The organism is Rhodococcus sp. IEGM 1354 (assembly GCF_030056855.1).
GTDB lineage: Bacteria > Actinomycetota > Actinomycetes > Mycobacteriales > Mycobacteriaceae > Rhodococcoides.
In genome coordinates, this window is sequence record NZ_JASHKT010000004.1 from 57,672 (window position 1) to 173,014 (window position 115,343).

Below are 115,343 nucleotides of genomic sequence, written 5' to 3' on the forward strand. Positions count from 1 at the left end.
CATCTCACGCGTCAACCCGATGCGCGCCGGTTGCATTGCGTGTAAGTGCGCGTCCCAACGCGAGCGCCGCCGTGCGGACGGCGGGGGCGAGCAATTCGGGCTTGAAGCTCGCTGTGGGTACCGACACCGACAGTGCGGCAATAGGTTCCCCGGCGAGCAGTACCGGAGACGCGAGACAGCAACCACCCAGTGCGGCTTCCTCTCTCTCGATCGCGATGCCGGTGCGGCGGATTGCGTCCAGTTCGCGAGCAAGCGTCTTCGGGTCGGTGATGGAGTGTGGCGTGTATCGACGTAGCGGGCGAGAGAGGACTTCGTCCTGCACGGTTGGGCTCTCCGGGGCCAGCAACGCTTTCCCGACGGCGGTGCAGGTCAACGGCAATCGTCCGCCGATCTGCGAGGGCAAGGGGAGTGCGATATGGCCGTGAATCTTCTCCACGTACACCGCATCATGACCGTCTCGGACCGCCAAATGTACGGTCTGCTCGGTCACCGCGAACAGATCTTGCATGAACGGCACTGCAGCAGCACGTAATCGGTGCTTGAGTCCGACGCGCTCACCGAGCTCGAACAGTGCCATTCCCAGCTCGAAGGTGTTGCCGCGACGCGAAAGCCACCCGAGTTCTGCCAGGTCGACCAACAGCCGGTGCGTGGTCGAGCGAGGCAAACCCGTGCGGGTCGACACCTCGGCCAGGGTCAACGCGGTCCCTCCAGGAAACACGTCCAACACCAACGCCGAACGCTGTAACACCGACAACGTATCCCGTTTCATGGGACAGATCCTATCCACGATGACCGAGTGAGAATAGCGTGAAAATCATGACCACCGTCGAACAGCACACGATCAGCGAAGCGGCCGACCGTCTGGCCAACGCCGCCAAGACGGCCACGCCCTGCGATCCGGTCCGGGACCTCATCGGACGCGAGGACATAGACGCCGCCTACCGCATCCAGTCACGCAACATCGAGGCACTCCTCGCATCCGGTCGCACCGTCGTCGGCCGAAAGATCGGGCTGACCTCGCCCGCCGTGCAGAAACAGCTCGGGGTCGATCAGCCCGACTTCGGAGTGCTGCTCGACGATTTCGATGTCTCCGGTGACGGCCCCGTCGATTCCGCCCGGCTGCTGCAACCGCGCATCGAAGCCGAGATCGCGTTCATCCTCTCCTCCGACATCGACGAGAAGATCACCGCAGCACAAGCGCCATCGTTCGTCGACCGGGTGTTCGCATCGTTCGAGATCGTGGACAGCCGGATCACGGGCTGGGATATCAGCCTGGCCGACACCGTCGCCGACAACGCATCCTCGGGCCTGTACGTGTTGGGGGAGAGCATCTCTCGCGCCGATGCACCCGACCTCGCCGAGGTCACCATGACCATGACCGCGGACGGTGAACAAGTGTCTGCCGGCAAGGGCTCGGACTGCCTGGGAAGCCCGTGGGCGGCGCTGGTGTGGTTGGCCAACACCAGCTTGTCCTACGGATCACCGCTTCGTGCCGGTGAAGTCATTCTCTCCGGCGCATTGGGTCCGATGGTTGCTGTGACACCTGGCTCGACGTACACCGCGTCCATATCCGGAATCGGCGACGTCACAGCGACATTCACCGCGTGATCGACGACGGACGAACCTCCCCACAGAATCGAAGGACATCATGAGCAAAACCAAAGTAGCGGTGATCGGATCCGGCAACATCGGCACCGACCTCGTCATCAAACTCAAACGTGTAGCCAAGAACGTCGAAATCGCTGTGCTGGTCGGAATCGACCCTGCCTCCGACGGTCTCGCCCGGGCGCGTCGCCTGGGTATCAGCACCGTGGACTCGGGAGTGCAGGGCCTGATCGACCACCCCGACTTCGCCGACATCGGCATCATCTTCGACTCGACCTCCGCCACAGCGCATGTCGCCAACGAAGAAGCCCTGCGGCACCACAACAAGCGGCTGATCGATCTCACCCCGGCCGCAATCGGACCGTACGTCGTGCCGGCGGTCAACCTCGACGAGCACCTCGGTGCGCCCGATGTGAACATGGTGACCTGCGGTGGACAGGCGACCATCCCGATCGTCGCCGCGATCTCACAGGTCACGCCGGTGCACTACGCAGAGATCGTCGCCTCGATCGCCTCGAAGTCGGCTGGTCCCGGCACCAGGGCAAACATCGACGAGTTCACCGAAACGACCTCCGAGGCAATCGAAAAAGTCGGGGGAGCGGCCCGCGGCAAAGCCATCATCGTCCTCAATCCGGCCGAGCCGCCGTTGATCATGCGCGATACCGTCCTTGCACTGGTATCGAACCCGGATCAGGACTCGATCCGTCGATCCGTTCTGGACATGGTTGCCAAGGTCTCGGCCTATGTCCCCGGCTACCGGCTCAAGCAGGAAGTGCAGTTCACTCAACTCGACGACGCAGAATCCGTCGCCACCTTGACCGGCGGCGTCGACAAGGGGCCCGACCTGTGGAAGGTCTCGGTGTTCCTCGAGGTCGAAGGTGCCGCGCACTACCTTCCGGCGTACGCCGGCAACCTCGACATCATGACCTCCGCCGCCCTGCAGGTCGCGGAGAAGATCGCAGAGAACAAGACCCTGGAGGCGGCACGATGAGCGAGACCACGAAGCGTCCGAACGCGACCGACGGTGCTGCCCTGTACATCCAGGACGTCACTCTGCGCGACGGCATGCACGCCGTGCGGCACCGCATCAGCCCCGACAATGTCGCCCGCGTCGCCAGCGCCCTCGACCGCGCCGGTGTCGACGCCATCGAGGTCACACACGGGGACGGCCTCGCCGGCCACAGCCTGACCTACGGGCCCGGCAGCAACACCGACTGGGAGTGGATCGAAGCCGCCGCCTCAGTGGTGCATCGCGCCAAAATCACCACCCTGCTCCTTCCCGGAGTGGGAACGGTGAGAGAACTCGAGCATGCGTTCAAGCTCGGTGTCACCTCGGTCCGAGTGGCGACGCACTGCACCGAAGCCGACGTCTCCGCCCAGCACATCGGCAAAGCCCGCGAACTCGGCATGGATGTGTCGGGATTTTTGATGATGTCCCATCTCGCGGAGCCCGAACAGCTTGCTGCACAGGCGAAGTTGATGGAGTCCTATGGCGCGCACTGCGTGTACGTCACCGACTCGGGCGGTCGGCTGACGATGAACGGTGTCCGCGACCGCGTGCGCGCCTACCGGGACGTCCTCGACGCCAATACCCAGATCGGCATCCACGCGCACCAGAACCTGTCGTTGTCGGTGGCGAATTCTGTTGTGGCAGTGGAAGAGGGAGTGACCCGAGTCGACGCATCACTCGCCGGACACGGTGCAGGAGCAGGGAACTGCCCGATCGAGCCGTTCGTCGCCGTCGCCGACCTGCACGGATGGAAGCACAATTGCGACTTGTTCGGGTTGCAGGACGCAGCCGACGACATCGTTCGACCGTTGCAGGACAGGCCTGTTCAGGTCGACCGCGAGACGCTGACCCTCGGATACGCCGGTGTCTACTCCAGTTTCCTTCGTCACGCCGAGACGGCAGCCAAGCAGTACGGACTCGACACTCGCGCGATCCTGCTCGCTGTCGGTGAACGCGGTTTGGTGGGTGGCCAGGAGGACCTGATCACCGATATCGCGCTCGACTTGGCAGCGTCCAAGAGCTGACTCGGCACGTCGACGACATTCACACCAGCACAGGAGCATCAATGACAAGCACAGTCGAGACACCGGATTACACGACAGACAGTTTCTTCGGACTCGAAGACAAGTGGCTTCCCACAGCGGAGGGCGAACTCACTCACTACCATGAGCTCGGCGAAGGCACGCCCATCCTGTTCCTGCACGGGTCCGGGACCGGCGTGACCGCCGCCGCGAACTGGTGGCTGAATCTGCCGGAGCTCAGCCAGTACGGCCGCTGCATCGCCATCGATTCGATCGGCTACGGCCAGAGCGTCGTCGCCGACGGAACGGAATACGGCATCCGCGAATGGGTTAGGCACGCTGTGCGGGTCCTCGACGCACTAGGAATCGAGAAGACCTGGATTGTCGGTAACTCGCTCGGCGGGTGGCTGGCATTTCAATTTGCCATCGACTTCCCGGAGCGGTTGCTCGGTGTGGTGTCGATGGGTACCGGTGGCGCGAAGTTGACCAGCGCACTGAAGGGCCACTCGAACCCGACGTTGTCCGAGGAGGGTGTGCGGAACACACTCGAGCAGTTCGTTGTCGACAAGTCCCTCGTCACCGACACATTGGTGTCCCTGCGCTACCAATCGGCTTTGAACGACACCGCGACGGACCGACTGGTGGACGTCGTCGCCGCACGTGACCGCGACCGAACAGAACTGCCGCTCGACTTCGATGTCCTGGCGAAACTTCGCATCCCGGTGCTACTCATTCACGGCGTCCAAGACGTCGTCATCCCTGTCTCGCGCACTTGGGAACTGCTGAACATCATCCCGAACGCAGACGCTCACATCTTCAGCCAATGCGGACACTGGTCGCAGGTGGAGCGTTCCGACGAGTTCAACGAAGTGATCGGACGCTACCTCATCCGCCACCTGTCAGACACCCACTGACCGACCAGCAACAGTTGTCGCATGAGCGCCGAGCGAGTTCCAAGCTCGGCGCTCGTGCGATTCGTCGAGGCACCGAGGAGCCATTGATCCAATGAGCGAGATCAGAGCAACGGTTGGTTCCAATGAGGCCGACGTCTCAGTGATTCGGTCTCTCGTTCTCGTCATTGGCTACGTCGCTATTAGCCGGTTCGTCTTCGACGCGTCCTGGGACAGGTCGATTCTGGTCGGTGTAGCAATTGCAGCGGTCGTCCATGTGGCCGTGTCGTTCTCTATTCGACGTTCAACGTCGTGAACGGGAATTACGGGCAGTCGACGCGTAGGAGCTCATCACTTTGAATCGTGGTGGAGTCAAATGTCCAACGTGCCGGCGTGGGACCGTGTGCAGCTCGGCGGGTGACGCCACGTCAGCATGTTAATCGGTGCATTGAGCCTCAGGGTTATGACTGGAGCGCACCCTGAGCGGCGGCCCGTACAGTTGCAGATGGACTCAAGGTAAGTCGTTGTGCAAGTTGACGAGTCGCGATGTTCCCGGGAGTCGCGCGAAGCGCGACCGCCACCATCCGTGCGACTAGTGTGCCGGCGTCGGAGTCCAAAATCTCCGTCAGTAAAGCGTTCACAGACGTAGTGCTGTCTCCGGAAACGGTCCATTGAGTGAGGCAGTTCGCCACCACCGCGCGTACCCAAGAATCTGTGTCATGGGCCATAACAGCCAGCGCGTGGATCGCGATGTCGGGGTTTCGCTGGGAGACAACTAGAGCAGCGGAAGCCCGTTGATTGGGGTCACCGGCCATCAATGACCACAGATCGCGGTCTTCGAGTGCTTGCGGGTTCAGCGCTCCGAGTGCGGCCGCAGCGTCGCTGCGTATGTCGGTGCTTCCGAAAAGCAGGTGATCGGGTTTTGCGTTTTTCATCAGTGTTCTCAGGAGAGGCGTCAAAGCGTCTACGACGTCTGCGGGGATGTTAGCGGCTTGTCGGCGCAGCGACTGAAGAGGATCCTTTAGTTGATGCGTGAACACTGAATCTTCGTAGTACATCTTAAACTTGGATAATTCTGATTCACTATTCACTGAATTTGTCTCCGCTTAGTTATGTAAATAGTGTGCGCCGTTTAATGGACAATTGCAATAGCGAAGTAGCCTAATGTTATCCACAGTCGAATGCTGACGGTAAATGTCGGACACGCCGGGTACAGTCAGTCCCGCCGCTGACACTGGAGGATGGATGCCGAAGAGCAAGCCCCGTAAGAAGTCGAAGAAGAGCCTGGCCAAGATTAGGTATCCGTTCGTACCGGCAACCGAAGACAAGTTCATCGTCATCGAGGACGACCCAATCACGTTCGTTTACAGGGTAACTGGCACTATCACAAACGAGGCCATGGGTACGGTTATCGTCAAGAGCATCCCGATTGAAGACTCGATCCGCCCGGTCGAGCTGAAGTTTCCGCCAGCACTTCAGAAGGAGGGTAGTGAGCCGACTTGCTTCGAGTACCAATGGGAGCAGCTCACGTTCTTGTTTGGACTCGACGACCCGTCGAAGTTCTTGAACTTGTTTGGCGTACTCACTGATGACGAGAAGCGACTGTTGATGCGTTTCGTGAGCACCTGCCGAAACCTGGCGAGCTACAGCGTGATTAACAGTAAGAACAGTGTGAAGATTTCGTGGGTCGCTTCCGGTCCCAGCACCGTGCAGGTTGATCTGTCGAGTCACGAGGAGTTCAGCGGCTTCTCCGCGACTTTCCGGCAGCTCCACAACGACGGTGAGACGGCCAGCTGGCAAAAGGCTTTGAGTGTCATCAACAGAGCGGCGAACGCGGCGGGCCTTGATCCAGACGATCTGGCTGCGGTGAGGGCCACACTGAAGCAGTGGCGCAAGGCTCGTGCTCGTCTCAACGAGAAAGCCGCTCCAACAATGATCGCCGAGCGGCTGAATAAGAACCTCAAGCCCGAACATCCGTTGCCGCTCAAAGGTGTGGTGCCAGAGGACTTGATCCGCAAGTTCAACTACGGCGACACCCTCCACTGGGGAGACCAACGCGAGAAGCTAGCAGACCTGACCAACGGTGACCCGTTCAACGAGCGGTATCACAAGTACTGCTGCCAGCTGACCATGAGTTCCCTGAGCCACTACTACTTTGGGTTCGCCGTGTTGGTGGCGGCAGCACTAGGCGTACCGGAATTGGGGCAGGAAGAGTGAAGCTCCGCGTGGGGCGGCCTACTCTGTAGCGGGCTTCTGAGGCTTCGTGCTCTTTATCATCACGTGAACCCCATACACGCCGTACACCAGAGCGAGCACCGTCCCAAACGCCAGCGCGTCGTCCTGGCGATCTCCGGGAAGGTTGCTGCCCGCGACCGTTATTACCGTCGCGAGTGAAAACAAGAGCAGCACGATCGCGGCCTGCTTGGCGATCCTCAACGATTTGAAGCGTGCGCCTACCTTTGCGAACGTCCCCTCGCTGATGAGTCCGTGTTCGACCATGGACTGCTCGATCGACTCATAGGTCTCTTCGAGTTCGGGGTGCTCGTCGAGGAAGCCCTCGAACGCCTCTTCGTCGACGTCGTCCAGCGCTGAGAAGTCGAAGTCGTCGAAGATCTTGGTTCCCTGAAATCCGACGCGAAAGCTCTCCATCACAGGGGCCATCGTCTTCGCGTACGTCTCCGCAAAGCTGTTCACCTGTAGGTTCACCGCTTCGATGCTCTTGATGGCGTCGGTGATACCGGGAGACATCAACAAGTTCTGCGCGAACTGCCTGCTGTCGACGCTCTTGTTGATTATATCGGCCATCGCGTTGACGATCTCGGGGGAGATCACCGAGTCGACGGCGTATTGAGTTTGTGCCGAGTTGAACATCGCCTGCACGGCGGGCGACGAGGCGAACTGCTCGGTCACCGAATTGACCTGGTCCATGGACGCGATGATGCGCCCGAGTCCTGGTACAAGTACGTCTGTCTTGTATCGGCTGACCTCGGCCAACGAGGCCATTGCAGGAGCCATCTGCTTGAACATCTCATCGCGATGACTGCCGAACGCGTTGGCGGTCTGCGCCAGGCTGGACATCGCACTGACCATGTGGGGGTCGAGATAGTCCTGGGGCATCTGAGCTGCAGCTGAGGCTGCGGTTTCGCGCATCTTTCGGATGCTCTCAGCGTCGTACTTGTCCCACGGACTCATGTCGGCCCCCTTCGCTAGCCGTTGAGTGCCAGTCTACGGAGCAGGTACGACAGATGGTGGGCGCGGATCAGTGTGTCGAGCGGGGGTTAGTCGTCCTCGTGACCGTTGTAGACGAACTGGAACTGCTGCCGTGGGTCGACGGTGCAGTCGCTTTTTGCGGCGGTGGATCGTCGTGGTCTGTTGGGGCGCTTGGTGGACACACCTGGAGTGATCGGTATTCGAGCGTGCCGCGAGGGTGTCACTATTCGGTGCAAACGGGGGTGGATCGACATGTACTGCCGTGCACGGAAATCGCTGGTCAGGGACGGTGCAGTATGTGCAGGTGGGTCCATCGAAGTATGACCAATCTAGCTGGGGGTCAAGTGGTCGCAGGTTCAAATCCTGTCAGCCCGACACGTAGATGCAGTTCAGAGGCGGTTTCGGAGAAATCCGAAGCCGTCTTTTTTGTGTGCGTGCCGCGGGAGTGTCACTACCCAATGCTTACACGGTCGAACTTGGCGCTGAGACGGTGTCCAGGTGTATCCACTGGTGTCCGGCGATCTGCGTGCGTCGATCGAATGGACCTGAGCGGACGGAGCCACTTGATTCAGCTGGTTCGCTGTCAAGTAGCTACGGAGTCCGCAGGCGTCCGTGTCGAGTTGCTACTCGGATTGAATCGGTGGCTCCGGTTTTTGTTTCGTCCAGATCCGCTGGCAGCGCTCTGTCAATAAGCTGTTTCTTGCCAGTTGGCGTTCGCGTGCAGCACGGGATGATGTCGCTCGGATCTCTTATCGCTGACCGTTCCGAGCTTGAACAGTTCGCTGTTGTCGACGCAATCGAGTATTGAACCTGGCATCGGCGCGAACTGCATTCCCACGACTTTGTGTCCATGAACTTCACTACATCCGCGATTGAGAGCCAGTCGTCAACCTCTGTAATCCCGTGAAGGATCTTGTCGCGCATGTCATCATCGCGGGACATGTGCTTTCTCATCCTCAGGGTATTGAACGGAGGTCGATACTATTTGCGCGAAGCGAGGTCGGCGATGAAAGCAGATTCGGACTAGGCCCGCCTTGACGTGGTCGAACCCATTATTGCGGACCATCAGACCGATCAGTATCGCTCTCCAACCGGCGGGGATGATGCGTCGCAGACCAGGTCGTTCGCCGACCGCTGAGACCTGGGCGACCAACCCAACCGCGGCCGGACCGCGGTGACGGGGCAGCCGGGGAATTGTCAAGCTACGCGGTCGTTCAATCGAGTAGTACGCCGTCTGCGCCTGGCTGTTCATCGTGGAGACCCCGACGGGCCAGACCGCCGCGGCCACCACCAGGCAGAGCGTCCGCCCAGGGGGTAAAGACCTGGACCCGCTGGGCGGCGCTGTGCTCGCCAAGCTTTGCGGCTCGGCACCGCGCAAAGCCCGGTGGTGGAGTGTGCGTGTTGGGCATGGATGGAGCGGTGCTCGGTCAGTTCCCAGAAACTTTGAACGAGCGCTCGAAGTGCTCCAGCAGGTGGAGAATCTTTTCCTCGGCCTGGTGCGGGTCGAGCAACGCCAGTGCCCCAGCAGATTCCATGAGCAGTACCAAGTCGCTCCACGTGGTGCCGGGGCGGATCTCGCCATCCAAAACACCTCTGCGTACGAGCGCTTGCACGTCGGTGCGGAACGTCTCGCGTTGCTCGGCGAATTCCTCGGAGCGTAAGAAGGCGTGGACCACGAGGTCTGCGCAGTGCGGGTGGCGGGCCTGATTGGTGAGCAGGGCGCGAGTCAGGTCCAGGAACGCTGCCCCTGGGCTGTCTGAATGGCTTGCCTCGCCTGCGCTGGCGAGCCACAGGTCGAGGTCGCGGGTGAACACCGCATCGATGATGGCTTGCTTGTCGACAAACCGTCGCAGAAGGGTGGCGATGCCCACGTCGGCGCGCGCCGCGATGTCGTTGAGCGAGACCGATGTTCCGATCTCGTCGAACAGACTCGAGGCTGCGTCGATGATGCGCTCGCGGTTGCGCTGGGCGTCGGCACGCACGAATTTCTCCCTAATTGGAGTAGTTGATCCACTTGTGTTAGACATGACACATGGAGCAGGTGCTCCGTATAACGGTAGCGAGGAAGTGCCATGAGAGCAATTCAGTTCAAGGCCTATGGACCCCCGGACGTCCTCAGCGCGGTCACAGCGGACGTACCGGCTGTCGGCAACAAGCAGATCCGTGTCCGCGTCGAGGCGACGAGCATCAACCACGTCGACGTCCTTGCACGAGCGGGTGGATACAAGCGCCTCACCCGGACCAAAGCGCCGTACGGCACGGGCATCGATCTCGTTGGTGTTGTCGATGCCGTCGGGGGAGAGGTCACGAGCTATTCGCCAGGCGATCGAGTCTGGGGAGTTCTGGGTAACGCGTTCTCGCTCCCTGTGGGAATGCTCGCGGACTACGCGCTGCTCCCTTGCCAGGCCGTGGCGCCAGCTCCAACCGGTATTACCTCGGAACAAGCGGTGTCTGCGCTGGTGCCTGCGACCATCGCTTGGACTGCCATGGAACATGTTCCCGTGGCACCAGGAGACACTGTCGTTGTTCGCGGTGCCGCAGGAGGAATGGGCTCGGCCATGGTTCAACTGGCTGCGCATAACGGTGCGCGGGTCATTGGTATTGCGACCGACGCTACGGCCGACTTCGTCATGGGCCTCGGGGCCGATCAGGTCCTGGACTTCCACCGAACCGGCCCCGGAGATATCCCGCGCGCCGATGGCATCTTCGATACGACCGGTGTCGACCTGCTCGCGTGGCGGAAACGGCTGAACCCGAACGGACGGATGGTGACGACCGCAGCGCTCCGGTCGCCGTCCGCGCTCGGCGCGGTGTTGGCCTCGTTCCCGACCGGCCGACGTCGCGTCCGCGGCTTCGTAGGCCAGCCCGCCCCCAGAGCTATCGCTCAGGCTTCGCAGCTGCTCACCGACGGCATCGTCAAGCCCCATGTCGCCGCGACCTTTGCGATGGACCAAGTCGCAGACGCACATCGCCTGTTCGAGTCCGGCAACACCATCGGCCGACTGGTGGTCACGCCACGCTGATCTCGCCGAGCGTAGATCTAGCCGGGCAAGAGCTCCTCGCTCGCACACATGCCGTTGGGACATTCCTGCGTCAACGCAGCCTGGCTGGTCTGCGCGATCTTGCCTTCAGATCTCACCCGCGCTGCCACGACACTGACAGGGAGTGCTCTGGCGAAATCAACGACCGGCACCACTCGGCAGACGTCGATTTCGGTCTCGCCGCGATCGCGTGCGCGGCGCGCACACTCGCCATGTATCTACCGAAAAAGTGGCAGTGGGAGACGGCATAAATGGCGTTGTTCGAGTTCACGTTCGGACCAAATGCTCATGTCCTGGTCTAGTCGACACAACCTTTGCGCGTCCACGACACCAAAGGCCCAGTGGGACAATCCGACAATCGAGATCGGGAGACCCGCCACGTCATTACCCATCTGAAACCCAAATCCTACGCCAGTGAATCAGGCCATCACTGAATCCAGGCCAAGCCGCCGCGAGCATGACATCGAACGGCGACCGATTTACGGAAGAAGAGGCGGGTTGCTGGTGACGGGATCGAGGTAGAAACGCGCCCACGAGACGAGACCATCTGTATCTGTGCGCCAGATGACTGGCCCGGCGATGACGGCAGGAGAGCCGTCTGCGGTCGACCCTTCCATCTCCCACTCCGACCAGACATCGACTCCGTTGATCGCGCTCCGGAGCAGGCGGGCGCGGAGGTTGGGTGTGCGAGCCAGAATCCTGATCCAGTTGCGCTCCACGGTCTCGCGGCCTACAAAGTTCCGCATCGGATGGTGCGGAACCTCAGAGACGTAGTCGAGCGAGAAGCATGCGGCGACGTCCTCCGCGTTATGCGAGTTGATTGCGGCTTCTAGACGAGTAACGGAACTGGGGACTGTCATCATGATTCCTTACGGTCGGTGGGACGCATCGTTGGACTGTTGTGGGCGGATGGGCAAGGCGTTGCGTCACTTCTTGGTGTGACGCAAGGCGTAATCGCAGACCAGAGCACTCGTGTCAGGGCCTTCGCAGTCGGTTGAGAAGCCGTGGCCGCGCGGACCCGATCAGGCGTGCCCATGTCACCGATCAGGAATGCCCCGACGATCGTGGCCGCCGTAACTTGGTTCGACATCCGGTCAGGGGTCCGATGTTGACAAGATGATGCCACGCAATGCGACACCTAGAATCACATTGAGGGTGGCGATACGACTTCCATCGATCAGCGAAAGTTATTGTGGCGCAAAAGTATTAAAGTATTGGCCCTTCGGCGGCGGCGGTGCGTTCGCCTCGGTTATGGCGACATCGAGCGTGCTACGTCACAACGCGCCGCCGGTAGACACGCAGGGATGCTTCTCGGCCACAACGTCGATACGGGTGGCACGGACAGTACGCCAGGAGTAGCTGACGGACAACCTTTCGCAGCACGAGGGCGACCGCAGACCCGTCCAGTCCCAAAAAGCAATTGCCCGCAACTAAATCAGAGCATTCGGTTCTGTGCTTTCAATGTCGTCGAGGTCGGACCGACACCGACGCCGATTTGTTGGTTCCCATCGGTGCACTCCACTAGATCGATTGCGAGGGGGAGGGTTAGAGGCATGGCTTCTGAACCGCTCGGCGTCCGGTGCCCACAAGTGCACGCCGGACACAATGTCCGAGCAGAAGACTCGCCCTGTTCTTGACTGTGTCCCAACGACATAGTGCTGAATTTGCCCATGCACAACGAACTCTGCAGTGGTTCTGTGTGAAAGATCGTTCAACGCGGGTCCATGGCACTGGCATCGCTTTGGTTGAGTCGGCATTTTCGACGCCAAGGTTGACCGTGTCCCGGGAACACTCGTTCTGACGGTCCACGACAACCATCGCACGTACCAAGGAGACATCATGCGCCTCCGCGCTGTTCCACTCATGCTCGCCGCTTGCGCGAGCGTTCTGCTCGTGCTGAGCGGATGTGTCGCCATCGACGCGGCATCACCCGAAAGCGACGCCTTGCTCGGTCAGTTCTACGGCCAAACGCTCGAGTTCACCGCGTGTGAGGCACCCGCGCAGGCACCCGGCCTTCCGCCGCCCGACGTGGCGGCAGAATGCGCAACACTCGAGGTGCCCCTCGACTACGCAAACCCAAGCGGCGACACCGCTCGGATCGCTGTCCTGCGAGTAACTGCGCGCGGCGACGACGTGACCGGTTCAGTTGTGGTCAACCCCGGCGGCCCCGGCATGTCCGGAGTAGCGTTCGCGCCAATCCTCGCGCTGGCCTGGGCGAACAGCCCGGTCACCGAGAAATTCGACATCGTCGGATTCGACCCGCGTGGTGTCGGCGCATCGACGCCCGCCATCGACTGCTACACCGACGCCGAGCGCGATGCCGACGCCAAGTTCACCTCCTACGATTCCGGCGCAGAGGACTGGACGGAAAACGAGACCCGCGACCTTGCGGAGCAGTGCGCGGACCGCTCGGGCGGAGAGCATGTGCTCGCCGCCGTCGGCACGCGCGACGTCGCTCGCGACATGGACGTGCTGCGCGAGGCGCTCGGCGACGAGCAGCTCAGCTTCGCCGGACTCAGCTACGGTACGCGTTTGGGGGCCGTGTACGCCGAGATGTTCCCCGAGAACGTGCGTGCCCTTGTGCTCGACGGCGCGCTCGACCCCGGCATGAGCACACACGATCTGCGCGTGCAGCAGTTCGAGGGCATCGGGCGCTCGTTCGACCAGATGGCGAACTTCTGTGCGACGCAGGCCGATTGCCCGCTCGGAACCGATCCGGCCGCCGCCACGACCGAGTTTCAGAACCTCGTACAGCCGCTCGTCGAGTCCCCAGCTCCCGCCACCAACAGCCGCGACCTGACGTTCATCGGTGCCCTCTCCGGCGTGATCGTGGGGCTCTACAGCGATGCAGCATGGCCCATCGTGCTCGAGGGAATCAGCGAACTGAAGGCCGGCAACGGTGCTCCGCTGCTGGCACTGCGGGATGCGCTACAGGGCCGTGCTGCAGACGGCACCTCGTCGAACGATCTCGAGTCGCTGCTCGCGATCAATTCCCTCGACGAAGATCGCCACACCCCGGACCAGGAGACGGCTCTCAAGCGGGCCGTGTTCGACGCCGCGCCGTTCATCGACCCCGGCACTGCGGTCGAGAACTCGCGCAACGGCTGCGAGAACTGGCCGGTGGATCCCACGCTCAACCCGCTCCTGGCCGACGAGGTCGACGGCCTGGCCGACACTCTCGTGGTCTCGGTGACCGGCGACGGCATCACTCCGCACGCCGGCGGCATCGCCCTCGCCGAGGCGCTCGGCGGCAGCCTGCTCAGGGTCGAAGGTGAACAGCACGGTGCCTCCCTCGCGGGCAATGCGTGCGTCGACCGGATCGTCGCGGCGTATCTGGTGAACCTCGAATCGCCCACACCCGACGCACGGTGCGACCTCGCCTCGGCTCCCACACCCTGATCGTCGGTGAGGTCCGCGACCGGAGATGTTGTGGCAGAAAGTGGTTCGTTTACCTCGGGTACATGGAATCCCAGAACGTCATCGTTGCCGAGACCGATGCCTGAAGTTCATCGGCGGGCACACCGTCTCTGGCGAGGGGTGACAATCCGAGTAGGAAGCTGTGTAACAGTGTCGCGGTTGCGTCGATCGGGATGCTCGGGTCGAGTTGACCCTGATCGACAGCACGTTCGACCAGCGCGGCAATGTTGCGGCGATCGAGCGTCCTCCGGGCTGCCAGCGCAGAGTGCCTTCCGGCGTCGGGACCGTCGATGATTCCACCGAGGCCGACCAGGCATCCGAGGGGATGCGACGAATCGGTCTGCATGGTCACCGATCCGCGCAACGTCTTCTCCAGGGCGTCTCGAGGGTCCAAGGATTCGTCTGCCAGTGGTGCGGTCGCACGTCCGTAGCTGTCGACGTACCGCTGGACCACGGCGGCGAACAACCCTTCCTTGGATTTGAACGCACCGTAGAAGCTGGCCGAAGACATCCCCATGCTGCTTCGTAGTTGTGCCAACGACGTTGCCTCGTAGCCGTTCTCCCAGAAGAGGACCATGGCCGCTTCGAGAGCGCGGTCCTCGTCGAACTGCCGTGGTCTCCCGGTTCTGCTCATCGCGTTCCCCTTCCGTCATTCGGTGTGTAGTGAATTACAGACTAATCGATCCAATAATTTGGCAACAGCAGTGTCGGTGGTGTTGACTTACGGAATGACCAATCCAGAAGTCATTCAGGGCAGCACCGCCAGCTCCACAACTCCGACGCCGGCCGGGGGTAGAAACGCCGAGCGACTTCCGTGGTCAGCGCTGCTGGCGATGTCCGCGACCGCATTCATCGTCATCATGACCGAGACACTTCCTGCCGGGCTTCTACCTCAGCTCTCAGCGGGTTTGGGTGTCGGGGAGGCCGCGGCAGGGCAGTTGATCAGCGCGTATGCACTCGGAGCGGTGCTGTTCGCGATTCCTGCGATCACATTCACGCGTGGTTGGCGACGCAAACCGATTCTGCTCATCGCGGTTGGTGGGTTCGTGGTGGCCAATACGATCACAGCACTTGCGCCTGGGTTCGAGATTGCACTGTTGGCGCGTTTCGTTGCGGGGGCTTTCTCCGGGGTGGTCTGGGGGATGCTCGCCGGGTACGCCCGGAAGATAGCGCCGCCCGCGTTGGCAGGAAAGGCGCTGACCGTGGCGATGGCGGGTACGCCTGTTGCTTTCGCCGTCGGCACGCCTCTTGCGACGTATCTCGGAACGCTGATCGGGTGGCGATGGACCTTCGGTCTGATGTCTGTGATCGCCCTCGGTTTGATCGCGTGGGTGGTCGTATCAGTTCCCGATTCCGACGGACAGAATTCCACTGCGCAAACGCCGTTGAGTCGCGTCTTTCTGCTCTCCGGTGTCGCGCCGATCATCGCTGTGGTGCTCGGATGGTTCCTCGCCCACAACCTGCTCTACACGTACATCGCACCCATCATCGACGATATGGACGTAGGGCTCAGAGTCGATGTGGTGCTGGCGGTGTTCGGGGTGGCTGCGATAGCCAGCATTGCCGTTGTGGGAGCGCTGGCGGACCGCATTCTGCGACGGCTCGTGCTGATTTACTTGATCGCGTTCGCTCTGGGAGCCACCGCTTTGGCTCTCGCGGGAAGCAATCCGGCGGTGTTCGTCTCAGCGGTAATTCTGTGGGGCATGTCGTTCGGTGGCGCTGCGCCGCTGTTGCAGACCGCACTGGCGGACGCATCCGGTCCCGATGCCGATGTTGCCAATTCGATACTGACGACTGTCGCGAACGCGGCAATCTTCCTCGGAAGCGCCATGGGCGGAATACTTCTGAGCGGCGCAGGACCAGGATCTTTTCCCTTCGTCACCCTGGGTCTGGTCGCCTGCACCTTGCTCGCCGCAGTTGCTGCCCGCCGCCATGGTCTTCCTCCAGGCGCACGGCAGTAGGCGACTCGCCGCGAACTCGAGGGCTAGTCGTCTACGGCTCTCAGCGCGGCGCTGAGCGCCACCTGCGCCGAAACCTCTGCTTCGATCGCGTCATGAAACTCGACGTCGTCGTGGTCGACGATCAAGGGGACATCGGGGTCCGATTGTCCGCGCTCGCCGGCCAGCGCGTGCTCGTGATCTTTGGCCAGCTGGTACGCGGCGAAAGCCGAGTCTTGCTTTTCTCGTGCCGTGGGCATGTGGCGTCAGCCTCGCTGGTGCCGCGCCCGGGGACGCCTGGGCGTTGCGCCGGGTGCAGGATCGATGAACGGTTCGACAGCGCGATTCACATCGCCGGTCTCGATGCCCAGTGATTCTAGGAGTTCGTCGTGAATAGGCGTGCTGATCAATTGCTTACTCGACCTTCTCGACCCTTGCTCGGCTCATCGCCTTCGCCCGAGCAGGTCAGTGGAGTTCTGCGGCGTCGCGATCGACGATGAGTCGACCGCCTACTCATGACCCTAACGTGCTTTGGTGTCGATCGATCGACAGTAAGCAGATCGGGTCGGGCTTCGGAAGCGGCACGACGAAAGCCGCGCCCCGTTGTCTCCCTCGCATCGCCGACAGTTGACCCTGTTGCGGGAACACGGAATAGCTTTGCCGTGCAGATGAGAACGCACGCACACCGTGCCGTGCGCCAGAGCGGGACCGACCGATGATCGATGACGAGGAGCTCACGTGCCGTTGCACGAGATGGTGCCAGGTACAGCAACGCGCGGGAGTAAGTACTTGCTCCCGGCTTTGATCGCTGCCGGTGTCATCGGGTTGACCGGCGTCGTCGTGATGGCTGCCATGGCGTCGCCGCCACTGCCCGATTCGACCACCAGTGGCAACGAATCCGGTAATGGAACACCGGATGTCGCCGCACTCGCTGGGCCGTTGGCCGACCAGCAACTCGGCTGGGAGGCATGCGAATTCAACAACGACGGACCGCCCATTCCGGGTGCCGACATATCCAACGTCGAGTGCACAACTATCCAGGTCCCGCGCGATTGGAACGATCCTGATCCGCAGCAGACGTGGGATGTACGAATTTCCCAGGCACGCAACATCGATCCCACCGATCCTGACTACCACACCACGGTGATCACCCACCCGGGTGGACCGTACGCGTCGGGGTTGTCCTACAGCTCGACCGTTCAGATGTACACCCCGGAATTGCGGCAGACCACGAATTACGTGAGCTTCGATCAGCGTGGCCTCGGCCAGTCCAGTCATGCGCAGTGCGAGTACGAACACGATCCGGCCGACGGACCCGTCGCCGAAACGCGTGCGATCGGCGAGTCGTGCTCGGTCGATCCCGATGTCGCGACCATGACCACCGAACAGACCGCGTTCGACATGGATTTGATCCGTCACCTTCTCGGGCTCGAATCGGTGACCTATATGGGTTACTCCTACGGCACGTGGCTCGGTGCCTGGTACGGCAGCCTGTTTTCGGACAACATCGAGCGCATGGTTCTCGATTCGGCCACGGATCCGACGCAGGACTCGATTCAAAGTCTGTACGACGTGGCCCACGAGGGCCGGGATCGTCAGTTCCGGCTGCACATGATGAATTGGATTGCGCGTAACGACGCCACGTACGGTCTCGGTGGTGACCCCGAGGTGATCTGGAATCGCTACTTCGCGGCTACCGGTGGCCCGGAGCGCTCGCTCGCTGCGCGTTACGCCTGGGCGTCGACGAATCTCAACGTTGCGTTCTCCAGCTCGGTGGTCTATCCGTTTGCTGGACAGCTCGTTTCGCTCATCATCGCCGAGGGCGAAGGTGCCGTGCCCCCTACGACTCCTGTTGCCTCCGCGACCCGCATCGTCGACGCGATGGACACCCTCACCGAGGAGCAACGCACGGCGGCCCACGAAGTCCTGGCGGCACTGTCCGCGGCACCGGCAGACAATTCCGGTGGGTTGATTCGCGGTACCTACGACGAGGTCATCGACTTCACGAAATGCACCGACGGACAGTGGGTTCAGGGCCACGAATACTGGAACGAATTCAACGAGCGAACAGCGCTCGCTGCGCCCTTCTCGGCGCAGAGTGGACTGCTCGACGGGCCGCAGGCCTGTGCATTCTGGCCGACGGACTCGGCGATGCCTCCGTTGAGCGAGGACTTCCCGGAAACCATCGTTCTGCAGAGTGAACTCGATTCGATGACGCCGTGGGAAGCGGGTCACGTGGCGGGCACAGAGCTACCCAATACGAGCCTGATCGCGGTCGACAACGAGAGTGTGCACGGTGTCTTCCCCTATGGCACAGACGAAGTCGATCGACCGGTGATCGACTTCCTGCTCGGCGGCGATCGGCCACCACGGACGATCGTGGCACATGCCAAGCCCATGCCCCTGGAGGGATTCACCTACGAGTCCTGGACGCCGATCGAGGGAAGCACCGACCATGCCGGCCCGGCACCCAGGTTCACCGATCCGACCATCCGTGCGGAATCGGGCAGGTGAGCCACCGCGTACCCGGTGAACCGGTCGTATAGGTCGAAACACCAGGGCTTGAACCTGTTCTCGGAACACGCACTAGTTTCGGTCCACAGCGCGTGCGAGCGCAGGACACAGACTTCGACTCTGACAGAGCAACCTTGGAGAGAATCACATGAAGTTCACGACATCGACGGCGATACTGGCAGGTCTGTCCATTCTGGCCATAGTCTCTTGTGGCAGTGCCACTTCCGACTCGAAGAGCGCGAGCCCAGCTCCACAATCGGTGGGCAAGGATCACGAAGTCGCGTTCGAAAACGGGGCGCAAACGGTTCATGGAAGCTTACGAATGCCCGACGACACCGGCATAGCTGTTCCGGCCGTACTGCTGATCGCCGGTTCCGGGCCGACGGACAGGAATGGCGACAACATCCACGTCGAAGGATCCATCGGCACGTTGAGCTACTTGGCCGACGTGTTGGCGCGCCGCGGCATTGCCAGCCTGAGGTACGACAAATCCGGCACCGGTGCAACGGAATTGGACTCAGAGACGGACCCGTCGGAACTCGGGCACGATGTATACCTGCACGAGGCCGCGGCGGCGGCGAACTTCCTCGTCGATCGGCCGGACATCGAGAATTCGGGAATCGGACTGGTCGGGCACAGTCAAGGTGCCCTGGTGGCGTTGGCGCTGGCCACCGACAAGGCCGGCGAGGTGCCGCCCATTACATCGATGGGCCTGGTGCAACCACAGACGGCTCGAACATTGGACATCATGATGCGTCAGGTCGCCGGACTCGTGGAATCTGGACGAATGGTGGAGGTGGCTGGTGTCGACCTCGTATCGTCCTTGAACCGCACGGTGGACCAGATCCGCACTTCGGGGACAATTCCGAACGATCTCCCGGAACCGCTACGTTCGATAGGGATGGTTCCGGCAGGCGCCACCATGCTGGCCACTCAGGATGAACTCGATCCGATCGCCATGGCGGCGTCCCTGCCATCCTCGATGGCAGTATTCACAAGCTGTTCGGACAAGGACATGCAAGTTCGATGCGTCGACGTGGCCGGTCTCAATGACGTCTTGGCGCAGACGAAGCTGAGCACAACGCATCTCGACACGGCGAATCATGTCCTCAAGGACGTAGGCGACCAGCCGTCGACCGGTGCCGAGTACGGAGAGCCGTTGCCCTTCTCGCAGCAGTTCACCGATGCGTTCGAATCATGGATTTCCGCCCGTTGATGTGCGGGCGGCCCCGGTCGAACTTAGGAGAAAGATGAGCACGTGACATCCATTGCCCAGCAGTCTGTTTCGAGAACCGGCGTCGGCCGAATCGCTACCCTCGATGTCATTCGTGGTGTTGCATTGTGCGGCATCATCTTTGTGAACATCGGGCCACTCACCGGCTTCCGTACCGCACCGGGCCTCTACGAGCGTGCGGCACTCGACAACACAGGAGGCTGGTTGCAGCTTCTTGTGCAACAACGCTTCTTCCCGATCTTCGCTCTACTCTTCGGCATCGGATTTGCGATGTTCTACGAGTCCGCTGCCCGCCGGGTGAGACGTCCCCGGCTGCTCCTGCTCCGGCGACTGCTGCTCCTGCTCGCCATCGGAATCCCGTTCAACGTGCTCCAACCCGGATCTGCGTTGCTACCGCTGGCGGTGGTCGGCCTTGCCATCTTGCTTCCGAGCACGTGGATGTCGCGGCGGGTCTCAGCGGTTGCGGCGGTGGCGCTCATCGTGGGGAGCCTTCTCTTCACGGGCGGTGGTATCAGCCTGACTCCGGGGATGCTCCTTCTGGGTGCTGTCCTCACCCGGTACGGTGTCGTGTCGGCCATCGGTCGGTCGCGCCGTGGTGCGACGATCGTGCTGATCGTCGGTGCAGTTGCCGCGATCCCGCTGATCTTCCTGCAGACCAGGACGATCGAGATGTCGAATTTCAGCACGGAGTCCGCTGCAGCGGGTCTGGCTGTCGCAGCGGTGTACGTGTCGTCGCTCGCCCTGCTGATGACAACCGGTGTGTCTCGAATTCTGGTAGCGGCCTTCGGCCCGTTGGGCAGGATGGCCTTGACCAATTACGTCGGTGCCGCACCGTTGATGCTGGCGGCGGGGTGGGTGTTGAACTTCTCCGACAGCTCCTCGTGGACAACGCTGTTGGGTACGGCAGGCGCGATACTCCTCGCGCAATGGGTTGCCAGCGTGTTGTGGCTACGGCACTTCGTGCAAGGACCGCTCGAGTGGTTGTGGCGGTGGGGCACATGGGGACATCGGCAGCCCGTTCGCCGGAACGCCACCGCGACCAACTGATTGCGGAGACCCCATCGTTCTTGACTGTGTGCCGACGACATAGTGCGTAATGGGCGTATGCGTACTCACCTAGGACTGAAAGCGGGCGCGGCTGTGGCAGTGATGGCGTTGCTCGCGTCCTGCAGCCAGAACACCGCACCCGAGGACGGCGAGCCCGACGCCGGATCTCTCGACACGTTCTACAGCCAGCAGTTGAACTTCGTGGATTGTGCCCCGCCTGCCACGAACCTCCCGCCTGGTGAAACTGATGCCTCACAAATGGAATACCAGTGCGCACGCATGGAAGTGCCACTCGACTACATGAATCCAGCGGGGGAGACGGCCGAGATTGCGCTGTCCAGGATTCCCGCACGTTCGGCTGATCCGATCGGTTCCATTGTGCTGAACCCAGGTGGGCCCGGGTTCTCGGGAACCGAGTTCGCGGCAACCACCGCGGGCGCGTGGGCGCAGAGCGACGTCACCGACAGGTTCGACCTGGTCGGGTTCGATCCGCGTGGTGTAGGTGCATCGACACCTGCGGTGAATTGCTTCGACGACGACGAGCGCGAAGCCGACGCGATCAGTGCTGCGATCAGCGTTCTGCCACATGCGGTGTCCGAAAATTCGACCCGCGAATTCTATGAGAACTGCGCCGCAGGGTCTGGGGGAGAGAACGCATTGGCCCACCTGGGTACACGTGATGTGGCACGCGACATGGACGTCATGCGCGCCGCGCTGGGCGACGAAGAGCTCACCTACGCGGGTGCGAGTTACGGAACCCGACTGGGCGCGGTGTACGCGGAGATGTTCCCGGAGAACGTCAGGGCGCTCGTTCTCGATGGTGCGATGGATCCGTTCGCCGGAACGAAGGAGCGACGCGTTCAGCAAGCCGACGGTATGCAACGTGCGTTCGACGAGCTCGCAAAGTTCTGTGCCACACAACCCGATTGCGCACTGGGATCGGATCCGGCACAGGCAACCGAGGTCTTCCACAGCCTCGTGCGGCCCCTGGTCGACGCACCACTGCCGGGGGCGGACGGTCGTGAACTGACATTCACCAAAGCAATCGGGGGCGTCGTCCTCGGCCTGTATTCGCAGGAGGCGTGGCAGCCCGTCATCATGAGCCTTGCCCAACTGCGTGACGGCCGAGGAGACCCACTGATTGCGCTCAACGACATCTACCAGGGACGCAACAGCACAAACGGAACCTACGCGAACACACTCGAAGCGACCGGCGCCATCAACTGCATCGACGAGGAACGCCACAGTCCAGCCGAGGAATCGGCACTCATTCGCGCAGTGTTCGATGCGAGTCCATTCGTCGATTCGGGACGATCGGTCGAGAGTGCGCGGGATACGTGCGAGGTATGGCCCGTCGAGCCCACATTGGGCTACCCCTATGCCACCGAAATCGAAGGACTGCCAGACACATTGACGGTCTCCGTGACCGGTGACGCGTTGACTCCGCACCAAGGTGCCGTCAACCTTGCGGACGCACTCGGTGGCAGCCTTCTGACCGTCGAGGGCGAGCAGCACGGAGCTATCGTTGCGGGGAACGCGTGCACAGACGACATCGTTGCCGACTACCTTATCGACCTCGTGACGCCCTCCGACGACTCACGCTGCGTCCTGTGACGGGAGACCGGTCACCGGTGTCGCTGCCGAGCGATGACGGTGGCACGAAGCAGTACGTCGAGTTGCGCAGTGTTGTAGAACTCTCGGATGGTCTCGGCGATGGCCTCTCCCGCCAACGCCGGGCTTCCCATCAGACGGGAATTCGGTTCGCTCATCCACGGGTACTCGACCATTGCTTTGGCGATGGTGTCCGCGAACTCGTCGGCGAGGCGTGTACGCGTGTCGGCGTCGGCGTCGGCGGGCAAGGCTTCGAACGCGATTGTCGCCGCGTCGTCGTCGGATTCGATGATGTCTCGGACATCGTCCATCGCTTCGGGGTCGTATATCTGCGAGTAGACCAGAGCTATGGATCTCTCGGCAGGAGTCATGCCCAGTGCGGTGTGCTCGAGGCCGGCCGGGACCTCGGTGATCGATCCGTGCTCGAGCAACAATGCGATCTGGGCGCGAGTGCGAAGGCTGCTCTCGATGACGTCGGCAAGATTCGTGTCGATGGCGGTGAGCACGTCGGCCGAGGTGCCGACGCCCGAACCGGTGGTCTCGATCTGCGCGAGTGGAACTCCGATGTCGCGTAGCCGCCTGATCTGCAGGAGACGCACCAGATGCGTGACGCCGTACTGCTTGTAACCGTTGGAGCGACGATGTGGCTCGTCGAGCAGGCCGCACCGGTGGTAGTGCCGGACGGTGTTGACGGTGGTCGTCGCCAATTCTGCAAGCTCGCTGGTGCTCCACGTCATGGGCACCCCTCGCTCGAATCGATCGGAGCCCCAACCATAACGCCGATGTGGCAAGAGCGATATCAGCCGACGCCGCTCCAGGCCGCTTACCGACCGATTCCGCCCAACCCCATCAGTTTCGCCGCGGTTCGCGGCCGGACCAAAGAAAGGAACACATGACACACACCTTCGAGGTCACATGGACGCTGGACGGCATCACAATGGAAGGCACGATGGTCTGCCCTGACGGTAAGGGGCCCTTCCCTGCCGTGGTCTTCGTCGCCGGTAGCGGGCCGACCGACCGCGATTGGTGTTCGCCGCTGCTGCCCGGCAAAAATGGAAGCGCTCGGCTCATGGCAGAGGCGTTCGGTGGCGCAGGTATCGCGTCTCTTCGTTACGACAAGCGGGCATCCGGTGCGCACGCGATGGAGAACGTCAAGAAGCTCATCGGAAAAATGAGTATGCAATCGCATCTCGACGAGCTGGTGGAGGCCGTCAGGGTGCTGTCCGGGCTGGAGTGCGTCGATTCCGCGAGGATCGTCGGGCTCGGCAACAGTGAAGGGGCCCTTCACGTGCTCCATTACGCCACAACTATCCAAGACGTCCCCTTCGCGGGAATTGTCCTCGCCGCGCCACCTGGCCGGCCGATACAGGAAGTGCTGCTCTCGCAACTGGCGCGTCAGACCAACCAGATTTCCGGCGGGTCCGAAGTGATGGCGAGGGTGCAGGAGGCTGCTGCGCGGTACACGGCCGGGCAGCCGATGAATGCCGACCCGAGCTTGCCGGACAGCGTGAAGTCGGTGCTCGCAGGATTGGAGGCACCAGCCAATCTCCCGTTCATCCGAGAGCTGTGGGTCGAGTCCGCGACCGTTTCGCTCGGGAAGGTGCAGATTCCCACACTGGTGCTGATCGGTGCGAAAGACCTTCAGATCGATACGCACGCCGACGGCATCCCTCTCGAACAGGCCGCCGCCGGGATGAGCAACGTGACCTTCGCCTTCCCGGGCAACGCAAATCACGTGTTCAAAGAAGACCTGCGCACGCCGGCGGACATCGCCGCGTCGCCAGGCAGCGGATACAACGAGCCGGGCACGCGCCTCGACCCCGAGACCATGCAGACTGTGCTCGCCTGGTTCGCGCAGCACATCCGCTCGACAGAGATGGCGAAGTGAAAGTGAACTCTGTTGCGAAAAAGGGGTTTCGAGCCACCTTGCTCGCTGTCCTCGCCGTGACGCTGGGGAGCTCGACCCTGACTACGGCTACAGCAGCGGCGTCGTCCGGTGACCGTGACGAATACGGTCAGTTCGTCAGCGACGCAGGCGTCGTCGACTATCAGGTGCATCTTCCGACCGGTTACGATCCGTCCTCGCCGACACCGATCATGATTGCCCTTCACGGCTGTGGCATGACGGGGTACGGGATCAACTCGATGAAGGACACGACCCGGTTCGACGTCGTCGCGAACGAGGAGGACTTCATCGTCGTCTACCCGACGCAGAGCTTCGACCGAAGCCCCCAGCTCTGTTGGAATGCAATCGAACCGGCCCATCAACGCCGGGGCAGTGGGGAACCGGCACTGATTGCAGGAGTGACGGAATCGGTGATCGACCGGTACAACGGTGACCGGTCGAACGTGCACGTGTCCGGTGCGTCGTCGGGCGCGGGTCTTGCCGTCGCGATGGCCGTGACGTACCCCGACGTGTTCGCAACGGTGACGTCGGCGGCCGGGGGCGAGTACAGCTACGACAAGGCGCAGCACGATCTGGACCGTGTCACTCCCGAGTACACCGCAAGCCTGGCTGTTGCGGAAATGGGGGATCGCGCGAGATATGTTCCGCTGCTGGTGGTTCAGGGGGACCGTGACGACATCGTGCGGCCGGTCATGGCCGAACGTTTGATTGCGCAGTGGCTTTCGATCGGTGGCGCATTGGGTGATCCGGCGTCCAAGATCGAACCCACTCGTGTCGAAGGACCGGCCAAGTATCCGTACACGTACACCCGATACGGCGACGATGACGGGCGGCCGTCGGCGATCGAGTCCTACCTCGTCGAAGGTATGGGTCACGTCTGGCCCGGTCCGGGCGCGGGCTTGTTCACCGACGTTTCGGGCGTAGATGCCTCGCGTGTGTCGTGGCAATTCGCTCTGTCGCACAACGCGACTGCATAACGGGTGTGTGCACTGCGGGAATCTTATTGCTGCGCAACGACAGTGGCCGGTCGATGACATCGGTCATGGTTCGGGCATGCAGATCACGGTGTGTTTCGATGCTCGGGTGCACTGGTGGCCGCGTCCCCCTTCGGACAGGCTTCTAGTCATGAACAGAACAGGAATGAACCATCCGCACAGTCCTCCTGACCGTAGCCAAACAAGCTCGCAGGGAATCACTCTCGGCAACTTCATCGCAGACGGCATGCGTTTCGGTCCCGCCCCCACTCGTGGCCGGGAGGCTGTTGCTGCGATCGGCGCGGTCGTTGCGTTGGGCATCGTGCTGGGTGTGCTGCAGCCCGGAGTCATCGTCTCCGCGGTCGTCGCCGGAGCCGGTGTGGCAATCTTCGCAGTCCGTTGGATCGTCGGTACCCGCAAGTGGGGCCAGCGATGAGCGCGGTGATCGCAGCCCGCGGATTGCGTCGGGTGTACGGGAAGGGAGACGACGCATTCGAGGCAGTGAAGGGCATCGACATCGACGTCGCGGAGGGGGAGGTCTTCGCGCTGCTCGGGACCAACGGCGCAGGCAAGACGTCGACCTTCGACCTGTTGGAAGGCCTGCTGGCACCGACGTCGGGGGAGGTGGAAGTCTTCGGACACGATCCTCGGTTGGAGCGCAAGAAGGTCCGTCCGCAGATCGGCATCATGTTGCAGTCCGGGGGATTGCCGGCCGAGTTGACGATCGCAGAGACCCTGGAGATGTGGCGCGGTACCTGCAGCAATCCCACCACAACCGCAGCGGTCCTGGCGCAGGTCGATCTCACGGACCGGGCCGATGTTCGGGTGGGGTCGCTGTCGGGTGGCGAGAAGCGTCGAGTCGATCTCGCATGTGCATTGCTCGGCCAGCCTCGGTTGTTGTTTCTGGACGAGCCGACTACGGGCCTCGATCCCGAAAGTCGCCGGGCCACTTGGAAGTTGCTGGCCGGTCTGAAGGCGTCCGGCGTGACGATTCTTCTCACGACGCACTACCTCGACGAGGCCGAAGCCCTCGCCGACACGATCGCGATCATGCACAAGGGTGAGATCGCACGCCGCGGAACGCTTCGGGACATCGTCGACGAGCATCCTGCTCGTATCGTCTTCGACCACCCCGGTTTGATGCTGCCGACGTGGGACGGTGCAACGGTCGACGCCGGCGCGCGGGTCACGGTCTACACCCACCAGTTGCAACGACATCTGTCCGAGTTGCTGGCCTGGGCCGGTGCCCACGGCGTGCAGTTGACCGGTCTCGAAGCACGAGCCGCGTCACTCGAATCGGTCTTCCTCACCATTGCCGCCGACCACAGCGCGTCGCCGCCGTCCACCCCCGAATTGATCGGAGCATCATGACCATCACGACCACCGCGCCGCCCTCCGTGGGGTTCGGCCGGCGCCCGCTGTCCTCTCTCGCCGTCGCTGAATATCGACAGTTCATCCGCAACAAGACTCTCGTTGTCATGGGCACGCTGTTTCCGGTGGCGATTCCCCTCGCGACCTTCTTCATCGCGCGCAATAATTCCGGGGCGACCGTCGGTGTGGCCACCACCGGGTTGGAAATGTTCGCCCTGATGGCGCTGCTGTTCGTGATGTACTACTCGGTGCTCTCGATGGTCACGACCCGGCGTGGGGAAGGTGTACTGAAGCGGCTACGAACGGGCGAGGCTGCCGACTGGCAGATTCAGGTGGCACCCGCGGTGCCAGGGGCGTTACTCACCCTCATCGGTGCCGTCATCGTAGGAGGGGTGATCTACGGAGCCGGCTCTCCGGTCCCCGTCAATGCCATCGTCCTCGTTCTTGCGCTGCTCGGCGGAATCGTCGTGTTCTCACTGCTGGCTCTGGCGACCAGCGCGGTCACCAAGAACGCCGAGGCTGCTCAGATCACGTCACTGCCGGTGATGATCATCGCGATGGTCGGTCAGGATTCCATCCGTAGTTTGCTACCCGACCGCCTCGGTTCTGTGGTCGATTGGACACCGTTCGCCGCGTTGTCCGACCTGATCTCGCTGGGCTCGGCAGGTCTGCCGGCCACAGCCCCCGAAGGAGCAGTTGCCGCGAACTTCATGGGAACTTTCGCCGAGATGGGTCAGCCGCTCGCCACTTTGGGGCTGTGGACCCTGCTGACGCTGTGGATTGTCAAGACGAGCTTTCGTTGGGACGACCGAGGATGACAAAGACGGTCTCCGGGTGGCGTGAGTTGTCGGAGCCGGCCAAGTATCGGCTCTACGCACAGGTCACGCTCCTGGCGGCTATCGCTTCGGTCACTGTCTTCGCGGGTATCACCGTCGCCGGCGCCCTCTGGGCGTCGGCGACGGTCGCGATCTCAGGGCTCGCCTCGCTGGCAGCCTTGCTCAGCCGGGCGGACTTGTTCGCCGGGTCGACCCCCGCGCTGCGACGCTGGGGGTTGCCGGTGGGAGCGGTAGCCCTGGCCGTGGTGTGGGCGTCCTGTGCTATCGCAGCAGAGCTGACCACCGATACGTCGGGCGTGGTTGCGGTTCGCGCAACGGGATTCGCAGCGGCGCTGTTCGCAGCGCAGTCGATAGTCCCGTTCGTTCGACATCGGTGGTGGGTCCTTCTCGGGATGAGCGTCGCTACCGGCGCGGTCCTCGGAGCAACTACCGGCAAGGTGGTCCAGTTGATGGCACTGACCGGTCTGATCTCGGGTGTCCTACTCTCCAGCACCCTTCTGACGCGGTGGGGGCTCCAGATAGTGGAAGAGCTCGAGCGCGCAAAGACTGTCGAGGCGCGATTACAGGTCGCGGAAGAACGACTTCGTTTTGCTCGCGACCTCCACGACGTCGTCGGGCGGAGTTTCTCGGCCATCGCGGTGAAAAGTGAACTTGCCGCCACACTGGCCAAAGTCGGCGCACACGACCGCGCTCGCATCGAGATGGACGAGGTGAAAACCGTAGCGGTCGAGTCCATGAACCAGATGCGAGCACTCGTTCGGGGGTACCGTGACATCAACCTGGACGGAGAAGTCGCCGGTGCCCGATCACTGCTCGCGGCGGCAGGATGCCGACTCGCCATCGAAGGCGATCCGTCGAACGTTCCGACGCGCTTCCACGAGGTGTCGGCGTGGGTTGTGAGGGAAGGGACGACCAATATCGTGAAGCACTCCACGGCCACCTGCGCAACGATGACTCTCGGAAAGGCTGGAATGTCACTGCGTAACAACGGAGTTCTCACGTCATCTCACGCGTCGCGGGATCAGGCCCAGCAGACGGGACTCCGTGGGCTGGCCGAGCGACTGACGTCGGTCGATGCCGGTCTCGACACGACCTCGAATCGGGACGGTTTCCTGCTCGAAGTCTATTGGGACACAGCATGATACCGGTGCTGCTGGCTGACGACGAGAACCTGGTGCGGACGGCAATGGCGGCCATGCTCGATCTCGAAACAGATATCGATGTGATCGCCGACGTCGAGTCGGGCGAAGATCTGATAGCAATCTGGCGGCGTCGCGTCGACCGCGGGGAGAGTGCTGCCGTCGCGGTGATCGATCTGCAGATGCCAGGAATCGACGGTATCGACACGGCAATCGAGCTGTTGGCGATCACTCCCAAGGCCGGCATCGTGATCGTCACCAGCCATGGTCGTCCCGGCTATCTCAAGCGTGCTCTGACTGCGGGAGTGCGAGGATTCTTGCCGAAGACGATTTCCTCGGCAACGCTGGCCGAGGTGATCCACACGATTGCGGCGGGCGGACGCCACGTCGATCCGCAGTTGGCGGCCGAGGCGATCAGCACCAGCGACACCGTCCTGACCGGCCGCGAAGCGGACGTGCTGGAGTACGCCATCGACGGTGCGTCGATAGACGAAATCGCTGTCCGTGCACATTTGTCGACCGGGACGACTCGCAATTACCTATCGGCCGCGATGGGCAAACTGGGTGCGTCCAACCGGTACGAGGCTGCGTTGAAGGCGCGCAGGTTCGGCTGGATCTGACTCGCCTGCCTGCTTTCCACGGACCTACTTCTCGTGTCGTCACCGGCGGTTTTCTCAACGTGTAGGAACCTGACGGTAGGAGGCAAACGCGCGTTGATTCGGTGATGCGCGTACGGTCACCTGTACCCGTCGGGGTCGTAGGCTGGCGGGAAAACGCTTGGGAGTACTGCAGGTCGCCGTGGGTCACGACAGCGCCGAGTCCTCAGCGCAGCTACGGGCTCACCGAGCGAGACATCAGTGGGCTGCTTTGTATGCCTCTTTGATTTCCGACGAGATTCGGCCGCGGCGGCTGATGTCGTACCCGCCAGCGGCAGCCCATTGCCGAACCGCCTTGCCCCGACCCGGTTCGATTTCTACGACGATCGTCGGCGTAGGGGTCCGTGCGCCGGCCAAGAACGTTTTGCGTCTGCGACCGCCTACTCGGGTGGCGTATTTGATGTAGCGATCGAGTTTTCTGTGAAACTCGGTCGCGTTCGAGCTTTTGAGATCGATGACGTAGTCGACCCCGGAGACTGAGAATTCGACTGTCTCCCCTGATTCGTCGGCGATGCGGGACCCGTCCATATCATCGACAAACTCGATCGACACTTTCTTGGCCATGATGTCGCGTCACCTTAGGTCGGAAAAATGTTGTGCGCCAGCATAACTGTAAAGGCAATGTCAAGGATATCTCGTGTACCTGGATTGATGTGCGTTGCCTCGACTGCCGTATGGCCGCAGGTTGTCGGCTCGGGTAGACGCGGTAGAAAGGGCAGTCCTGACTATGAGTTTGCCGCATCGATCACTCCTGTCACTTGGAAAAGTCGACAAATCTAAAGGCGGGATTAATGTAGCTTGAACCCGTTCAATACAACTGCATCGATTCCCTCTCCAGGCTCTGAGGGTGAGATCGCGGATATGGCTGCGCCGAAACGTGTTCCGATCCTGAGGTGAGATTCGGCGTCGGGATGCAATCCGTCGGGCAGCGGTAGATCGGCGAAGTCGTCCTCGCCGTACAGGTCGAGTCCGTCGAGGTAGTACAAGTTGGGGTCCGTTGTCGAACGTCGTCGGACAACTTCTGCCAGCGCGCTCCGGACAACGGTCAGAGTCAGCTTCCCTGCGCCAGGCTTTCCGGTCGCTATGAAACGGACTTCGCCGGCCGCGAGCGCTACGGGATCGAAAGCGCCTGGGCCTGGAATGTACTCGTGGATTGCACAGTAGAGCGGCGACACGACCAGAAGAGGAGTAGTCGGATGTCCGTCACGGATCGTGTCCAGGAAACCCTCTACCGCAGGGATGAAGGCGCGAAGGCTCATGGCATCGGTATTGACAAGGTTGATGCCGATTTCGAGGCTGATGAGATCGGCCGCTGTGTCGCGTATGACGCGTGCGACGAACGGATCGAGTAGGGCGCTTCCCGCGAATCCCAGGTTCACCAGATCGAGACCGAGGGTCGAGGCCGCGAGAGCCGGGAACGTCGCGCTCGGTCCTGATGCGTTGGAACCTTGGCTGATCGAGCTTCCGTAGTGCAGCCACGTTTTCGGCGGTGCGGGGTCCGGTTCCACGGGAGCGTCGGTGGAAAGCCCGATCAGGGTGACTCTTTCGTTGTGCGGCAACCAGATCTGAATGCTCTTCTCGACGCCCATATCGCCGGGTTCGAACGTTATGGTGCTGGGGCTTCCGGGCCGAAACTCTTCGGCTCCTGTGCTCACATCGATCGCGATCGTGTCGCCCCCGATCGCGACGGCCCGTTCGCGGAATTCCCCGTCCACCACCAGGTCGTATGCGCCGTCAGGCCGTGCAGGTAGTCCGAGATACACCCGTTTGGTGGGAAGTACGGCGAGTTCGATGTGAGCGGCGGCCGTACGAAACATCAGACGAACACCGGACGGATGTGCCTGTGCCACCGAGAATTGCACGTCGGGAAGGCGTTCACGTGCCCATGCCGGGAGCCGATGCGGCACCAACCCGCCGGAGGTGTGTTCGTGGTCGAGAGCGCCGCGCAGCAAATCGGGGGTGATGGGTGTTGCCGTCATGCTCATGGGCGCACCCTACGCCTTTCCCAATCCCATTCCGTCCCCAATTTCATAGTGACACAATGAAGATGACACCATTCATAGCGAGAATGCCCGTAGGTGACTTGGCGGCCACTGGGGCAACAGAAGCGAGCTGGATGATTGTTCAGAGTGTGTATCGAGTGTCCTCATCCTGTTCCTGTACGTCACCGCACTACACAAACGAGCCGCAGCGGGAACGCAACTCACCGGGCCTGCGGTCGGCTGACCTCGATTCTTCGGTCGGGCAGACCCTGTCAACCCGTCCGCCTCGACATCGAAATTCTGAGGCAGTGGCTGTACTTTCGGGCGTGAGGCCCCCGATGCGGCTTCGATCCACCCTCGAGTGCGGTTCGTCCTCGGCCCAAAACCAGATGTCAGCGAACGCCAGGTCATCTCGGGGCGGCTGAGCGACCGATCTGACAGATGCGGCGCGGCCTGGCTCGAGATCCCCGTGATTTGCGCCGAGATTCACCGAACTGGTTTCGCAGAAAAGGTTCGGCTGACGTGCGCACAGAACGTTGTGCGGACAAGGGTGCCCAGCGCCCAACATGGTTGTCATGCAAAACGTGCAGCGGCGGTGAGGTCTCCTGTGAGCTTGCCGCCCGACGCCGAATTAGTTTAGGTATTTGCCTAAAGACATTAGGTAGCTGTACGGTTCTCTTCAACCGACAAGGAGTCCGACATGGCACGCGCTGGATTGAACGTCGATCGCATCGTTCGCGCTGGAGCGGATCTGGCCGACGAAGTCGGCTTCGATCGGGTGACTGCGAGCGAGGTCGCACGGCGCTTCGACGTCAAGGTCGCCAGTTTGTACTCGCATCTGACAAGCGCGCACGAGTTGAACGTCGGCATCGCATTGTTGGCGCTGGACGAACTCGCCGACCGGGTTTCGGAAGCGCTGGCGGGCCGGGCCGGCAAAGACGCGTTGGTCGCTGTGGCGAATGTGTACCTCGACTACTCGCGTGAGTATCCCGGCCGGTACGCGGCAACCCAATTCCCACTCGATCACGAGACTGCGATCAACAGTGCCGGCGCACGCCATTCGGCGATGATGACGGCAATTCTGCGGGGATACGACCTCGACGAAACCGATCGGGTCCATGCGATCAGATTGTTGGGCAGCATCTTTCATGGATACGCCAGCCTCGATGCATCCGGCGCATTCAGCCACAGTAGTCCGGACTCGCAGCAGTCGTGGACACGCATCCTCGACGGAATCGACACTCTCCTACAGCAGTGGAGGCAGAAACAATGAAACGCTTGTCCGGCCCTGACATCAGAACGTCGTTCATCAATTCGACCAAGGGCGACGCCACCCGGCTCACTCTCCCTGCCTCACTCGACTCAGTTCCGTGGGACGATATCGATTTCCTCGGCTGGATCGACCCCAAGCTCTTGGGAAAATCTTATCTTGTTGTACCGCAACAAGATAGGCTGCTCGGTATAGCGATGCGCTTCAAGGCCGGAGGTCCGCGTAAGGCGCAGATGTGTAGCATCTGCCTCACCACACACGCCAACGGCGGAGTATCTCTGATGGCCGCAGCGAAAGCCGGGGAATCAGGGCGGCGCGGCAACACCGTCGGGACGTACATCTGCTCGGATCTCGCCTGCTCGCTCTATGCACGTAAAAAGAAGACCCCCGCACTGGGGCGACAGTTCAAGGAAGACTTCAACGTCGAGAACCGCACCGCGACGCTCCGAGACAACGTCGACGCATTCGTAGGCCGCGTTCTGAGCTGACAGCACGTGCCGACACCACGAACGGCCCTCGCCGCACTCGCAGAGTCCGTCGGTCCGCCAGTAGGTTTCGATCCATGGTCCTTGCCGCCACAAAGGTCGATACTCGATGCGCTCGATTTTCTCCCCTCGGTTGGTACACGCGGCGAGGGTTGTGCGGAGTTGGCGGCACGGCAGCTCACCGACCGACAGATTTGCTGGTCGAGATGGGTGCGCTGCCGGTCCACTTCGACAACGTTCCTGAACACCTCGGTGTGAAACCAATTCAGGTTCTCGATACCTGAATCAGCGAGGTCGCAGACCATCCCTCTGTTCGGCGTCGACCGGACGTCGAACGGAGGCCGCGAAGCGCTAGCGGCTCGAACCCGCACTGTCACGTCGGCCGCCGGATGGTCTCTTACCTGCAGAGACACGGCGCGCACGCTTCACCCATTTCCGCAACAAGCTCTATGGAGGACCACAGCATGTCGACACCAACATCCGAGGCCAGCCGTACACGGACAGTCGATACCAGCGTGGTGGTCGCCGTGCTTGCCCTCACCGGAATCGTCGTCTCGTTGATGCAGACGTTGATCATTCCGCTGATTCCGCAACTTCCTGCCCTTCTCCACGCGTCGGCTGCTGACACCGCGTGGGCCGTCACCGCTACCCTGCTTGCCGGTGCCGTCGCGGTGCCCGTCGTCGGCCGACTCGGCGACATGTTCGGCAAACGTCTGATGCTTCTCATCAGCCTCGCACTCTTGATCGCAGGATCGATTACCGGTGCTCTCAGCGAATCACTGATCCCTCTGATTATCGGCCGCGCCCTACAAGGCCTAGCAGCTGGTGTCATTCCATTGGGGCTCAGCATTATTCGCGACGTTCTCCCGCGCGAGAAAGTCGCGGGTGCAACCGCCACCATGGGTGCATCACTCGGGGTAGGTGGTGCACTCGGCTTGCCCGCTGCCGCTCTGATCGCGCAATACGCCGACTGGCACATCCTTTTCTGGATCTCGGCGGGGCTCGGGCTCGTAGTGGCCGGCTTGGTCGTTGTCACGGTTCCAGAATCCGAGTTGCGAACAGGGGGAGTGTTCGACGCGGTTGGAGCTGTCGGCCTCGCTCTCGCGCTCGTCGCGTTGCTACTCGCCATCTCCAAGGGATCTGTGTGGGGCTGGAGCAGTTCGATAACGCTGGGATTGATAGCGCTGGCAGTGGTTTCGCTTTGCTTCTGGGGGTGGTGGGAACTGCGCACCAGACAGCCACTCGTCGACCTGCGTGTGTCCTCCCGTCGTCAGGTCTTGTTGACCAACCTCGCCTCGGTCGTGTTCGGATTCTCCATGTTCGCAATGGCATTGGTCTTTCCACAGGTTTTGCAAATGCCGACCGAGACAGGGTTCGGTCTCGGTCGGTCGATGCTGGTCACCGGGCTGGTGATGGCACCGTCGGGAATCGTCATGATGTTGATCGCACCGCTGTCGTCGCGAATTACGACCACCCGCGGTCCCAAGACGACGCTGATGATTGCCGCGGTTGTCGTCGCGGCCGGGTACATCTTCGGCGTCGTCACGATGAGTTCGGTCTGGCATCTCGTCGCGATCTCGTGCATCATCGGCGCCGGAATAGGAATGGCGTACGGCGCGATGCCCGCCCTGATTATGGGAGCCGTACCGCCGTCGGAGTCCGCTGCCGCGAACGGCCTCAATGCTTTGATGCGTTCGCTCGGCACTTCCATGGCCAGCGCTGTCGCAGGCGTGATCCTTGCGCAGATGACCATCACACTCGGTTCGACCGAACTTCCCGCACAGGAGGGGTTCCGGGTCACCATGGCTCTGGCAGCCCTTGGTGCGATCATCGCATTGGCACTCGCTGCGTTCCTTCCGCCTTTTGTGACTACCGCATCGACTGTCGCCACTGGGCAGGGGGTAAAGAAAAACGATCCGGCACCGCAGCACGGTTGATTCCGGAAGCACGGTGCGATTTTGCGGTCCATTTTTCCGTGACATAAAACTCGATGCCGTACCTCCGAGCAGACTCCTTTGCAACGGTGTGGCTGGCATGTGCGGGGACTCATCGAAATGGGTTGGCGCAACGGATGCGAAGCTCATCGCACGACGGCGGAAGGCGTTCGAGTTGTTGGCACAAAAGTTCTGAGTAATTCTCCGTCGATCGGCGGCGTAGGTTCGGTACGAGACACGTGTGCGCACGTGTTGAGGTTGGGTTGCTCTGCCAGTAGACAAATCTCTTGCTTAGCAGGCTGGTGGACTCACATGATCCCGTCCGAACCGAGGTGACTCTGCATGGAGCAAACGAAGTTCGAGCGTGCCACTAGTCGGTGCAACCAGGGGTGGATCAGGATGAACCGGTATGCACGGGAAGTGCTGGTCAGAGGCCGTTTAGTAGGTCCGGGTGGGTCAAAAGAGATGCGCTCAATCTAGCTGGGGGTCAAGGGGTCGCAGGTTCAATTCCTGTCAGCCCGACACAGAGCAAAGGCGGCTCCGAACAAATTCGGAGCCGCCTTTCTTGTATGCGTTCCGCGTGCAGCTTGTCGACAACCCATTCTTGCTGGGTCGAAATCGTTGCAACAGGGTCGGCTGGAGCGAGGACTTGCGATGCTGAACTCGAAGTTGTGGACGGATACCGTCTGAATACCGTCCACAACTTCGAGTTCGTCTCGCGACATCGTTTCTCACACAGCGGATATGTCCGACGGGTGCTGGGCGAGTGGGGACACCTCGATGTTCATGTACGGAAACAGCGGTAGATTCCACAGGATCTCGTGGAGTCGCTCGTTGTCGCGCACGTCAAAGATGCTCAAGTTGGAGTACTGGCCGACGATGCGCCAGATGCTCACCCATTCACCGTCGCGCTGCAGCTGCTGCGAGTACGCCTTCTCTCGGGCGAGAGTGTCGGCCCGTACGTCCGCGTCGAGATCCTGCGGCAGCGCGACGTCCATTTTCACTGCAAAGAGCATGCCCTTCAAGCCTTGTCGAGGACGAAGTCGTACGTCACTTCTTGGCCACCGTCGACGTCCTTCGGGTCCAGAATCAGCTCCGGCTTGACGGCGTTCGCGACGTCGTCGTCGTTGTGCGCGTCACCGGGGAAGTAGAGCTGAGTGGTGACCTGCTGGTAGCCATCGGCCGCGACCTTGAGGTGCAGGTGCGCCGGGCGCCACGGGTGCCAGCCGGCGGCTGAGATGAGATTGCCGCATGCCCCGTCGGTCGGGATCTGGTACGGCGCGGGCTTCATCGTGTGAATCCAGAACTGGCCCAGATCGTCCGCGGTGACCGTGCCGCGCAGGTTCCACTCGGGAATGCCGGGGGCGAACTGCGAATAGAAACCGTCCGAATCGGCATGCCAGATCTCGATGACCGCGTGCGGCAACGGGGTGCCGTCGATGCCGGTGACCTGACCCTGGAACAGCAGCGGAGTGCCTTGTTCTCCGTCGCGGGTGGGCAGAATTGCTGCAGATCCGAGCTCGGGTGCATTCGGGACGTAGTACGGGCCCTCGATGGTGCCCTTGCTGCCTTCGCGGGTTTCGCCGGCAACCTCTTCGACGACGTGCTCTACCCAGACGTCGAGAAACAGCGGCCACTCGCCGGTCTGACCGACGTTGATCAGCCAGGCTTTGAGTGCGTTGTATTCGTCGTAGGTGACCTTGTGCTCACGGATGGTGTCGTGGACTGCCGAAATGACCTGACGGGCAAGCAGACTGACGCGCTCGGGCGGGGTGTTCGCGGCTGCCTGCTTGTCGGAAGTGAAACGCTCGGTGGCGTTCGCACCCGACGCGGCGGCGGTGGCCACTTCGGTAGCCGAGTCTGTCGAGTGGGCGTGGTCGATGCTCATGGAGAACTCCTTGGGTGAAAGTTGTGTTCTTCGGGGCTGAAGATCAGTGGTCGGTTCGGTATTTCGCGAGTTTGTCGGGGTCGATACGGACGCCGAGGCCGGAGCCGGGAAGCACATGCAGTTCGCCGTCGCGGATGACAAGGCTCTCGGTCAGAAGGTCGTCGCTCATGTCGAGGAAGTTCGAGAGTTCCCCGGCGCGGCGTGAGGTGAGGTCGAAGGCAGCACCGAAGGCGACGGTGCAGGCCGTGCCGAGCTGGCCGTCGATCTGGTTTCCCATCACCACATCGACTCCGAGTCCCTCGCACAGATGGTGAGTGCGGAGCGAGCGGGTGAAGCCGGTGCGTGCGGTCTTGATGCTCACCGCCGTTGCGGACCCACCGAGGATTTCGCGAGTTACCTCCGCGGGGGTGGTCGCAGATTCGTCGGCGACGAAAGGGACATCGAGTTGCTGTACCAGCCATCGTCGACCGAGCACGTCGTCGGCCGGGCACAGTTCCTCGGCGAGAGTGAGCCCCAGATCGGACATCTCTTTCATGGCACGCGCGGATTCGGCGGCGGTCCATCCACGATTGCCGTCGACGTAAAGTTCGACGGTGTCGCCGAGTCCTTCTCTGAGAGCACGGACGACGGCGGTATCCAGATCGACGGGTCGTCGCCCGACCTTGACCTTGAATACCTCAATCCCGTACGTCTCGCGCATTCTGGTCGCTTCGTCGACCATTGCCGCGGGCGAATCGAATCCGAGCATGTGGCTCACCCGCATACGGTCGGTGTAGCCGCCGAGAAGTTCGGTGACAGGTAAGTCCAGACTCTGCCCGAGGGCATCCCAGATCGCCATGTCCACCGCGGACTTGGCGACCGGATTGCCAACTGTACGAGCAAGTTTCGCATTGGCAATCTCACGGGACGTGAGTGGAAGGCCGATGACGGCCGGCGCGAACAGCGTCTCGATCGCCGCGACCACCCCACGCTGCGTCTCCCCGTAGGTGAACGGACGCGGCGGAGCGTCGGCGACACCGACGACCCCGTCGTCGGTGTGCACTCGCACGAGCACATGCTCGGCTGCATCGACTTCGCCGCTCGCGAATTTCAACGGCTTGAGATACGGAATCGAGTACGGAATCGCCTCGACCGACACGATTTTCATAGAACTGCTTTCGGATCGGAGAATGAAGACGGTGCCTCGAGCCGCGGCAGCACACCGGCGTCCTCGAGCGCCGCCACGAGAGCATCGACCAGGGCAGACGGCCGGTCGCGGTGCCACGCCAACGCAAGGTCGATCGTGCTGGCACCGGAAATTTCACGAAAGACGACACCGGTCAACTGCAGGGCACGAACCGATTCGGGCACCAGCGCCACGCCCAGGCCGGCCGCAACGAGCGCCAGCAGCACCGAAGTGTCCGGTGCCTCGTGCTCGCGACGAGGACTGAAGCCCGCTGCGCGACAACTGCGCATCACCGCATCGTTCATCACGGAATGCGTGTCCGCATACATCACGAAGTCCTCGTACATGAGATCGTTCATGTCCAACGCCGGTTCGGTTGCGTAACGATGATCGACCGGCACGGCCAGCAACAGCGACTCGGTGGTGATGGTGCGAACAACCAGATCGTCGCCGGCCACGGGCGGCCGCAACACAGCCACGTCGAGCTGTTCGGAACGCAATCCCTCCACCTGCGCAGGGGTGAGTAAGTCCCCGTGGATCTCCAAGGCAATTCCGGGCAGTCTCTGCTTGATCGCGCGTGCGATCGGCGGAAGCTGATCGAAGGCCGCCGTGCCGGTGAAGCCGATGCGTACCAGCCCGTAGCGACCGTCGGCGATGCGTCGAACACCACGGGTGCTGCGTTCGAGATTCTCGAGATTGCGGACGGTCTCCCGATAGAAGAATTCGCCGGCCGGCGTGAGGCTGACCTGCCGCGTGGTTCGGGTGAGCAGGGTGACTCCCAGTTCGGCCTCCAGCTGCCGCACCGACTGCGACAGCGCCGGCTGCGCAAGATGAAGGCGCTTGGCCGCCTGCCCGAAGTGGCACGTCTCGGCGACGGCCACGAACTGGTGCAAATGTCGCAGTTCCATTGCCGATCCTTTCCGCGCATCGAAGGTGATGACGACCACACTAGGTGCCGAATCCATCGATGACAAAGACCTATTGCCAGGCAATTGATAAGTCGCAGGCATGAATCTATGCCCAGGTCGAGCCTAGGCAAAGCCCTGGTGTGACCGTGACCACTTCCTGACACTGTCGCTGTTATCGAAGTCGACCTGCCTGGAGGAACCGATATGACCGAACTGCTGGACCACGTGCAGAACACGATCGACAAAGCGGTGATCGACGACGTCGCGGCCGGCATCTACCGCGCCAATCGGAGCATCTTCACCGACGAGGAGGTCTTCGAGCTCGAGATGAAGCACATCTTCGAAGGCAACTGGATATACCTCGCCCATGAAAGTCAGCTCCCGAACAACGGGGACTACTTCACGGTGCACATGGGTCGACAGCCCGTTGTCATCACCCGGGACAAGGACGGCGAGCTGCACTGCCTCATCAATGCCTGCGCGCACCGCGGTGCGATGCTGTGCCGCCGCAAGACCGACAACCGCACCACGCTCACCTGCCCCTTCCACGGCTGGACGTTTCGAAACGACGGCACGCTGCTCAAGGTCAAGGATCCCGACGGTGCCGGCTATCCGGACACGTTCGACGTCGACGGATCGCACAACCTCACCAAGGTTCCCCGCTTCGAGAGCTATCGCGGGTTCCTCTTCGCGAGTCTGAACGACGACGTCTCGACCCTCGCCGAGCATCTCGGTGACACGACGAAGGTCATCGACATGCTCGTCGACCAGTCTCCCGAGGGCCTGGAAGTTCTGCGAGGATCCTCGTCGTACACCTTCGACGGAAACTGGAAGGTGCAGGCCGAGAACGGGGCCGACGGATATCACGTCAGCGCTGTGCACTGGAACTACGCCGCGACCACCTCGCGCCGCAACAACGGCGAATCCAAGAACACGACCAAGGCGCTCGACGCCGGCGGCTGGGGCAGGTCCGGCGGCGGCTACTGGTCCTACCCCAACGGCCATCTCTGCCTGTGGACCTGGGCGGCCAACCCCCAGGACCGCCCGCTCTGGGACCAGATGGACGCGCTGAAGGAGAAGTTCGGCGACGCCAAGGGTGAATTCATGGTGAAGGGCTCACGCAACCTGTGCCTGTACCCGAACGTCTACCTGATGGATCAGTTCAGCACACAGATCCGGCACTTCCGGCCGATCGCGCCGAACAAGACCGAGGTCACCATCTACTGCATCGCGCCCAAGGGCGAGAGCAAAGAGGCTCGCGCACATCGGATCCGGCAGTACGAGGACTTCTTCAACGCCTCCGGCATGGCGACACCCGACGACCTGGAAGAGTTCCGCTCGTGCCAGCTGACGTTCCAGGCGACCAATGCGCCGTGGAACGACATGAGCCGCGGCGCGGAGCACTGGCTCACCGGACCGGATCCGGTGGCCGAGGCGCTCGATATGCCCGGTGTCATTTCGGCGGGTGTCAAGAACGAAGACGAGGGCCTGTTTCCCGTCCAACACGGCTACTGGCGCAAGACACTGCTCGCTGCCCTCGACAAGCAGCGCGCAGCCGACTCCGCACCCGCCGCAGCACAGGAGGTCTGACATGACTGCCACCGTCGACAACACCGTTAGCCAGCAGACCGCCCCGCCGCGCCTGATCACCCAGTCATCCATCGAGCAGTTCCTCTACCGCGAAGCGCGGTACCTCGACGATCGTGAGTTCGAGAAATGGCTCACGTGCTACGCGGACGACGTCGAGTACTGGATGCCCTGCTGGGACGACAACGACTTGCTCACGGAAAACCCGCAAACCGACATCTCGTTGATCTATTACGAGAACAAGGGCGGGCTGGAAGATCGGGTGTTCCGTATCAGGACCGAACGTTCGAGTGCGACGTCCATACCCGAGCCGCGAACCAGTCACAACATCAGCAACGTCGAGGTCATCGAGCGTCGCGGAGATATCGTCGACGTCCGATTCAATTGGCACACCATGTATTTCCGCTACAAAACTATCGATCCATATTACGGAACCTCGTTCTACACGATCGACTTCTCCGGCGACTCGCCGCTCATCAGGCGAAAGACCGTGGTGCTCAAGAACGATTACATCCACCACGTCGTCGACATCTATCACTTCTGACCGACCTGCCGTAATCCCGAGGAGTTCCATCGTGAGCCATTCCGTCGCACTGTCCTTCGAGGACGGCGTCACCCGCTTCATCACCTGCGAGGACGACCAGACCGTCGCCGACGCCGCCTACCGGTCGCGGATCAACATTCCCCTCGACTGCAGGGACGGTGCATGTGGAACGTGCAAGGCGCTGTGCGAATCGGGTGAGTACGACGGCGGTACCTACCTCGACGACGCGCTCTCGCAGTCGGAATCGGACGAGGGCTACTGTCTGCCTTGCAGCATGAAGCCCACCTCGGATCTGGTGTTGCAGATCGCCAGTACCTCTGCTGTAGCGAAAACCCAAGCGGCGACGCATGAGACGGTCGTGGCCGCCGTGGAGAAACTTTCTCCCACGACGGTCAGGCTCGCTGTCGAGGCACCTGCAGGTGGCACGCTCGCCTTCCTCCCCGGCCAATATGTCAACATCACCGTCCCCGGCTCCGAGGAAACGCGGTCCTACTCCTTCAGCTGCCTCTCCGGCTCGGACGAACTGGAATTCCTGGTCAAGCTCACCCCGGGCGGCCTGATGTCGACCTACCTGAGCGACACCGCGGCCGTGGGCGACAAGATCTCCTTCACCGGCCCACACGGCAGTTTCTTTCTGCGCGAGGCTCAGCGACCTGCGCTGCTGTTGGCCGGCGGCACCGGATTGGCGCCCATCCTGTCGATCTTGCGCACCATGGCGTCCGAATCGAGCACTCGTCCAGTGCATCTCGTATACGGGGCAAGTACCGACGACGATGTCGTCCAGCTGGACGAACTCGAGAAATTAGCTGGAACCCTCAGCTCGTTCACGTGGGATCACTGCGTATCGGACCCCGCGACCACCGCCGTCAACAAGGGGTACGTCACTGCACTGATGACCGACGCGCACCTCAACGGCGGGGACGTGGCGGTGTACCTGTGCGGACCGCCGCCCATGGTCGAGGCCGTCCGAACGCATTTCGCCGAGATAGGCATCGAACCCACCGGCTTCTACTACGAGAAGTTCGCACCCTCGTCGGCTGCTGCGAAGGAGGATATCGACCTCGAAACTGTTTCGACGCCTGTAGCTGTGGTGGATGACGAGCGGACCACGGTCGACGACGCGGCCGAGACGACGATCGAAGCTGACATCGCATCCACGAACCAGACGGCAGAGCGTGACATCGAACGGGACGTCGAGTTCGGCCCGGACGGTAGGAGCATCTTCGGTCGAGCTGTGTTCGGAGGTCGCGTAGCCGAGCCTCTGCGCTCGCACGGCGGCGGCATTTCGGCAACCGAGGAAGCGGAGACCCTGCGCGCGATCGCGGGTCAGCGAGTCGCCGTGGCCGGGTCGACGGCCAGTCAAGTCGGGTTGGACGAGAGCTCCGATCTGGTCCTTGCACCGGACGCACACTCTGTTGCAGCGCAACGCATCTGGACTTCGCGAGATATCCCGCCCCTCGTCGCACGCAGTCCCGAACCTGCTCCGGCTTCGAGTTCGGGGTACGAAATCGGCGAGGAGCATCCATCGGTACACGAGTCGGACGCAGTGTTCGAGGCCAGGCGCGCCCTCGAACTCGGTGCCCTCGAACTCGTGATCGGCCGACTGTCCTCGCAGAAGATCTCCGGGTACCGGCTCTTGGCCGAGACCACGACTCGCTATGTCGACGGCGATCGGTTCGTCGATGCGGCCGCGTACACCGAGACCAACGCCGCATTTCACGACTACCTCTTCAGCCAAACAGGCAACGAGCATCTGCTGCAGGCCTATCGGGCTCTCGGCGTCAAGGCCGCGATGGAGGACGTGTTGCGCAACGCGACGTGGTGCGATCCGCTCTGCGCCCAGGATCACCTCGACATAGTGGACGCCTTCGAAGCCGGGGACCGTGAGCGCGCACGCACACTGATCGCCGATCACGCCGACCGGTCGAAGGCGACGATGAAACGCGCCATGCACGAATCCCGAACGAACAAGAGACCCAAGTTCGTCAGCCCGGGTCGGTTCGCAGGCAAGATAGTGCTGGTCACCGGCGCGGCCCAGGGCATCGGTGAATGCGTGGCCCGACGGATCGGTGCGGAAGGCGGATCACTGATACTGGCCGACCGGTCCGAGTTGGTCGAGTCTCTCGCCGAGGAATTTCGACGAGACGGTGTCGAGGCCACTCCAGTGATGGCCGACCTCGAAACCTGGGAAGGCGCTTCGTCGGTGGTGGACGCCGCACTCACCGCGCACGGCCGCGTCGACGTGTCCATTCACGTCGTCGGCGGCACCATCTGGGCCAAACCGTTCGCCGAGTACCCGCCCGAACAGATCGAGAAGGAAATTTCCCGGTCGCTGTTCCCGACGCTGTGGTCCTGCCGCGCCGTGATCCCGCACATGATCGAACGCGGCGGCGGCACCATCGTCAACGTCTCCTCGGTCGCCACCCGCGGCATCCACCGGGTCCCCTATGCAGCCGCGAAGGGCGGCGTCAATGCCATCACCACGACTCTGGCCCTCGAGGCAGCACCCCACGGAGTTCGAGTGGTTGCCACGGCACCCGGTGGTACCGACGCCCCGCCGCGACGCGTTGCTCGTGGGCCCGCACCCTCGACGGGGCAGGAAAAGGACTGGTACCAGGCCATCGTCGACCAGACCGTGGACTCCTCGTTGCTCAAACGCTACGGAACACTCGACGAGCAAGCTGCAGCGATCTGCTTCCTCGCCTCCGACGAGGCGTCGTACATCACCGGCACCGTGCTCCCGGTGGCCGGCGGCGACCTGGGCTGACCCATGACCGTGTCGGTGGGATCGCCGTACGCACTCATGCGCCGCGGATACGGTGAGGTCATGTCTCCTTCACCGTTGATCGGCCGTGGTGAACTGCTGGACGTCCTTGTTCGGGCGGTTGAAGCCTCGGCGACGACGTCGGCTTTCGTGGTGCTGACCGGCCCGGCAGGCATCGGCGCATCGTCGATTCTGCGTGAAGCCGAACGGACGGTCGGTAGCGACGGGCAGTGCACGGTGGTGCGCCGCGCAGGTGCGGTGCCGTGGGAAACGCACGTGCCGTACGGACTCGTCACGCAACTCTTCCCGGGAGTCCGAACCGATGGGGCGAATCCGGTCGAGTGGGGACACCGCATCGCCGAAGCGTTGTCGACGGACATCACGACGATCCTGTTGATCGACGACGCGCACGACTGTGACGTGGATTCGCTCCGTGCATTCGCCTCCGCCGTTCGGCACCATCGATCCGCGAAACTCGCGGTCGTATGTGCTCGAAAAACCCTGCCCAACGGCATTATCGAGGCTCACCGGGTTCTCGACCGTGTTGCCGACCTGTCGCTGGCGATGTCGGCGCTGACGGTGTCTGCCGTTGCCGAGCTCGCCGCTCTGCAGGGGATCATCCTGTCACCGTCCTCGGCTGCTCACCTCACGCGTCACACCGGTGGACGACCTCGATATGCCTTGGCGATGCTGGACGAGGTGCCGCGCGAGACTTGGAAGGGTGTTCGCCCCGACCTGCCTGCGCCCGCCTTCGTCGAGGCGGATGTTCGGACCACTCTCGCTCTTTGCACGGAGGAGGCTCGTCGCCTGGTCTCGGCCGTCACCGTTCTCGAAGACAGCAGACCGTTGACCACGGTGTGCGAGGTTGCCGGCATCGACGACCCCTGGCCTGCCGTCGATCTTGCAGAACAATTCGCTTTGGTGACCGTCCGACGTAGCTCCGCGGGGACCATCCTCGAGGTTCCCGATCCAACAGTCCGCGCCGCGGTACTCGCGACGATGAGCAGAGTGGAGCGCGCGCAGGTGCATCGAGCAGCTGCCGCAGCGGAGGCCGACCCGGCCGACCAGCTGGCACACCTGGTTCATGCGTCGCCACTGCCCGATCCTCTGGTCTCGGACCGCTTGGACGCACTCGCTGCGTCACGTGCAGGAATCGGCGAATGGGCCACGGCGGCAAGGCTGTACCTTCTGTCGAGTCGATCGACCAAGGAACCGCATGCGCGCGAAGACCGGCTCGTTCGCGCCGTCGACGCTCTTATCGGCGCTGGGGACATGCGCACGGCGTCGGACTACATCGCCGAGATCGAGAGTTTTCGTGAGACCCCGACTCGCAATGCCGTGCTCGGTTATCTGGCCATCTTGCGTGGCCGGCCCAACGAGGCCGAAGCCCGACTGACTCGGGCGTGGCAGCTGGTACGGACGCGGCACGACCCCGAGGTCGCTGCCGTGATCTGCCATCGGCTGGTACTGCACAATCTGGCGCGCTGCGACGGTGCCAACCTCGTGCTATGGGCCGATCGCGCAGTCGAACTCGTCGGAGCCGACCATGCAACCGCAGTGGAAGCGCAGTCCATTCGGGGCCTCGGCCTGGCCGGGACGGGCCGCGTCGCAGAAGCACTGAGCAGCTACCGCGACCTGTGGGGCCACGCCAGTACCGGAGCCGTCGGACAACGTGTGCAGATGGGCGCCGGTTGGCTCCACTTCGCAACGGACCACATCGATCTCGCACGCTCGGAACTCGAAGCCGCAGCACCGACCGACTTTCTCGGCGGTTCGACGCGAATCTCGCTGTGGGCTCACGGTTGGCTGGCGCGCACCTATTTCGTCACCGGTGAGTGGGATGCGGCGCTGCGGTTGGTCGGAGCTGGTTCCGACCTGGCCGAAAGTTCCGGTGCCGCATTGATCGTTCCTCTGCTCCAATGGACCGCGACGCAGATCCACGCGCTCCGCGGAGACTGGGGGGCCGCGGCGGCCAGCGCGCACCGCGGCGAGTCCGGCGCACGCGACTACGAGATCATGCGCGTGCCAACGGCTCTCGGTCGTGCGGCCATCGCGGAGGCTCGAGCTGACTACGCCGGTGTCCTCCGCGCCCTTGCCCCGTTGACCGAGCAGTGGGCCCAAGCAGACGTATCCGAACCCGGATTCTGGGCCTGGCCCGATGTGTACGCCAATGCGCTGATAGTCGAGGGCCGACTCGACGAAGCCGACAAGTTTCTCAGTCCGCACGAGGCCAGAGTGCGCGATCGTGGGCATCGCTCCGCACATGCACGCCTTGCCTGCGCTCGCGGTCGGCTGCACGGCGCGATGGGTGATCTCGATTCTGCCCGAGCATCATTCGAGGACGCACTCGCTTCGTTGACACCATTGCCACTGATGTACGACCGAGCCCGAGTCAACTACGCCTATGGACAGACCCTTCGCAGAGCCGGGAAGCGACGCGAGGCCGATGCCGTCGTCAGTGCGGCGCGTGAGGGCTATTCGGCACTGGGGGCCACGACATATGTTCGACGGTGCGACCGTGAACTCAAAGCCGGTGGCGTGCACGCCGTTCTGAAGGACAGGGCTCACGATGCACTGACCCCGCAGGAGGACGCCGTGTCGAGCCTGGTCGCCACAGGATTGACAAATCGCGAGGTCGCGGCCGAATTGTTCCTGTCGGTCAAGACAGTTCAGTTTCACCTGACCAGGGTGTACGCCAAGATGGGCATCCGTTCGAGAGCCGAACTGGCTGCCACCCGGTCGACCGACGAGACCTCGGCTACGTGACTGGAAGACAACAGCTTCCATCATGCCGAGGTTAGCGCTAGGCAAAGCCCTGGTGTGACCCAACGCACAGCTTGCGACACTGATCCAATCTGTTCGGCCATCAGCGCCGATTGAGCCTCGAAGCGGTACTCCCTGACGAAAAGGACACCCGATGAATGCACCGGACTCCATGAAAACCGGAACACCATCCAGCACCACCTGGGCCAGCGACCGGCACCGCCACAGCGTGTTGTGGATCGTGGCACTGTCTACGGCAGCAATCGTTTTCGATGGCTACGACCTCGTCGTCTACGGCACCGTCCTACCCACGCTGCTTGCCGATTCTGCCCAGCTGGGCACGCTGGATCCAGCGACTGCGGGCGCGCTTGGTTCCTACGCTCTGATCGGAGTCATGGTCGGCGCGTTGACAGCCGGAGCCTTCGGAGATCGGATCGGCCGTCGCAGAACGATGTTGACGTGCATCGTCTGGTTCTCACTCGGGATGGGGGCGACCGCACTCGCACAGAACATCACCATGTTCGGCATACTTCGGTTCCTGACCGGCATCGGTGTCGGCGGACTCGTCGCCACTGTCGGCGCCATGATTGCCGAGTTCGCACCTCCGGGACGTCGAAACCTGTTCAACGCCTTCGTTTACAGCGGCATTCCGGCCGGTGGCGTGCTCGCGTCGTTGGCCGCGATCGCCCTCCAGGATTCGATCGGCTGGCGCGGACTGTTCTGGATCGGCGCACTCCCACTGTTCGTACTGCTACCGCTGGCCCTGCTTCGGATGCCGGAGTCGCCGCGGTGGTTGGTGGCCCACGGACGCATCGTCGATGCACAGGAGATCTGTGCTCGAACCGGCATTCCGATGCCCGAGGCCGAGCCGACAGTCGCTGGGGATCGCGTCGGGTTCGCTGCACTGGCACGCAAGCCACTGCTGCGCCCGACAGCCCTCCTCGGACTGATGAGCTTCTCCGGCCTACTGCTGACCTACGGCCTCAATACCTGGCTGCCACAGATCATGTCCGAGGCGGGTTACAACGCCAAGGGATCACTGTCGTTCTTGTTGGTACTCAACGGCGGTGCCATCATCGGCGGGCTGATCGCATCCCGTGTCGCCGACCGCAAGGGACCCCAACGCGTCATCGCGGTCACCTTCTGCCTTGCTGCACTGTCGTTGGTTCTGCTGACCCTGAACTTCCCCCTCGGCGTCCTGCTCGTCGCCGTGGCCGGTGCCGGCATCGGTGCCATCGGTACTCAGGTGTTGATCTACGGATTCGTCTCGAACTATTACCCCACCACCGCCCGTGCAGCAGGTGTTGCGTGGTGCGCCGGATTCGGCCGGCTCGGCGGCATCCTCGGGCCGTTGCTCGGCGGAATTCTGCTCGGAGCCGGCATTGCGTCGTCCACCGCGTTCTATATCTTTGCAGTCGTGGCGCTGCTCGGCGCTCTCGTCACCACCGCTGTTCCCGCCGTGCGAGCCCTCCGCCGATCCGATCCAGTACCCAGCGAGCCGGTGAAAGTGGTTGAATGACCAATACTTTCGAGCGTCTCACCTCCAGCGAGCTGCCGGAACGTCGCCCGCCGAGTCTGCGTGCCCTGCGCGCGGACTTCGGCGGGCAGTACGTCGGCGCGGGGGCAACCGGTGTGCTGTTCAGCGCGACCGGCCCCGTTGCGGTCATCATGGGTGCCGCAGCAGCCGGTTCACTCACGGCCACGCAGACTGCGTCGTGGGTGTTCGGGGTGTTCGTGCTCAACGGCATCCTCACCGTGGTGGCAAGCTGGGCTTACCAGATGCCGCTGAGCTTTTTCTGGACCATTCCGGGCACTGTTCTGGTCGGTCAATCGTTGGCGTCGCTGACCTGGCCGGAAGTCGTGGGGGCCTACCTCGCCACCGGAGTCCTCGTCATCGTTCTCGGAGCCACCGGGGTGGTCACGAAACTGATGGCATTCCTGCCGCACAGCGTCGTGATGGCGATGGTCGCCGGCGCGTTCCTGTCGTTCGGAACCGGACTGGTGCAGTCTGTTTCGGCGGACGTACTCGTCGCCGGTGCCATGGTTGTGGCGTGGTTGGCTCTGACCCGTTCCGATACGTGGTCGAAACGGGTGCCCTCGGTCCTCGCAGCTTTGGTTGCCGGTCTCGCTGCTCTCACGGTAACCGGCGGATTCACCCGATCTAGCGGGCCTGCTGCCGAGCTACCCCTGATCGGCTTACCCGAACTCGTTGCGCCGTCGTTCAGCGGGGCGGCTATGGCCCAGTTGGTGATACCGCTCGCCATCACCGTGGTCGCGGTACAGAACGGCCAGGGTGCTGCAGTACTGAACGCTGCGGGTCACCGGCCGCCGATGACCGTCGTCACCGTCGCCTGTGGCGTCTGGTCACTCCTGCTCGCGCCGCTCGGTGCTGTGTCGACATGTCTTGCCGGCCCGGCCAATGCCCTACTCGTTGCTGTGGGTGAACGGTCGCGGCAGTACACCGCCGCAATGACGTGCGGCGCATTGGCCATAGTGGTGGGTGTACTCGCGCCGCTGTTGGTGCGCGGTCTTGCCGTGGTACCCGCCACATTCATCGCCGCTCTCGCAGGATTGGCCATGCTCGATGCTCTGCGCGGTGCGTTCACTGCCGCATTCTCCGACTCGACCGGTCGGCCGATGCTCGCGCCCCTGATCACCTTGCTGGTCACCATCTCCGGTACCGACGTGGGAGGACTCGGCGCGCCGTTCTGGGGACTGGTCGCAGGAGTTGCCGTTACTTATCTGCTCGATCGCCGACAGTAGGGGAGGGTGCTGCGTTCGTCGTCGTTGGATCGCTCTGGACTCGACAGCACGACAGACCGTATGGGGCGGTGGACGGTGTTTGGTTGTTGCCGGTGGTTCATTGCGGTGTTTTTCGTAGTCGAGCGTGCCGCGAATTGCCCCCTGGACCTCGATGGGTGAAGGCTTGCCGAGGCTACGAGGATTTCGAGCGCGAGAATCCTTTGTTGTCGGTGCCCTGTGCGACTCTGCACGGCATGGCGATCTGTATGGCGTGCGATCTGGAAATGCTCGATTCAGTGGGTTGCACGTGGCGGCCCAGTCGAATACCGAACGGCAGGAGCAAATGTCACGACTGCGGTGCCCCGCCGCGAACGCTTCACCACCCGGGGTGCGATGGTGAGCGGTGCAGATGTGGACAGATGCTGTCATGCGGCAGCGGATGCGCGGTGGATGAGTGCGAACGTGAAGACGGCCACGAATATGTCGATGCGAGCTGCAGGTGGTGCAACGAACCGTTCGGACAGATCCGCGTCGTCGACGGCTCATGACCGTATCGTCGGGTAAGCGACTTTTCGACATGGCCTTGTAGACCCCCGAACCCCAGGGCCGAACCTCGACGCGATCACGGAGTTGTAGACGGTCGGCGTGTCAGTACGTCGCGTCGCCGACTCGGATGCGGAACGATCGTCGATTTCCTTCCCGTCAGGTGCTGGTTCGAGAGCACGCTGCACTAGGGCATCATGGGCCTATGACCGATCTCGAGTACCTCGCCACTCTGCTTGCTGCGCTGGATGCGGAGATCGCCCGAATATCGGCAGCCGAATCCGGGTCCGACGAACAGTTGTCGGCTATCGACGATGCAGCCGACGCCGTCTTCCGGTTGCGCGAGAAGGTCAAAGCCGGCTACCCCGGCAAGAAGGCCTATTACCTGGCGGCGTCGACCGATCCAAAGGGGATCAGAGTCGAGGGAATCTCTGCCCTGCATGGCAAACGCGCCCACGAACTGGTCCAAGACGGTGGTTGGATGCATGCAGATTCCACCACTGTTCTCGATGCTCTCGATGACGACCAAATCAGTAGGTACCACGCGATCGCTGGACGCGGTGTAGCGCAGACGTTTCGGGACTCACGCGAATACTTGGCGACGGCAACAGGTCTGGCCGAAAAGTAGACCCACGCAATTGTTCGGCGAGTCGGCCGAACTCACCGGCGGTGAGTGCTGACGCTCAGAACGCGAGCACTGCCGTTCAACGCCGTATGAATATTTGTCGTCCAATTCAGTTGGGGCACCGAAGGTAGATCAGCTTCGATCAGTGCGTGTCGATTTGCCCTGCACTGTTGGGTGTCGTGGACGCGGCCGTGCCGAGCCCCTCGGATCGCGACGCGAGTTCGACTCGCAACGCAGCGATTTGCGAGGTCAACTCGGCCACCTGCTGTTGCGTAGCGGCCTGGTTCGCTTCGTCCTGCTCGGCGACTTATTGGACGAGCCATGACGCCAGGGTGGCTGTGACGACTCCGAGCAATGCAATGCCTGCAACCATGAGCCCGACGGCGATGAAACGGCCTGTCGCTGTGGATGGCGAGAAGTCGCCGTAGCCGACTGTCGTGACAGTTGCGATTGCCCACCACAGGGCATCGGGAAACGTCTTGATAGTCGCGGCTGGTTCGGCGCGTTCGGCGTCGAGCATCGCGAGTGACGCGACGAAAACCAACAGCAGAGTTCCGGCGACGGCATACGTGACTACCCGCCCCCGCAGCGCGCCGCCGATCGAGCGTTGCAGCAGGCTGACCAAGGTAAGAAGACGGAGCAGTCGTAGGGGCCGCAGCACCGGCAGCGCGACGATAGCGAGTTCGTGCAGATGCCGCACAAACCAGCGTGTGCGATGCTCCGCAAGGGTCAGTCGCACGATGTAGTCGATCCCGAACAGTGCCCAGATAGCGATGATCGCGTACTCGGCGACCTGTGCCACCGTGCCGGTTGGCTGACTCAATACGGTCCAGCTGTAGATCGCGAGGAAAGTCAGAGCCGATCCGGCAAGCGGCCATTCGCTTGCTCGCTCCCACTGCCGATAGTTCATGAGCCGGGACTGTACTGCGTGTCGATCAGATATCTGGTGGACGAGAGTCGAGGTCCGTTGTGGTCAGCCGTCACATACTGAACTGCCCGGTGAAGTCGACGGGTGGGGCTTCGAGATGGCGGCCGCGCGGCGACGAGTTCGTCGTCCTTGGCGACACGTTGCCGAGCACGCACACGGTGATAGGTGTCCTCGAAGTCGGGGGCCTTTCGTGCGGATGTAGTCGGTAGTCATGTGCAGTGCCTCGGTGGTCATCGTTCCACACCTGCTCGCGCCTTCCGCTGAGTTCTTCGTCAACACGAAAAAAGCTCTCGTACAACACTTCTCGAGGAAAGAGCTGTGACTTCACCGAGTAGTGGTCTTCGTTCGGGTGCGGAGGCTCCTGCGCAGAAAGCGGATTAGCGAAGGCCACTCGATTCCAGTGAGGACTATGGCTAGCAGTGGACCGAACGGATAGAGATCGAGCGAGGAGGACAAATCTCGCTGCATTGTGTATAGGCTCAACTGTCGAATTCGGTTTTGTCCAACAGGACGGACGTATGGATGGACGAACATTCATGGCTCTGGCAGAAATAACCACTGGCAACCCGCATTGGCTCAACGCCTTCATGTTTGCCGTTGCAGCGGTGATAGCGATTGTCCTCACCTGGTGGTTCTTCGGCAACGACGGATAAGCGAGACGGACACGTGGCTTTCGCGGCGAGAAGTGTGGGCAGCAGTTTTGCAGCGCGTGTGGTGTCCGGCGGCTGAGGCGTTGCCCAGGCCGAGCCTATAACCCGAATTGCATTGGTATCGAGGTTGTGCAGGATTACCGGGTCAGGATCTCACCGGTGCCAGATTCACGCCGGGCGGGGGAGTGAGGCGTCGAAGTGTGCCGTCGAACACGGTTGCATATAGTGCCCATCCGTTGGCTGACGGTCCGATGCGGACCGAACTCGGTCCCGTCCATCCTGGCGAAATGCCTGCTGCGATAACGCATGTTGTCCCTTTTCTGGGGTCGATGCTGTGCACGGAACCTTCTACGTGCGCGGCGGCATACAGCGTGCCGGCGTCGGACATGGTCAGGTCGTCGAGACCGGGAAAGAATCCCGGCACTGTGGCCACCACCGACCAGTCGTCCGGTGCCTCGAGGGGAACTTCGATGACCTGGCCCGTGAACAGATCGTCGGTGTACACCCGGCTGTGGTCCGGGCTGAGCGCCAACCCTTCTGATCGAGGAACGGGCGACCAGTTCTGTTCGACGTCGTCGGCGGTCGGGTCGTACCGGGTCAGACCTCGGGAAGGCGAGCCGATGTCCGTGCCCACGTCGGTGGTGAGGAAGTCTCCGTTCGGCAGCCGGAGAAGTCCGTGAGCCGCCATGTCGGTCACCGCGCTGACCTTGCCGGTACGGGTGTCGAATTGCGAAAGCCCTGGACCGGCAACAAAGTAGAGGATGCCGTTGTGCAACTGCATCCCTCGCGGAGCCGCGAGGTTGTCGAGTACAGGATCGACGTGGCCGCCTGCATCCACGTGCACGATGCTGGAGGCTCCGGATATGTAGAACCCGCCGGCTCCGTCGTGTTCGAGATTCTCCGGTTCGTCGAGTCCGCTCGTCACGGTATCGACCGACCAGCCCGCACAGGTCATGGGCGGCGGGCCCGGCTCAGGTGTTCCGGCGTGAGCAGGTGCAGACGTGAGAGCGGCAAGCGTAACCACTGCACCGACGAGTAGACGTGGACGAAGTCTGTTCGAGGCCAGAGACATGGTGCGAACGATAATGGAGACCGTGCGGTCGGAAAAGCTGAGTCCATTCGCGGGACCGGCAGTCAGACCACAAGCGAGGTGCATGGATCGCTGATCTCTCGGACCGAATCGGCCCAGCCGTAGGTCGAACGAATGAATGTCGAGCGAGGGCGACTGACACCGGTGCGTTGTGAATAGGGTGAGCAACGCAAGTCCGTTTGCCGACAGGAGCGTGTCAGCGTGAGTTCACCCATTCTCGTCAAGGGCCAGAATATTTCTTTACCGGACGACGCGACACAGCTGGATGTCATCGTGTCGTGGGTCGACCCGGAGCGCGACCTCGATGCATCCGCACTGTTGGTGACATCGACCGGACACGTTCGGTCGGACTCGGACTTCGTGTTCTACAACCAACCGGAGTCCGCCGACGCATCAGTGCGATATCTCGGCAGCAGTAGCACCGACGAAGGCAAACAGGAACGTTTATCGATCCATCTCGACTCTCTCCCAGCCGATATCGAGAAAGTAGTCATAGCGGGTAGCTCCGACGGTGCTTCGTTGGGCGACTTCGGAAAGTTGTCGCTCCAGGTACGGGATCAAACCGGATCGGTGCTGGGGGAGTTCCTCACCGCCGACGCCACCGCCGAACGTGCGCTGGTGTTCGGGGAGGTGTATCGAAGAGCCGGTGTCTGGAAACTGCGCGCGGTCGGGCAGGGTTGGGAATCAGGGCTCGCAGGGCTCGCAACGGATTTCGGCGTGGACGTCGACGACGGCGAACCGGAAGGCGGCGCCGACGATGTGGTCGTCGTCGAGGTCGCGGATTCGCACGTGCAGGCTACGGACCAGAACGGTGAGCTCGTCGATCTGTCGCTTGTCGACGTCGAACCCACCAAGCGCGGCGTGCGAACGAAGAAGCCGTCCGTGAAGAAGGCCAGTCCGCCGCAATTCACTCTTGCTGGGGGAGAGGGCTGGCAGACGGCTCGGCTCTTCTCGATTTCCGGCGTCGGATCTGGTGAAGAGCAAGAGAAGAGAGCCACGTCGGCGCTGATCGCAACGATGCAGGCGGTTCGTCCCTTCGCCCGAGCGATCTGCGCGCACGCGGGCGCACCGTCAGGTCCGTTCGAGGGCTACCTCGAGGTGCAATTCGTCAAAGGCGAAGGCAAGGTCATTCCAGACGGGGTTTTCCGGGTGTCGCGAGCGGGGCAGGTATGGACGGCACTGCTCGAAGTGAAGACAGGCACAGGCAAGCTGCAGAAGGAGCAGCTCGAGAACTACCTCGATGTTGCCAAACGGCACAGATACGAAACGGTTCTGAGCCTGTCCAACGACATCCCGGCCTCTGCAGGCGAGCTTCCGGTGCAGGTCAACAAGACCAAACTCAACAAGGTTTCACTGCGACACATCTCGTGGTCCGAGGTAATTCACGAGGCCCGAATGTTGCTGTCGCACGGGGACCTCACCGACTCACTGCAGGTGTGGATCCTCAGTGAGCTCGTGCGCTACCTGACGCACCCGAAATCCGGTGCGACAGAGTTCGTCGACATGGGCCGCCACTGGGTAGCGGTCCGGGATTCCGTCACCGCGGGGACCCTTCGCTCCAGTGATGTCAAAGCTCTGTCGGTAGCAAACACGTGGGCGTCGCTGTCGAGGCATCTGGCGTTGCGGATGACGGCCGATCTCGGCGTCACCGTCAAGCATCACCTTCCGAGGAAGTTCAACGGAGATCCTCAGGCACGCAACGAGTACATCGTCGACCAGCTCGTGGCCTCCGGATGCCTCTCGGCCACTCTGCGCATCCCCGACGCTGCCGGAGACGTCACCGTCGAAGCCGATATGCGTACCAACAAGATTCAGTGCAGCACCGCTATCGACGCGCCGACCGACGGGACCGCGCTCAGGCGAGCATCATGGCTACTCAGACAACTGAAGAACGCTCCCGCAGACATCCTGGTCGAGGCTGTGTTCGCAGACGCGAGCGAAGTATCGTGCGAGAACTTGGCAACTGTACGAGCGGACACGAAATCGCTCACAGCAGGCCGAACCAGCGAGCTGCAGTACTTCACGCTGACGTCGCCGACGAAGATGGGCAGCAAGCGCTCAGGGTCGGCGGCCAGCTTCATCGGTAGCGTGACCGACGGTCTCGACGCGTTCTACCGGGATGTCGTGCAGCCGCTGAAGCCGTGGACGCCTTCTGCACCGGAAGCGACCACTCACACATCTGATGAATGACGACGCTGCTCGACCGGACCCGAGACGCTATGCACTGGTGAGGCGACGGCGTTGAACGCCAGCGGCGACTATTCCTGCAAACACCAGGATTTGCCCGCACGCCAACGACATGGGAAGCGCGATGAACTCCCAACCGGTGGAACCGAAACCGACTGCCCACACGACAATAGCGACAGCGATCGCAATTGTGAGGACCTGTCCGCTTGTCATCAACACGAATGCGGCTGATCTCGATCCCCGACACAGGGTCGACAGTCCGGTCACCATGCCGATCGATGACGTCGGTAAACCGACGAGTGTCGGCAGAAGAACCATGATCTCGAAAAGTTGTCCGGTCTCTACGACTCCCGTTGTCACCATTTGCGGCGCAACGTAGACCCAGATGAGAATCGCGCACATCGAAGTGACTACCGATGTCATGAAGAGTGTTCGCACGTAAAGAACTATCGCGGATTCGTTCTCGAATGTGTTGTGCTGTCTCCAAGAATTCGGTGAGAGTGTCCGAAGGGCGTCGCAAGTGTTCACGCGGTCCTCGATGACTGGTCCAGTGAGGTCTGTCAAGCCTGCAGCGCGCCACGGCGCTGCCCACTGATGCAGCTCTTCGAAGCACGTGAGTGCACCTCGCACTCGCCAATATCGACGGTCGGACCATTCGGCGGCGACCACACCTCCGGCCTCGGTGTATTGATGATGCCTCCGGTCATTGAGTGCACGGCCGTCACACGTTCGCCGGGTTCGAGGTGTTCGAGAACCCAGGTGGCAGTGGAATGAGCAAGATCGGTGGACATAACGGTCATGCCTCCATCTCCGCTGCGCTGGATGCCGCTGTCCTGGTACCGGCCGAGCATCTCACCAGGCGGCCTTTGCGGTCCACCTGTTTTCGGCTGTATCCATGATTGAGGATCCGGCGTATTGGGCATCGTGCAGATATGACAGAGAACGCAAAGCTGACAGTGGAACGCACCATCGAAGCGCCCGTGGACGCAATTTTCGACGTCCTGTCCAACCCCGAGCGGCATCAGGCACTCGACGGCTCGGGATTCGTACGCGGCGTGGACCACGCAGACCGAATTCAGAAGGTCGGCGAGAAGTTCACGATGAACATGCAGGGCGATCACATGGGTGGGGAATACCAGACCGACAATGTCGTCACCGGGTACGCCAAGGACAAGCTACTGGCATGGAAGACCGCGCCGGCCGGCAACGAGCCTCCCGGATGGGAATGGTTGTGGGAACTGGAGTCTCAGGGACCCAACGAGACATTGGTGCGGCACACCTACGACTGGTCGAAGGTCACGGACAAGAAGCTTCTGCAGCAGATCGGGTTTCCCCTGGTCACCGAGGATCAGCTGAACGACACACTTGCACGCCTCGCTGTCGAGGCAACGTCCTGATCTTTCGGGCATACGTTCAGCCGTAGAACGCCGCTGCGTCGACGCTCGCGATGGGCATCCATCGAGCTGGAAAGTCCGTCGACGCAGCGGCTTCGGCGAGGTCCAGGCCACGTATAGCCAACGCCGTCGTGGGTGACTGGTCTACGATCAGACTGATCGCGTACGTTGCTGCGGTGACGTGAACGCAAGGATCAGTTCTGCTGGAACAGGTGCATGCCATGTCGACGTCCGTGGGAACCGGTGCCAGACCCCCCGATACCAGCTCCGCGTGAAGCGCGTCAGGCAGATCTCCGCTCCCTCTGCCATGAGTCGGATGACTGGTGACGATGCGCAGAGCCGCCCTTTTGTGAGCTGCCGAATAGCGCGGCACCTTAAATGTCGCGGTCTCCATCTTCTTTCCTGCTGAGACCACGCAGCGAATAGAACCGATCGTGTTGATATCTACGATGACCGACTCGCTACGAGCCAGGCTCCGCGCACGAGGAAGCACGGGATTGGGTCGGATAGCGGTGATCGGCTCGACTCGACGAAGCCATTCCTTGCCCCATGGAGTCGCACCGAACGGCGGGGGCTGGGGAGTGGACGCCATCACCGTGCCACCGATCGGAGCGACAACGTCTGTCTGAGTGTCGAATCATCCAGTGCAGCAAGCGCTGTCTCGTTGTTTCCCTCGGCCAGCCCTGCAATTGCTCTCTTCCGGGCGTGCAGCGACGCGATGTACTCCTCCAGTGTTCCTTCGGTGGTGAGCGCCATGACGGTCACCGGCGAGGTCTGTCCGATTCGATGTACCCGGTCGGTCGCCTGCGATTCCACCGCCGGATTCCACCACCGGTCGTAATGGATGACGGTGCTGGCCCGGGTGAGGTTCAACCCGTAGCCAGCCGCTTTGAGACTCAGCACCATCACCGGACAGCTGTCACTGCTCTGAAACTCGTCCACCATCTTCTCGCGCTGATCGACGTCGAGCCCGCCGTGGAAGAACGGTATGGCGGCCCCTGTGACACGCGCGAGATGGTCGGAGAGAAACTCGCCGGTCTTTCGGTACTGGGTGAAAACCAATGCGGTCTGCGACGACTCGGCGAGCTCCTCGACGATGTCGGTGAGCCTGTCGAGTTTCCCGGAACGGTCGGGCGACGAAGACATGTTGCCGTTCACGAGACCCGGGTGGTTACAAATCAGTTTGAGAGAGGTCAGCAACGCCAACACTGCGGTCCCTCGGCGTTGTGTCGAACCGAAGCCGGTGTCGAATGCAGCCTCGAGCGTCGAGTTGTACAGCACCGTTTGCTCGTTCGTGATCGGGCATAGAACGTCTATCTGCTGTTTGGGTGGAAGGTCGGTCGCCACTTCGTCTTTGGTCCGTCGGAGGAGGACCGGAGCTATGGCATGGGACAAGTGCGCAAGCGCAGCCGCCGAACCCGCGTTCTCGATGGGTGCGGAAAATCGCCGAGTGAAGCGTGCTTTGGTCCCGAGCAGACCCGGGTTGGTCAGGTCGATCAGGGCCCAGAGTTCGTCCATGCGGTTCTCGACCGGTGTGCCGGTCAGTGCGATGCGAGTTGTCGAGCTCAGTCGTCGCGCGGCACGGGAAACCTGGGTGCGCGAGTTCTTCATGACGTGCGCTTCGTCGAAGAAGACTGTGTTCCAACTGATCTCGGCCAGACGTTCGGTGTCGGAGCGCAATGTCGGATATCCGGTCACGGTCACGCAGCCGACCTCGCCACATCCACCGAGCGAGCGGTTCGGTCCCCGGTAGACATTGACCGTCAGGTCGCCGGCGGAAAACTTCTCGATCTCGCGTCGCCAATTGCTGATCAGGGAGGTCGGGCACACCACCAGAAAATTGCCTTCACCGCGCGAGGCTCCCACAATCATGTGCGAGATGGCTTGCAGAGTCTTGCCCAATCCCATCTCGTCGGCCAGAATTCCTCCACCCCCGGCTTCTCCGACGGTCGGAATCCAGGATGCACCGTGCACCTGATACGGCCTCGGGGTGAAGGTGGACGCACTGTTGCCGAGACTGTCCTGCATGAGCAGGCTGGTGCGTAGGGCATCGACGGCACCGTGCGCGGTCGACACGCTGGACCCGCCCGTGTTGGGCACCGCATACGCGGCCGGAGGGAGTGACTCCAGCAGCGATGCAGGAATCTCGGCGTAGTGGGGCCGGTGTTCCAGGTGGTCCAGAACCGCCAGCCACCCCCGGGCTGACGCGCTTTCCGGGAGGCCTGCCGACTGTGCCAGTGCCGCTTCGAGTTCGACGCGACGCGGATCGACGAGCTGTGCTTCGACGGTCCGTACTGCCACGGAGCCACCCGTATTGGGAAGTGCCAGTTCGATCGGCGTCGTCGCTGTGGTGGCCGTCCTTGTGGAATCAGGTTGCCAGACAGCGAAACAGTGTCGACGGGGCAGGTAGGTGACCTGCGGAGCGAGACCCGTGTCGGTCGTCGAGAACATGCAACCTCCAGCCGAGTGAGCGCTTCGGTCGACCCGAAGCTGCCCACACGGTACGTGCCCGAACGGAATTGCGCCGCATTCGATCGCGTTTGACAGGTCCGAAAAATGCTGTCCTACAGCGCTATCGAGCAGCACTCAGCGACGTGGAACCAGTCAGCATTGCTCGCGCGAACACCACCACGTGGTGCGGCCGCCCACCGTTCCGCGAGTCATCGGAGCACCGCATCGTGGGCACGCCGCATCGGCTTTACGGAACGGAATGATCTCACCGGTGTGCACGCCACCCTTCTTGAGCGCCGACCTGATGGCGCGGCGCAGAACAACGCGGAGCTCGTCCAGTTCCTCGGTGGTGAGAGTCTTTGCCCGTCTGGACGGAGATTGCTCGCTCTGCCACAGCACCTCGTCGGCCAACAGATTGCCGACGCCTGCGATTGCTGCTTGGTCCAGCAAACGTGCCTTCAGAGGTGCTCCGCTGGAACCGATTCGGTGCCGGAAGTCGTCGCGCGTGATCTCCGCAGCATCGGGCCCCAACGCATCGATATCGGGTTCGAGCCGCACTCGGCCGAGTCGGCGCTTGTCGAAGAGCCGGAGCTGACCCCCGTCTTCGAACGTCATCGCAAAGCGTGTCCACTCGGGCTTGTCGGTGTCGCGCTCGCCCACGTGCGGATCGCCGCCTCCGTACTGCGACGTGCGATCGCCGTCGGGAGCGGTGACGATGACGCGGCCGCCCATTCCGAGATGGATTCCCAGCGTCGGACCACTGGACCCGTCGGCGGTGACGGTTTCGCACCACATCGCCTTGCCACGTCGACATGCCTCGGTGAGCTTGCCGCCCTTCAGGGCGTGAGCGATATCGCCCGGCATGTGTGGGCGGCACTCGAACGAGTCGGTGTCGTCGATATCGACGATGACGCGTCCGAGGGCTTTCTCGACGACCTGTCGAGCGTTTTCGACTTCGGGTAGTTCTGGCATGGAGTGGGTGTACCCAATTCGCCGGCTCTATGCGCGAGCCTGTGTCGTCAGACGCGCTTACGGCCGGCGTCGAACTGTCTGAACCCGATGAGGTTGCCGAACGGATCGAGAACCTGGCACAGACGTTCACCGGTGAACACCGATTTCGGCCCTCGATGCACGACGCCTCCGCGATCGACGCAGCCGGCGACCACTGCGTCCACGTCGTCGACGTTCCAGTACGAGACCGACCCTGCGGTCCCCGCGGGGCGGTTGTACGAATCGGTGACGTGGACGGTGAGTCGCGTTCCGGAGACGTCGAACGCGACGAGTTGCTCGTGTACGTCGATGGGCTCGGTGCCCAGGAGCGTTCGGTACCAGTCGACGGCGGCGGCGAGGTCGTCTGCGAAGTAGAAGACGTTCCCCACGCCCGAGAGTGTGTTGTCCATCATTGTCCGTTCGGGTTCGTTCGCACCGACAGTGCGATGTCATGGGTTTCGGTGTGCGTAGCACCGTCGACGGTGTGGGCCAGCGCTTTCTGCACCACGTCGTGGTCGGAGCCGGTCCACCGTTCTTCTCGCTGACGTCGGTACTGGCTCCACGACGGCACAGTGAACTGCTCGACCACGGTGTCCTCGACGTCCAGACTTCGGTACAGGTTCCAGGCGTACGCCCCCGTTCGCTTCCGCGCGATCCCGACCGGAGCCATCGCCGTCAGGAACTGCTCCAGAGCGTCGTCGACCACTCGGTACGTCACGGTGATCCGGACAGGCCCGTCGTCCGGATCGGGCTCGAACACTACGTTCGGGGTCGGCCACGCCATGGACACCGCACGGTCGAGCACGCCGGTCTCGGATCGTAAGGGGAGGACTGCCACACTCGCAGCGACGAGTGCCAACGCCGCGACCGCGACCGCGAGTGCGTCGACGATGCCGATCTTCGACGCCAACCATCCCCACACGAGTGAGCCGATTGCCTGAGAACCCATGAAGACCAGAAGGTAGACCGACATCCCGCGGGCTCGAACCCAGGTGGCGAGCGAGAGCTGGATAGACGCGTTCAGTGCGGTCAACGTCGTGATCCAGGCAATGCCGGACAACAGCAGCGCCGGGACAACCGCCCACAGCGGAAGCCACGCGAGCGCAGCCATTCCCACGCCGTACCCGACAGCAGAACCGACGAGCAAGGTATTTGCGCTGCAACGCTTTCGGAGCATCGGCGTCGCGGCAACGCCGATCACGGCTCCGACCCCGAGTACGCCCAACAACACTCCGTATCCCACCGAGCCCAGTTTCAGTACCGACGACGAAGCCGATGGCAGTAGCGCCCACAGTGCAGAGGCGGGGAAGGCGAACAGCGCCGAGCGCAGGATGATTCGTCGAACGACCGGGCCGGATCGGATGTAGCGGACCCCGGACAGGATCGACTCGGCAAGGCCTTCTCGATCCGTTTGTGGATATTTCGGGCGCTTCCATGCAATCAGCACGCTCAACGTTGCGAGAAAGGAGGCGGCGTTGATGGCGAACACGAAGGTCGGCCCCGCCAATGCCACCAGTACACCGGCAAGCGCCGGTCCGACGGCCCGCGCCCCGTTGACGGTCACGCTGCCCAGCGCCGAGGCGGCCGGGATTTCTTCACGGCTCACCAGCTCGGGCTGAATCGCCTGCCAGGCGGGAGCGGACAGTGATGTCCAGCAACCCAATACGAATGTGAAGGCGAGCAATCCCCACGGAGACAAGGTGTCGGTCCATGCCAGTGCGGTCAACACAATTCCGGTCAGCATCGAACCGGCACCGACCACGATGAGCAGAACGCGGCGATCGAGCGCGTCGGCGAGCGCGCCTGCCAGCAGGGCCAGCAACAGGGTGGGTAACAGACTTGCTGTCTGCACGGCGGCGATGATGGTGGTCGACGCCTCACGTTCGACGAGGAACCACTGTGCTCCGACGGTCTGCATCCAGCCGCCGATGTTCGAGACCAGCTGGGCGATGAAGAGGCTGCGGTAGACGGTATTCCGGAGCGGCGACCACGCGGATAGTGCTGCCGGCGTGGTGTCGGTGGTGCTCACTCCAGTCCCGCCGACCATTGCGCGAATGTCTGCCATTCGACCTCGGGATATCGGGTGCGCAGGCCGTCGATGTCCGCGTCGTATCCGACGTCGGTCAAGAATTGGAACATCGCTCTCATGTCCTCGGAACCAATGTCGCGTGCCCGGCTCGAATACGGCTGCACCGAGGTTCCGAGAACGTCGCCGAGAGTGTTCGCCATGGCCTCCAAGCTCGGATCGTCCGACGCGAGATCGATTCGCATCTCGCGAAAGTGCGCGGGTTCGGTCAACACGAGGGTGACGAACCGCCCCAGATCCCGCCGCGACAGCTGCTGTAGAGGCGTGTGGAGCGGCAAGGGCAGATCGAGGCGGCCGGCCCTGACGTCGTCGAGTCCGCCGAGAAGGTTGTCGTAGAAGTAGGTGGGGCCGACGATCGTGTACGACAGCCCAGCGCGACGCAGCAGTGCCTCGGTTTCGGCCTTCGTCTCGAAATGCGGTATGCCGGTGCGGCGGTCAGCGGAGGCAACCGACGAGAACACCACGTGCGGAACCTCCGCGGCGATCGCCGCATCGACGAGGGCTGCGCCCTGAGCCAATTCGGCCGCGGGACCGTCCTCGAACGGCGTCGTCATCACGAACGCACCGGCACTGTCTCTCAATGCAGCCGCGGACGATTCCCGATCGGTGATGTCCGCGACGACGATCTCGGCACCTCGCTCACGTAGCCGATCCGCGCGGGCCGAATGACGCCGCACCACTGCGCGCACCGGTTGCCCCTGCGCCAGCAGGGCATCCACTACCGCGCCGCCCTGCCCTCCGGTTGCTCCGACGACTGCGTACGGTCTGATCATCGTGTTGTCACCTTTGTTCCGGAGGGCGAGAGCGGGGCTGCTACTGGGCGATGAAGGCGAGAATGTCTGCGTCCAAGGCTTTCTGGTAATCGCCGTAGATTCCGTGCGGTGCACCGGGGTAGACCTTGAGGGTGCCGTGCTGGACGAGTTCTGCGGTTTTCAGTGCCGCCGCGGCGATCGGCACGATCTGGTCGTCGTCACCGTGGGCGATGAAGATCGGGACGGTCAGCGCTTTGAGGTCCTCGGTGAAGTCGGTCTCGGAGAAGGCCTTCACGCAGTCGTATGCAGCAGTCAGATTGACCAGCATCCCCTGTCGCCAGAAGTCGTCCTTGGCGCCCTGGGAGATGGTGGAGCCCTCACGGTTGGCACCGAAGAACGGCTCGGACAAGTCCTTGTAGAACTGCGACCGATCGTAGAGAACGCCGTTGCGGATGTCGTCGAGTGCTTCGATGGGCGTGCCCTCGGGGTTGGCCTCGGACTTCAGCATGACCGGGGGAACGGCACCGGCAGTGATCACCCGAGCGACGCGGCTACCACCGTGCTGCGCGGCGTACCGCACGACCTCGCCGCCGCCGGTCGAGTGTCCGATGAGGGTGAGTTCCTGCAAGTCGAGGGCCTCGACCAGTTCGGCCAGATCCTTGGCGTAGGTGTCCATGTCGTGGCCGACAGCAGTCTGCGAGGACCGGCCGTGGCCGCGGCGGTCGTGTGCGATGGCGCGGTAGCCGGCGTCTGCGAGAAGCTTCAGTTCGAGCTGCCAGGCATCCGAGGACAGTGGCCAACCGTGACTGAGCAGAACGGGCTTTCCGGTGCCCTGCTCGGTGTAGTAGATCTCGGTTCCGTCGGTGGTGGTGATGTACGGCATGGCCTGCTCCCTGGTTCGGTTCGATTGGGTACCGACAACATTGGTCCGTTCCCGGGTCGAAAGCGTCGCCGCTGCCATCCAACGCCGGGGAGGAGATTCCGGTGGCGTCGCTACCTGCTAGCCGGTAGACAGACCGATGTGCACCGACAGTGTCGTGCCGCCCCCGGATGGACTGACGATGGTCAGTTCGCCGCCGACTGCGGCCACGCGATCCTGCAGTCCGATCAGGCCGGATCCTGTGCTCGGATCGGCACCCCCGCAGCCGTTGTCGGTCACTGCCAGCTCCAGGCCGTTCTCGCTCAGGTGCGCGGTGATCTCGACTTCGGTGGCCTCGGCATACTTGGCCGTGTTCGTCAGCGCCTCGGCGACCACGTAATACGCAGCCACTTCCACAGTTTCGTCCATCCGGGAGGAAATGTCGGCGGTGAGCGCAACGGGAATCGGACTGCGTCTGGCCAACGTCTTGAGTGCCGGTGCGAGTCCTCCGCGCGAGAGGATTGCGGGATGGATGCCGCGACTGAGTTCGCGGAGGTCGGTGTGGACCTGCGACAGCGTCTCGACGCTGCGGTCCAACATCGCGCGGAGCTCGGTCAGGTGCTCCGGGGCAGCGGCTTGGGCGCCGCGCAATTCCATTCCGAGAGAGACGATTCGCTGTTGGGCACCGTCGTGCAGGTCACGCTCGATACCTCGGCGGGCTTGGTCGGCCGCGGCGACCACGCGGGACCGGGACCGAGTCAGCTGAACTCGTGTGTCGTGGTTGTAGACCGCAGTGGCAACGAGGTCGGCGAAGTCGGCCAGTCGATCTCGGGTCTCACCGCCGGCCGCATATCGCGGAGCTGTCGTGCCGATGATGACGGCACCCCAGGTATTGCCGTCGACAGTGATCGGTACACCTTCGACCCAGCGAATACCCCTGCCCTCCAGTCGCTCAGCGATACCGCCGGTCGCTTCGGTGAAGTCGACGGCAGCGGCGCGGCCGGTGTCGGCGACGATCGTGGCCACGTTCTGCCCACCGATCGGCAGTCGGTGACCGGCTTGCACGCGCTCACCGGCGGAGTCGTCGCGAATCGCCAGAATCGTGTAACACCCGTCGCCGTAACGGATCACCGAAACATGTTCGTTGTCCAACCCGACGGTGAGTTCGTGTGCGACTGCGAGGTATACGTCGTCCGGATCGGCCCGCAGAGCCACCAGTGTTGCGACCTTCCGAAGTGACGCTTGCTGGCGTGCCAGCGCTACGGTACGAAGGTGCATGTCCTGACGGTCGCGGGCGGCGGCAAGAAGAGCCTCCAACGAAGGCACGACACGGCGGATACGGCGGGCATCGACGGTATCGAGATCGGCGGGAACCAGCAGCGACGCGGTGACGACGTCCCCGTCGCGAAGCAGGATTTTCCCCTGCCCCGCGGACGCGTCGGCGTTCCCTTGCTTCAACACCGCGAAGGGCAGGTCGAGGACCGCAGCCAGGCGGGTGCTGGCGACATCGAGCATTGTCGGGGTGTGGTCGGAGCGCAAGATGGTCTTGGCGAACGCCGCCAACATGTCTGCTTCTCGGCGACGTTGACCGGATTCGGTTGCGCGCAAACGTGATTGGCCTACCAGTACGTTGGTCAACAGCGCCAGTGCCAGAAACACGACCAACGCAGGGACGAGGCTCTCGCTGCTCTCGAGTACATGGATGTAGGCGTACGCGCCGGCACTGGCGACCGATGTCGCGATCGACAGCCGAAAGCCCCACCCCGCAGACACGATCAGCACCCCGAACAGGAATACCGCACCGAAAGCATTCTCGGGTGACACCCGTTTGAGCGTCAGTACAACGAGTATTTCGACGGCGATGGCGGCTGCGGCCACTGCGATTCCGCAGGCGACCGGCGGCGCACTCGGCCGGAGTATCAGAGTGACGAGCCGGTCGCGGAGGGCGGTGTCCGACGTCATCGGCATATCCGACTGCTCGACTTACCGCTAGCGGTAATGCCGACCCGAGCCGTCTCTGACACTCTCGACAGAGTGATGCCCTCCCGCCTGCAGTGCCTGATCGTCGACGACAGTGATGCTTTCTGCGTCGCTGCACGTCGACTGTTGGAATCGGCAGGGATGTCGGTGGTCGGCACCGCGACCTCACTCACCTCGGCGATCGATGCAGTGCTGTCCACCCACCCCGATCTTGTGCTGGTCGATATCGATTTGGGTGCCGACAGTGGATTCGACGTGGTCGAAGCGATCGACGCCCAGGATCTGACGCCTCCGCCTGCCGTCATTCTCGTGTCGACACATGACGAGGAGGACTTCGCAGACCTGGTGAACAACAGTTCCGCCCTGGGTTTCCTGTCGAAATTCGAGCTGTCGGCGAGCGCGATCGAGGCCCTGCTGGGCACCTGACGGCGGGTCACCCGACGGTGTCCAGATACAGGATCACCGCTCGCACACGACGGTGATCGTCGGCCGTTTCCGACAGGTCCAACTTGGTCAGGATGCTTCGGACGTGCTTCTCGACGGTTCCTTCGGTGATCCACAACCGTCTGCCTATGCCCGCGTTGGAGAGCCCTTCGGCCATCAAGGTCAAGACGTCCCGTTCGCGAGAACTCAACGCGCCGAGGGGATCACCTCGACGCTTGGCCGCAACCAGTTCGTAGACAAGTGCAGGATCGATGACCGACGAACCTGCCGCGATTCGATCGATCGTCGAAACGAAGTCGGCGATGTCGGTCACGCGGCTCTTGAGCAGGTAACCCATACCCTTGGCGGTGTTGTTCGCGCTGTCGAGCAGTTCGAGTGCGTGATCGACTTCGACGTGAGCAGACAGGAGCAGCAGAGAGACGTCGGGGAAACGGTCGCGAATCTTCACAGCCGCGTCGAGTCCCTCAGCGGTGTAGGTCGGCGGCATCCTGATGTCGATGATCGCCAGGTCCGGGGGATCATTCTCGAGCAGCGACAGTAACTCCTCGGCGTCGCCGACTCGGCCCACGACCTTCAGGCCTGCCTGGGTGAGCAGACTGGCCAGGCCTTCTCGCAGCAACACGTCGTCATCGGCGATGACTACTCGTATCTCGGACATCACGCTCCTCGAACCCGTCGGGTTCGAAGTATCGGCTCTGGCGTCGTGCGCTGTCATCAGTCATTCGACTCTATTGCGCACTTCGCGGGTCGACTCGGTTTCGCGATTCTTCAGTCGCTCGATCGGTCATCGTGGATTCCACGGTTCGGACTCGGCCCAGGGGAGAGGCCGTTCTCACGGGTTGCCTCGAAAAACAACTGCAGAAAGGACGACGACGCATCCCCGGGCTGGGCGGCGCGAGCCTGACGGGATTCATCCGATGACCTCGACATCGCCATTCCGTCCCTTCCGTCCCTCACCCGCAGAACGGGTGTCGCTTCCTCCCAAAATAGTCTCAGATTCTGAACAGTCAAACAACTGAGAGTTCTCGGAGTGGAGTAGGGAGGCGGGGGTGGTGAGGAAGTCGACGTACCGGCTTACATACCGGCGGCCGTAGGAGGTTCGATCAGCATCCTCTTGATCACTTTGCCAGTCGTGGTTCGGGGGAGTTCTTCGAGGAACGTGATGTCTCGCGGCACCGAGAACCGGCTCAGTCGATTTCGGATGTAGGCCCGCACCATATCTGCGTCGAGGCCTGCAGCACCCCGACCGACGACGAACGCCGCGAGGCGCTGACCGTACTCGTTGTCCGGTACACCGACCACCGCTACCTCGCCGACCTGAGGAAGGTTGGCGATGGCGTCCTCCACCGGCCCGGGAAACACGTTCTCGCCGCCGGAGATGATCATCTCGTCGTCCCGCCCGCACACGAAGAGCCGCCCGTTGCAATCGATGTACCCGAGGTCGCCGGTATCCATGAGTGCGGCACCGCGAGCCGAAGCAGTCGACGGAGGCTCGGCGTTCGTGTAGCCGTCGAAGAGCATGTCGTTACCTACGAATATCCGACCCAGAGTGCCGGCCGGAACCACTGCGCCGTCGGCGTCGAGTACGGCGATGGTCGTGCCGAGCGGCGGCCGACCTGCGGTAGTGGGAGCGGCACGCAGATCCTGCGGTGTGGCGATGGTCGCCCACGAGACCTCGGTGGAACCATAGAAGTTGTACAGAACATCTCCGAACGCATCCATGAACCGCGAGACGGTCGACCCCGTCAACGCCGAACCGCTGCACGCGACGACCTTCAAGCTGGACGTGTCGTAGCGTGATCGCACGGACTCGGGTAGATCGAGAATGCGCTGCAACATGATCGGGACGGCGATGAGCGACGTGCACCGATGAGTCTGGATCGCCCGCAAGCACTCTTCCGGATCGAATCGATCCTGCAGAATCACGGTTGCCCGCAGCGGTGTACTGATCTGCAACGCCGCCAGCCCCCAACTGTGGAACATCGGCGCAGCGATCAGCATGCGCTCGTTCATACGAAGTGGCATGCGAGACAACATGGCCGCGACGGTCCCGAAACCGCGAGGGGTCGGGCGCAGTGCACCTTTGGGAGACCCGCTGGTGCCCGAGGTCAGCACGACAACGGATCCGGGCCGTTGCGGTCTGTCGAACGTGGCGGACGGAGCCGCGACGAAATGCTCGAGGGTGCGACGGCCCGCGACGACTGTATGAGCCGACAAGCTGACGCGGAGGACGTCGTTGTGAAGATAGCGAACCATCTTGTCGAATTCGTCGTCGACGAACAGCGCTTGCAACTGGTGACGACTCGAGATGGTCTCGATCTGGCGGGCCGCGAGACCGGTGTTGAGGAGGACGACCTCGACACCGAGCATGCCGCAGGCGACGACGCATTCGATCATGGCAGTGTGATTGCGGGCCAGAACTCCTACCGTGCTTCCCGGGCGAATTCCGGATGCGGCGAACCCCGCTGCTATCCGATGCGAACGCAGGTGGATTTCTGCGAACGTACGAGTGCCACGATCGTCGATCACGGCAATTTCGTCCGGTGACTTGGCGGCGGCGGCCGCGAAGCCACCGCCGAGGGTGAAGCCCCATTTCGCCAGCGAGTTCAGCTGCCGGTATGCGCGATCAGGGCGCGCGGCACGAACGACGCCGGTACCGATCATCGTTTTGAGGACCGCAAGCTGTAGCGACCGGGAATCGCCGGCGTTGGACACGATCGACGTCGTTGCGCCGGAGAGGGACTCGGCCAACCTGTTCAGGCCCCCCATGACCCAGTCGACCACTGCCCGATTGTGTTCGGGTTGCGGCGAGTAGGTTCCGGCCAGGCCGGCTCGGAAGATCGTCACATCGATTTTGGTCTCGCTCGGTGAACGCGCGCTGAGGGTGAATCTGATGAAACCGCCGGATTCGACGTGCTCGACGGTGATGATCGGCCGGTTACGTCTGTTCACCACGACTTCGAGCGCGTGCTCGACCCCACCGACGCCGCACGTGTAGCGGTTCGCCGACTCGCTGAGAAGGCAGTACCCGAGCCCGGGGAAATAACGCGGGTACAGTTCGACCGCACTGAGCACCCCGCACACTTGCTCGACGTCGTGTGCGAAGACCGTGCTGCAGTCGATGACGTCGGAAACCATGGTCCACCCCTGTGCCTTGCCGTGTCGAACAGCGCCGCCGCCACATCGGCACCGACCAGAAGAATGGCAGCGCACATCGGTAACGGGTCATCCGCCTGGATGAAGTCGTCATAGTAATCCCGGTGCGCGGTTTCGGGAAGGAAACGCGAATCTCCGTCTAGTTGGGAAGAAGTTCGCCGCCGCCCCAGATCTCGTCGAACGGAACCGTGCGGGCCATGATTCGCTCCGCCGCTCGGTGTCCCGACAGGAATGCCGCGGTCACCGTCGACGGGTCGTCCGTCCACGTTGCCTCGCCGGCCAGGTGTAGAACTCCGCCGACCGGGGTCGACAGATCGTCGTGGTCGCTCGGTCGCGAGCCGACTGCCGGGTACGAGTAAGCACCGCAGGAGAACGGGTCGTCCTGCCATCGGGTGACATGCACCCGCTGAGGGGAGATCACGCGTTCGCCGTAGAGGCCACGAAGCGCGTCGAGCACCGACTCGGCAATGCGTGCGTCGGACAACTGCCGGATCGTCTGCGCACACGGCCCCGCCGCAAACGTGAGCAGCGTGGGCAACCCATGCGGCACGGTCACGTCGTACCACGAGTGCCACCAACGCCCGGCCTCCCCCTGCTGCCGAATCGCGTAGACGTCCTCGTCCCAGAATGCATGAGAGAACTGTAGGAACACCTTCTCGAACGCGTTCATCTCCAGTCCGTCCAGCGCAGTGGACACCGGATGGGGAAGAGGCGGTTCGATAAGCAAGGTCGGTGACTTCAGGACGCCGATCGGAACCGTCACCACGATGTGGTCGGCCGAGAACGTCTCGGTGAGAGTCTCGACGGAGGAGCTGTTCGATCCCCACGCGATGCGTGTCACCTCATGGCCGAGTCGTACATCCAGCCCGTCGGCCAGACAGACCGCGAGCCGGTCGTACCCCTCGGGGAACACGACCTCGTCACCCTCGATCGCGTCGTCGTCCAACCCGTGCGCATCGAGCATTCCCTGGTCGACACCCAGCTGTTCCTCGGCCCGGTGACCCAGGAACTCCCGGACCCGTTCGATTCGATCAGGATCCCATGCGAGCCGGTCCACGGTGCTGTTCACGGCATCCCCGTACGACGTGCCCAGGGTCGATGTCGCTATGGTCGCCGCCAGCAGCTCGTCGACGACGTGTACGTCCGACGCGAAGCTCGCAACCTCGTCCTCGCTCAGACGCCGTCCGTTCGGTGAGTAGTACGCGATGGGTCGTCCGTCCGGCTGAAAGCTTCCCACCGTGAACTCGGTGGTCGGAATGCCGAAAGCCTGTACCGCGTAGGCCAGCGGATTGTTGTCGATTCCGTGAACCCAGGACGCACCGACATCGAAAATCTGTCCGTTCGTCCGCAGGGTGTGCACTCGTCCGCCGACGCGGTCGCGGGCTTCGAGAACGACCACACGGTGACCCGCACGGTGCAGAATGCGTGCTGCGGTGAGGCCGGAAATGCCGGCTCCCACCACCACGGTGTCGACGTGCGTCATGCTCTGTCCGTTCCCTTGGTTGCCGACATGCTCAGTTCCCACGGCCGGGGTTGCCGTTGCCGGAGTTCCCGTTGCCTGAATTGCCGTTGCCGTTGCCTGACCCGTTGCCGTTGCCTGACCCGTTGCCAGAGTTGCCGTTACCCGCATTGCCGTTGCCGTTGCCGTTGTTCCCGTTTCGCGGTGGCACCGCGGGTTGTGGCGGCTCGGCGGGCACCTGTTCGACGGCGGGGGCCGGCACGTCCTGGGGAAGGTTCGAGACAACCGGCATCGAGGACTCGGGTGCGGTCGTCACGGGTGCCGGACCGGTCGGAGCGGTGACCGATGTGGACGGCGATGTCTCGACCGGTTCGTCGTCTGTTCCGGTTGCGACCCAGGCGATTGCCGACGCCACGGCGACGAACAGTGCGGCCGCAGCCAGAGGGACAAGACCGCGACGCCGTGAACCCTCCGTTTGTGGAGAGACCGAATCCTGTTCGGCGACAACCGCTGTCGAATTCGCGACGGGCAGGACCGCAGTGGCCGGCGGTGCTGGCGGGTCGCTGGAGAGAACGAGCAGGGCGTCGGCCACAGTGTCCGCCGTCGGCCTGTTTTCGGGATGTCTGGCCGTCATCGTCGTCAGCAGCGAATGCCACTGGGGCCCGAGCTGCTCGGGTACCTCGGGGTCGCGGTGCAAGCGCGCCACGGCTGCGGCTACCGCGCTTCCGTCGAACACCATTGCGCCGGTAAGACATTCGATGAGAACCAATCCGAGGCTGTAGATGTCGGTTGCAGGCCCCGCAGAGGTGCCCGTCGCCTGTTCCGGGCTGAGATAGTGTGCGGTGCCGACGGTGGTGCCGTGCTCGGTGAGGCGGTCGGCGTCGACGATGCGAGCGATACCGAAATCGGTGAGCTTCACGCAGTGTCCCGTGCTCGACGCCGGCTCTCGGGCGACCAGGATGTTGGCCGGTTTGATGTCGCGGTGGATCACGCCGCGATGGTGGATATAAGAGAGGGCCCGAGCGATCTCGTGTCCCATCAGGGCGACGAGATCGCCCGGTAGTGCGCGGCCTGCGCGGTATCCGTTCAGAGTGGGGCCGTCGACGAACTCCATCACCAGAAATGGCACTCGGATGCCGCCGGTGTCGGGGGCGGTACCCGCGTCGTACAGCGTCACCAGACCAGGATGCGACAGCGACGCGAGCGTCCTGATCTCGGCATCGATTCGTGCATCGGTATGTGCGGGTTCACCCTGACGGAATATCTTCACGGCAACGGGCCTACCGAGGACGTCGTCGTCGGCTCGAACGACATCTGCCATTCCGCCGCGCCCCACGACGTTGCCCAGACGATATCTGCCCGCGAACAGGTGATCGTCGGAGTTCGCACCCACCATTGTCCACCGCCGATCCGAAGTCTTCCGAGCACCATATAGCCCGTCGGCGAGAGGGAAGAAGGCGCGGCCCCGGGACGAGGATTAGCGTGTGGCTCTGTGCCGGACGCAATCTACGAGGACCCACGATTGGCAGCTTTCTACGACGTCCTCGAGGCAGAGCGCACCGATCTGGATGTGTACTGCGCCGCCGCTCGGCGGCTGGGCGCGAACACTGTTCTCGATCTGGGTTGTGGCACAGGCGCATTGGCGATCCGCCTGGCAGAACAGGGAATCGAGGTGACTGCCGTCGATCCGGCAGCAGCATCGTTGGACGTGGCCCGCCGCAAACCCGGGTCCGAGTCGGTGCGCTGGGTGCACGGTGACTCGAGGGCGATACCGACGATGCATTTCGACCTTGCGACCATGACGGCGAACGTCGCTCAGGCGATCACCGACGACCGCGAGTGGGCGTTCACCCTGCAGCGTCTGCATCGCGTACTGAGCCCGAGCGGGTTTCTGGTTTTCGAGACACGCAGACCCGACTATCGGGCATGGCTCGAGTGGAACGAACGAGACTCCCGGACAGTGCACGAGATTCCGGGAACGGGCCGAGTCGAGAGCTGGGTCGAGACCACGGATGTGAGCGGGTCTTCGGTCAGTTTCCGCTGGACCTACGTCTTTGCTGCTGACAGCGAGGTGCTGACGTCGGACTCCACGCTCCGCTTCCGCGAGCTCGAGGAGGTGGCGAGCGATCTGTCGCGAGCGGGGTTCACGGTTCGGGAGGTCGCAGATGCCCCGGACCGGCCGGGTCGAGAGATGATCTTCCACGCGCAGGCCTGACTGCCCGGGCCGGAACGGCCGGCGACCATCGGGCATGATGGTTCCCCGGGTGGGGACCGTCGAGGGGTACCGAGGGAGGTCCGCCTGTGCATCGTGACGCCTCGCACGCGCAATTTTCGCCGATGACGATCGATATCACGTCGACTTACCAGCCAATCGTCGCGTTGGACGGCCGAGCTGTAGTGGGTTACGAAGCCCTGGTACGGACCTGCGGCGACGCGCAGGCCATCTCGCCGCCGCAGCTGCTGCGCGAGGCGGCCGATCGAGGCCTGTCGGCCGAGTTCGACTGGCGGTGCAGACTCAGCGCCCTGAGCGGGGCCGTCGAGGCCGGTTACCCCGAAGGGCTCGCGCTGTTCGTCAACGCGGAACCCACCGCCCTGGACGCGCCACCTCCGAGAGAGTGCCTGCCACTGGTGGCCCAGGCATCTCGGTTGTCGATCATCGTCGAGATCACCGAGCGAGATCTGATGGGTGACCCCGCCGGGCTGCTGCGTGCGGTAGAGCACGCCCGCGACCTGGGATGGCGGGTCGCGCTCGACGATGTGGGTGCAGACTCGTCGAGTCTGGCTCTGATTCCGCTGCTCCGGCCCGACGTCATCAAGCTGGATATGTCTCTCGTGCAGGGCCGTTCTAGCTATGCCACGGCGTCCGTGGTGTCCGCGGTCGCCGCAGAGGCCGAACGTAGCGGTGCGCTGGTACTCGCCGAGGGAATCGAAACCGAGCAGCACGAAGCGACTGCGCACGACATGGGTGCGGTTCTCGGCCAGGGCTACCTGTACGGCGCTCCGACTCGTCTACCCACCTTCGGAGCCACAGGCGGTACGGCCAACATCTTCGAGTTGGAGCCGGCGATAACCGTGCGGGCCCCTGTTGCCGTGACGCCATACGGTCTGGTCCATCGATTCGGAACACGTCGACGTGCTGACGCACGGCTTCTCGACGACATCGAGAACGGTCTGCTTCGCAGCGTCTACGGCACCGGTGCGTCGACAGTCGTGTTGGCGACGACGAACGCGTCGGCCGGGACGAACTCCGAGCGTGTCGCATTGTTCGACGACCTCGCTGTGCGCACGGCTCTCGTGGCGGTCTTCGACTCGCGGCCGATGCCGGGCGAACATCGGTTTCGGACCGTTGCGGTCGGCGAGGACGAACCACTGGCGTCGGAGCGCTCGGTTGTCATCGTGGCACCGATGTCCAACGTTGCTCTCATAGCGGTGGAGAGCGGAACTGCCCATGACGGAAGCGTGTTGTACGACTACTGCCTTACCTACGACAGACATATGGTCCTCGATGCGGCGACGCTTCTGTTGAGACGCATTCCGGCCAGGAGTTCTAAGTGAGTGTGCCGGTCGTACTCGGGCTCTGCTGAGCCATCTGCCTCCGAACGGGCAGCGTTCACCACGGCACCCCAGCCCGGTTTGGTCGGTACACTAATCCGCACTCGGCAGGAGGTGAGGGCATGAAGACGGATTTCAAGAAGACCCTCGACTCGTATTCGGCACGGCGCAACGTGTTTCGAGTTCTGACCGTGCCACCGTTGAAATACTTGATGATCGACGGCCAGGGGGATCCGAACACCGCGCCGGCATATGCCGATGCTGTATCTACGCTGTTCCCCGTTGCGTACCGGCTGAAATTCTTCAGTAAGAACGACCTGGAGCGCGACTACGTCGTCCCACCGCTCGAAGCCTTGTGGTGGGCGCCGGACATGGCGGCCTTCACCACGCGCCGGGACAAGTCGAACTGGCTCTGGACTGTGATGATCATGGCGCCCGACTGGATCGACCACACGATGTTCGAGCACGCCGTACGGGTCGACGCATCCGAGAACCGTTCGGACCGACGTGCCGGAATGCGCCTCGACACCCTCGACGAGGGCCTGTGCGTGCAAACTCTGCACATCGGTTCCTACGACGACGAGGCCGCTGTGCTCGACGAGATGCACCACCACTACATCCCGCAGGCCGGGCTGACGATGACCGGCCGTCATCACGAGATCTACCTCGGTGATCCACGACGGGTCGAACCGGCGAAGCTGCGCACCATTCTCCGGCAACCGGTGCGGTACTCGGCGGACGAGGCCTCGCTCTGACACGATGACCGGCATGACCAATGCGGTGCGTCCGGCGTCGTTCACCGTCGGCACCCTCACGTTGCTCGGGGCCCTGTACTTCGCACAGGGTCTGCCGTTCGGCTTCTTCACGCAGGCCCTGCCCGTCGTGCTTCGAGAGTCGGGTTTCTCGTTGGTGAAAATCAGTGCAACCGGGTTGTTGTTTCTGCCGTGGGCGCTGAAATTTCTGTGGGCACCGTACGTCGATCGTTACGGTTCCAGACGGCGGTGGCTTCTGACGTTGCAGGTGTCCGCCGCGCTGGTGGCGCTCGCACTGTCGTTGCTCGATCTGTCGTCGACGCTGCGCTGGCTCTTCGTCGGGATTTTCGTCATCAACGCGCTGTCGGCCACCCAGGACATCGCAACGGATGGGATAGCGGTCCGCACGTTGACGGTGTCGCAACGCGGCCTGGGCAACGGTCTGCAGGTGGGCGCGTACCGGATAGGTATGGTGTGCGGCGGGGGAGTGCTGTTGTGGCTGTTCACCTTTGCCGGATCGCAGGTGCTCTTCGTTGCGATGGCATTGCTGATCCTGTTGGCGACGGCCCCGGTCTGGTTCATGAACAAGCAACTGGCCGCGGCAGACGTGGACACCGACCGGCACCCCGAGTCCGAGAGCCCGGCGCGACTTGCTGTGGCCTGGTGGTCCCGATTGCGCAGGCCTGGCATGGTCGCGTTCATTCTTCTCATCGTCGGCTTCAAATTCGGAAACTCGATGGGCTCGGCGCTGGTCGGCCCGTTCCTCTCGGACAACGGACTGACCTTGACTCAGATCGCCCTGGTCGAGGGCGGCCTGTCGTCGGTGGCAGCACTCGGAGGTGCTGCGCTCGGCGCGTGGTTGTCCTTTCGCTTCGGACGTCGTCAGGCTCTGCTGGTCGGCGGAATCGCCCAAACCCTCAGTCTCGCGTTGTATGTGGTGGCATCGTTCGGCCTCGGCGGCTTTCCGCTCCTGGTCGCGGCCAACGTCACCGAACACGTGCTGGGCGGCGCGGCAACCGTTGCCGTTTTCGCGCTGATGATGGACGCATCGGAAAAACGTTATGCAGGAAGCGATTACACACTGATGGCCTGTGCAATCGTCTTTGCGCAGGGTGCGTCCGGACTTGCGGCGGGCGTGATCGGCGACGTGTTCGGTTACACCGCGTTGTTCGGTTCCGCACTGGTGCTGTCCGCAGTCGGTTGCGCGGTGCTGATCGTGGCGCTCGACAGGGGTTGGGGGCCGACAGGGCTGCACGAGGTCATCTCTGTCGAATCGCGCACCCACTAGTGGCGCTCACGGCTCCTCCGTCGCTCAGCTTTCGGCGACCGAGCCGGAAATGTTCACCATCCACTGCACACCGAACTTGTCGGTGAGCATGCCGAATATGTCACCCCACGGTGCTGCGTCGAGACCCATCGTGAATTGTGCGTCGACGGCCAGCGCGTTCCAGTAGCCCGTCAATTCCTCGTGCTCGGTACCGAAGAGCGAGACGCTCATCGTGTTTCCGGGTGTGTGTTCCATCGACGACGGGGTGTCGGCCCCCATCAGTGTGAATCCGCTGGGAGTTGTCAATTGGCCGTGCATGATCAGGTTCTTCTCGGATGGATCGTCGGTGGCCTGGCCCTCGCCGAACGTGGTCAGCGTGAGTTCTCCACCGAAGACCGTGCGGTAGAACTCCATAGCGTTGCGCGCATTGTCACGGAACGACAGGTACGGACTGAGCGTGGGCATGGCGGGACTCCTTCTCGAATCGAACGACCGGTGCGGGCTGCATCGACTACATCCGTCGAAAAAGTAGACACGGAGCTGGGGGAGAACTCACCGCCCGTGCTCGGATGGGCTCGCCTCGGCCTCGGCGAGAATGGCGCGGAGGGCAGCCACATGTCGGCGGTAGGCGGTTTTACCCTCCCTCGTCAGCGACAGCCACATCCGCCGCGAGTCGGTGCGTGATCTCTGCTGGTCCACGTAGCCGGCGTCGACCAGGGCCGCCACCTGCTTGCTCAGCGCCGATGCGCTCAATCCACTGTGTTCCTTGACGACGGCGAGCTCGAGCGTCGTACCTGCCGCCAGTAGCGCACAGATCCGCAGCCGGTTCGCCGGATGAATGATCGGATCCAGATCGTCCGTCATCGGTGTGTGCTCCGGTAGTGAGCGATCGAACCGAACGAGTAGGTCGCCGTCGCTGCTGCAGCGAGGAGCACCAGCGCCCAGCTCGGCAGGGATGGCTGCGCGAATGTCAGTGCCACCACCACGAAAGCAACGGACAGTGCGACCGACGCCAGAAATCCACGGCTGGTAGGCAGTGCCCACGGTGTGCCCATTCGGTACCCGGTGATCACGTTCGTTGTCACAATGGCCGCGGCCAGAATCAGCAGGGCGACAGTGCGCTGGGAGTCGGTGAGCAGCGGCGTGAGTGCCAACGCGCCGATGAGCACTGCGTTGACGGCGTACAGCCAGACCGGCCACGGAGTGTCGCGCACGGCGCGTTGCACTCGGTCGATGTCGTCGAGAGTCGTTCGAGCTTCGGACGAGGTGGGCTTATCGATGTTTTCCATATCGGAAACCATATTGGGTAGTTTCCGATATGGCAACGAATTGTGTGATCAGTTCTCGAGATCGGTATCGATCGGCCGTGGCACCTCGGCCTCCCAGCGAGCCCGTCGCTCGTCCGGGGATTGTTCCCACCACGGTGTACCTCGTTCTCCCAGAGCGACTTTGGCGGCCTGAACGCCCGCGCGAGACTCCGTGGCACCGGAGGTGCGTTTGACGTCTCTGCGCCACGCCATGAGGATCGAACGCAATTCGGCGTTGCGATCCTCGGGAATGTCGGGATCGGTAGCGCGCCACCGTCGACCCTTGATGACGACATAGTGACCGTCTTCGGTGCGTTCCACTTGCTCGGTCATGAGACCACCTTGCCACCCGACACTGCCTGTCGTCGGTTCGACGCGTGGTTTACGATTCCGGCACCTGTTCCGCTTCTGCCTCAGACCGAACCGAGGATTGCCATGCGCACCGTGATCGTGACCGCGTTCGTTTCGCTCGACGGCGTCATGGAGGGGCCGGGTGGGGAAGTCGGCTACCGCAACGCGGGGTGGACGTTCAAGGACATCGAGTTCGATCCCGCGGCGTACGAGATCAAGGGCCGCGAGCAGGACGAGGCCACGGCCATGCTGCTGGGGCGTACCTCCTACGAGGCGTTCGCTCCCGTGTGGCCCACGATGGACGATTTCGCCGGATACAACTCGATGCCCAGATACGTGGTGTCGACGACATTGGAGCGCAGCGACGACCGTTGGCCGGCAACCATTCTGCGCAGCATCGACGACGTCGCCGAACTCAGGAAGACCGAAGGCGGGCCGATCTCGGTGCACGGTAGCGCGACGCTGGGTCGCAGCCTCGCCGATGCCGGTCTCGTCGACCGCTACCACCTGTTGGTCTTCCCGATGCTGCTCGGCGCGGGCAAGCGGCTGTTCAGCTCCAGCGACAAGGCCACGACTCACCTGGATCTGGTGGAGCACGAGGTGTACGGCAACGGCCTCCAGAAGCAGGTGTTCGACGTTCGTCGATGACCGCAATTGTCGATGACCCGCATTCGTCGACAGCTCGCGATTCAGATGTCGTCGCTCTTCAGGGTGCGCCGCCGAACGGCCACGAGGTGAAGCTCCGGTCGGGAAGCCGCCATCCGCTCGACCCGGTCGAGGATGTCGGTCACGTGGTCGAGGTCGCCGGCTACCACCGACGCTCCGATTTCGGCCCGTCTGTGCAGGTCGCGATGGTCGGTTTCGGCGACCGACACCGCGAATTTTCGATGCAGCTCCGAGATCACGGGCCGAATCACCGAGCGCTTCTCCTTCAGAGAGTGCACGTCGCCCAACAAGAAATCCAGTTCTATCCAACCGATCCACATAGGGTTACGACTGTACCGCGGTAGCGGGCGGGTTACCTGGTGCGGGCCGAAGGGCCCGCACCAGGTAGCGGTCAGCTCTTGTTCACCAGGCCGAGTGCTACCAGATCGGCCAGATACTTCTCGATCAGTTCCCGCCCGAGGTGTGGGATATCGCCGACAGCCGACGTAAATTCCTCTGCCGGCAGGATTGCTCCCGACGACGGGTGCTGGGGATGCGCGTAGGAGTGGATCAGCGGCAACAACGAGTGTGACCGTTGTTTCTCCGGTAGTTCCTGAACTGCCGCGCTGAACCTTTCGAACCATTCGTCGTAGTCGTCGACGATCTCGATGGTGCAGCCCGCGTCACGTAACCAATCGACGAACGTATCCAACGATATGTCGTCGTCGTGGGGGTTCAGGATGTCGAAGGTTCGGTAGCCTGCCACGTCGTCGCCCGCGATCGAGGTGATGGCCGCTGCACTGAAGTCCGCAGGCAATCCGTCGTAATGAGCCAGTGGCCTGCCCTGCTCGTCGGTGGGCGCTCCGGTGTCGGTGGCATAGAAGCTTCTCGGTGCCAGCCCGGTTGCCACCACCGACAGGATCAGTCGCGTGAATACGTCGGGCACATTCAGCTGACCGGACCATCTGCTGTGGGCGAGGATCATGTCGGATCGGAAGACCGAGACGGGCAGCGAGTACTCGTCGAAAGCGTTGCGCAACAACACTTCGCCCGCCCACTTGGAGTTTCCGTAACCGTTGGCGTACGACTGGTCTACTGCTCGTTGCGCACTGTCGACCCGAATGTCACCGTTCTCGTGGAAGTCGTCGACACCGACGGCAACCGCGACCGTCGACAGGTAGGTCACCGGCTTGATGTGGTCGGTCAAGGCCAACCGGATCACCTCCGCCGTTCCGACGACGTTCGGTCCGAAAAGGTGCTCGTACGGCAGCGCGTGATTGACCAGTGCTGCCGGGTGCACGACGCGGTCCACGCGGCGGGAAAGTTCTTCCCAGACATCGTCGGTCAACCCGAACCGGGGAGTGCCCAGATCGCCTGCAATCACGTCGAGTGCGGCGTCGGCCAAGGCGCGGTATCGATCGGACAACGTTGCGTCCCCGGTGTCGAAGGCGGCGTCGAGTCGAGCGCGGGCATCGCCATCGGAGCGTCCGCGAACCAGGCAGACGACTTTTCCCCCGACGGCTGCCATCTTCTCGAGCCATTCGAGGCACAGAAACCTACCCAGGTAGCCATTCGCTCCCGTCAGCAGCACTGTCTTCGTTTCCGTCCGAGGGCCTGAAATGCGACGAGCGGCATCGAGCAGTGAGGCGTCCAGAAATGCCGACAAGGTCAGCTCCGATGCGTGCGCGACGGTAGCGTCGCGTCCGTGAACCGACGCGAACGTCGCTGTGTCGGAATCGTTGTCGATCGCGGACGCGATGTAGTCGGCAAGGGCCGACAGGTCCGTGGCGGGCCCGGTGATCACCCCCACCGGAACGTCGACGTCGTAGATGTCGCGCAGCAAGGTGGAAAATGTCAACGCCGACAACGAGTCACCACCGAGATCGGTGAAGTGGGCATCGGGTCGGATGTCTGCGCCCGAGCAGCCGAGCAGAGCCTGTGCGGCATCCCCGACCGTGGTGAGCACGGGTGCCTGGGCGCCGGAACGCCGAAGCTCACGCAGTCGGTCGGTCTGCCCCGACTCGAGTTCTGCGTAGCGACGCTCGAGTTCGTCGCCGTACCGCTCGACGAGTTTGGGGCGCAATTGCTTTCCGGCACCCGACAGCAGACCGTTGTCCTGAGTGAAAGGCTGGGGTTCGAGCACGACCTCGCGAGGTATCTCGTACGAATTCAGCGACTCCGTGCGGGCGATCCGCTGGAGCGACTCCATGATTGCGCCCGCAGTCGAGTTCGCATGAGCAGGAACGACGACCGCCAACAGATACGACCGCTGGCTGTTGCCGTACAGGAAGATCTGATCCACCAGCTCGCTCGTACCGAACACCGCTTCCAGGCGCGCCAACGCAACGAATTCGCCCTGGGCCAATTTCAGTACGTTCTTGCGACGATCCACGTAAGCGAGCCGGTCCGGTTCGAGCTCGGCCACGACGTCACCGGTGCGGTAGAACCCGTCCGAATCGAAGACGTCTGCGGTCACGTCGGGCCGCTTGTAGTAGCCGGGGATGATCGACGTCGTCTTGAGCAGGAGCTCACCACGTGGATGGGGAGTGTCGGTGGAGAAGTAGCCGAGTTCGGGCACGTCGTCCAATTTGTATTCGAGAACCGGTGGCCGCGCGACGATCCCGTCGAGAAGCACCATTCCGGCTTCGGTCGAACCGTAATTGTCGCGAACCCGAACGTCGAGCAAGTCGGTCACGAAATCCTTGACCTCGGCGGCGATGGGTGCGGTGCCCACCATGGCAGCCAGGATTCGTCCACCGAACTGCTCGGACCGCACGCGCTCGAGCACGTCTCGCGAAATCTGGTCGTGTTCACTTGCATCGGTACCGTCGACCGCACGATCGATCTCGGCGAGCACGGTGTGGCGAATCATCTCGCACACCCGCGGAATCAACAACGCCAACGTGGGGCGCGCCAGCGCGAAGTCCTCGAACAACGTGGACAGGTCGCTCGAGCCGGCGAAATGAACCGTACCGCCCGCCGCCAGAGTCGAGAAAACGAGCCCGCGGCCCGCAAGGTGGCTCATCGGTAGGTAGTCGAGGGTGATGACGGGAAAAGCCGGCTCGTCGACACCCTCCGACGACGCACCCGTCCGATGCCAGGCCCCGGTCCACGCACCGGACACGATCTGCTCGGTATGCATCGCCCCTTTCGGAGTACCGGTGCTGCCGGAGGTGTAGATCAGTGCGGCGAGGCGCTCGGGATCCTCGACGTCGAACAACGGCACCTGGGGGAGTCGGGAACCCTCGTGCACCAGTTCGGTGAGCGGTCGAACAGCAATGCCGGACCCGTGGACACCCTCGCGCGCGGACGTCAGCGCTCGGGTGTCGGCATCGATTCGGTCGTCGTAGTCGAGTACGACCACTGTGCGGATCGACCGGCAATGGCCGGCTACCTCCATCGCGACGGCGAGGTTGTCCACGTCGGAGGCCAGGACCACCGGCTCGACCTCGTCGACGATGGCCGTCAGCTGACCCGCGGTGGCTCCGGCCTGAAGTGGCACTGCGACTGCGCCCACACGGATGGTGGCCAGTTCGGCGATGACGTAGTCGATGCCGGCGAAACCGAGCGTGGCCACGAAGTCTCCTGCAGCGATGCCGCCGTCGTCGTGGCCCAGGGCGGACGCCAAGGCTCCCGCGTCGGCCCAGGCCTGCCCGTAGGTCACCGTTTCGAACTGGGGAAGTAGGCGAGCCGAAGTGCTGCCGTCGGTGTCCTCGATCGTGCGCGCACGGCGTCCCAGGGCGGGACGGTCGGCGTACCTGGTCATGATCTCGGCAACCACGCGAGCGAGGTTGGGTGCCAGTTCACGAGCCGCGTCGGCAACCGACCGATCCGGCTCGGCGGCCCGGAACTCCGGATCGCTGTCGTGTAGATGCCGAAAACGGTCTCGTTGGCGGATGTCTCGATCGTGTTCGCTGTCGACGGCCCCTGTGCTCTTCATGGCGACTGTTCGGGTCATACTTCGCTCCCCTCCACGATGCACCGGACGACCCCGGATCATCGTGCTCGTACGTCGAATATCGTTATCAAAGGTAAGTATATGCCCGTGGCCGAGTAGGTAATCGTGACGCTGCTCATAGTCCATTTGGCCAGAAATGTCTGTGTTTCAACCTTTTTCGCGTACTGCTATGCCGGGCAACCGTCGTGTATCCAGGCGGCGTAGGTACTCGATGTGAACGACCGAACCTGACTTGTATGGTGAGTTGCACGTCACGTGCGACGCGGTTGCCGCTCCCTCGTAGAGCTCACGCCGTCGGCTCACGCGTCACCCCTCTCGATCGGAGCAGCGAAATGTCGGACGTTCTCTCACGCCGCGACCTGGATTTTCTGTTGTACGAATGGCTCGATGTGGTTGCGTTGACGGAGCGGCCACGTTTTGCCGAACACTCGCGCGAAACGTTCGATGCGGTACTGGACCTGAGCGCAGACATCGCCCACAAGCATTTCGCCCCGCACAACAAGAAGGCCGATGCACACGAGCCCACCATGAACAGGGACGGTTCGGTGGAGCTGATCCCCGAGGTCAAGGCCGCTCTCGACGTGTACCGCGCCGCGGGGTTGATCGCCGGGCAGTTCGACGAATCGATCGGCGGTATGCAGTTGCCCGCCACCGTCTCTCGTGCTGCCATGGCGTTCTTCCAGGCTGCAAATGCTGGAACGTCCTCGTATCCGTTCCTGACGATGGCCAACGCCAATCTGATCGCCACCTACGGCACCCCGGAGCAGGTGCGCGACTACGTGCGGCCCATGATCGACGGGCGTTGGTTCGGCACCATGTGTCTGTCCGAACCGCAGGCCGGGTCGTCGCTGGCGGACATCACCACGAAGGCTGTGCCGCAGGACGACGGCAGCTACCGGCTCACCGGTACCAAGATGTGGATCTCCGGTGGAGATCACGAACTGACCGAGAACATCGTGCACCTGGTTCTGGCGAAGACACCGGGTGGACCTCCCGGCGTCAAAGGGATCTCGCTGTTCATCGTTCCCAAGTTCCTGCCGAACGGTGAGGGCGGCATTGCCGAACGTAACGACATCGTGCTGACCGGGCTCAATCACAAGATGGGCAACCGCGGTACCACCAACACTCTGCTCGCGTTCGGTGACGGAACCCATTCTCCCGGTGGGAAAGCCGGGGCAGTCGGCTATCTCGTCGCCGAAGAGAACCGTGGTCTGTCGTACATGTTCCACATGATGAACGAGGCCCGGATCGGCGTCGGATTCCTGGCGATCGCACTCGGCTACGTCGGCTACCTCAAGTCCGTCGAGTACGCGAAGACGCGCACCCAGGGACGGCCACTGGGAGCCAAGGATCCGGCCGCGCCTCCGGTCGCATTGATCGAGCACGCCGACGTGCGCCGAATGTTGTTGGCGCAGAAGTCGTATGTCGAGGGGGCACTGGCGCTGGGGCTCTACTGCTCGCGTTTGGTGGACCACCAGGATTCGGCATCGGACGCCGCCGACGCAGCTCGATCGACACTGTTGCTCGACGTACTGACACCGATCGCCAAGAGTTGGCCCTCGCAGTGGTGTCTCGAGGCCAACAGCCTTGCCATTCAGGTGCACGGGGGTTACGGCTACACCCGCGACTACGACGTGGAACAGCACTACCGCGACAACCGGCTCAACCCCATTCACGAAGGTACACACGGCATTCAGGGCTTGGACCTACTCGGCCGCAAGGTCGTCATGCAGAACGGTGCCGGGTTGGCGCTGCTCGCCGAGCGAATCGCCGAGACCGTGACGCGAGTATCGACTCACGGGGGAGCGGCCGAGCAGTACGGCACCGAGCTGAACAACAGGTTCTCGAGGATCGTCGAGGTCACCGCCGCAGTCTGGGGTACCGGTGACGCCGCCGTGGCGTTGGCGAATTCCACGGCCTACCTCGAGGCAATGGGCCACACGGTCATCGCGTGGATGTGGCTCGAGCAGCTGCTTGCCGTGGGTGACCGAACCGGAGACTTCTACGACGGAAAGCGCTCTGCTGCACGGTACTTCTTCGTCTACGAGTTACCGAAGGTCGATGCACAGCTCGATCTGCTGGCGCTTCTCGATCGAACGACCCTCGATATGTCACCCGCCTGGTTCTGAGCACGAGACACCCGATACAAGGAGATTTCAGAACATGTCGATCTTGGACAAATTCCGCCTCGACGGCCGCGTCGTCATCGTCACGGGCGCATCGTCCGGTTTGGGAGTGTCTTTCGCGAAAGCGGCGGCCGAGGCCGGAGCCGACGTGGTGCTGGCCGCCCGCCGCGTCGACAAGTTGGCACAGACCGCCGCACTGATCGACAGCGTCGGTGGGCGTTCGCTGAGCGTGGCCACCGATGTGGTCGATCCCGACCAGTGCACGGCCATGGTCGAGGCCGCCGTCGCCGAGTTCGGCAAGGTGGACGTACTGATCAACAACGCCGGCGTCGGCACGGCGTACCCCGCCACCCGCGAGACTCCCGAGCAGTTCCGCTCTGTCATCGACATCAACCTCAACGGCTCCTACTGGGCCGCTCAGGCGTGTGGGCGGGTGATGCAGCCCGGAAGTTCGATCGTGAACATATCCAGCATTCTGGGGCTCACCACCGCCGGTCTGCCTCAGGCTGCCTACAGTGCCAGCAAAGCGGCCATCGTCGGTCTCACTCGTGACCTCGCGCAACAGTGGGGCGCTCGAAAAGGCATCCGCGTCAACGCTATTGCGCCCGGTTTCTTCGAGAGCGAGATGACCGATTCCTACCAGCCGGGATACCTCGAGGCATTGGCTCCCCGAATGATCCTCGGACGCAAGGGTGACCCCGAAGAACTGGCCGCCACCGCGGTCTGGCTCGCGTCCGACGCAGGCGGATACGTGACGGGCCAGACGATCGCAGTGGACGGCGGTGTGACCATCACCTGACGGCCGAGGTCACCATTACTCGCCGGCCATGACCGCGATGCCTTCGCGCACGAGCCTGCGACCGACGACGACCGCGTCGTCGGTGTCGAGTCCCGGCAGAGAATCCAACCGGCACGACAATCCTCCGAGCAACAATTCGAGGGCATCGGCGCACTGAGGCGGCATCGACACGGTTTTGTCGCGCAGCACGACAGCCGCGGACTCGGGGGTTCGCACCACTCGCGCGATCACCCCGGCCCTGAGTCGAATCGAGTCCGGACCCCGCAGCGCACCCATCTGGGCCACACTGCGAACGGGGCGCACCGGTTCGGGTCGAACCAGCTCGTCGTACCGACTCGCAACACGCTCGGTGATCCGATGCAGCGCCTCAGGATCTCGATCCAACTCGTCGAGTGCTCGGCGCATGTCGCCGAGCACGCGGCGTACGTGGGGGAGAACGGACTCGGAGTCGGTCGGGTCCCATCCGGCCGGCAACGGTGCGCGCAGTCCCTCGACGTCCTGGAGAGCACCGAGGGTGTGATGGGCGATGTCGTAATCGTTGAACGACGCGACACCTATCGTCAGATGCACCGTCGTCTCGCCCAAGGCCTGCGCCGAATGGATCCAGCCGCGCGGCAGATACAGAACGTCACCGGGCTCGAGCACGATGTCCAACTCCGGGGAGTCGTCGGCGTGACGTTCCACTGCTGCTCGTCGGTCCGACCACGGCTGATTGTTCAGTGGATGGCGATGCACCGGCGAGTGAATTGTCCACCGCTTACTACCGGCGATCTGCACGACGAATACGTCGTGAACATCGTAATGCGGCGAAAAGCCCTGGGACGCAGCCGGAGTGACGTAGGAATTGACCTGTACCGGGTGGCCGAGCTCGCGAACGAGCTCGCCGGTGAAAGCAATCAAGGGCGGCCACAGGCGATGCAGGCCCTGCAGCACCAGAGTATTGCCGGCCGCGAAGGCCGACAGAACCGCCGCGGAATCGACCTGGTCGGTGATCTCGGCGCCGAACCCTCCGGACCCCGTGAACTTGTTCTTCTCCAGCAGGCGGCCGTCCTTGGCCATCCGCACGAACGGGGTGCGTACGCCGCGCTCGGCGATCAACTCGTCGACCGCATCGACCGTCATCAGATCCTCGAACGATCCGGACAGTTCGGCAGATCGGGTGAACTTGGGTGCTCTGCCCCAGTGACGCTCGGCGAAAGAGGCGGCGTCGATTCCGGTGAGACGACGAAGCGCGGACCGGTTGACCGATCCGCGCTCGTCGTTCGACTCGATGATCAAGCGGAACCGTCCGCACCGCCGTCGTGTCCGCCGGGGTTGGATCCGCCGTCGGCCGGGCCTTCGCCGCCCGCTGGGCCGTCGGCTCCGCCGTCGTGTCCGTCAGGATTCGATCCGCCGTCAGCGGGTCCTTCGCCTGCTCCGGCCGGGCCGTCTGCTCCGCCGTCGTGTCCGCCGGGATTGGATCCGCCGTCAGCGGGTCCTTCGCCTGCCGATCCGCCTGAGGTGGTGATGTCGTCGTCGTTGATGCTCATCGAGGTCCTTCCGTTGATGGAGGTTCGTGCTCTCGCGCAGCGCGGGAACATCGGGGGTATTGACGCAATCTCCGTGATTCAAACAGCGACTGCACCGGAAAATGTCACTCCGAATCGTCGGCGATCTCCGGGGCGTTCTCCCGCGTCGCCATCCCACCGCCGCCTCCGCCGTCCACCGGTCCGGGGCGGCCGCCCTTGGGGGAATCCGCAGTGTCGTGTTCGGTCGAAGTGCCGCCGTCTGTCTTGTCCTTGTCGTCCTGTCCCATGGTTCGACACTAGACCGGCTGCCCGTCCGTGGGAGCATGGAACGATGGATCGATCCCCTGCGCAGCACGTGGTGCTGCTCGACGACGAAGGCCGCGCCGTCGGCACCCAGGACAAGACCACAGTGCACACCGAACAGACCCCGCTGCACCTGGCGTTCTCCAGCTACGTGGTGCGTGAGGACGGTGCAGTGCTGCTCACGCGACGGGCGTCGAGCAAGACGACGTGGCCCGGCGTGCTGACGAACAGTTGTTGTGGACATCCAGCCCCCGGCGAGAACCTGGAGTCCGCAGTGCTCCGACGCATCGGTGAGGAGCTGGGTCTGCAGGCGCGGTCCGCGGAACTGGTGCTGCCGCATTTTCGGTATCGCGCTGTGATGGACAACGGGATAGTCGAGAACGAGATCTGCCCCGTCTACCGGGTGACGGTCGGCGACGACGCGACACTCGACCCGGATCCTGACGAGGTCGACGAAACGCGGTGGGTGTCCTGGGCCGAATTCTCGGCCGACGTGCTCGCAGACCGAATCGATGTATCGCCTTGGTGTCGAACACAAGTGGAGCAATTGGCCGGGTTGGCCGAGCATGCACTGGCCTGGCCCGCGTCCGCCGACGAGCTCCTTCCTCCGGCCGCGCGTCTCGCGGATCCCGCGTGACGGCAACCGAATCGGTCGGTGCTCATGGCGCGTAGCGACGAGTCGAGCGACTACCTCGGTCGCGACTCGATGGAGCGTGCACTCGGCCACTTCGAGTTTCGGACAGCCGATGCCGACGGTCTGCGCCACGCAGCTGTTGCCCTTGCTGTCGGCGGGGAGCGCGGAGACCGTCGCCTGCTGTTGACCAGACGGCCGAGCCGACTGCGCGCTCACCCGGGTCAGTACGCGCTACCTGGTGGCGGAGTCGATCCGGGCGAAACCCCGGCACAGGCCTGCCTGCGTGAACTCCAGGAAGAGTTAGGCATTCGTACCGACCCGGATGAAGTACTCGGGCGCCTCGACGATTACGTCACCCGTTCGGGTTACGTCATCACACCGTTCGTGGTGTGGGTGGGCGAGTACTCGTCATCGCTGCAGCCCAGTGCCGACGAGGTGGCCGAAGTGTTCGAAGTGACCCAGGCAGAACTCGATGTCGATGCGGAATTCGTCACGATCCCCGAGTCGCCCCGACCCGTCGTCCGGTGGCCGTTCCGAACCGGTGCCATCCATGCTCCCACGGGTGCGATCGTGCACCAGTTTCGTGAAGTCGTCCTTCGCGGTCGACACACCCGGGTCGCGGACTTCGAGCAGCCGGTGTTCGCGTGGCGCTAACGTGGCCTCGAACCGCCGGCGTACTCGCGCCGGCTGCCACGACGCCCGAGGCGACAGGAGGTGAGCGGTGACGGACAAGAGCGAACTCGAGGTAACCGATCGGATCGCAACTGTTCCCAACCTGCTCAGTGCCGTGCGACTCGCCGGCGTTCCGCTCTTCTTGTTTCTTCTGCTCGGCCCCCAGGCAGACGGCTGGGCGCTGGTCATTCTGCTCGTCAGCGGCGGCACCGACTGGCTCGACGGAAAACTCGCGCGCCTGCTCGGGCAGTCGTCGCGGCTGGGGGCGATTCTCGACCCGCTCGTCGATCGCCTGTACGTCGTCAGCACGCTGGTCGCATTCGTGGTGCGCGGAATCATCCCGTGGTGGGTCGCTGCCATCCTGATCGGGCGAGACGCGGTTCTCGGCCTCACCATGTTCGTCTACCGACGTCGCTCCCTCCCGCCTCCGGACGTGATCTATCTCGGGAAGGCCGCCACGTTCGTGGTCATGATCGCGCTGCCGGTGCTGTTGGTCTCCGTGGGCACCGGTTCCGTGGCCGACGCCGCAGGGCCCCTCGGTTACGCGCTCCTGATCTGGGGGACGGTGCTGTACACGTGGACCGGTGCGTTGTACCTCGGCAAGGCAGTGGCCCTCGCGCGTGCGATCGCGCCCACCTCCGCACCGGGCAGGTGACGGTGCAGTCCCCAGCACGACCGAAGAGGAACCCGACTCCGTCACTGCTCACATCGCTGTTGACGGATCACCTCGATCCGGGTTACGCAGCCGCTGCCGTCGAACGGTCGGCGCACCACGTGCGTACTCCGAGAGTGCCGCCTGTCCTCTGGCTGATCACCGGTGCCGTCGCTGTCGGGGTGGTTTTCGGGGTCGCGATGTCGCAGCTGGCCTCGGATGCGGCGGAGATCGACCGGGCCAGCGCCGACGCCTCTGCTGCGGTGCGTGCTGCCCAGGAGCGTGAAGCCGAACTGGACGTCACGAGAGACGAACTCGCTGCGCAGGTATCGACCGAGCGTGACCGCGCACTCCAGTCCGATGCTGCCGGAAGCGAGCTTCTGAACCGCCTCGATGCGGTCGAGTCGGCCGCCGGTATCGACTCGGTGACCGGTCCCGGCTTGTCGGTCGTGGTGACAGAACCTGCCGCAGGCGGTGCATCCGACAGATCGATCCGTACCGGTTCCGGCGCAACCGTTCTCGACCGCGACATCGCTGCCGTCGTCAACTCCTTGTGGGCCAGCGGCGCCGAAGCGGTGTCCGTCGACGGCAGTCGAGTCGGGCCGAACGTGACGATCAGACAGGCAGGCGGCGCGATGCTGCTCGACAATCGCCCGATCACCTCGCCCTACGACATCGATGCGATCGGTCCACCGCAGCGCATTCAGGTGCAGTTCGCCGTCAGCGATGCATACCTGCGCATGAGCACGGTCGCTCAGCTCTACGGTGTCGGTTTCTCGGTGCGGCCTGCCACCGATCTCGAGTTCGGGCCGGCCGTCGCCAGGGAGTCGTTCGAGGCGAAGGAGGTGGCCCCACGATGACGGCGGGTGACGTCCCGGACGTCGAGCCATCCGACACCGGCAGCCCCGGTCCCGAGGTGCCCGGCGGCACCGAGCCCGCCGCGACCGGCCGCGCCGGATTCGCGCTCGCAGCATTGGTCGCGCTCGTCGTCGGAGTCGTGATCGGTCTCGTCGCCGGGCCTCGAGTTCCAGCAGTCGTCGCCCCATACCTGCCGATCGCCGTCGTGGCCGCTATCGATGCAGTGTTCGGCGGCGTGCGCGCCTTTCTCGACGGCATTTTCGACGCCAAGGTGTTCGTCGTGTCCTTCGTCTTCAACGTCCTCGTCGCGGCGCTCATCGTGTGGCTCGGCGACCAGCTCGGAGTCGGAACGCAACTGTCCACCGCCATCGTCGTCGTGCTCGGTATACGCATCTTCGGCAACGCCGCTGCGTTGCGCCGACGGCTTTTCGGTGCCTGACCGATGAACGCAGGCAACGGACGGCACGGTCGGCGCACCCGACGTGGACAGCGCACGTGGTTCGGCATTCTCGCTCTCGTGTTGATGTGTGCCCTCGGAATCGGAATCGCGACACAGGTGCGCGAAACGAGCACGTCGGGCAATCTGGAGAATTCGCGGCCCGAGGACCTGTTGGTGGTGTTGGACTCCCTGACGCGACGCGAGGCGTCGATCCGCGACGAGATCAGCGCGCTTCAGGGCACGCTCGCCACTCTCCAGCAGTCCGGTTCCGGGTCGGACGCCGCGGTGGCGGAAGCCCAGGAACGACTGTCCGCGTTGTCCATTCAGATCGGCACCGTGGCGGCCCGAGGACCCGGCGTCACGTTGACGATCGACGACACCGACGCCGGCGTCGGAGCAGAGGTTCTGCTCGACGCGTTGCAGGAGCTGCGGGCCGCCGGTGCCGAGGCGTTGCAGATCGACGGTGGTGGGGTCGCGGTCCGCATCGGTGTCGATTCGTGGATGGCCGGACCGGCCGGCCGAGTAGTGGTGGACGGCCGAGAACTACGCGCTCCCTACACCTTCACGGCCATCGGGGATCCGGCGACTCTGGAATCGGCGTTGAACATTCCGGGAGGGGTGATCGACACGGTCGCCCGCAACGGGGCGAGCTCGCGAGTGGAGCGATCGGACCAGGTCACGGTCTCCGCCTTGCGAGATCCGCGCCCACGTCAATACGCTCAGCCCGGAAACTGATCGCCCGCTCGCCCCGGGCCACGATGGAAGGGAATGCCGCGTTGAGCGACATCGACACACCAGCTGATCTGCTGTACACCCCCGAGCACGAGTGGGTGCAGCGGACGGGGCCTGCGACGGTTCGAATCGGCATCACCGATTATGCCCAGACGCAGTTGGGCGACGTCGTGTTCGTTCAGCTTCCGGCGATCGGTGACAGCGTCACCGCGGGCGAGTCTCTCGGTGAAGTGGAATCGACCAAGAGCGTGTCCGACGTGTTCAGTCCGCTCACAGCCAAAGTCGTTGCCGTGAACGAAGATCTGGATTCCGAACCCGAGAAGGTGAACTCGGGGCCGTACACCGGTGGGTGGTTGATCGAGCTCGAGGTCGCATCCTCGGAGGCATTGGACGCGGCGCTGGCACCCATGCTCGATGCCGCCGGATATGCTCTCATCACAGCTGAGTGACGAAGGGCCGTACACACCGGCCAACCGACCACAGGTCCTCGGTGCGCAGGGTACGGTCGACACCGAGCGAACAGCCTGTCGGGGCGAAGGTCGCGCATGGTGAGTGGTCCGCCACGCACCGAGGAACCGAAACGCACCACCGAACGCCAGCAGAACCAGAAGTGAAGACCATGTACTGCGTTACCCGAGGTGAACGTTGCCCGGGTCAACGGACTGAGAAGGAGTAACGGTGAGCCAGAACGACAACGACAGCAACTACGGGGAGTCGCCGGCCGAGACCACCTCGGTCTTCCGCGCTGATTTCCTCCAGGAGCTGGACAATTCCGCTACCGCCCAGAGCACCGAAGCTCCGGTATCGGGTGTCGAGGGCTTGCCTGTCGGAGCTGCCCTGCTCGTCGTCAAGCGTGGTCCCAACGCCGGATCCCGATTCCTGCTCGACCAGCCGACCACGTCGGCCGGCCGTCACCCCGACAGCGACATCTTCCTCGACGACGTCACCGTGAGTCGTCGACATGCAGAATTCCGCCAGGACGAGGACGACTTCCAGGTCGTCGACGTGGGCAGCCTCAACGGAACCTACGTCAACCGCGAGCCGGTCGACTCCGCCGTGCTGGCCAACGGTGACGAGGTGCAGATCGGCAAGTTCCGCCTGGTCTTCCTCACCGGGCCGCGTGGCGGCAACGGAACTGCAGTCGGCGAGTCGTCTGCGGGTGCAGGAAGCCAGTGACCGCCGTCGGGCAGCAGTCCAGCGGGGGGATGTCGATTGGCTCCGTCCTCGATCGACTCCGGCCCGACTTTCCCGACGTGACCATCTCGAAGATCAGATTCCTCGAAGCCGAGGGTCTGATCTCTCCTGAGCGCACTCCGTCGGGCTATCGGCGTTTCTCGATCGCGGACTGCGAACGGCTGCGGTTCGTGCTCACCGCCCAGCGTGATCAGTACTTACCGCTCAAGGTGATCAAGGAACAACTCGAAGCGATCGACCACGGTGTTGCAACTGTCGAGAGAGCAGACGCCTCGGTCAAGCGCCCGCGGTCGCTGACGATCGCGGCCGGTGAAGTCTCGCCGGAGGAGTTCCTGCCCGATCGCGAGGTCCGCATCAGCAAGGCAGATCTACTGGCTCAGGCCGGCATCGACGACGCCTTCCTGACCGAGTTGCTACGCAGCGGCCTGATCACGCCCGGGCAGGCCGGTTTCTACGACGACGGTGCCGTCACGCTCGCTCGTACGGCGCACGCGATGTTGCAGTTCGGGCTCGAGGTTCGCCACCTCCGAGCGTTCAAGCTCGCAGCGGACCGCGAGGCGGGTCTCGTCGCTCAGATCGCCGGGCCGGTCGCCAAGGGGCGCGATGCCGGTGCACGTGATCGTGCCGAAGAGATGATCCGGGAATTGGCGGCTCTGTCGTTGACCTTGCACACGTGTCTGGTCAAAGCAGCGGTGCGTGGTGCGCTCGACCGGTGAGGATCGCTCGCGCCGGTTCGGATTCCAATAGACTCGGTTCTGGTGAGCTGGACCAGCGACGACCAGCGAAGATTTCTCGAGGTGTGAGGTGGACACGATGAGTGAAATGCGTGTGGTCGGTATTCGTGTCGAACAGCCGCAGAACCAGCCCGTGTTGCTGCTGCGTGAATCCGACGGAGATAGGTACCTCCCGATTTGGATCGGCCAAACCGAAGCTGCCGCAATAGCTTTGGAGCAGCAAGGTGTGCAGCCGGCTCGGCCGTTGACGCACGATCTGGTGAAGAACCTGATCTCTGCGTTGGGGCACGAGCTCAAGGAGGTGCGCATCGTGGACCTCCAGGAAGGCACCTTCTACGCCGATCTCGTCTTCGACAAGAACATCCGCGTGTCGGCGAGGCCGTCGGATTCGGTCGCCATCGCGTTACGTGCCGGAGTTCCGATCTATGCGGAGGAGCCGGTGCTCGCCGAGGCCGGCCTGCTGATGCCGGACGAGCGTGAGGACGAGGTGGAGAAGTTCAAGGAATTCCTCGAATCGGTGTCGCCGGACGACTTCAAGGCCACCGACGGGTAACGGAATAGTCTCAACCTCAACTTTAGGTTCAGGTTTACGGCGCGTTGCGTTGAATCTGGTCGATCGCCCCCATAACGTTCGTGCCAGTGAAGTTCATCGCCGGCGCAGTTCGTACCGACGCAGTTCACGCCTCGTCGGTTGCCGCCGAGGCGTAGTCTGGCCCTGGTACGCGGTATGACTTCACGCGAGTACACCGAGGCGTTCAGGCGCGCTTCGGACGGATCCCAGTACTGACTGGATCCGAACGCAGTGAGACATCCGAGAGGGAGCAGTCAGTGGGAGATCAGCCGCAGCAGCATCACGGCAGTCGAGAATCCGACGCCGCAAGCCGGACAGAGGACGCGTCCGTAGCCGATGCTCGGGTCGAGACCCCCGACGAGGCGTCGAATCGCCCTGCCGCACAGCCGCAGGACATTCAACCCGGTCTGTTCCCCGACGATTCGGTACCCGACGAACTCGTCGGATACCGCGTACCCAGTGCCTGCCAGATTGCCGGCATCACCTATCGGCAACTCGACTACTGGGCTCGTACGGGCCTGGTCGTACCGTCCATCCGAGGCGCAGCGGGTTCGGGCAGTCAGCGGCTGTACTCGTTCAAGGACATGCTGGTTCTCAAAATCGTCAAGCGCCTACTCGACACCGGAATTTCGTTGCAGAACATCCGCGTCGCCGTGGATCACCTGCGCCAGCGTGGCGTCGGCGACCTCGCAAACATCACCCTGTTCTCCGACGGCACCACCGTCTACGAGTGCACTTCGGCCGAGGAAGTAGTCGACCTGCTGCAGGGCGGGCAGGGCGTCTTCGGTATCGCCGTCAACGGCGCGATGCGCGAGCTCACCGGCACCATCGCCGACTTTCCGGCCGAGCGAGCAGACGGCGGAGAGAGCCAGCCGAGCCCCGAAGACGAACTGGCGTCCCGGCGGAAGAATCGCGCGAGTCGTAAGACCGGCTAGACTTCTCACCGTCGCGCCTGCGCGGGAGAGTTCCGAGGCATCCAGTCTCGGACGCCGAAGGAGCAATACCTCCCCGTCAATCTCTCAGGCACACGGACCGTGTGGGCTTCGACAACTCTGGAAAGTGGTGGGAGAACCCACCCGCCCAAGGGGAAAGGTGCCGGTGCGCGCACGTCAGCGCGCCGTGTTGTACCGAATCTCTCAGGCGCACGCGTCAGCGAGCACACGACAGAGGGGGAGGAGCGGTCGGCGCGTATGCCCCGGCCGTCCGACGCCTTGTCTTGGGACCCCTGGGAGTAGACCGTGACCGACCGAATCACTTCGACCGCATCGGCTTTCGTCGACAGACACATCGGCCCCGACACCACCGAACTGGCACGCATTCTCGATGCAATCGGTGTCGACAGCCTCGACGAGCTGGCCCGCAAGGCTGTTCCCGAGTCCATTCTCGATACCGTCGTCGACGGGGTTCCCGATGGTCTGGCGACACTGCCGGCTGCTCTGAGCGAGCACGATGCGCTGGCTGCGCTGGCCGATCTCGCCGGCCGAAACACAGTGGCAACCTCGATGATCGGCCTGGGCTACTACGACACCCTGACGCCTCCGGTGCTCACGCGCGGCATCCTGGAGAATCCGGCCTGGTACACCGCCTACACCCCCTATCAGCCCGAGATCAGTCAAGGCCGACTCGAGGCACTGCTCAATTTTCAGACCATGGTGGCGGACCTGACCGGTATGGATGTCGCTAATGCCTCCATGCTCGACGAGTCCACTGCCGCAGCCGAATCCATGACGCTCATGCGTCGCTCCAATCGAGGCTCGAAGTCGCCCCGCCTCGTCGTCGATTCGGATATCTTCCCTCAGACCAAAGCCGTCCTCGCCACGCGCGCCGAACCGCTCGGGATAGAGCTGGTGTACGCCGACCTCGCCGACGGCCTGCCCGAGGGCGACTTCTTCGGAGTGCTGGCGCAGCTGCCGGGAGCGTCAGGACGACTGGTGGATCACACCGCCACGATCGAGGCCGCACACGAGCGTGGTGCGCTGGTTGCTGTCGGGGTCGATCTGTTGGCCGCCACCCTGGTGACCGCGCCCGGCGAAATAGGTGCCGACGTCTGCTTCGGAACCACCCAGCGCTTCGGGGTTCCGATGGGGTACGGCGGTCCGCATGCCGGTTATCTTGCAGTGCGGTCCGGCCACTCGCGCCAGCTGCCCGGGCGGTTGGTGGGAGTGTCCGTCGATGCAGACGGACACCGGGCCTACCGCCTGGCCCTGCAGACGCGCGAGCAGCACATCCGCCGCGAGAAGGCGACCTCCAACATCTGCACCGCCCAGGTGCTGTTGGCCATCGTGGCCGCGATGTACGCCAGCTACCACGGCGCGGACGGGCTGCGCGCAATAGCACTTCGTGTCAACACCCGTGCTCGAACCGTCGCAGAAGGGTTGCAGGCTGCGGGCATCGACGTGGTGCACACCGAGTTCTTCGACACCGTGCTCGCCGCCGTCCCCGGCGCGGCCCACACCGTTGTCGATGCCGCCAAACAACGCGGCATCAATCTCCGACCGGTCGACGACGATCACGTTGCCATTGCCTGTGACGAGGCAACCACGGAGGGTCACATCATCGATGTGCTCGCTGCATTCGGTGCCGAGCCCGCCGGCCCGGGAGCCGAGTCCGTCCCGGCCGATTCGGCCCGCACCTCCGACTTCCTGACGCATCCCGCCTTCACGCGCTACCGCACCGAGACGGCCATGCTGCGCTACCTTCGGGCCCTGTCCGACAAAGACATTGCCCTCGACCGCAGTATGATCCCGCTGGGATCGTGCACGATGAAGCTGAACGCGACCGCCGAAATGGAGTCGATCACCTGGCCTCAGTTCGCGCGCCAACACCCGTTTGCGCCGTCGACCGACGTTCCCGGACTACTCCGGGTGATCGCCGACCTCGAACAGTGGCTCGTCGACATCACCGGTTACGACGCAGTCAGCCTGCAGCCCAATGCAGGAAGCCAGGGCGAGTACGCGGGACTGCTCGCGATCCGCCGCTACCACCAGGCCAACGGCGACACAGATCGCACGGTCTGCTTGATCCCGTCGAGCGCACACGGCACCAACGCCGCATCCGCGGTGATGGTCGGGATGCGCGTAGTCGTGGTGGCGTGCCGGCCGAACGGCGACGTCGACGTCGACGACCTGCGGGCCAAGATCGGAGAGCACGCCGACACCCTCGCCGCCATCATGATCACCTACCCCTCCACCCACGGTGTGTACGAGCACGAGATATCCGATATCTGTGCAGCGGTGCACGACGCGGGTGGGCAGGTGTACGTCGACGGTGCCAACCTCAACGCTCTGGTCGGGTTGGCTCGGCCGGGTCGTTTCGGCGGAGACGTCAGTCACCTGAACCTGCACAAGACCTTCTGCATCCCGCACGGCGGTGGCGGTCCCGGAGTCGGCCCCATCGGCGTCCGTTCGCATCTGCAGCCGTACCTGCCCGGCCACCCGCTGGCACCGCAACTGGGCGACGGACCGACCGTTGCGGGCGCGCCGTACGGAAGCGCGTCGATCCTGACGATCACGTGGGCATACATCGCGATGATGGGTGCGCAGGGGTTGCGCCGGGCGACCTTGACCGCCATTGCGTCGGCCAACTACATCGCCCGCCGCCTCGACGAGTACTTCCCCGTTCTCTACACCGGCGACAACGGCATGGTGGCGCACGAGTGCATCCTCGATCTGCGAGGTCTGACGAAGGACACCGGGGTCACCGTCGACGACGTGGCGAAGAGACTGGCGGACTACGGCTTTCACGCGCCCACGATGAGCTTCCCGGTGCCGGGGACCTTGATGGTCGAGCCGACCGAGAGCGAGAATCTGGAAGAGATCGATGCATTCTGCGACGCGATGATCTCCATCCGCCGGGAGATCGACCGCGTCGGCTCCGGCGAGTGGACCGCAGAGGACAACCCGCTGCGCGGTGCTCCGCACACCGCGCAATGCCTTGTCGCAGACTGGAACCACCCGTACTCACGGGAACTCGCGGCGTACCCCGCAGGCTACGACCGACCGAAGGTGTGGCCCGCCGTCCGGCGGATCGACGGCGCGCACGGCGACCGCAATCTGGTGTGTTCCTGCCCGCCGATCGAGGCGTTCGCCTGATTGGACGGGCAGATGGTCAGCCCCGTGTGAGCTCGAGCATCGCGATTTCGGGCGGGGCAGCCACGCGCACCGGCGGACCCCACGCGCCCGCACCGCGGGTGGTGTACAGCGTGGTGTCGCCGATCGCGTCCAGTCCTTCGACGCTGGGCTGCTGGAGCGGTACGAGGTAGCGGATCGGCCAGATCTGACCGCCGTGTGTGTGTCCGGACACCTGCATGTCGACGCCCAGCTCGGAGGCCTCCACAGCCTGCTTGGGCTGATGAGCCATCAACAGAACGAGGCGGTCGGGGTCGATGCCGTCGAGTGCAGCGCTCAGATTCGGTTCGTACGGTGCCGGGGCAGTGGCGTCGTTGATGCCGGCGATGTCGATGGCAGCGCCATCACGGGTGATCGTCGTGCGTTCGTTGCGCAACACGTCGATGTCGAGGGTCGACCAGAAGTCGAGCCACTCGCCGCCGTCGCCCGCGTAGAACTCGTGGTTACCGCTGACGGCGAAGACCCCGAGCGGGGCTTCCAGGTCGCGCAGCGGCTCGAGGTCTTCTCCGACCAGCTCGACTGTCCCGTCGATGAGATCGCCGTCGAGCAGCACGACATCAGGCTTCTGCGCGTTGACCGAATCCACGACCGTGCGCACGAAGCCCGCACCGCGAGACGGCCCGGCATGGATATCGGACACCAATGCCACTCGCAGACCGTCGAATTCGGCCGGCAACCGGTCGAGCGCAACCTGGGTGCGTGTGACCCGAGGCGAGGCGGCTTCGACGAGCCCGTACCCCACAGCGACGACGCTGACAAGAGCGACGACAACGGAGCCGACCCGCGATATGCGCAGCCGAACAGCAGTCGAATCACGATGCGACAGTGCGAACATCACCCGCACGACGGTGCAGATCAGAGCAACCAGGACCGTGCCGAGGAACAGATACAACACCACCGCCAACCAGGTCAGGCCGACGAAGGCCGGACCGCGTGCCCAGGACGGGTCGAACTCGACGCCGCTGCCGAAGCCGATCACCGCGCACAACCACAGAATTATCAGCAACAGATCTGCCGGGCGTCTGACACGTGTCGGTGCCCTCGTTACGGAGAGATACCGCCAGTGCAGGAAGAGCGTGACGAGGAGGAGGAAGACGCCGACAAAAAGTACACGAGACATGTTCTAGTACAGCAACTTTCCGAGTCGATCGAGGAGGTCTGGGGAATCCGATGTCGGCACCGTGTCCACGGTGCCGCCGGTGCGAGATGCGATGTCGGTGAACGCTCGGGCCGGGCTGTCGTCACCGATGCGCACGATGTTCACCGCGACCGGCCGCGCCGGATCGGACGCCGATGTCAGTTCGGAGAGTAGCTGGTCCGCCGACAAGGGTGAGTCGTCCGTGCCGTCCGTGATCAGGACGACCGAATTGACGCGGCCGGGAACATAACCGGCCACGGCGTCGAGATACGCGACGAGTACGGACGCATACGTGAACGAGCCGGCTGCCGGCGTCAACGCCGCAGCGGTCGAATCGAGGGCGGAGCGCCTCGGAGTGGTCCCGACGGGAACTGTCATCGGTCCGGTCGGTACATCCACCCGGAAGGGCAGCGAGTTGTTCAGATCTTCGCTGAAACTCCACAAACCGAGTTCGGTGGCGTCGGGGACTCGTCGGAACTGCTCGCTCAGTGCGCGAACAGTGTTCTGTAGCCGCGTCGCACCGCCTTCGGTGGTGCCCATCGACTCGGACACGTCGAGCAGCACAGTGGCACGGCGGGGCAGAACCGGATTGCGAAGCACAGCGAGCAGAGCGTCGGCAACCCGGCCCGATGGTGGGGCGACGATGCCCGAATCCTGCGCTTGGTCCACGCTGAATCCCGCGTCCGAGAGTGTCTGCGTACCGTCGGGCTGACGCACGAAATCGACGAATGCCGCAGCTGCCCGGGTGGAGGTCTCGTCACCGGAGAGCACGACCGCCGGATGATCGGCGACAGGCGTTGCACCCTGTGGTCGAACCACGGTCAGCGTCGAGGAATCGGTCGACGCGAGTTGCTGTTCGGTGACCGGGACCGCGTGGACGGCGGCGTCGGGGCCGGCAGCATTCTCGAGCGCGGCGAGGGCGTCATACGTGGTGGAGGCCGAGGTTGCGGCAGCGCCGGTGTCGGTCACCGCCAACTCCGACATTGCCGACACCAATTGCGTCGAGGAGGCCTCGTCGACGGTGAGTGCGGTGGTCGAGTCACCGCGGACGCCTGCCGCGATGGCCGCGACCGCAAGAGTGCTCGCACCGGTGTCGGAGCCGGACGGCAAGGCCAGCCGAAGCCCACCCCACTCGGGGAGTCCGAGAGCCTGCGGGTCGCGTTGCAGTCGTATCAGATCTGCCCAGCTCGAGCCTGCAGCGACGACGGCGTCGGCCACCGCGCCCGGTGCCGCAAGGACGATCGGACTAGACGCGAGCGGCCGCGGCGTACCGTCGATGGCTCCACGGTCGACGACGGCCTCGACGTGTGCCGAGGACTGAGGTATCCACAGACCCGGCCGGGCGCCGAGGGCGGCGTCATCCCAGTTGTCGGTGCCGGAGTTCAACGCCACTCGCACCGCATCGGATGCGATGGCTCTGACCTCAACCGTCACACAGTGATCGCGAATCACCGGGGCGGTCGCGTCGAATCGTGTTGCCAGTTGTTCGATCGCGGCAGAGATGTCGGGATCGGCGGCCACGGTGAGGACGGCAGGTCCCTCCACGCAGGTGTCGGCTGCCTCGATCCCCTGATCCGAGATTCGATCACGCAGCGCAAACCATCCGAACACGGCTGCCACCAGGACCGCGATCGTCAGTACGACGATCACGGGCCCGGCGGCTATGGAACGCCCGCGCCCTGAGTTCCGATGTTCACCCACGTGTTCGACAAGTCCGTCAGGCGTTGACGGCCTTGTACTCCCGTCGGCGGCGATGCAGGATCGGCTCGGTGTACCCGTTGGGCTGGCTCGTGCCCTGGAAGATCAGGTCGCTTGCAGCCTGGAATGCGATGTTGGTGTCGAAATCGGGTGCCAACGGCTTGTACGTCGGATCGGACGCGTTCTGCCGGTCGACCACCGGTGCCATTCGCTTCAGCGATTCGCGCACCTGCTCCTCGGTGACGATGCCGTGCCGCAACCAGTTCGCGATGAATTGGCTCGAAATGCGCAGCGTCGCACGGTCTTCCATCAGTGCGATGTCGTTGATGTCGGGCACCTTGGAGCATCCGACGCCGTGGTCGATCCAGCGCACGACGTATCCGAGGATGGACTGCGAATTGTTGTCGAGTTCGTTCTGCTTCTCCTCGTCGGTCCAGTCGGTGGACGGCGCGAGAGGGATCTCGAGGATCTCGTCGACGGTGGCGCGCTTGGCTTTCGCGATCTCGTGTTGACGGGCGAACACGTCGACCTTGTGATAGTGCAAGGCGTGCAGGGTCGCTGCGGTGGGGGAGGGAACCCACGCAGTGTTCGCGCCGGCCTTGGGGTGGCCGATCTTCTGCTCGAGCATGTCGTGCATCAGATCGGGCATGGCCCACATGCCCTTGCCGATCTGCGCCTTGCCCTGCAGGCCGGCCGCCAGGCCGGTGTCGACATTGAAGTCCTCGTAGGCGGCAATCCACTTCTCGCCCTTCATCGCTCCCTTACGAACGACGGGCCCTGCCTCCATCGACGTGTGAATCTCGTCGCCGGTGCGGTCGAGGAAGCCGGTGTTGATGAAGACGACCCGCTCGGACGCGGCCTGGATGCAGGCCTTGAGGTTGACCGTAGTGCGGCGCTCCTCGTCCATGATGCCGACCTTGAGCGTGTTGGTGGGCAGGCCGAGAACCTGCTCGACCCGGCCGAACAGTTCGGCGGTGAAGGCGACCTCGTCCGGTCCGTGCATCTTCGGCTTGACGATGTACAGCGAGCCCGTACGCGAGTTCGAGAGCACGTTGTCCGGAGTCAACGAGTGCAGACCGGCGAGCGAGGTGAACAGCGCATCGAGAATGCCCTCGGGAACCTCGTTGCCCTCGGCGTCGAGGATCGCGTCGGAGGTCATCAGGTGGCCGACGTTGCGGACGAACAGCAGCGAACGGCCGTGCAGCGTCAACTCGGAACCGTCGACCGAGGTGTAGGTGCGGTCCTTGTTCATCGCACGAGTGAACGTCTTGCCGCCCTTGGAGACCTCCTCGGTGAGATCGCCCTTCATCAGGCCGAGCCAGTTGCGGTAGCCCAGAACCTTGTCGTCGGCATCGACTGCGGCGACCGAATCCTCGAAGTCCATGATCGTGGTGACAGCCGACTCGAGCAGCACGTCCTTGACGCCTGCTCCGTCGGTCTTGCCGATCGGGCTCTCGGGGTCGATCTGGATCTCGAAGTGCAAACCGTTGTTCACGAACAGGATGGCCGTCGGCGCATCGGGTGTGCCCTGGTATCCCAACAGCTGTGCCGGATCCTTCAGGCCCACGGTGCTGCCATCGGCCAACGTCACTGTCAGCGACGCGGCGTCGACGACGTATCCGGTGGTCCCGACGTGCGAGCCGGAGCTCAGCGGCAATGCCTCGTCGAGGAAGTCACGCGCGAACGCGATGACCTTGTCTCCGCGGACCTTGTTGTAGCTCGAGCCCTTCTCGGCTCCGTCGGTCTCGGGAATGGCGTCCGTTCCGTAGAGGGCGTCGTAGAGCGAGCCCCATCGTGCGTTGGAGGCATTGATCGCAAAGCGTGCATTGAGCACGGGAACCACGAGCTGCGGCCCGGCCGTGGTGGTGATCTCGGTGTCCACTCCGGACGTGGTGATCTGGAAGTCGGCGGGCTCGTCGAGCAGGTAGCCGATCTCTTTCAGGAAGGCCTTGTACGCTGCGCGGTCGTAATCGGCACCGGCATGTTCGCCGTGCCACGCGTCGACCTTGCCCTGGATCTCGTCACGGACGGCAAGCAACGCTTTGTTCTTGGGAGCGAGATCGGCGATCACCGACGCGGCACCGGCCCAGAAGGCCTCCGAATCTACGTCGGTACCCGGCAGCGCCTCCTTCTCGACGAAATCGAATAGGACCTTGGCGACCTGAAGTCCACCAGCCTGCACACGATCGGTCATGAATTCCTCACTCTTTCCGGTCACGGACACCGGTGACGGTGTCCCCACGACAACGCTGTCGATGTTACTCGGCGGTAGGTCCGACACCGAACCCGCCGCCGGTGAGCAGATTTCGACACCGATCCATCAGTGCCGAGCGTAGGGGAGCTGCTTTCGCCGACAACTCTCCCTGCGCGCGAACGTACTCTGCCCGTCCAGCCGCAGTTTCGATTCGGATGGGATCGAGATGGTACTCGCTCAGGTCGTACGGACTTGCGCGCATATCGATCGTCCGAGCCTCCAACGCCAACTCGAAACAGTCGATCACGAACTCGGAGTCGATCAGCGGACCCAATTTGTAGCACCACTTGTACAGATCCATCGACGCGTGGATGCAACCGGGCTGCTCGGACCCCATGCGCGACTCGGGGGACAACGCGAGTGCGTTACGCGGTACCGCGTCCTCGGTGAAGAAGCGGTAGGCGTCGTAATGAGTGCACCGCAACGTCATCGAGTCGACCACGGCGTCGGTTCCCTCGTGACCGAGTCGCAGCGGGACCTGGCTGTGCCGGACTGCCGAGTCGCCGCCGCGGTAGACCATCGCCCATTCGTGCAGGCCGAAACAGCCGAGCATGGGCGGTCGCTCCCGCGTCGCCGACAGCAGACCCAGAACGAACTCGATACTCGGTCGGCGGCGCTCGAGCAGATCCGACCGAACCCGGAAGCCGGGGCCGTCCGCAGTCTCGACCTTCTCGTACGAGGCGAACTCGGCGAAGTCGTGCGCCCGATCGCCCGTCAGAACCGTGCCGTGGCCGGGATTCCATCGGCGCAGCTGACCCGGGCGGTGGCTGTAGTAGGTGAACAGGAAATCCACCACCGGGTGCACATTGCCGTGGCCGCGATCGGCCAGATAGCTGCCGACGAGGCTCTCCACTCGCGCCGAGTGCGCGTCTCTGCGGGCAGTCCACTCCGCCTCGGTCAGCGTCGCCGATTCGCCCATTCAGACGTTCCGCGGGGGACCGGTAGGTGCGGACTGACCCGGTCGGGGACCGGCGACACGGTGAGTCCCGTCTCGAACCGTGCCCACGAACTCCTCGACCAGGTCCTCCAGCGCGACGATGCCGACCGTGGCACCGGTGGCATCGTGCACGGCACCGAGGTGGCTGCTGGCGCGTCGCAGCTTCGTCAGCGCATCGTCGAGCACGGTGTCGATGGACACCACGGGCAGGGCCCTGACGTCGCTGCGGGGAATGACGGTCTCCGGACCGGCCGAATCGTCGGCCATGTCGTCGAGCACATCTTTCAGGTGCAGATAGCCCACCAGGGAACCGCCTGCATCACGCACCGGGTACCGGGAGAACCCGGTTTCGATGACAGCACGTTCGACCGAACCGAGGGTCGGACCGAGGGTGTGATCCGGCCCGGACAGCTCGATACTCCGAACCTGATGCGAGGGAATCAGAACCTCGGCCACGGTTCGGCCCGATGTCTGGAGAGCCTGACGCAATCTGCGGTGTTCCTCGGCGTCGATCAGTCCCTCCGAGCGCGATTCGCCGATCATCTGCGACAGCTCCACCGCCGAGACGGACGAACTCAGTTCGTCCTTGGGCTCGATTCGAAGCATGCGCAGCGTCAGGTTGGCGCACAGGTTGTAGAACGAGATCAGGGGCAACGCCACCTTGATGAACATCAGGTGGATGGGCACGAGCACCATGGCGGTGCTTTCCGGGCCGGCGATGGCGATGTTCTTCGGGACCATCTCGCCGACGAGGATGTGCAGGACGACGACGAGTGTCAGCGCGATGGCGAAGGCGATCGGGTGCAGGAACGAGCCGGGGATGCCGACCAACTCCAGGGGCACCTCGATCAAGTGCGCGACTGCGGGCTCGGCGACGCGGCCGAGCAGAATCGAGCAGATCGTGATGCCGAGTTGTGCCGCGGCGAGCATCTGCGACAGATTCTGACCGGCCTCGATGACGCTTTGTGCGCGCTTCTTACCCTGCGCCAGCAAGGCTTCGAGACGATCACGGCGCGCTGAGATCAGTGCGAACTCGGCACCGACGAAGAAGGCGTTTCCGGCCAGCAGCAGAACTGCCAGACCTACCCCGAGGAAGTCACCCATCGACCTCACCGTCCGATCGCAGACACGCCACCGCTTCGGCGTCGACCGGCAGGATCAGCACACGGTCTATTCGGCGGCCGTCCATGCGGATCACGCGCGCCATCCACCCGCCGTCGCCGTCGGGGACGTCCTCCGTTGCCGGGGACGGTAGGAGCACCGCGTCCCCTTCCGATGGAATCCGGCCGAGTTGCATCAGTACCAGGCCCCCGATGGTCTCGTATTCGCCTTCCGGGGCCGAATACCCCGTCGCCGACGCAACCTCGTCGATGCGAAGCAGCCCTGCGCAGTCCCAGCCGTCACCCGAACGAGCGACGTCCAGCTCCGGCTCGTCGTGTTCGTCGCGCACGTCGCCGACGATCTCCTCGATCAGATCTTCCATTGTCACCATGCCTGCGGTGCCGCCGTACTCGTCCACCACGAGAGCGACCTGCATACCGTCGGCCCGTACGCGTTCCATCACAGCGTCGCCGTCCAGGCTCGACGGAACGACAGGAACGTCGCGCGCCAGGGACTCGACGGTGGTGGACCGGCGGTCCGCTCCGGCCACCGTGAACGCATGCTTGATGTGGACGACGCCGACGGTGTCGTCCAGGTCGCCGTCGACCACCGGGAACCGGGAGAAGCCCGTTCGCGCAGCGGTTTCGATCAGGTCGGCGACGGTCGCGTCGGTGGCCAGAGTCTCGATCTTGACCCGCGGCGTCATCAGTTCCTCGGCGGTGCGGTCGCCGAACTGCAACGACCGGTCGACCAGGCGTGCGGTGTTCTCGTCGATCGAGCCCTGTCGGGCCGACGTTCGGACCAGCGAACCGAGCTCCTGCGGTGATCTCGCCGAACGCAGTTCTTCCGCCGGTTCGATGCCGAGCCGTCGCACGAGCCAGTTGGCCGAGCCGTTGAGTCCGTTGATCGCCCATTTGAAGATCAGGGAGAACCCGGCCATCGCTCCGGCTGTGACGCGCGCGGTCGACATCGGTTTCGCTATGGCGATGTTCTTGGGGACCAGTTCACCGAAGATCATCGAGAACGACGTGGCCAAGATCAGAGCCACCGCGAGTGAGATGCCCGACGCGAGAGAGTCCGAGGCACCCAGTGCGGTGGTCACCGGCCTGATGAACCCTGCCAGCACCGGCTCCGCGAGATAACCGGTGATGAGTGTCGTGATCGTGATGCCCAACTGCGCGCCCGACAACTGAAACGAGAGCGTCTTGTGAGCATGAAGAACTTGGCGCGAGCGTAGGTCGCCGTTCTCGGCCTGAGACTCGACCGCACTGCGTTCGAGAGCAGTGAGAGAGAACTCGGCTGCGACGAAGAGGGCAGTACCTGCCGTCAGAGCCACGAAGCCGATCAGGCTGACGATGGTGACAAGAGTGGCCACAGGTCAACGCCGCCGAAGTTGAGAGAGCAGTACCGCTCCGCTCGTCTGCGGGGACCTGTCGAAATCGGTGTCGCCGGGTTTCTCTCCCGGCTCGATAGAGGATCCCTCCGATGTGGAACCGTCATCGTGCTGTTCCGCAGTTGCCGAACCGGCAACCGAAATAGTGGGTGCCTCGGGCACCTGATTCCCTTCTGTCTGGCTCGCCTTGCGGCACACCGGTGGTGGCCGACGCATCGTCGCATCGTGCCGAGTCGACGTTGTCTTCTCGGCACGGGCAACGACAGCGAACGTCGTCGAACTCGTAGTGGGTGAGTCTAACCGTCTCGGTGCGTTACCACCCGGACGGCAGGGGGCGCCCTTCGGCAAATCCTGCGGCCGACTGCACCCCGAGGACGGCTCGTTCGGCCAATTCGGGCAGGGAACGTGCCCCGGCATAAGTGCATGTGCTGCGCACACCTGCGCAGATGTGATCGATCAGGTCCTCGACGCCGGGACGATCCGGGTCCAGTCGCATCCGGGAACTGGAGATCCCTTCCTCGAACAATGCCTTGCGGGCACGGTCGAAGGCCCCGTCGGTGGCAGTGCGCGCAGCGACGGCGCGCTTGGACGCCATGCCGAAGCTCTCTTTGTATCGGTTGCCTGCCGCGTCGACGCGAAGATCTCCGGGAGATTCGTAGGTGCCCGCGAACCAGGATCCGATCATGACGTTGGCGGCACCGGCAGCGAGCGCGAGCGCGACATCGCGAGGATGGCGAACACCGCCGTCGGCCCAGACCGACGCACCGAGTTCGGCTGCAGCAGCAGAACAGTCGGCCACGGCCGAGAACTGCGGCCGACCCACGCCGGTCATCATGCGAGTGGTACACATGGCCCCGGGGCCGACACCGACCTTGACGATGTCCGCACCCGCCGTCACCAGGTCACGGGTGCCCTGAGCGGAGACGACGTTGCCGGCGGCGAGTGGTACGCCGAGATCGAGCGAACGCACTTCGGCCAGCGCTTCGACCATCTTCTGTTGGTGCCCGTGGGCGGTATCCATCACCAGAACGTCGGCACCGGCCTCGACCAGCGCCGTCGCCTTCTTGGCCACGTCGCCGTTGATGCCGACTGCAGCAGCGATCCGCAGCCGTCCCGACGCGTCGACGGCAGGAGCGTAGATGCCGGTGCGGACGGCACCGGTGTTCGTCACCACGCCGGCCAAGGAACCGTCGTCCTCGACGACGATCGCGAGCTGGGCGTGGGCGGCTTCCATCAGCTCGAAGACCTCTTTGGGCGAGGCGTTGCGGGCCACCCGCACGAAGTCGGTAGCGGCCACCGAGCTGAGCCGAGCGAAGCGATCGACGTCCGCGCAGGCACTCTCTGTGACGACACCGACGGGCTTGCCGTGCTCGACGATCACGACGGATCCGTGAGCGCGCTTGTGTACCAGGGCGAGCGCATCGGACACCGATGCGTTGGGTCCGAGAACGACCGGTGTGTCGGCAACCAGATCTCTGCTCTTGACGAACGCCACCGTTTCGGCGACGGCCTCGGTGGGCAGGTCCTGCGGAATGACGGCAATGGCACCGCGTCGTGCGACGGTCTCGGCCATCCGTCGACCCGATACTGCGGTCATGTTCGACACGACGATCGGAATGGTCGTTCCCGACCCGTCGACCGTGCTGAGGTCCACGTCGAAACGAGAAGTGACATCGGTCCGGTTCGGGACGAGGAAGACGTCGTCGTAGGTGAGATCGTAGGGCGGCTGGTGACCATCGAGGAACTGCACGTTGATCGAGACTACCGGTCGGATGGACTTCCTGGGGTCGACGCCCCATCCCGAGCGGTCGGTTCGGACGCGTTCGCAGCCTGCGTACGCGACAGCAGGACCGTCGTGACGATCATGACGGCCACCGCCGCGACGATGACTGTCAGGGCGGCACCCTCCGTTCTGATTCGCTCGTTCAGGACGGTGACTCCGATGAACGCCGCGCCGAGTGGTTCGCAGATCGTCACGGCCGGCATCGACGCCGACAGCGGACCCACCTGGAATGCGCGCTGCTGCAGGTAGAAGCCGACGACGCCGGATCCGATCAGCGTGTAGGTCTGCCACGCCGTCAGCGCCTCGATCGGGTTACCGTCGACGAGGTCGGTGACGTTCTTGGTCAGCGCAGCAGCCAGGCCGAACAACAAACCTCCCGCTGCACCGAGCAGTAGTGCCCGAACTCCCGGCGAGGTGAGCAGCAATCCGCCCGCGGCGGCGCAGCCGACCACGACGGCCACCACGATCAATGGAACGAGCCACTGCACGAAAGGGGCGTCGGTGTTGCCCTCGCTCGGATCGCCCACCACGATGAAGACGGCTAGTGCCGCGGCCATCGCCACGGCGAGCGCCCAGGTGGTGGCGGGCAGTGTTCTCCCGACCAGCTTTGCCGACATCGGGAGAGCGAACAGCAGTGCTGTCACCAGCAGAGGTTGGACGATCAGCACCGAGCCGACCCACAGCGCCGCAATCTGAACCGCATAGCCACCGCCGTCTCCGAGGACGCCCACCCACCACCGCGGGCTACGCACCAGTGCCGAAACGAGGGATTCACCTTCGGGGACGGACGCGGCCGCGCTCTGTTGCGCGACCGACGCGCAAGCGAACAGGAACGCCGAAATCAGCGCGAGTACGACCGCCGGCCAGGACGCGGTCACCCGCGTCGTCCTCTGCTACCGCCACCCCGCCGGCTCTCGGTGCCATCGCTCCGCCCACGCCTGCCCGGCGTACCCGTCCGGCCTGCGCCACGCGCCGTTCGCGAGTCGGCTGCAGCACCGTTCGTCGTCGGTACCGGGGCAGGCAGCGGTCGACCGATCGGGGTGCGTGCGCCCGTCGGTCGACGCCACGCGGACTGGTCCAGATCGGTGTCGATCACCGTGGCTGCAACGCCGGCCTCGTCGGCCATCGTTCGGACGCGATCCAACTGGTCGTCCGTAGCCAGCGTCACGACGGTTCCACGGGCGCCGGCACGTGCAGTGCGCCCGGCGCGATGCAGGTAATCCTTGAAATCGACCGGGGGATCGACGTGAACGACGAGCGTCACGTCGTCGACATGAACACCGCGGGCTGCCACATCGGTTGCGATCAGAGCTACGGACGTGCCCTCGCCGAAGGCTGCAAGCGATCGGGTGCGGTGTGCCTGGGTCTTGTTGCCGTGCAGCGACGACACCGGCACACCCAGCGCGAGGCACTCATCGGTGAGTCGATCGACGGCATGGGTGGTCCGTAGGAACAGCAGCGTTTTTCCGTCGCGGTTGGCAAGTGCGGCAGCGACTTCGGTTTTCCGAGCCCCGTCGACTCGGAAGACGAAATGGGTCATGTCGGGTTCGCTGACCGCTGCTGCAGTGGAGTGCACGGCGGGGTCGTTCAGAAATTTCTCGACCAGCCCGTCTACCTCCCCGTCCAGCGTCGCAGAGAACAGCATCCTCTGACCGGTGGCGGGGGTGGCGGCGAGCAATGAATCGACCTGAGGAAGAAAACCCATGTCCACCATGCGATCTGCCTCGTCTACGACGGTGACCTCGACGTGCTCGAGTGTGATCGAGCGGCGCTGGAGGAGATCGATGAGCCGGCCGGGAGTCGCGACCACGACGTCGACACCGCGCTGAATATCCCGGACGTTGCGTTCGAGTGGAACACCTCCGACGACGCCGACGGTGCGAAGTCCGAAGGTGGCACCGTGGATGTCGAGTACTTCACGAATCTGCAGAGCCAGTTCCCGAGTGGGGGCGAGAATCAACCCGCGCGGTGCCGCAGGTGCGCTTCGCTTGCCTGCGAGGTGGACGAGAAGCGGCAGTGCGAACGCCAGGGTCTTACCCGAGCCCGTGGGTGCGCGCCCGAGGACATCCCGTCCGGCAAGGGCATCGGGGATCGCCGCGACCTGAATGGGGAACGGGTCGCGAGCTCCTGCATTTCTGAGGGAGTGAACCAGAACGACGGGGAGACCGAGGTCTGCGAACGATCGAGTGGATTGACCCGGCATGGAGCTGACCTTACCGCCGGATCGACGACGTGCTCGACCCTTCTTGTCGGTACCGCACGCAATACTTGTAGTAGAACGTGAGTTCGAATGGCGTTCGAGACGCAATCTCCGCAGGGGTGGTTGCACGGCGAAGGTGGGGGAGTCATGTGCAAGATGTGCCGAGGGTTCGGTGTCGACGATTACATCGATGACGTGAGGGCAACGATCGAGACGTTCGGGTGGGCGCTGCAGTATGTGGAATCGGAGGTCGATCGAGACGGCATTCATCCCGCGTTCTGCTATACGGTCGGTCTCACCGACTTGGGAAGTCCCGAAATCGTCGTGACGGGCCGCGGGCCACGCGAGTCCTCGATGATCCTGAACGCACTGGGGACATCGGTGGCGTCGGGAATGCTGGAGATCGAATCCGGAATCGGTTGTGCAGCAGCAGGATTCGATCTTCTGGCCGTCGACGTACCGGATTGCGCCGACATTCTGTACGTGGCCTCGGACATATACGGCACGGGTCGCTTCAGCGCCGTGCAAGCCGTCTGGAGGGACCTCGAAGGTGCACTGCCGTGGGAGGGAATTCCGTCGACGGTGGTGCAGCCGGTACTCGGGCCGGTGCCCTTCTGAGCGAGCGTCGACCGATCACGCCGGTGGCACCTCACGAAGTACGTGCGGTGCCACCGGCGGGCGACCGATGTCAGGCTTCGATCTCGGAGCGATCTCCACTCCACAGAGTGTGGAACTTGCCCTCGGAATCGGTGCGCTCGTAGGTGTGCGCACCGAAGAAGTCGCGCTGTCCCTGTGTCAGGGCTGCAGGCAGACGCTCGGCACGCAACGCGTCGTAGTACGAGAGCGAGGATGCGAACGCGGGCACCGGGATGCCGAGCGATGCAGCCGTGATGACGACGCGCCGCCAACTGTCGATCGCGTTCTCGATGGCGTCACGGAAATACGGCGCCAGGATGAGGCTCGGTAGTTCGGCGTTGTCGTCGTACGCGTCCTTGATGCGGTTCAGGAACCTCGCCCGGATGATGCAGCCACCACGCCAGATCGTGGCGAGATCGCCCGGATGCAGATTCCAATCGTATTCGGCGCTGCCCGCTGCGATCTGATCGAAGCCCTGTGCGTAGGCGACGATCTTCGACGCGTACAGCGCCCGGCTGATGTCGTGAGTGAACTGCTCGGCATCGGTGGGCTTGTCGGCCAGTGTTCCCGATGCCAGGCCGACAGCGGCCTTGCGCTGGGCCCGCGATCCCGACAGAGCCCGGGCGAACACCGCCTCGGCGATGCCGGTCACGGGCACTCCGAGATCGAGTGCCGCCTTGACGGTCCATCGACCGGTGCCCTTCTGCTCGGCAGCATCGACGATCACATCGACCAGTGGCTGCCCGGTCTTCGAATCGACCTGGCGGAGGACCTCTGCAGTGATCTCGACGAGGTAGCTCTCCAGATCGCCCTTGTTCCATTCGGTGAACACGTCTGCAACCTGCGCAGGCGAGTACCCGAGCGCGTCGCGAAAGAGGTTGTATGCCTCGCCGATGAGCTGCATATCGGCGTATTCGATGCCGTTGTGCACCATCTTGACGAAGTGGCCGGAGCCGTCGGGCCCGATGTGCGTGCAGCACGGCGTGCCGTCCACCTGCGCAGCGATGGACTCGAGCAATGGTCCCAATGCCTTGTAGGACTCGGCCGGACCACCCGGCATGATCGACGGGCCGTTGAGCGCGCCCTCTTCGCCGCCGGAAATACCGGCACCGACGAAGAGCAGACCGCGGTCCTTCATGGCCGCCTCGCGGCGGATCGTGTCGGTGTAGAGCGCGTTGCCGCCGTCGATGATGATGTCGCCTTCCTCCATCACACCGGCGAGTTCCTCGATCACCGCATCGGTCGGGTCGCCCGCCTTCACCATGATGAGCACGCGCCGCGGCTTCGCCAGCGCAGCCACGAACTCCTCGATGGTCTCGGTACGGATGAAGTTGCCCTCGGTGCCGTGCTCGGCGATCAACGCGTCGGTTTTCGCGATACTGCGGTTGTGCAACGCGACGGTGTGCCCGTGGTGGGCGAAGTTACGCGCGATGTTGGAGCCCATGACGGCGAGTCCGGTGACTCCGATCTGAGCCAGTTCTGTCTCTTTTGCTGCTGAGGTCATACAGACAGCTTTCCTTGCCGCGCGATTTCGCGCGAGCCAACCCCCTGGGTCGGGTGCGACGCTGCCCGACACGACGAAAAAGGTGCCGCATTCGCGAAGAATGCGGCACCTCGGGGTTCGAGCGACGAAGCCCGTCGAATCAGGACTTCGCCTCGAACGATGGATCAGTGGCTGCGTGCAGGCCCGTCGAAACCGTCGTACGAACGACGCTCGGTGCGGCTACGGAACCCACCCGACCGGTTCTCGTCCTGGCGCGGGGCAGAGGCGGGACGCCGGTTGTCCGAGCCACGGTTGTCCGAGCCGCGACCTTCGTAACCGCGACCCTCTGAGCCGCGGTACGAGCTCGAGTCGGAGCGACGCGGGCGGTCACCCTGGTAGCCGCCTTCGCTGCGCGGGTTGGATCCCTGGTAGCCGCCTTCGCTACGCGGGTTGGATCCCTGGTAGCCGCTGGTGCGAGGGCTCGATCCCTGGTATCCGGTGCGGGGACGGTCACCCTGGTAGCCGCCTTCGCTGCGCGGGTTGGATCCCTGGTAGCCGCCGGTGCGGGGGCTCGATCCCTGGTATCCCGTGCGGGGGCGGTCACCTTGGTAGCCGCCTTCGCTACGCGGGTTGGAACCCTGGTAGCCGCCGCTGCGGGGGTTGGACCCCTGGTAGCCACCGGTGCGCGGGCGGCTGTTGCGATCACGCGGGGTGGATTCGGCGCGCAACGGCTCACCGGTCGGCTTCTTGGCGCCGGTGATGCTGTTGAGCTCGGCCGAACCGGGGGAGACGTTGACCGCGGTGGCCTTGACGCCGGCCATCCCGGTCAAACGCAGAACCTGGCGACGCTGATTGGGGAGCACGATCGCGACGACGGTGCCCTTTTCTCCAGCGCGTGCCGTGCGGCCGGCGCGGTGCAGGTAGTCCTTGTGGTCGGCGGGCGGATCGACATGTACGACCAGGTCGATTCCGTCGACGTGAATTCCGCGGGCCGCGACGTCGGTGGCCACGAGCACAGGAGTACGACCGTTCTTGAATCGCTCGAGCACTCGGGTGCGCTGGTTCTGTGCCTTGCCGCCGTGCAGCGACTCTGCAGCGATGCCGAGGGCGCGCAGGCGATCGGTGATGCCGTCGCAGCCCAGCTTGGTGCGCGCGAACATGATGGTGCGGCCGCCTTCACGGGCACCGATCTCCGAGAGCACGAGATCCTTCTGGCCACGGTCGACCATGAGGACGTAGTGGTCCATGGTTCGGACGCTGGCCTTGCCGTCCTGGGTGGAGTGCTCGACGTGGTCGGGCAGGAACTGGCGAACCAGTGACTGGACCTCGCGGTCGAGGGTGGCCGAGAACAGCATCCGCTGTCCGTCTGCGGGTGTATCGGCGAGTACGGCACGCACCTCGGGCAGGAAGCCCATGTCGGCCATCTGATCGGCCTCGTCGAGTGCGGTGATCTCGATGGAGTCGAGGATGCAGGTGCCCTGACGCAGGTGATCTGCCAGCCGTCCCGGAGTGGCGACCAGCACGTCGACTCCGCGGCGAAGCTGCTCGACCTGCTTGTTGAACGGGGTGCCGCCGACGGCGGGCATGACCCGGAGGCCCTGTGCGTTGGCGTAGGGAGCGAGCGACTCGACCACCTGGAACGCGAGTTCGCGGGTCGGGACCAATACGAGCGAACGCGGGCGCTTGGCGGCCGGTCGATCGGTGTGCAGCGAGAGGCGCTGCAGAATCGGCAGGCCGAAGGCGAGGGTCTTGCCCGAACCTGTCTGCGCGCGACCGAGGACGTTCTTGCCGGCAATTGCGTCGGGAAGCGCCTTCTCCTGGATGGGGGACGGCACGGTGATCGAGTTACGAGCAAGCGCCGCGACGACGGCCTCGGGCAAACCGAGCTCGGCGAAGGTGAAGGCCGGTGCCGCTGCGGGCATCGGTACGGCCGTCGAGTCGGACTCGGGGGAAACGGTGGTGTTGGAAACAGCGTTGGTCACGCAGTAAAGCCTCTCCGGATTGCGGGCACGCCAATAAGCCCGAAGCTGAGAGACCCGACGAGAAGGGAAACACGAAAAACAGCCAGAACACATTGATACGAGCCAGGGCACTGTCACCTGGCCATCGGTACGCAGGTCGAACCTGCATAAAGTGGGGCTGTTTGTGCCATTTCGATTGCTTGGTCGCGATGGCGACCGAGTTCTACTGTACGGGACGTACCGTCATTTGTTCACCCGGATGGGTGTGACCTGCGTGACCCCTCGGTGTGGTGGCCTTCGATCAGCCGAGAAGCTTGCTCAGCTCCTCGAGCCACGGCATCGCAACGTAGATGGTCGGCAGCACGAGTATGACGACGGCGGCCAGATATGCCACAGCGGCGATCCGGACGTCGCTGCCCGGCCCACTCAGCCGCTGCACGCGAATCAGTGTGTGCGGTCCGCCGGCTGCCATGGCACCCCGCGGTGCGGTGGATCCGGCACACGTGACGAGTGCACGTGCGAGCGGCGTGGGT

General features: G+C 63.4%; 99 protein-coding genes and 1 riboswitch (1 of these 100 only partly in view). Of the genes, 52 read left to right on the forward strand and 47 right to left on the reverse strand.

What is annotated here, in order from left to right:
• Positions 1-4: 4 nt before the first annotated feature.
• Positions 5-769, reverse strand: coding sequence for an IclR family transcriptional regulator (locus QM588_RS10070; RefSeq protein WP_283312957.1), 765 nt, complete (start codon positions 767-769; stop codon positions 5-7).
• Between the two features lie 47 nt (positions 770-816).
• On the opposite strand from QM588_RS10070, the gene QM588_RS10075 reads away from it, so the two are divergent.
• The 5 genes from QM588_RS10075 to QM588_RS10095 all read left to right on the forward strand — a co-directional run bounded on the left by QM588_RS10075 (position 817) and on the right by QM588_RS10095 (position 6,743).
• Complete coding sequence (locus QM588_RS10075; RefSeq protein ID WP_283312958.1) at positions 817-1,608, forward strand: 2-keto-4-pentenoate hydratase; 792 nt, start codon at positions 817-819, stop codon at positions 1,606-1,608.
• Between the two features lie 40 nt (positions 1,609-1,648).
• Complete coding sequence (locus QM588_RS10080) at positions 1,649-2,596, forward strand: acetaldehyde dehydrogenase (acetylating) (RefSeq protein WP_283312959.1); 948 nt, start codon at positions 1,649-1,651, stop codon at positions 2,594-2,596.
• Positions 2,593-3,639, forward strand: a complete 1,047-nt coding sequence (gene dmpG, locus QM588_RS10085; protein WP_283312961.1) for a 4-hydroxy-2-oxovalerate aldolase — start codon at positions 2,593-2,595, stop codon at positions 3,637-3,639. Before QM588_RS10080 ends, dmpG begins: the two co-directional genes overlap by 4 nt.
• A 41-nt stretch (positions 3,640-3,680) precedes the next feature.
• Positions 3,681-4,550: an alpha/beta fold hydrolase gene (locus tag QM588_RS10090; protein ID WP_283312962.1), complete on the forward strand. Its 870-nt coding sequence runs from the start codon at positions 3,681-3,683 to the stop codon at positions 4,548-4,550.
• Positions 4,551-5,771: 1,221 nt separating this feature from the next.
• The gene (locus tag QM588_RS10095; RefSeq protein WP_283312964.1) at positions 5,772-6,743 is read left to right on the forward strand and encodes a hypothetical protein; all 972 of its coding nucleotides are present in this window, start codon (positions 5,772-5,774) and stop codon (positions 6,741-6,743) included.
• Between the two features lie 18 nt (positions 6,744-6,761).
• On the opposite strand, the gene QM588_RS10100 is transcribed toward QM588_RS10095, so the two are convergent.
• Both QM588_RS10100 and QM588_RS10105 read right to left on the reverse strand, forming a co-directional pair.
• Positions 6,762-7,718, reverse strand: coding sequence for a hypothetical protein (locus tag QM588_RS10100; RefSeq protein WP_283312966.1), 957 nt, complete (start codon positions 7,716-7,718; stop codon positions 6,762-6,764).
• A 1,445-nt stretch (positions 7,719-9,163) separates the two neighbouring features.
• On the reverse strand, positions 9,164-9,718 hold the full coding sequence (locus tag QM588_RS10105) for a TetR/AcrR family transcriptional regulator (protein WP_283312968.1): 555 nt from the start codon (positions 9,716-9,718) through the stop codon (positions 9,164-9,166).
• A 90-nt stretch (positions 9,719-9,808) separates the two neighbouring features.
• On the opposite strand from QM588_RS10105, the gene QM588_RS10110 reads away from it, so the two are divergent.
• A complete protein-coding gene (locus QM588_RS10110; protein WP_283312970.1) occupies positions 9,809-10,759 on the forward strand; it encodes a quinone oxidoreductase family protein in 951 nt (316 codons plus the stop codon).
• A gap of 497 nt (positions 10,760-11,256) precedes the next feature.
• Here the strand turns inward: QM588_RS10110 and QM588_RS10115 are convergent, their stop codons facing one another.
• Positions 11,257-11,640: a nuclear transport factor 2 family protein gene (locus tag QM588_RS10115; RefSeq protein WP_336620064.1), complete on the reverse strand. Its 384-nt coding sequence runs from the start codon at positions 11,638-11,640 to the stop codon at positions 11,257-11,259.
• A 976-nt stretch (positions 11,641-12,616) separates the two neighbouring features.
• Here QM588_RS10115 and QM588_RS10120 point away from each other — a divergent pair.
• The gene (locus QM588_RS10120; RefSeq protein WP_283312973.1) at positions 12,617-14,176 is read left to right on the forward strand and encodes an alpha/beta hydrolase; all 1,560 of its coding nucleotides are present in this window, start codon (positions 12,617-12,619) and stop codon (positions 14,174-14,176) included.
• 49 nt (positions 14,177-14,225) lie between these two features.
• On the opposite strand, the gene QM588_RS10125 is transcribed toward QM588_RS10120, so the two are convergent.
• Positions 14,226-14,828 carry a TetR/AcrR family transcriptional regulator gene (locus tag QM588_RS10125; RefSeq protein ID WP_283312974.1) on the reverse strand — a complete coding sequence of 201 codons (603 nt, stop codon included), beginning with the start codon at positions 14,826-14,828 and terminating at the stop codon, positions 14,226-14,228.
• A gap of 94 nt (positions 14,829-14,922) precedes the next feature.
• Between QM588_RS10125 and QM588_RS10130 the strand changes: the two genes are divergently transcribed.
• Positions 14,923-16,155 carry an MFS transporter gene (locus QM588_RS10130; RefSeq protein ID WP_283312977.1) on the forward strand — a complete coding sequence of 411 codons (1,233 nt, stop codon included), beginning with the start codon at positions 14,923-14,925 and terminating at the stop codon, positions 16,153-16,155.
• Positions 16,156-16,178: 23 nt separating this feature from the next.
• Here QM588_RS10130 and QM588_RS10135 read toward each other — a convergent pair whose 3' ends face one another.
• Positions 16,179-16,391 (reverse strand): hypothetical protein, encoded by a 213-nt coding sequence (locus tag QM588_RS10135; RefSeq protein ID WP_283312978.1) that lies wholly within the window; start codon positions 16,389-16,391, stop codon positions 16,179-16,181.
• A gap of 478 nt (positions 16,392-16,869) precedes the next feature.
• Between QM588_RS10135 and QM588_RS10140 the strand changes: the two genes are divergently transcribed.
• The 4 genes from QM588_RS10140 to QM588_RS10155 all read left to right on the forward strand — a co-directional run bounded on the left by QM588_RS10140 (position 16,870) and on the right by QM588_RS10155 (position 22,540).
• Positions 16,870-18,645, forward strand: a complete 1,776-nt coding sequence (locus QM588_RS10140; RefSeq protein ID WP_283312980.1) for an alpha/beta fold hydrolase — start codon at positions 16,870-16,872, stop codon at positions 18,643-18,645.
• Between the two features lie 322 nt (positions 18,646-18,967).
• Positions 18,968-19,861, forward strand: a complete 894-nt coding sequence (locus QM588_RS10145; RefSeq protein WP_283312982.1) for an alpha/beta hydrolase family protein — start codon at positions 18,968-18,970, stop codon at positions 19,859-19,861.
• Positions 19,862-19,903: 42 nt separating this feature from the next.
• The gene (locus QM588_RS10150) at positions 19,904-20,926 is read left to right on the forward strand and encodes a DUF418 domain-containing protein (RefSeq protein ID WP_283312983.1); all 1,023 of its coding nucleotides are present in this window, start codon (positions 19,904-19,906) and stop codon (positions 20,924-20,926) included.
• Between the two features lie 57 nt (positions 20,927-20,983).
• Positions 20,984-22,540, forward strand: coding sequence for an alpha/beta hydrolase (locus QM588_RS10155; RefSeq protein WP_283312985.1), 1,557 nt, complete (start codon positions 20,984-20,986; stop codon positions 22,538-22,540).
• Between the two features lie 11 nt (positions 22,541-22,551).
• Here the strand turns inward: QM588_RS10155 and QM588_RS10160 are convergent, their stop codons facing one another.
• Positions 22,552-23,274 (reverse strand): MerR family transcriptional regulator, encoded by a 723-nt coding sequence (locus tag QM588_RS10160; RefSeq protein ID WP_283312988.1) that lies wholly within the window; start codon positions 23,272-23,274, stop codon positions 22,552-22,554.
• A gap of 404 nt (positions 23,275-23,678) precedes the next feature.
• Between QM588_RS10160 and QM588_RS10165 the strand changes: the two genes are divergently transcribed.
• From QM588_RS10165 to QM588_RS10195, 7 genes are all read left to right on the forward strand, one after another.
• A complete protein-coding gene (locus QM588_RS10165; protein ID WP_336620065.1) occupies positions 23,679-24,425 on the forward strand; it encodes a hypothetical protein in 747 nt (248 codons plus the stop codon).
• The gene (locus tag QM588_RS10170) at positions 24,422-25,420 is read left to right on the forward strand and encodes an extracellular catalytic domain type 1 short-chain-length polyhydroxyalkanoate depolymerase (RefSeq protein ID WP_283312990.1); all 999 of its coding nucleotides are present in this window, start codon (positions 24,422-24,424) and stop codon (positions 25,418-25,420) included. Before QM588_RS10165 ends, QM588_RS10170 begins: the two co-directional genes overlap by 4 nt.
• Before the next feature lie 148 nt (positions 25,421-25,568).
• A complete protein-coding gene (locus QM588_RS10175) occupies positions 25,569-25,853 on the forward strand; it encodes a hypothetical protein (protein WP_283312992.1) in 285 nt (94 codons plus the stop codon).
• Positions 25,850-26,788: an ABC transporter ATP-binding protein gene (locus QM588_RS10180; RefSeq protein WP_283312993.1), complete on the forward strand. Its 939-nt coding sequence runs from the start codon at positions 25,850-25,852 to the stop codon at positions 26,786-26,788. Before QM588_RS10175 ends, QM588_RS10180 begins: the two co-directional genes overlap by 4 nt.
• Positions 26,785-27,606, forward strand: a complete 822-nt coding sequence (locus QM588_RS10185) for an ABC transporter permease (RefSeq protein WP_283312996.1) — start codon at positions 26,785-26,787, stop codon at positions 27,604-27,606. The genes QM588_RS10180 and QM588_RS10185 overlap by 4 nt, the downstream gene beginning before the upstream one ends.
• Entirely contained in the window at positions 27,603-28,766 is a 1,164-nt protein-coding gene (locus QM588_RS10190) for a sensor histidine kinase (RefSeq protein ID WP_283312997.1), read from the forward strand. The genes QM588_RS10185 and QM588_RS10190 overlap by 4 nt, the downstream gene beginning before the upstream one ends.
• Complete coding sequence (locus QM588_RS10195; protein WP_283312999.1) at positions 28,763-29,383, forward strand: response regulator transcription factor; 621 nt, start codon at positions 28,763-28,765, stop codon at positions 29,381-29,383. The genes QM588_RS10190 and QM588_RS10195 overlap by 4 nt, the downstream gene beginning before the upstream one ends.
• Before the next feature lie 234 nt (positions 29,384-29,617).
• Here QM588_RS10195 and QM588_RS10200 read toward each other — a convergent pair whose 3' ends face one another.
• Together QM588_RS10200 and QM588_RS10205 are read right to left on the reverse strand one after the other, a co-directional pair.
• Positions 29,618-29,983 (reverse strand): histone-like nucleoid-structuring protein Lsr2, encoded by a 366-nt coding sequence (locus QM588_RS10200; RefSeq protein ID WP_283313000.1) that lies wholly within the window; start codon positions 29,981-29,983, stop codon positions 29,618-29,620.
• A 224-nt stretch (positions 29,984-30,207) separates the two neighbouring features.
• A complete protein-coding gene (locus QM588_RS10205) occupies positions 30,208-31,404 on the reverse strand; it encodes an SGNH/GDSL hydrolase family protein (RefSeq protein WP_336620066.1) in 1,197 nt (398 codons plus the stop codon).
• 697 nt (positions 31,405-32,101) lie between these two features.
• Between QM588_RS10205 and QM588_RS10210 the strand changes: the two genes are divergently transcribed.
• The 3 genes from QM588_RS10210 (at position 32,102) to QM588_RS10220 (ending at position 35,093) form a co-directional block, all read left to right on the forward strand.
• Positions 32,102-32,674, forward strand: coding sequence for a TetR/AcrR family transcriptional regulator (locus QM588_RS10210; RefSeq protein WP_283313001.1), 573 nt, complete (start codon positions 32,102-32,104; stop codon positions 32,672-32,674).
• A complete protein-coding gene (locus tag QM588_RS10215) occupies positions 32,671-33,159 on the forward strand; it encodes an FBP domain-containing protein (protein ID WP_283313002.1) in 489 nt (162 codons plus the stop codon). Before QM588_RS10210 ends, QM588_RS10215 begins: the two co-directional genes overlap by 4 nt.
• A 461-nt stretch (positions 33,160-33,620) precedes the next feature.
• Positions 33,621-35,093: an MFS transporter gene (locus QM588_RS10220; RefSeq protein WP_283313005.1), complete on the forward strand. Its 1,473-nt coding sequence runs from the start codon at positions 33,621-33,623 to the stop codon at positions 35,091-35,093.
• A gap of 728 nt (positions 35,094-35,821) precedes the next feature.
• Here QM588_RS10220 and catC read toward each other — a convergent pair.
• The 4 genes from catC to QM588_RS10240 are packed head-to-tail and all read right to left on the reverse strand — an operon-like array spanning position 35,822 to position 39,051.
• Entirely contained in the window at positions 35,822-36,106 is a 285-nt protein-coding gene (gene catC, locus QM588_RS10225; RefSeq protein ID WP_269606797.1) for a muconolactone Delta-isomerase, read from the reverse strand.
• A gap of 5 nt (positions 36,107-36,111) precedes the next feature.
• Complete coding sequence (catA, locus tag QM588_RS10230) at positions 36,112-36,978, reverse strand: catechol 1,2-dioxygenase (protein ID WP_283313007.1); 867 nt, start codon at positions 36,976-36,978, stop codon at positions 36,112-36,114.
• A 43-nt stretch (positions 36,979-37,021) separates the two neighbouring features.
• Positions 37,022-38,125: a mandelate racemase/muconate lactonizing enzyme family protein gene (locus QM588_RS10235; RefSeq protein ID WP_283313008.1), complete on the reverse strand. Its 1,104-nt coding sequence runs from the start codon at positions 38,123-38,125 to the stop codon at positions 37,022-37,024.
• On the reverse strand, positions 38,122-39,051 hold the full coding sequence (locus QM588_RS10240) for a LysR family transcriptional regulator (protein ID WP_032400822.1): 930 nt from the start codon (positions 39,049-39,051) through the stop codon (positions 38,122-38,124). The genes QM588_RS10235 and QM588_RS10240 overlap by 4 nt, the downstream gene beginning before the upstream one ends.
• 204 nt (positions 39,052-39,255) lie before the next feature.
• On the opposite strand from QM588_RS10240, the gene benA reads away from it, so the two are divergent.
• From benA to QM588_RS10275, 7 genes are all read left to right on the forward strand, one after another.
• Positions 39,256-40,641 carry a benzoate 1,2-dioxygenase large subunit gene (benA, locus tag QM588_RS10245; RefSeq protein ID WP_283313011.1) on the forward strand — a complete coding sequence of 462 codons (1,386 nt, stop codon included), beginning with the start codon at positions 39,256-39,258 and terminating at the stop codon, positions 40,639-40,641.
• A 1-nt stretch (position 40,642) separates the two neighbouring features.
• A complete protein-coding gene (gene benB, locus QM588_RS10250; RefSeq protein ID WP_032400707.1) occupies positions 40,643-41,182 on the forward strand; it encodes a benzoate 1,2-dioxygenase small subunit in 540 nt (179 codons plus the stop codon).
• A 31-nt stretch (positions 41,183-41,213) separates the two neighbouring features.
• Complete coding sequence (gene benC, locus QM588_RS10255) at positions 41,214-43,949, forward strand: benzoate 1,2-dioxygenase electron transfer component BenC (RefSeq protein ID WP_032400708.1); 2,736 nt, start codon at positions 41,214-41,216, stop codon at positions 43,947-43,949.
• 60 nt (positions 43,950-44,009) lie between these two features.
• Positions 44,010-46,712: a helix-turn-helix transcriptional regulator gene (locus tag QM588_RS10260; RefSeq protein WP_283313015.1), complete on the forward strand. Its 2,703-nt coding sequence runs from the start codon at positions 44,010-44,012 to the stop codon at positions 46,710-46,712.
• A gap of 151 nt (positions 46,713-46,863) precedes the next feature.
• Positions 46,864-48,228, forward strand: a complete 1,365-nt coding sequence (locus QM588_RS10265) for an MFS transporter (protein WP_283313016.1) — start codon at positions 46,864-46,866, stop codon at positions 48,226-48,228.
• On the forward strand, positions 48,225-49,472 hold the full coding sequence (locus tag QM588_RS10270; protein WP_283313018.1) for a benzoate/H(+) symporter BenE family transporter: 1,248 nt from the start codon (positions 48,225-48,227) through the stop codon (positions 49,470-49,472). Before QM588_RS10265 ends, QM588_RS10270 begins: the two co-directional genes overlap by 4 nt.
• Positions 49,473-50,199: 727 nt before the next feature.
• Entirely contained in the window at positions 50,200-50,622 is a 423-nt protein-coding gene (locus QM588_RS10275; protein ID WP_032400710.1) for a hypothetical protein, read from the forward strand.
• A 304-nt stretch (positions 50,623-50,926) separates the two neighbouring features.
• On the opposite strand, the gene QM588_RS10280 is transcribed toward QM588_RS10275, so the two are convergent.
• Positions 50,927-51,529: a potassium channel family protein gene (locus QM588_RS10280; RefSeq protein WP_336620067.1), complete on the reverse strand. Its 603-nt coding sequence runs from the start codon at positions 51,527-51,529 to the stop codon at positions 50,927-50,929.
• A gap of 813 nt (positions 51,530-52,342) precedes the next feature.
• Positions 52,343-53,122, reverse strand: a complete 780-nt coding sequence (locus QM588_RS10285; RefSeq protein ID WP_283313019.1) for an SMP-30/gluconolactonase/LRE family protein — start codon at positions 53,120-53,122, stop codon at positions 52,343-52,345.
• 366 nt (positions 53,123-53,488) lie between these two features.
• Between QM588_RS10285 and QM588_RS10290 the strand changes: the two genes are divergently transcribed.
• Both QM588_RS10290 and QM588_RS10295 read left to right on the forward strand, forming a co-directional pair.
• A complete protein-coding gene (locus QM588_RS10290; RefSeq protein ID WP_032400711.1) occupies positions 53,489-55,477 on the forward strand; it encodes a TerD family protein in 1,989 nt (662 codons plus the stop codon).
• Positions 55,478-56,406: 929 nt separating this feature from the next.
• Positions 56,407-56,871 (forward strand): SRPBCC family protein, encoded by a 465-nt coding sequence (locus QM588_RS10295; RefSeq protein WP_027497200.1) that lies wholly within the window; start codon positions 56,407-56,409, stop codon positions 56,869-56,871.
• 588 nt (positions 56,872-57,459) lie between these two features.
• On the opposite strand, the gene QM588_RS10300 is transcribed toward QM588_RS10295, so the two are convergent.
• The 7 genes from QM588_RS10300 to QM588_RS10330 form a co-directional block, all read right to left on the reverse strand.
• Positions 57,460-59,319 (reverse strand): DEAD/DEAH box helicase, encoded by a 1,860-nt coding sequence (locus tag QM588_RS10300; RefSeq protein WP_283313020.1) that lies wholly within the window; start codon positions 59,317-59,319, stop codon positions 57,460-57,462.
• Between the two features lie 153 nt (positions 59,320-59,472).
• Positions 59,473-60,291, reverse strand: coding sequence for an Fpg/Nei family DNA glycosylase (locus QM588_RS10305; protein ID WP_283313021.1), 819 nt, complete (start codon positions 60,289-60,291; stop codon positions 59,473-59,475).
• Between the two features lie 47 nt (positions 60,292-60,338).
• A complete protein-coding gene (locus QM588_RS10310; RefSeq protein WP_283313023.1) occupies positions 60,339-60,698 on the reverse strand; it encodes a VOC family protein in 360 nt (119 codons plus the stop codon).
• Positions 60,699-60,718: 20 nt separating this feature from the next.
• Positions 60,719-62,374 (reverse strand): MFS transporter, encoded by a 1,656-nt coding sequence (locus QM588_RS10315; RefSeq protein ID WP_283313025.1) that lies wholly within the window; start codon positions 62,372-62,374, stop codon positions 60,719-60,721.
• Positions 62,335-63,168 (reverse strand): NmrA family NAD(P)-binding protein, encoded by an 834-nt coding sequence (locus QM588_RS10320; protein ID WP_283313026.1) that lies wholly within the window; start codon positions 63,166-63,168, stop codon positions 62,335-62,337. The genes QM588_RS10315 and QM588_RS10320 overlap by 40 nt, the downstream gene beginning before the upstream one ends.
• Before the next feature lie 40 nt (positions 63,169-63,208).
• Entirely contained in the window at positions 63,209-64,030 is an 822-nt protein-coding gene (locus QM588_RS10325; RefSeq protein WP_057474939.1) for an alpha/beta fold hydrolase, read from the reverse strand.
• A 117-nt stretch (positions 64,031-64,147) separates the two neighbouring features.
• Positions 64,148-65,968 (reverse strand): sensor histidine kinase, encoded by a 1,821-nt coding sequence (locus QM588_RS10330; RefSeq protein WP_283313027.1) that lies wholly within the window; start codon positions 65,966-65,968, stop codon positions 64,148-64,150.
• 75 nt (positions 65,969-66,043) lie between these two features.
• Here QM588_RS10330 and QM588_RS10335 point away from each other — a divergent pair, with 75 nt between their 5' ends.
• Positions 66,044-66,412 (forward strand): LytR/AlgR family response regulator transcription factor, encoded by a 369-nt coding sequence (locus QM588_RS10335; protein ID WP_230591966.1) that lies wholly within the window; start codon positions 66,044-66,046, stop codon positions 66,410-66,412.
• A gap of 7 nt (positions 66,413-66,419) precedes the next feature.
• On the opposite strand, the gene QM588_RS10340 is transcribed toward QM588_RS10335, so the two are convergent.
• The 4 genes from QM588_RS10340 to QM588_RS10355 form a co-directional block, all read right to left on the reverse strand.
• Complete coding sequence (locus QM588_RS10340) at positions 66,420-67,088, reverse strand: response regulator (protein WP_283313029.1); 669 nt, start codon at positions 67,086-67,088, stop codon at positions 66,420-66,422.
• 416 nt (positions 67,089-67,504) lie between these two features.
• Positions 67,505-69,568, reverse strand: a complete 2,064-nt coding sequence (locus QM588_RS10345; protein WP_283313030.1) for an AMP-binding protein — start codon at positions 69,566-69,568, stop codon at positions 67,505-67,507.
• Between the two features lie 157 nt (positions 69,569-69,725).
• Entirely contained in the window at positions 69,726-71,069 is a 1,344-nt protein-coding gene (locus tag QM588_RS10350) for a flavin monoamine oxidase family protein (protein ID WP_283313031.1), read from the reverse strand.
• 31 nt (positions 71,070-71,100) lie between these two features.
• A complete protein-coding gene (locus QM588_RS10355) occupies positions 71,101-72,441 on the reverse strand; it encodes a serine/threonine-protein kinase (RefSeq protein ID WP_032400720.1) in 1,341 nt (446 codons plus the stop codon).
• A 96-nt stretch (positions 72,442-72,537) separates the two neighbouring features.
• Between QM588_RS10355 and QM588_RS10360 the strand changes: the two genes are divergently transcribed.
• From QM588_RS10360 to QM588_RS10375, 4 genes are all read left to right on the forward strand, one after another.
• Complete coding sequence (locus QM588_RS10360; RefSeq protein ID WP_283313034.1) at positions 72,538-73,260, forward strand: class I SAM-dependent methyltransferase; 723 nt, start codon at positions 72,538-72,540, stop codon at positions 73,258-73,260.
• Between the two features lie 122 nt (positions 73,261-73,382).
• Positions 73,383-74,600 carry an EAL domain-containing protein gene (locus tag QM588_RS10365; RefSeq protein WP_283313036.1) on the forward strand — a complete coding sequence of 406 codons (1,218 nt, stop codon included), beginning with the start codon at positions 73,383-73,385 and terminating at the stop codon, positions 74,598-74,600.
• Positions 74,601-74,719: 119 nt separating this feature from the next.
• Positions 74,720-75,352: a GyrI-like domain-containing protein gene (locus tag QM588_RS10370; protein WP_032391386.1), complete on the forward strand. Its 633-nt coding sequence runs from the start codon at positions 74,720-74,722 to the stop codon at positions 75,350-75,352.
• Positions 75,353-75,365: 13 nt separating this feature from the next.
• Entirely contained in the window at positions 75,366-76,637 is a 1,272-nt protein-coding gene (locus QM588_RS10375) for an MFS transporter (protein ID WP_283313039.1), read from the forward strand.
• Between the two features lie 24 nt (positions 76,638-76,661).
• Here the strand turns inward: QM588_RS10375 and QM588_RS10380 are convergent, their stop codons facing one another.
• From QM588_RS10380 to QM588_RS10395, 4 genes are all read right to left on the reverse strand, one after another.
• On the reverse strand, positions 76,662-77,081 hold the full coding sequence (locus tag QM588_RS10380) for a VOC family protein (protein ID WP_283313041.1): 420 nt from the start codon (positions 77,079-77,081) through the stop codon (positions 76,662-76,664).
• An 87-nt stretch (positions 77,082-77,168) separates the two neighbouring features.
• Positions 77,169-77,480, reverse strand: coding sequence for a transcriptional regulator (locus QM588_RS10385; RefSeq protein ID WP_283313043.1), 312 nt, complete (start codon positions 77,478-77,480; stop codon positions 77,169-77,171).
• A complete protein-coding gene (locus tag QM588_RS10390; RefSeq protein ID WP_283313044.1) occupies positions 77,477-77,905 on the reverse strand; it encodes a hypothetical protein in 429 nt (142 codons plus the stop codon). The genes QM588_RS10385 and QM588_RS10390 overlap by 4 nt, the downstream gene beginning before the upstream one ends.
• Positions 77,906-77,953: 48 nt before the next feature.
• Entirely contained in the window at positions 77,954-78,256 is a 303-nt protein-coding gene (locus QM588_RS10395) for a hypothetical protein (protein ID WP_283313045.1), read from the reverse strand.
• Positions 78,257-78,358: 102 nt separating this feature from the next.
• Here QM588_RS10395 and QM588_RS10400 point away from each other — a divergent pair, with 102 nt between their 5' ends.
• Positions 78,359-78,922 (forward strand): dihydrofolate reductase family protein, encoded by a 564-nt coding sequence (locus QM588_RS10400; protein ID WP_283313046.1) that lies wholly within the window; start codon positions 78,359-78,361, stop codon positions 78,920-78,922.
• Between the two features lie 41 nt (positions 78,923-78,963).
• On the opposite strand, the gene QM588_RS10405 is transcribed toward QM588_RS10400, so the two are convergent.
• Both QM588_RS10405 and car read right to left on the reverse strand, forming a co-directional pair.
• Positions 78,964-79,260, reverse strand: a complete 297-nt coding sequence (locus QM588_RS10405) for a DUF503 domain-containing protein (RefSeq protein WP_027497180.1) — start codon at positions 79,258-79,260, stop codon at positions 78,964-78,966.
• Between the two features lie 71 nt (positions 79,261-79,331).
• Positions 79,332-82,877, reverse strand: a complete 3,546-nt coding sequence (gene car / locus QM588_RS10410; RefSeq protein WP_283313048.1) for a carboxylic acid reductase — start codon at positions 82,875-82,877, stop codon at positions 79,332-79,334.
• A gap of 332 nt (positions 82,878-83,209) precedes the next feature.
• Between car and QM588_RS10415 the strand changes: the two genes are divergently transcribed.
• Together QM588_RS10415 and QM588_RS10420 are read left to right on the forward strand one after the other, a co-directional pair.
• Complete coding sequence (locus QM588_RS10415) at positions 83,210-85,006, forward strand: acyl-CoA dehydrogenase (RefSeq protein WP_283313050.1); 1,797 nt, start codon at positions 83,210-83,212, stop codon at positions 85,004-85,006.
• Positions 85,007-85,040: 34 nt separating this feature from the next.
• Positions 85,041-85,802, forward strand: a complete 762-nt coding sequence (locus QM588_RS10420) for an SDR family NAD(P)-dependent oxidoreductase (protein WP_027497177.1) — start codon at positions 85,041-85,043, stop codon at positions 85,800-85,802.
• A 15-nt stretch (positions 85,803-85,817) separates the two neighbouring features.
• Here QM588_RS10420 and QM588_RS10425 read toward each other — a convergent pair whose 3' ends face one another.
• The 3 genes from QM588_RS10425 to QM588_RS10435 all read right to left on the reverse strand — a co-directional run bounded on the left by QM588_RS10425 (position 85,818) and on the right by QM588_RS10435 (position 87,597).
• The gene (locus QM588_RS10425; protein WP_283313053.1) at positions 85,818-87,080 is read right to left on the reverse strand and encodes a cupin domain-containing protein; all 1,263 of its coding nucleotides are present in this window, start codon (positions 87,078-87,080) and stop codon (positions 85,818-85,820) included.
• A complete protein-coding gene (locus QM588_RS10430) occupies positions 87,077-87,331 on the reverse strand; it encodes a hypothetical protein (RefSeq protein ID WP_027497175.1) in 255 nt (84 codons plus the stop codon). The genes QM588_RS10425 and QM588_RS10430 overlap by 4 nt, the downstream gene beginning before the upstream one ends.
• 104 nt (positions 87,332-87,435) lie before the next feature.
• Positions 87,436-87,597, reverse strand: a complete 162-nt coding sequence (locus tag QM588_RS10435) for a hypothetical protein (RefSeq protein WP_283313056.1) — start codon at positions 87,595-87,597, stop codon at positions 87,436-87,438.
• A gap of 44 nt (positions 87,598-87,641) precedes the next feature.
• On the opposite strand from QM588_RS10435, the gene idi reads away from it, so the two are divergent.
• The 12 genes from idi to gcvP all read left to right on the forward strand — a co-directional run bounded on the left by idi (position 87,642) and on the right by gcvP (position 98,190).
• Positions 87,642-88,250: an isopentenyl-diphosphate Delta-isomerase gene (gene idi, locus QM588_RS10440; RefSeq protein WP_283313058.1), complete on the forward strand. Its 609-nt coding sequence runs from the start codon at positions 87,642-87,644 to the stop codon at positions 88,248-88,250.
• 24 nt (positions 88,251-88,274) lie between these two features.
• Positions 88,275-88,901, forward strand: coding sequence for an NUDIX hydrolase (locus QM588_RS10445; protein WP_442972892.1), 627 nt, complete (start codon positions 88,275-88,277; stop codon positions 88,899-88,901).
• Positions 88,902-88,968: 67 nt separating this feature from the next.
• A complete protein-coding gene (locus QM588_RS10450) occupies positions 88,969-89,574 on the forward strand; it encodes a CDP-alcohol phosphatidyltransferase family protein (protein ID WP_283313061.1) in 606 nt (201 codons plus the stop codon).
• Between the two features lie 2 nt (positions 89,575-89,576).
• A complete protein-coding gene (locus QM588_RS10455) occupies positions 89,577-90,431 on the forward strand; it encodes a DUF881 domain-containing protein (RefSeq protein WP_283313063.1) in 855 nt (284 codons plus the stop codon).
• Between the two features lie 113 nt (positions 90,432-90,544).
• Complete coding sequence (locus tag QM588_RS10460; RefSeq protein WP_205912519.1) at positions 90,545-90,868, forward strand: DUF1290 domain-containing protein; 324 nt, start codon at positions 90,545-90,547, stop codon at positions 90,866-90,868.
• 3 nt (positions 90,869-90,871) lie between these two features.
• Positions 90,872-91,603: a DUF881 domain-containing protein gene (locus tag QM588_RS10465; RefSeq protein WP_283313066.1), complete on the forward strand. Its 732-nt coding sequence runs from the start codon at positions 90,872-90,874 to the stop codon at positions 91,601-91,603.
• A gap of 41 nt (positions 91,604-91,644) precedes the next feature.
• Positions 91,645-92,049 (forward strand): glycine cleavage system protein GcvH, encoded by a 405-nt coding sequence (gcvH, locus tag QM588_RS10470; protein ID WP_027497169.1) that lies wholly within the window; start codon positions 91,645-91,647, stop codon positions 92,047-92,049.
• 229 nt (positions 92,050-92,278) lie between these two features.
• On the forward strand, positions 92,279-92,776 hold the full coding sequence (gene odhI / locus QM588_RS10475; RefSeq protein ID WP_283313069.1) for an oxoglutarate dehydrogenase inhibitor Odhl: 498 nt from the start codon (positions 92,279-92,281) through the stop codon (positions 92,774-92,776).
• Positions 92,773-93,510: a transcriptional regulator FtsR gene (gene ftsR / locus QM588_RS10480; protein ID WP_027497167.1), complete on the forward strand. Its 738-nt coding sequence runs from the start codon at positions 92,773-92,775 to the stop codon at positions 93,508-93,510. The genes odhI and ftsR overlap by 4 nt, the downstream gene beginning before the upstream one ends.
• A gap of 97 nt (positions 93,511-93,607) precedes the next feature.
• Positions 93,608-94,081: a bifunctional nuclease family protein gene (locus QM588_RS10485; protein WP_283313072.1), complete on the forward strand. Its 474-nt coding sequence runs from the start codon at positions 93,608-93,610 to the stop codon at positions 94,079-94,081.
• 413 nt (positions 94,082-94,494) lie between these two features.
• Positions 94,495-95,034 carry a MerR family transcriptional regulator gene (locus tag QM588_RS10490; protein ID WP_157226114.1) on the forward strand — a complete coding sequence of 180 codons (540 nt, stop codon included), beginning with the start codon at positions 94,495-94,497 and terminating at the stop codon, positions 95,032-95,034.
• A gap of 12 nt (positions 95,035-95,046) precedes the next feature.
• A riboswitch (glycine riboswitch) is annotated at positions 95,047-95,144 on the forward strand.
• 193 nt (positions 95,145-95,337) lie between these two features.
• Positions 95,338-98,190 carry an aminomethyl-transferring glycine dehydrogenase gene (gcvP, locus tag QM588_RS10495; RefSeq protein ID WP_283313075.1) on the forward strand — a complete coding sequence of 951 codons (2,853 nt, stop codon included), beginning with the start codon at positions 95,338-95,340 and terminating at the stop codon, positions 98,188-98,190.
• Between the two features lie 16 nt (positions 98,191-98,206).
• Here the strand turns inward: gcvP and QM588_RS10500 are convergent, their stop codons facing one another.
• The 9 genes from QM588_RS10500 to QM588_RS10540 form a co-directional block, all read right to left on the reverse strand.
• Entirely contained in the window at positions 98,207-99,346 is a 1,140-nt protein-coding gene (locus QM588_RS10500; protein ID WP_283313078.1) for a metallophosphoesterase, read from the reverse strand.
• A gap of 3 nt (positions 99,347-99,349) precedes the next feature.
• Positions 99,350-101,014, reverse strand: coding sequence for a substrate-binding and VWA domain-containing protein (locus QM588_RS10505; protein ID WP_283313080.1), 1,665 nt, complete (start codon positions 101,012-101,014; stop codon positions 99,350-99,352).
• Between the two features lie 67 nt (positions 101,015-101,081).
• Positions 101,082-103,256 carry a malate synthase G gene (locus tag QM588_RS10510; protein WP_283313082.1) on the reverse strand — a complete coding sequence of 725 codons (2,175 nt, stop codon included), beginning with the start codon at positions 103,254-103,256 and terminating at the stop codon, positions 101,082-101,084.
• A 64-nt stretch (positions 103,257-103,320) separates the two neighbouring features.
• The gene (locus QM588_RS10515; RefSeq protein ID WP_283313084.1) at positions 103,321-104,235 is read right to left on the reverse strand and encodes a 3-methyladenine DNA glycosylase; all 915 of its coding nucleotides are present in this window, start codon (positions 104,233-104,235) and stop codon (positions 103,321-103,323) included.
• The gene (locus QM588_RS10520) at positions 104,236-105,357 is read right to left on the reverse strand and encodes a hemolysin family protein (protein WP_283313087.1); all 1,122 of its coding nucleotides are present in this window, start codon (positions 105,355-105,357) and stop codon (positions 104,236-104,238) included.
• Positions 105,350-106,729: a hemolysin family protein gene (locus QM588_RS10525; RefSeq protein ID WP_283313089.1), complete on the reverse strand. Its 1,380-nt coding sequence runs from the start codon at positions 106,727-106,729 to the stop codon at positions 105,350-105,352. The genes QM588_RS10520 and QM588_RS10525 overlap by 8 nt, the downstream gene beginning before the upstream one ends.
• Positions 106,730-107,060: 331 nt before the next feature.
• Positions 107,061-108,497: a GuaB1 family IMP dehydrogenase-related protein gene (locus tag QM588_RS10530; RefSeq protein ID WP_283313091.1), complete on the reverse strand. Its 1,437-nt coding sequence runs from the start codon at positions 108,495-108,497 to the stop codon at positions 107,061-107,063.
• Positions 108,498-108,508: 11 nt separating this feature from the next.
• A complete protein-coding gene (locus QM588_RS10535; RefSeq protein ID WP_283313093.1) occupies positions 108,509-109,408 on the reverse strand; it encodes a DMT family transporter in 900 nt (299 codons plus the stop codon).
• Positions 109,405-110,733, reverse strand: a complete 1,329-nt coding sequence (locus tag QM588_RS10540; RefSeq protein ID WP_283313095.1) for a DEAD/DEAH box helicase — start codon at positions 110,731-110,733, stop codon at positions 109,405-109,407. The genes QM588_RS10535 and QM588_RS10540 overlap by 4 nt, the downstream gene beginning before the upstream one ends.
• Before the next feature lie 87 nt (positions 110,734-110,820).
• Between QM588_RS10540 and QM588_RS10545 the strand changes: the two genes are divergently transcribed.
• A complete protein-coding gene (locus QM588_RS10545) occupies positions 110,821-111,348 on the forward strand; it encodes a DUF4262 domain-containing protein (protein WP_283313098.1) in 528 nt (175 codons plus the stop codon).
• A gap of 70 nt (positions 111,349-111,418) precedes the next feature.
• On the opposite strand, the gene gndA is transcribed toward QM588_RS10545, so the two are convergent.
• The 3 genes from gndA to QM588_RS10560 all read right to left on the reverse strand — a co-directional run.
• Positions 111,419-112,870 (reverse strand): NADP-dependent phosphogluconate dehydrogenase, encoded by a 1,452-nt coding sequence (gene gndA, locus QM588_RS10550; protein WP_283313101.1) that lies wholly within the window; start codon positions 112,868-112,870, stop codon positions 111,419-111,421.
• 164 nt (positions 112,871-113,034) lie between these two features.
• The gene (locus tag QM588_RS10555; protein WP_442972893.1) at positions 113,035-114,831 is read right to left on the reverse strand and encodes a DEAD/DEAH box helicase; all 1,797 of its coding nucleotides are present in this window, start codon (positions 114,829-114,831) and stop codon (positions 113,035-113,037) included.
• A gap of 280 nt (positions 114,832-115,111) precedes the next feature.
• Positions 115,112-115,343: the final stretch of a M56 family metallopeptidase gene (locus QM588_RS10560; protein ID WP_283313103.1), read on the reverse strand. 725 nt of this gene lie beyond the right edge of the window; 232 of the gene's 957 nt are visible here — the last part of the coding sequence; its start codon lies off the right edge, out of view; the stop codon is at positions 115,112-115,114.

Excerpts from the sequence above, each read along its gene's own strand:
- dmpG (WP_283312961.1), top strand. The coding sequence starts at position 2,593 with ATGAGCGAGACCACGAAGCGTCCGAACGCGACCGACGGTGCTGCCCTG.
- QM588_RS10390 (WP_283313044.1), bottom strand. The coding sequence starts at position 77,905 with ATGGAAAACATCGATAAGCCCACCTCGTCCGAAGCTCGAACGACTCTC.
- QM588_RS10445 (WP_442972892.1), top strand. The coding sequence starts at position 88,275 with ATGGCGCGTAGCGACGAGTCGAGCGACTACCTCGGTCGCGACTCGATG.
- QM588_RS10405 (WP_027497180.1), bottom strand. The coding sequence starts at position 79,260 with ATGTGGATCGGTTGGATAGAACTGGATTTCTTGTTGGGCGACGTGCAC.
- QM588_RS10395 (WP_283313045.1), bottom strand. The coding sequence starts at position 78,256 with ATGACCGAGCAAGTGGAACGCACCGAAGACGGTCACTATGTCGTCATC.
- QM588_RS10175 (WP_283312992.1), top strand. The coding sequence starts at position 25,569 with ATGAACAGAACAGGAATGAACCATCCGCACAGTCCTCCTGACCGTAGC.
- car (WP_283313048.1), bottom strand. The coding sequence starts at position 82,877 with ATGACCCGAACAGTCGCCATGAAGAGCACAGGGGCCGTCGACAGCGAA.
- QM588_RS10415 (WP_283313050.1), top strand. The coding sequence starts at position 83,210 with ATGTCGGACGTTCTCTCACGCCGCGACCTGGATTTTCTGTTGTACGAA.
- QM588_RS10260 (WP_283313015.1), top strand. The coding sequence starts at position 44,010 with ATGTCTCCTTCACCGTTGATCGGCCGTGGTGAACTGCTGGACGTCCTT.
- QM588_RS10205 (WP_336620066.1), bottom strand. The coding sequence starts at position 31,404 with ATGAGCATGACGGCAACACCCATCACCCCCGATTTGCTGCGCGGCGCT.
- QM588_RS10510 (WP_283313082.1), bottom strand. The coding sequence starts at position 103,256 with ATGACCGATCGTGTGCAGGCTGGTGGACTTCAGGTCGCCAAGGTCCTA.
- QM588_RS10100 (WP_283312966.1), bottom strand. The coding sequence starts at position 7,718 with ATGAGTCCGTGGGACAAGTACGACGCTGAGAGCATCCGAAAGATGCGC.
- QM588_RS10400 (WP_283313046.1), top strand. The coding sequence starts at position 78,359 with ATGCGCACCGTGATCGTGACCGCGTTCGTTTCGCTCGACGGCGTCATG.
- QM588_RS10340 (WP_283313029.1), bottom strand. The coding sequence starts at position 67,088 with ATGTCCGAGATACGAGTAGTCATCGCCGATGACGACGTGTTGCTGCGA.
- QM588_RS10120 (WP_283312973.1), top strand. The coding sequence starts at position 12,617 with ATGCGCCTCCGCGCTGTTCCACTCATGCTCGCCGCTTGCGCGAGCGTT.
- QM588_RS10130 (WP_283312977.1), top strand. The coding sequence starts at position 14,923 with ATGACCAATCCAGAAGTCATTCAGGGCAGCACCGCCAGCTCCACAACT.
- QM588_RS10090 (WP_283312962.1), top strand. The coding sequence starts at position 3,681 with ATGACAAGCACAGTCGAGACACCGGATTACACGACAGACAGTTTCTTC.
- QM588_RS10355 (WP_032400720.1), bottom strand. The coding sequence starts at position 72,441 with ATGGTGGGTGCGAACTCCGACGATCACCTGTTCGCGGGCAGATATCGT.
- QM588_RS10280 (WP_336620067.1), bottom strand. The coding sequence starts at position 51,529 with ATGAACTATCGGCAGTGGGAGCGAGCAAGCGAATGGCCGCTTGCCGGA.
- catA (WP_283313007.1), bottom strand. The coding sequence starts at position 36,978 with ATGAGCATCGACCACGCCCACTCGACAGACTCGGCTACCGAAGTGGCC.
- QM588_RS10220 (WP_283313005.1), top strand. The coding sequence starts at position 33,621 with ATGTCGACACCAACATCCGAGGCCAGCCGTACACGGACAGTCGATACC.
- QM588_RS10165 (WP_336620065.1), top strand. The coding sequence starts at position 23,679 with ATGGAGAACGTCAAGAAGCTCATCGGAAAAATGAGTATGCAATCGCAT.
- QM588_RS10265 (WP_283313016.1), top strand. The coding sequence starts at position 46,864 with ATGAATGCACCGGACTCCATGAAAACCGGAACACCATCCAGCACCACC.
- QM588_RS10375 (WP_283313039.1), top strand. The coding sequence starts at position 75,366 with ATGACCAATGCGGTGCGTCCGGCGTCGTTCACCGTCGGCACCCTCACG.
- idi (WP_283313058.1), top strand. The coding sequence starts at position 87,642 with ATGGATCGATCCCCTGCGCAGCACGTGGTGCTGCTCGACGACGAAGGC.
- QM588_RS10365 (WP_283313036.1), top strand. The coding sequence starts at position 73,383 with ATGACGATCGATATCACGTCGACTTACCAGCCAATCGTCGCGTTGGAC.
- QM588_RS10320 (WP_283313026.1), bottom strand. The coding sequence starts at position 63,168 with ATGATCAGACCGTACGCAGTCGTCGGAGCAACCGGAGGGCAGGGCGGC.
- QM588_RS10370 (WP_032391386.1), top strand. The coding sequence starts at position 74,720 with ATGAAGACGGATTTCAAGAAGACCCTCGACTCGTATTCGGCACGGCGC.
- QM588_RS10155 (WP_283312985.1), top strand. The coding sequence starts at position 20,984 with ATGCGTACTCACCTAGGACTGAAAGCGGGCGCGGCTGTGGCAGTGATG.
- QM588_RS10110 (WP_283312970.1), top strand. The coding sequence starts at position 9,809 with ATGAGAGCAATTCAGTTCAAGGCCTATGGACCCCCGGACGTCCTCAGC.
- QM588_RS10275 (WP_032400710.1), top strand. The coding sequence starts at position 50,200 with ATGACCGATCTCGAGTACCTCGCCACTCTGCTTGCTGCGCTGGATGCG.
- QM588_RS10195 (WP_283312999.1), top strand. The coding sequence starts at position 28,763 with ATGATACCGGTGCTGCTGGCTGACGACGAGAACCTGGTGCGGACGGCA.
- QM588_RS10160 (WP_283312988.1), bottom strand. The coding sequence starts at position 23,274 with ATGACGTGGAGCACCAGCGAGCTTGCAGAATTGGCGACGACCACCGTC.
- QM588_RS10145 (WP_283312982.1), top strand. The coding sequence starts at position 18,968 with ATGCCCGACGACACCGGCATAGCTGTTCCGGCCGTACTGCTGATCGCC.
- benB (WP_032400707.1), top strand. The coding sequence starts at position 40,643 with ATGACTGCCACCGTCGACAACACCGTTAGCCAGCAGACCGCCCCGCCG.
- QM588_RS10385 (WP_283313043.1), bottom strand. The coding sequence starts at position 77,480 with ATGACGGACGATCTGGATCCGATCATTCATCCGGCGAACCGGCTGCGG.
- QM588_RS10435 (WP_283313056.1), bottom strand. The coding sequence starts at position 87,597 with ATGGGACAGGACGACAAGGACAAGACAGACGGCGGCACTTCGACCGAA.
- QM588_RS10515 (WP_283313084.1), bottom strand. The coding sequence starts at position 104,235 with ATGGGCGAATCGGCGACGCTGACCGAGGCGGAGTGGACTGCCCGCAGA.
- QM588_RS10270 (WP_283313018.1), top strand. The coding sequence starts at position 48,225 with ATGACCAATACTTTCGAGCGTCTCACCTCCAGCGAGCTGCCGGAACGT.
- QM588_RS10115 (WP_336620064.1), bottom strand. The coding sequence starts at position 11,640 with ATGATGACAGTCCCCAGTTCCGTTACTCGTCTAGAAGCCGCAATCAAC.
- QM588_RS10295 (WP_027497200.1), top strand. The coding sequence starts at position 56,407 with ATGACAGAGAACGCAAAGCTGACAGTGGAACGCACCATCGAAGCGCCC.
- QM588_RS10345 (WP_283313030.1), bottom strand. The coding sequence starts at position 69,568 with ATGGTTTCCGACGTCATCGACTGCAGCACGGTCTTCGCACACGACGTC.
- QM588_RS10080 (WP_283312959.1), top strand. The coding sequence starts at position 1,649 with ATGAGCAAAACCAAAGTAGCGGTGATCGGATCCGGCAACATCGGCACC.
- QM588_RS10210 (WP_283313001.1), top strand. The coding sequence starts at position 32,102 with ATGGCACGCGCTGGATTGAACGTCGATCGCATCGTTCGCGCTGGAGCG.
- QM588_RS10485 (WP_283313072.1), top strand. The coding sequence starts at position 93,608 with ATGAGTGAAATGCGTGTGGTCGGTATTCGTGTCGAACAGCCGCAGAAC.
- QM588_RS10125 (WP_283312974.1), bottom strand. The coding sequence starts at position 14,828 with ATGAGCAGAACCGGGAGACCACGGCAGTTCGACGAGGACCGCGCTCTC.
- QM588_RS10180 (WP_283312993.1), top strand. The coding sequence starts at position 25,850 with ATGAGCGCGGTGATCGCAGCCCGCGGATTGCGTCGGGTGTACGGGAAG.
- QM588_RS10325 (WP_057474939.1), bottom strand. The coding sequence starts at position 64,030 with ATGCCGTACATCACCACCACCGACGGAACCGAGATCTACTACACCGAG.
- QM588_RS10190 (WP_283312997.1), top strand. The coding sequence starts at position 27,603 with ATGACAAAGACGGTCTCCGGGTGGCGTGAGTTGTCGGAGCCGGCCAAG.
- QM588_RS10350 (WP_283313031.1), bottom strand. The coding sequence starts at position 71,069 with ATGACGCACGTCGACACCGTGGTGGTGGGAGCCGGCATTTCCGGCCTC.
- QM588_RS10135 (WP_283312978.1), bottom strand. The coding sequence starts at position 16,391 with ATGCCCACGGCACGAGAAAAGCAAGACTCGGCTTTCGCCGCGTACCAG.
- QM588_RS10420 (WP_027497177.1), top strand. The coding sequence starts at position 85,041 with ATGTCGATCTTGGACAAATTCCGCCTCGACGGCCGCGTCGTCATCGTC.
- QM588_RS10545 (WP_283313098.1), top strand. The coding sequence starts at position 110,821 with ATGGCGTTCGAGACGCAATCTCCGCAGGGGTGGTTGCACGGCGAAGGT.
- QM588_RS10235 (WP_283313008.1), bottom strand. The coding sequence starts at position 38,125 with ATGAAAATCGTGTCGGTCGAGGCGATTCCGTACTCGATTCCGTATCTC.
- QM588_RS10185 (WP_283312996.1), top strand. The coding sequence starts at position 26,785 with ATGACCATCACGACCACCGCGCCGCCCTCCGTGGGGTTCGGCCGGCGC.
- QM588_RS10095 (WP_283312964.1), top strand. The coding sequence starts at position 5,772 with ATGCCGAAGAGCAAGCCCCGTAAGAAGTCGAAGAAGAGCCTGGCCAAG.
- QM588_RS10380 (WP_283313041.1), bottom strand. The coding sequence starts at position 77,081 with ATGCCCACGCTCAGTCCGTACCTGTCGTTCCGTGACAATGCGCGCAAC.
- gndA (WP_283313101.1), bottom strand. The coding sequence starts at position 112,870 with ATGACCTCAGCAGCAAAAGAGACAGAACTGGCTCAGATCGGAGTCACC.
- QM588_RS10200 (WP_283313000.1), bottom strand. The coding sequence starts at position 29,983 with ATGGCCAAGAAAGTGTCGATCGAGTTTGTCGATGATATGGACGGGTCC.
- QM588_RS10430 (WP_027497175.1), bottom strand. The coding sequence starts at position 87,331 with ATGAGCATCAACGACGACGACATCACCACCTCAGGCGGATCGGCAGGC.
- QM588_RS10075 (WP_283312958.1), top strand. The coding sequence starts at position 817 with ATGACCACCGTCGAACAGCACACGATCAGCGAAGCGGCCGACCGTCTG.
- QM588_RS10335 (WP_230591966.1), top strand. The coding sequence starts at position 66,044 with ATGCCCTCCCGCCTGCAGTGCCTGATCGTCGACGACAGTGATGCTTTC.
- QM588_RS10465 (WP_283313066.1), top strand. The coding sequence starts at position 90,872 with ATGAACGCAGGCAACGGACGGCACGGTCGGCGCACCCGACGTGGACAG.
- benA (WP_283313011.1), top strand. The coding sequence starts at position 39,256 with ATGACCGAACTGCTGGACCACGTGCAGAACACGATCGACAAAGCGGTG.
- QM588_RS10315 (WP_283313025.1), bottom strand. The coding sequence starts at position 62,374 with ATGGCAGACATTCGCGCAATGGTCGGCGGGACTGGAGTGAGCACCACC.
- catC (WP_269606797.1), bottom strand. The coding sequence starts at position 36,106 with ATGCTCTTTGCAGTGAAAATGGACGTCGCGCTGCCGCAGGATCTCGAC.
- QM588_RS10330 (WP_283313027.1), bottom strand. The coding sequence starts at position 65,968 with ATGACGTCGGACACCGCCCTCCGCGACCGGCTCGTCACTCTGATACTC.
- QM588_RS10520 (WP_283313087.1), bottom strand. The coding sequence starts at position 105,357 with ATGGGTGACTTCCTCGGGGTAGGTCTGGCAGTTCTGCTGCTGGCCGGA.
- QM588_RS10500 (WP_283313078.1), bottom strand. The coding sequence starts at position 99,346 with ATGTCTCGTGTACTTTTTGTCGGCGTCTTCCTCCTCCTCGTCACGCTC.
- QM588_RS10070 (WP_283312957.1), bottom strand. The coding sequence starts at position 769 with ATGAAACGGGATACGTTGTCGGTGTTACAGCGTTCGGCGTTGGTGTTG.
- QM588_RS10300 (WP_283313020.1), bottom strand. The coding sequence starts at position 59,319 with ATGTTCTCGACGACCGACACGGGTCTCGCTCCGCAGGTCACCTACCTG.
- QM588_RS10305 (WP_283313021.1), bottom strand. The coding sequence starts at position 60,291 with ATGCCAGAACTACCCGAAGTCGAAAACGCTCGACAGGTCGTCGAGAAA.
- QM588_RS10240 (WP_032400822.1), bottom strand. The coding sequence starts at position 39,051 with ATGGAACTGCGACATTTGCACCAGTTCGTGGCCGTCGCCGAGACGTGC.
- QM588_RS10540 (WP_283313095.1), bottom strand. The coding sequence starts at position 110,733 with ATGCCGGGTCAATCCACTCGATCGTTCGCAGACCTCGGTCTCCCCGTC.
- QM588_RS10215 (WP_283313002.1), top strand. The coding sequence starts at position 32,671 with ATGAAACGCTTGTCCGGCCCTGACATCAGAACGTCGTTCATCAATTCG.